Source organism: Cyclobacterium lianum, assembly GCF_900143075.1.
Classification (GTDB): domain Bacteria; phylum Bacteroidota; class Bacteroidia; order Cytophagales; family Cyclobacteriaceae; genus Cyclobacterium; species Cyclobacterium lianum.
Map to the genome: position 1 here is coordinate 167,302 of NZ_FRCY01000006.1, position 115,343 is coordinate 282,644.

Below are 115,343 nucleotides of genomic sequence, written 5' to 3' on the forward strand. Positions count from 1 at the left end.
AAGCTACTATCTACAATCGTGGACATAAAGAAGCCAGTATCTGGGTGATGCCCACTATCTGGTTTCGTAAAACCTGGTTTACCGGAGACGAACCCTTTATGCCTTCCCTGAGAAAAACCGGACCTGCTAAAGTGAAGGCTTTTTCCCCAAAATCTGGAAACTACAGCTTTACCTTTGAAGGAGAGCCCGAATTACAGTTTTGCGACAACGAAACAAACAGAGAACGACTTTATCATATCGGCAATCAAAAAAAGTTCCTGAAAGATGCGATCAACGACTATGTGATTCACGGTGAAAAAAAGCACCTTAATCCCAAATTTACCGGAACAAAAACTGCAGCCATCTATAAAATAAGTATTCCTGCCGGAGAGAAAGCAGAGGTAGTCCTGAGGATGCAGCGGGAAGAAACAGCCAACCCCCTGGAAGATACCAACGAAATCTTTGAGCAAAGGATTAAGGATACCGATGCATTTTATCAGGACTTACAGGAGCGGGTCAAAGATGATGAAATGCGATTGATCCAGCGACAAGCATATGCTGGCATGCTCTGGTCCAAACAATTTTATTACTACAATGTCGAACGCTGGCTGGAAGGAGATCCCGGCAGATATCAACCACCTCAGGAAAGAAAGTCCGGAAGAAACAGCAACTGGCGTCACTTGCAAAATTACGACATCATCTCTATGCCAGACAAATGGGAATATCCCTGGTATGCAGCCTGGGACCTTGCTTTTCACTGCATACCGCTGGCAAGGTTGGATCCGGATTTTGCCAAAGACCAGTTGCTGCTTTTGCTCAATGACTGGTATATGCATCCAAATGGCCAAATGCCGGCCTACGAATGGAATTTTAACGATGTGAACCCACCAGTACATGCTTATGCGGTTCAACGAATATACCAGATTGACAAAAAATTCAGGGGAAATAAGGTAGGAGACCAGGAGTTTCTGGAACGGGCTTTTCACAAGCTATTGCTCAATTTTACCTGGTGGGTAAACCAGAAAGATGACGAAGGAAAAAACATTTTTGAAGGAGGCTTTCTGGGTCTGGACAATATCAGCGTATTTGACAGAAGCCATGTAGACAAACTTTTTGGCAAACTGGAACAGGCAGACGCCACCTCCTGGATGGCCATGTTTTGCCTGAATATGTTGCGGATTTCTCTGGATCTTTGTGAATTTAATAAAGTGTACCAACATACCGCTACGAAATTTCTGGAGCATTTCCTCTACATCGCTGGCGCCATGAACAATATTTCCAAGGAAAACATCAGTTTATGGGACGATGAGGACAACTTTTTCTTTGACGTATTGCACCTTCCCGGCAAGGAACCCGAATTAATGAAGGTCAAATCTGTAGTTGGAATAATTCCGTTATTTGCAGTTGAACCCATCCGGGAAGAATTGTTCGATGATTTGCCTGAGTTTAAGAATAGGCTGGATTTCTTTTTCAAAGAGAAGCCAAAACTTGCCGCACTGGTCTCCAATTGGATACATCCCGGCCATGAGAAAAGAAGGTTATTTTCCTTGCTAAGGGGCCACCGGATGAAAAGTTTGCTGCACAAAATGCTCGATGAAAAAGAATTTCTATCTGACTACGGAATTCGTTCTCTTTCAAAAGATCACCTGAAAAACCCCTACTCCGTACAGATCAATGGCAGCCGTTTTTCGGTAAGCTATGCCCCGGGTGAGTCGGAGACGACCATGTTTGGCGGAAACAGCAATTGGAGAGGACCGATTTGGTTTCCCATCAATTACCTGATCATTGAGTCCCTGAAAAAATTTGATTTCTACTACGGTGGCACTTTCTCCATCGAATACCCGACCGGGTCCGGCAAGTTTATTACGCTGGATCTGATAGCCAAGGAACTTTCCCTCAGGCTGATCAACCTGTTTAGAAAAGATAAAAATGGCAATCGCCCCATCTATGCTGATAGCGAAAAGATGCAAAAAGATCCGCATTTTCAGGATCTTATTTTGTTCTATGAGTATTTTCATGGCGAAGATGGCCGGGGCCTCGGCACTTCTCATCAAACCGGCTGGACGGGGCTGGTAGCCGAATTAATCCACAAGTATTACAAGGAAAAGGAATTTTACCCAAATGCTGCTACCCTTTTCAAAAGCTAACAGAATTGAGGCCGGCTGTGATGAAGTAGGCAGAGGATGCCTATGCGGACCTGTCGTCGCTGCGGCCGTCATTTTGCCTCCGGACTATGCCAACGAATGGATCAATGATTCAAAAAAAATAGGCAGGCAAAAAAGGTTGTTACTGACCCGGGAGATCAAGGCGCGGGCGCTGGCCTGGTCAATAGGAAGGGCTGAGGTAGAAGAGATCGACCAAATCAATATCCTGAATGCCTCCTATCTGGCCATGCACCGCGCCATCGATACATTAAAAGTGCAGCCCGAGCACTTGCTTATCGATGGCAACAGGTACCAACCCAAACACCCCATCCCCTTTGATTGCATCATCAAAGGAGACGGGAAATACGCCAGCATAGCGGCGGCTTCCATACTTGCCAAAACCTACCGCGATCAGCTGATGGTAGATCTGGCAAAGGAATATCCCGGATACGAATGGGAGAAAAACGTGGGGTACCCCACAAAAAAACATCGGGAAGGCATTCAGCAATTGGGCCACACGCCGCTTCATAGAAAATCATTTCGATTACTTCCAGACCAGATAAAACCGAACCGGTGACCATCCGGGGAACAATTAATCCATCAAGCCGGTTTAAAAACAAAAAACTGTGACTGTGAACGCTAAACATACCATCAGCCTGCTACTGCTCATCATGAGCCCCCTATGGTCAATCGCCCAGGACAATGTCCAGAAAGCCCAACCCATTTTAGGAGAAGTACCCCAGAAAACAAGCGATGTATTTCTACCAGAGGTACCCGGGGTAAAAGTAGAGGTCTGGGTAGACAGCCTTACCATCCCATGGACATTGAGATTCATGCCAAACGGGGATGCCCTTGTAGCTCAAAGACCGGGAAATATTGTTCGCATTCCTTCCGGGAAACAGGAGCAGGAACATTATTTTGATGTTCCTGATGCGGTGCATGAAGTAGATGCCGGCCTGATGGGTCTGGCATTACATCCTGACTTCGAAAACAACAACTGGATTTATATCATGCACGCCTACCGCAATCAGGAAGACCAGCTCCTGAGCCGGGTGCTTCGTCTGGAAAATCAGGGAAACACGGCCAGGGTGGACAAAGTGATCATGGACAATATTCCTGCCTACGCCATACATTTGGGCGGTAGAATCGCTTTTGGTCCGGATGAAAATCTGTATATCGGCACAGGAGACATGTCACAGCCCTTTCTTGCACAAGATATCAATCATCTCGCCTCCAAAATTCTCCGGATAACGGACGAAGGAGAAATTCCAGCAGACAATCCCTTCGGGAATTCTCCGGTATACTCTTACGGGCATCGTGTGGTGCAAGGCTTTGCCTGGGACCCGGACACGGGTGCTTTTTTCAATTCTGAACATGGTCCCTCGGGAGCCGAAGTAGAGGGAAGCGTCCGCTACCGGGATGAAATCAATAAGGTAGAAAAAGGAGGTAATCACGGCTGGCCGGTAGTCGTCGGCGCACCAGGTATGAGCAGCTATGTAGATCCCCTGGCCATCTGGAACCAGGCGGCAGTCCCTCCGGCTGGCATGACCTTTTACAAAGGCGATCTCTTTGTAGCCTCTCTGGGTGGGCAGGCATTGGTGCGCCTGGTCTTTGATAAGGAAAAAGACTATGAAGTGAAGCGTATCGAACGGTGGTTTTCCTATGCGCCCTCCAAAGGAATTTACGGCAGATTCAGAGATGTCACCGTTGGACCCGATGGAAATTTATACCTGACCACCAGCAATACTGATGGACGGGCTGCATTGAAAATTCACGATGACAAAATACTGAAACTTACCTTCGAACAGGCTCAGTGAATCCCCCACTGGCAGAAACTTTCCGGAATTTTCCCGATAATATCGGAAGCGATGGTACCTCTCCTAAGGGCTTTCCCGGCCAATTGACCAGCATGTCCATGGTGAAATACGCCGCATATGGCTGCGTTTTCTATTCCGTACCCCTGGCCCAGAAAAGAGGTAAGCATCCCGGTAAGCACGTCTCCTGATCCTCCGGTAGCCATATAAACCGACCCGGAATTATTAAAAATCTGCTTTCCATCCGGAAGAGATACCAGCGTGAAGGCACCTTTCAAGACCAGCACACATCCATATTTCCTGGCAAAGTCGCCGGCTAGTTTGATGCGTTCAAAATGGTTTTTACAGGCTATGCCTGTAATTCGTTCAAATTCCTTCACATGTGGAGTAAGTATCAATTTCGGATGCAGCAGGTTCAACCATTCCGGATGGTCGACCAGAATATTAAGGGCATCTGCATCCAGCACTGTGGGCCCCTCGTATTCGCTCAGCACCTGATAGACCAAATTACAGGCCTGTTCCCCTTTGCCAAGCCCCGGACCAATCCCAATCGCGTCTATCCCGGTGGTATCTAACTGCCCGGCGACTTCCTTTTCGACCTCTCCCGCCATCACCATGGCTTCCGGAACCGCTGTTTGCATGATCTCAACCCCACACCCAGGGACATGGCAAAATACCAAACCGCTCCCTGACCTGAGTGCAGCCCGGGCAGATAGACAGATAGAACCCATTTTTCCGTAGCTACCTCCAGCCAGCATCACCCGGCCAAAGTCACCCTTATGGCTGAATGCATGAAAGGTCTTGTGGTATTCCTGTAGCTTTTCACCGGAATAGAAAAACTGTCCGGACTCAAATGCCTCAAAATATGCTGAGGAAATGCCAATGCTTCGGACTACCAATTTCCCGCTGTAGGCGGCATGTTCAGGGCAGAGCAAAGCGATTTTTGGAAATTGAAAACTCACCGTGTAGTCTGCCCTGAAAATTTCTCCTTCACCCGGGGCATCCGACGGCAGCCCAGAGGGCATGTCTATACTTATTTTTATGCCGGTATAATCATTCAGCTTTCGGATCAATGCCAGATATTCTCCGGCGAGCGGCCGATTGATCCCTACCCCAAAAACAGCGTCGATCACAATATCCGCGGGCTGCACCTGATCCCATTCGGACAAGGGTATCACTTCTGGCAAAACGCGCAAATTTTGTCGGAAATCCGCCGAACCGGTTTCCGGATCTCCTGAGAGTCCTACCGCCACAGCGTACCCCTTCAGGGCTAATATCCTGGCTATCGCCAGTCCATCCCCACCATTATTGCCTTTTCCGCAATAGACAGCAATATTTTTATCCTTATCAAATTGAGGAACAAACCAATCACAGAAAGCATTGGCTGCCCTTTCCATGAGTTGGTAGGAGCTGATACCTTCTCCCGAGACGTATTGCTGGTCAAGGATTTTTACCTGATTTCCTGAAAGTATTTTTTGCATGTTGCAGGGTCGTTTAAAATATGCCTGATGTTTTGTCCCGATTACCGGTATGGCTCCACACTTCCTGCTATTCCCTACACAGCAACATTTACTTGCTTCGAAGCCTCTCTATCTCCTCGATCGTCGATTCCAGTGGATCTCCCAGCAACGATGAGCCCTCAGGATTGATGTGAAACCCATCCTCAATGCGGATGCCTCCAAAGTTGCGAAATTTTGTCAGCTTTCCATAATTTATAAAATCCTTATGCAACTTTTCCGCTTCCCACTGATCCATCAATTGAGGTATGAAATAGAGGCCCGGCTCCACGGTAACGACATTTCCTGCTTCCAGCTCCTTGCCAAGCCGGAGAGATTTGAGACCAAACTGAGTGCTTTTTTTCAAAGTCGGAGTGTAGCCTACATATTCCTCACCCAGATCCTCCATGTCATGCACATCCAGGCCCATCATGTGCCCCAGTCCACATTGAAAAAAAAGGGCATGCGCACCATTCTCAACGGCATCATCTACATTTCCACACATCAGGCCCATCTCCTTCAAGCCCTCTGCTAATTTTTTACAGGCCAGAAGGTGAATATCCAAAAATCGAATTCCCGGCTTCAGGGCCCTCACCGCAGCCTGCTGGGCAGTGTAGATGATCTGATAAATCTCTTTTTGCTGCTCCGTAAATTTCTTTCCCACGGGAAAGGTACGGGTAATGTCACCTGCATAATGCAGCTCATTTTCCGCACCGAAATCCCCAAGCACCATCTTTCCTTCCGATAGCGTATTGGAATAATTGTGGTTGTGCAATATTTGACCATCAATGGTAACAATGGGCAAAAATGACAGGTTTCCGCCTGCGGCCATGGCTTCTCCAGTAAGCATGGCCCGCAATTCATATTCCTTCATGCCTGCTCCGGCCTGTTGCATTACCCGGCGGTGCATTTTCACGCTGGTGTTTACCGCTTCATCGATTGCTGCTATTTCCTCATTGGATTTAATGGATCTCAACGCCACCACTGCCCGGATAAAGTCGTCTGAAGCCTGAGCCGGAACCTGCGCCACATCGATATTCAGCCAATGAACAATTTTCTGCACATTTTCCGGCCGATATGGAGGTAGGTAGTGTATTTTCCTTTTTCTGCCATTATCCAGGTATTGCTGCAGGTCCTTTAACGGACGGGTTTGTGCTACACCAACCGCTGTGGCCAAATCAGCGATTTTTGTTTTCTCACCGTGCCAGATCAGCTCTTCCGTGGTCAGTTCGTCTCCGAATATGATTTCCACATCAAGATCCAGGTCTATCACTGCCACCAGGCCTGGTAAATCCAAACCAAAAAAATAGAGGAATGAGCTATCCTGCCTGAATGGATACCAGTTGTCTTTAAAATTACTGCTGCTCTCTTCGTTTCCGGCAAACAACAAAATTCCTCCCTTCAGGGATTTTTTTAAATGCTGCCGTCTTTCCTGATAGGTGTTGCTTGAAAATAATTTCATTTGATAACAGACACTTTAAATTACCGCAACCAGCAAGGTTGTAGCTGAAACATCAAATTAAATACATTTATTCATTATTGCTCTTCAGAGAGAAATCTTTTCCCAGGTGGGAAGTACAGGTCTTTCTGCAAGCGCATCCTCAATGACTTTCAGAATCCGCTGACGTTCCTTGCCGGCAAGCATCAGCCTCGGGGCCCGCACATATTCCGTGCCCATTCCAGTGGCCACTTCAGCGAGCTTGATGTACTGTACCAGCTTGGGATGGATATCCAGTTCCAATAACGGAAAAAACCAACGGTAAATCTCCCGTGCCTCTTCGATCCTACCCTCCTGCACCAGCCGGTAGATGGCTACCGTCTCGTAGGGAAAAGCACAAACCAATCCTGCCACCCAGCCATGCGCACCCAATGTCAGACTTTCCAGTGCCAGGGGATCTACACCTCCCAGGATTTTGAAGCGATCGCCAAAGCGGTTGATCATTTTTGTCACCACGGTCAAATCACGCGAAGATTCCTTCACCGCATTGATATTCGGGCAGGAGGCCAATTCTTCGAACATGTCCAGGGTCACCAGTATTCTGTAGTCAACCGGGTTATTGTATATCATGATGGGCAGATCGGTAGCGCCTGCAATCTCCTTGAAAAAGGCTACCGTCTCTCTGTCATCTGCCTTGTACCGCATTGGGGGAAGAACCATCAACCCCTTTACTCCAGTCTCATTGGCCGACTTCACCACCTCAATCGCCCTCCGGGTAGATTGTTCGGCGATCGTCAGGACCAGCGGAATTTTATCTGCTACCAGCTCCAGGGTAGATTTTACCAGCTTCTCTTTTTCTGCATCTGTGAGGGTACTCGCCTCTCCCAGGCTTCCTCCGATAACAATACCGTCTACTCCGGCTTTCATTTGTACTTTGATATTGGCATGAAAGGCTTTCAAGTCCAGCTGGTCTTCAGCGGTAAACTTGGTGGTAATGGCTGGAAATACTCCTTTCCAATGTATCATAGCTTTATTTTTTGTGGTAAACAATGTTTTAATTCAAGTACAATTCTGCAATTTCAAAAACTTTATTTTCAGTCAGCTATTTTCGGGCATTACCGGCCTCCCGGCGCCAGATTCTCCAACCAGAATTTTTCCATGGTACGCCTCAGGTGAAGGGAGGTATTCTCCCGCTCATTGATCCCGTGGGCACGCATGGGATAGGACATCATTGAAAACAGTTTGTCATGAGCAATCAGCTTGTCAACCAACATTTCATAACTCTGATAATGCACATTGTCATCGGCGGTACCGTGCATGATCAGCAGGTTTCCCTCCAGGTTACCCGCGTGGTTGATGGGAGATCCATCGAAATAACCGGATTCATTCTCTCCTAACAGCCCCATGTACCTTTCCTGATAAGTGGCATCGTAGAGCCTTTGATCCGATACGAATGCCACGGCAATTCCGGTTTTATACAACTCAGGATATCGGAACATGCAGTTTAAAGTCATTTGTCCGCCTCCACTCCAGCCCCATATACCTACCCTGCTGCTGTCGATAAAATCGTAAGTGGAGAGGATCTGCTTTGTGGCATGATATTGATCCTTTGCGGCCAGAATACCGATTTGCCCATATATGGACTTTCGCCAATCCCTGCCTCTGGGTGTCTTTGTGCCCCGGTTGTCGATGCTGATGACAACATACCCCAGTTGGGAAAGGTATTGGTGCCAGAGATCACCGTTCATCCAGCTATCCTGTACGGTGGCTCCCGCCGGTTCTCCATAGACATAGCATATTAGCGGATATTTTTTGACCGGGTCAAAATTGGCCGGCCTTATCATAAATGCATCTAATACCACCTCTCCTATGTCCACCTTGAAAAATTCCTTGGGACTTAACCCCAACTGATTGTACTTATCCTTCAGTGACTGATTGCTTTCCAAAACCCGCAGGGTGTTGTGTGCTGGAAGGTCCACCAGTGAAATCACCGGGGGCGTTCCGGCATTCTGGAAGCTGTGGATGGCAAAGCGGGCATCGGGCGATATTTGATAGGAATGCTGACCCGGCTGATCCATTGGCGTGATCCTTTCTGCCGACCCGCTTTGGTCGAGGCGGCTGCGGTACAAATATCGCTGGGTGAAATTGTCCGGAGAAGCGATATAGTAAACGTATCCTCCGGCAGGGTCAATGTGGCTGATCCTTTCCACATCAAAATCGCCCTTTGTAAGCAGCGTGATAGAGTCTCCGGACCGGGACACCTTGTAAAGATGGCGCCAGCCATCCCTTTCACTGGTCCAGGTAAAAAACTGTTCATCTTCCAGCCATATCAGGTTGTCGTGAATATCCAGAAATGCGTCGTCCTTTTCTTTCAGAATTGGGCTCAGAGACAGGTCTCTGCTGTCTGCAATCCAAACCGTGTTGGTATTCTGCCGCCGGTTTAACTGCTGAATCAGCAGTTCATCACTACCCGGGATAAAGTCCATCCTGGCCAGGTAGTTATTTTGAGGGTCTCCGGGAATGTCAAACCATTTGCTTTCCCCTCCATTTGCGGACACCAGTCCTACTTTGACCGCCGAAAGTTTCTCTCCCACCTTTGGATAAGGCAGCGGTATGGGTCTGGAATAAATGGAATCAATATTGTTGATCAGATAAAATGTACCAATGTCCCGGGTATCTGAATGCCAATAGGCGATACTTTCTCCATCCGGACTCCACCTAAAGCCATCCCTGCATCCCAGCTCCTCTTCATACACCCAGTCAAAGGTGCCATTGATAATATCTTCTCCTCCATCCGTAGTGAGTTGAGTGATTTCTCCCGAACGCAGCGATTCCACGTATATATTGTGTTCACTCACGTAGGCTACTCTGGAGGCATCCGGCGAAAATTTGGCAAACATCAGACTGCTGCCCGGCAGGCCTTTACCAAGCTTCCTCAATTGCCGGCTTTCCTGATCCAATACCCAATAATCCCCACGGGTATGATATCGCCATACTTTTCTTGTATTGGTGAAAACCAGTAACTTGCTATTGTCTGCAGACCAATGATAATCTGCCACATGCAAGGGCTCCGTTAACCCTTCAGGAACAAGCTCAGCCGCTGATACCAGTGTGGTCCTGCTATTGGAAGCAGCATCATATCGGACGATATCCTCGCCCTCCCCTTCCTGATTTGGTAGTACGCTCGAATATCCCCCGGCATCTTTCATCCACCTGACGGGACCAAATTGCTTTTGCCTGAAGTTTTCCCCGGCATAAATCTGCTCGAGGCTCAAGGTAGATTGAGAAAAAACCGTAGCGGCAAATGTGAAAAAAATGGTAATTAGAAAAACAATCTTTTTCATTTGATCTAAATTAATGCCTGTACCATACCATATCCAAAAATTGCTGATCCTGATTCAATCAAAGACAGCAAACTACAGGCATAAAGATATGGTATTTGATGGCATTAACTATTCCACCATTTTAGCCAAATGGTATGGTATTTTAGCGATCAACAGATATTATCTAGAAAGGACCGCTGCCCTGGTCTTATTTCTGACTTAATGGGGGCAAATCGGCCGGAAAGTTTACTGGACGGTAGATTTCTTCAATATATTGTTTCTGTACTCAAGGGGCGTCATTCCTGTTACACTTTTGAAATGCTTGTGGAAATTGGACAGGTTGTTGTAGCCGGAGCTGTAGCAACACTCAGAAGTGTTAAAATCGTCCTGATACAGCAGCCGGCAGGCATTGGCAATCCTTACCTCAATCAGGAACCTGGAAAAGGTCTTTTGACTTTTGTATTTAAAATACCTGCAGAAAGCAGTGGGCGACATGTTTACCATTTCTGCTACCTGCTTCAAAGTGATCTTTTCGCTAAAATGATTGCGGATGTATTCAAAAACCAAATTTATTTTCGGTAAATTTTCCTGGACAGAATGAATGGGAACGCCGAGAGAGGAAATGAAATTCAGGTTGTTGTCCCGGGAAATACATTGGAGGATGTCCAGCAGTCCGAGAAACCTTTCAAATGAATTCTTATCAGGAAGTGACTTCAGTTTGACACTGAGGCCTTCTTCCATATCGGCAGATATCTTCACGCCATACACTGCAAAATCAATCAGGCGCTTGATGGAGTAAGCCTCCGGAATTTCGCTGAGAGAATTTTTGAGTACATCCTGATTAAAAAATACCGAAACCGCTTTCGATTTTCTATGATCCGGATTGCCAAAGTCTACATGTTTGTTTCTGAATACGTGGGGTAGGTTCTTTCCCAATAAGTATATTTCATTTTTTTTAAAAGGGACTACACTTTCCGCTACGAAAAGTGACCCTTCTCCCTCCAGTATCAAGCTGATTTGAAATTCTTCATGGTAGTGTATGGGTTCAAAGAAATTATCCAGATCCCAGCACTCTACCCTTATGGTTTCTTCTTCTAATTTCGGTACTTTAAAATGTAATGGTTGCATGAGAGAATTAAGGTAAATGGGTACCATTAATGTAGCAGAAAACGAGAAATTTTGCAAAAAAGCATACAATGAAAAGGCAAAATGTTAAGATAGTACACACAATGGCTAATATTTGAAAATAGATCCGAGGCGATTAGTGTTATATTGAGTATCCATCAAAAGAGACAATGAGATGAATTTTCCAAGTATATTTAATGATGTAGTGGGGCCGGTGATGCGAGGCCCATCCAGTTCACATTGTGCAGCGTCCCTCCGCATAGGAAGGATCTGCCATGATCTGATGGGAGGAAGCATTTCTTCGATTGATATTGAATTTGACCCCGCAGGTTCGCTTGCCACCACCCATAAGGATCAGGGTTCCGACATGGGTTTATTTGGCGGTTTCCTGGGCTGGGAAGCCGACGATGAGCGACTGGTTCATTCAGAGCAACACATGGGCGCTGCCGGTATTCGGGTGGAAATCAATATCCGGGACATACAGGCCGCGCATCCCAATACCTATAAAATCACCTTATCCAATCCCTGGGAAACACACCAGGTTACAGCTATCTCTACCGGTGGGGGCATGATTGAAGTAATTGAAATCGACGGGGTAAAGGTCTCCTATGGTGGAGATTACTTCCTCACATTGGTTTACTGCAAGGATCCCGCAGTGGTCAGGGACTACCTGCAACATGAAAACGAACCGGACAACCTGCACCTACATAGTGGCGAAACGCAATTTGTAGAAATAAAGGCAGAACACTTCCCTGAGCAGGCTGTGCTGGAAGAATTACAAGGTATGGAAACCGTGAACAGTGTAAAGCTGATCAGACCGGTATTGCCCATACTTAGCAAAAAAAACCAATCGGTTCCCTTTATCACCTGTGAGGAAATGCTGGCATACAACAAGGACAAAAATCTTAGCCTTTGGGAATTGGCAGTTAGGTATGAAAGCATCAGGGGTAACATCAGCGAGGAAGAGGTTCTGGCAAAGATGAACAACATTCGGGTAATCATGAAGGATGCTGTCAGCACCGGAGTTAGGGGCACTACCTATGAGGATCGCATTCTGGGGCCCCAATCCGTTAGGTTTAAATCCCTGATGGAAAGCAAGCAACTGGTGGACGGGGAGGTACTTAATAAAATCATCATGTACGTTTCTGCCATCATGGAAGTCAAGAGCTCCATGGGGGTAATCGTAGCCGCTCCGACGGCAGGTTCCTGCGGCGCCATGCCCGGTGCGGTGCTGGCTGTCTCAGAGGCCCTGGGGCTTTCGGATGAAGATACGGTAAAGGCGCTGATGATCGCTGGGCTGATCGGCGTCTTCATTGCGGCACATTCCACCTTTGCCGCTGAAGTTGGTGGATGCCAGGCAGAATGTGGGTCCGGATCTTCGATGGCTGCCGCCGCTATTGTGTTTCTGGCCGGGGGAAATTCGGACCAAAGTATCTCCGCCGCTTCCATGGCCCTTCAGAGTTCACTGGGCATGATCTGTGATCCCATCGGTAACCGTGTAGAGGCTCCTTGTCTGAACAAAAACGTCATGGCTGCTTCCAATGCCCTTTCCTGCGCCAATATGGCTCTGGCTGATTATGATCACCTGATCCCGCTGGATGAAGTCATCGAAACCATGTACGAGGTAGGTAAAAGTATACCGAATACACTCAGGTGCACCAACCTGGGCGGCTTGTCGATCACCAAAACTGCCAAAGAGATCGAACGCAAACTGGGAAAAGGACAATTTTACAAAAGCTGCTGATCGCCGATGGAAATGGCGGAAGTGGCAAAACGGGATTCATTTGCCAGGGGCATTCGCATAAAGGCGGATACCATTCCTGTAGGTCCGGATGCGGCATCGCACCTCTTAAACAGCGGTGCTGCCGATGCAGATCGGGGCATACCCGGGGCTATGAAGGTACATTCCCCAACTGGTGAATGGTATTTTGTACCACGCCTTCCAGGGATGCTCCCTCCCCGCTTTTCAACTGATAGTTGATTTCCATCACCCAGGTGGGTTCTATCCCGGGAATCTTCAGCTTCACCGATTTGCCATCGGAACCTAGCTCAACCTCACTGATCTGCAGTTCCTGCTCATTATAGTGCTTCGATCCGTATTTTCTGGACCTCAACAAATCCCAGGTAGCGACCTGGTAGTTGTCTGCGGACCTGGCGGTTATCTCATCGAGCTGCTCCGTAAAGGTAAGCAATACCCCATCCTGCTGTGCCTCAATACCCACCGGCACATGCAGGGGCTTGTCAGTCATACGGATGCGGTAGAGTCCCCCCAACTGCGGCTGGGTAGAGCCCCAGGCGGACAGGCCACAAAGGTACAGGTGCCCATCTTCCGGATTGAACCGACCGCGCATCACGCCGGTAGCAAAACGGGGCAAAGGCAATTCGACGATACCTCCCTGCACCTGCCCATCTACCTCTTCGAAAGGCACCAGATATACCTTGCCATAACCATATGAAAAACTCAGGAGCTTGCCATTCAATGGCCCCCATTTTTCACTATCTACCCAGAGCAATTCGGAAGGTGAGCGGTCTCTCTCCCGCTCCACCCATACCAGCGGCTGTTCCATGCCCGCATCTGTGCTGTCTGCAGGTGGGTCAAAACCAAACATATTGCCATAAAAGCCCCCCTCTTCTACCCAGTTGATTCTGTTCATGGGGTTCCAGTGTCCCTCCTGGTCTGTGACGATAAAAGAGCCATCCGGATTGAGACAAACGCCGTTTGCAGCCCTGAAACCGGTTGCGATGATGCTGGACTTTTTCCCATCCGGACTTACCCGGATCAATGTGCCATGCTGCGGAACCAACGCTTCCCGGGCATGACGGGCACTTTTGGCATAGTAAAGGTTTCCCGTTGCATCTGCCTGCAGGCCCATGGCAAATTCATGGAAATGATCTGTCACCTGGTGGTCATTGTTGAAACTTTCGTAAAAGTCTGCCTCATTATCTCCGTTGTAATCATGCAAGCGAACGATCTGATCTCTGCAGGTAACAAAGACCTCTTCATCAATTACCTTGATGCCTAAAGGCTGAAACAGGCCCGAGGCTATCCGCTGCCAGCTAAGCTGCTGCTCGTTTTCCGTGAAGCCTTCTACCAGCCACACATCTCCATCTGCAGCACAGACGACCGCTTTGTTGCGATCCCGAAAAAAATCCAGTCCACTCAGTCGAAGCTGGTTTTTCCAGGGACTGTTAAAGGGGGGATTGAGTATATCCACCTGAAATGCTCCTTCCTGTTCCCCAGGGATGATATTTGTTTTCAGCACCTGAGGGAAACGTGCAGGACCACCCCTGGTAAATTTTTCGAGGGAGGCCGGAGGAGTTCTTGAACGCACCCATTGCTGCAATCCTGTGACTCCGGCATTCGCCAGGAAAATCTTTATACTTACCGGTGATGAGGAAGTTATGCTTACCACCTGATACCCGTTTTCCTCCGTAAGACTTGCGCCTTCACCGGTAAGGGCTACGGCCGTTTCGGACTTGGCCACCCGCATTTTCAACAAACCGCCTGCCGGGATGACGTTCAGGGTACGGGTAAATACCGGTTGCTTGTCCAACGAATCCAGGCCAAATGTTTCCAGTATGCTGGCTTTTCCGACGGTATATTTCATGATAAGTTGGTCCTTAAAGGGATACATGCCCTCAAAATGGGCCCAATCCCTGGGAAGCGGACCAAATTTCCTCCCGTCCCTGGCCTGAAATCTGGGATCTTCAAAGCTGCCTGTCTCCGGATGGGCCCAGCCTGGTCCAGTCTCGTTTTCTACATGGAGTTTACCGATCGTCCTTGGAGAAATGTTGTGCTTCTCGTTAAAAAGGATGGCTTCCCAGTCAATAAAACCTTTTCCGGTCCAGGCCCCTGCCATGCGCATCAGGTCGTGGTCAAACATCATCCAGGCCCTTCCTGCGGCCACACCACCCGGACCCTGGTCCAGGCGAACAGCGATACCTTTATAGGCAAAATTCGCCTCACTGAAATCCTCGTCCGGAAGAGGCTGTACAGGACCTGTGGAGCGCTCCCTGGGTGGTGCATCCTCATCTACCAGTTCATAGGTATTGATCAGGAAATTGCCATAGTCCACTTCCGCCCAGGGCTTGTATTCTCTCGGTTCCGGCCCCATGCTGGTGCCCGCAGGCAGGCCGGCCAGATAGGCCTCGTTGATTTCAAAGTATTGGTCGGGATTCTCCTTCGCCACAAATGTTTCCCGGATGTAGTGGATCACATCGTATTTCTCCACCGGAGTGAGATTTACCTGCGGAGGCATTGCCCCATGGCCCCGGGTGAGTGTCTGGTAGATAGAATAGGGGTCATTTCCTACCTTAAACGCGCCTGACCAGAATTTAAATGCCGTAGGCAAGGATCCTTCCTCTTCCATATTTCCATGACAGGTAACACAGGTATTGGAATAAATGTGTTCGCCCGTTCGCATGGACTCTCCATGCCGGTCTCCCAAAGCCTGCAACAGGGCTTTATGATCGATATTTTGCTCGTAGTCCGGGAGATCAGCTCGCTGCAATATAAATTCCGCTTCCGAAGTATCCGGTAAAGCATTCTGATTATCACTTTTATTACAGGACAGAATGGTCAATACCATCAGCGGGATACAACAAATAGTAAATTTTATCTTCATCTGTTTAATTTTCGTGTTCACAAACTCCTTTATACTTTCCTGGCCGGAAACAGGATCCTTCAGGAGGGGCTTTGGGGAAAATGCATTTTCTATCATCCCTTCCGGGACTTTTTGTTTATTTTTTTGCGATGCTGCTGCCAAAAGACGTTTATTTTTCAAAATATAAGTCAAAACCGGATAATTAAAAACCATTATTATCTGAGGAGCCAGAAAGCCGACCCCACCAGGGACCTTCATTTCGGATGTCCAGCCATAGCGTTTGCATTTTTGGGATCAACTCAATGAAGGTATCGTATTTCTCTGATGAAATATCATTGCATTGTCCTGGATCATCTTTGATATGGTACAACTCAAAGGTATCCGGAACTGAGGTCTTCAGCCAATCTACTGCCGGATAAGTATCCGCTGAAGGGTAGCCTGTAAAATTTTCCCGCCTGGGTGCAAGTTTGCCCACAAGCACATAATCCTGATATCGCATGGCCATCTGGGCCATGCCAGGCATGTGGGAGGCGTTGAGGAGAAAAAACCATATGGGTAAAATCTTACGCTCATAGTCTTTGCCCAGAAATGCATTGAAAGCATCCGTTCCATCAATGGTTCTGTCCTGGGGAACATCCGCCCCGGCAAGCTTACACAGTGTGGGCAGAAAATCTGTACCATTGAACAATTGGTCACTTACCGTGCCAGCCGGTATGTGACCGGGCCAGCGTATCAGACCGGGAACGCGATGCCCACCCTCATAGGGAAACCGCTTCATTCCACGAAGCGGCCCGGGTGATCCAAAACACCTGTCACGAATGGGATCCTCCCATTCACCGTTTGACTCATCCAGTGTCACCGGATACTCGGGGCCATTGTCGCTGGTAAAAATGACCAGGGTACTGTCTTTTAGTCCCTGTCTTTCAATAAAATCCATCAGGCCACCGAACACATGGTCTACCTGAGACACGGTGCCATAGTACTCCTTCGCATACTCAGCAATATCCCTCCCGTGTCGTTTTACTCTGCCGTAAGACAACTGCTGCGCCAGGCTGTGTCCATCTTCCGAGGCATACATCTCTGCAAAATTTTGGGGTGGGTCTATGGGCGTATGCGGCTCATTGGTAGAAATAATGACAAAAAAGGGCTTATTTTTGTCCCTTTTGTTAGCAATCCAGTCCGAAGCTTCCCTGGAAACAATATCTGCATACCAACCTTCGATCATTCCCTCAGGAACGCCATTTCTCATAAATTTTTCGGGATTTTTCGGACCTGTACCAAAGGCATTGACAGAGGTAGCCAGCGAATAGTCAAAGCCCATTTCGTTGACTGAGACTTCATCGTGTGATTCCAGCTTCGACAGGTGCCATTTGCCGAAAAAAGCGGTCTGATAACCCACATCCTGCAGCAATTGGGCGAGGGTAATTTCCTGCTTACTCAGGGTGGTACCAAAAAACCCCGCAATATTGTAAAACCCGCTCCGGTACCCATTCCTGCCGGTGAGTATGGCTGCGCGGGAGGGTGAACAAACCGTGGCAGCCGCATGCATGTCGGTCATACGCACCCCTTCTTCCGCAAACCGGTCTAAATGGGGGGTCTGAATGAAGGGGTGACCATAGCTACCCAAATCGCCATAACCCAGGTCATCGGTCAGAAAAATAATCATGTTGGGACGGGGAGCCTCAGTTGCGTTCGAATGCGCCAGTTCCGGATAAAAAATCCAAAGTAACAATAACAACAACCATTTTGTATTCCTATTCATAAATTTACATCCTATTGCATTACTTTCGGGATCAAACAGTCAGGCAAAACCCAAAAGCTACCGGTATCTTTTGGGTTTAAGTGGGTGATTATAGTGGCTAAAAAAATGCTGATCGAATCCTGTTTAGCCAACCGGTACTATACTTAATCTGGTTATTTACCTCATAAATCCGCTAATGGTGCATCTTTCATCTCCCTGAGATCCGACGCGGACATTGTGCGTTCCTGCCGCACGACAATCGGTACATAGCCCACCTCCATACCGGCGGGTGGCGTAAGAATCAGGGCCGGGTCTATGGCGACCAGGTCTCCTGATGAAGGTGGAACCATGTAGGTTTTGTCAATTGTCCAGTTTTCATGGATTTTCTCTACCAGTCCCTGCAGCGCTTCTTTCTCTTCCCTGGTCCAGTCAAATTGCTGAAAAGAAGGTTGGTCTATAAAACGGTACCATTTGTAGGTGACAGTCGATCCATCCGTTAGGTCAACCGAAATGGCATCTGAAGCGGGTCCAGGTGTTGTCCAGGCGCCATCCTCCGGAGAGGTATAGGGAAGGTCTTTGTCAATTCTGAAATTTCCCGGGACGATTTCATTTCCATCCCGCCAGTTGATATACTGTTCTTCCGAACCGGCCGGCGCAAAGGTGCTGGCTTTCAGTTCGGCAGGTACTTCTGCCTCTGGAATCGGGATACGTTGGTCTCCCTCCTGTTTGAAATACTGCGGAAACAAGCCTTTGGCCGTATAGGGGTTGTCTCGCCATTGCAATCCAAAGGCATTATCCTCGCTGACAATGGTTTGTACCAGCTCTTCCATTTTTCCCAGCCTGGTACCCCCGGCATTTAGCTGAGCTCCCTGATCCAGAGAAATCTTTCTGGGACTGATTTCAGGTCTCCAGGAATGGGCTTCACTGAATGCTCCGGACACGGCATCCCCTCCATTTTTCCAATCCCTGACCGGATTGTACAATGCATCTCTGGAATAATAGGTCACGTCCTGAACGAGCACTGATCTGCCATTTTCATCCACAGGAAACTGTAATTGGGGAATCTTGATATACAATTCCCCCTTTGCGGTTTTCATTTCAAAGGAAGGTACCGTATTGATTTCCATAGCTCCGCCGCCTCCCATAGTTCCTTCACGTGCATCCAGGCCCATCCCTTCTATCAACGGATAATCCTTTGAGAGGCGGCTCCACATTTCGGGAATATAATAGGCTACCGGGCCTTTAAAATTTGCCGCATTGAGAAAAAGGGTCCAGCTATGGTCTCCGGTCGGTGGCGGACCCGGCCTTTTGTCTGTCAGCGGCAGCATCATATGGGTATAGCCCAGGAATTTGCCATCCAGATCCTCCACAAAGGTGATCCCATCTGGTGGTACCAATATGCGGTTGCTCAATTGGGCAATACCCAGCTCATCGTCCGGCAGGGCCTCAGCCCGGTAGAAGAAGGGCCAGCCTGGCGACGCAATTTCCGAATTGTAGCAGTTGGGTACTCCGTTCATGCTAAATTTGGGCGGTCCGTAGTGGTACCGATTGCCCCGCCAATAACCCAATCCTCCTTCCTGAGTCTGAAATACGCTGGCCCAGGTAGGGCCTCTGGGCTCCCAGGTCCTCGCAATGGTACCTTCCGGGCAGCAGGGAATGTCCTTATTGCCGGGATTGTCAGGTATGATCCAATTACCGGGCAATCCGATCTGGAAGCCTGCAAGTGGCTTTTCTACCAACGGCCAGACCGCGGTATAGAAACCGATCCCGGCTCCAAAACCATCAGGGCGTCTGGGCGAACTGTAGCCAATATATCCATGAAGGCCATTGGCTTTTTGCGATATTTCATAGGTTTCTTTCGTTGATTTTTTCCCTGGGCCGTCTGACACATGCACCATCAACCCACTGATTCCCAGTAACACTGCACTTACTAAAACTCTTATATACATCACGTTTTATATGATTTGTTGGTCCTGATTTCTGCTTCCGGTGATTGAATTGACCGCAAAAAGACCTTATTCTACTCCCGTACGGGTATCCCACCAAAGCTGTATTCCATAAAAGATGTCTACCTCATTGACATCCGAAGGAAAATTCTGATTATGAGCAATCTCATTGGCAGGATATGCCATGCGGAAGGGAGGTCGGTTGTGATTGCTGGCATAGTCATTTGAAACCCTATCCAAAAGGGGCACATCTGTCCTTCTCACTTCTGCCCAGGCTTCCACGCTTTGCTTGTACAGCGCGATCCAGTTTTGCAAACGGATTTTTTCCAGATTCGTAGAACTGCCGGAACTCCATGCTACACCCGGATTTTGCAAATAGGCATCGATCATTTCGGGTGAAACTCCATTTTCTGATAAGGATACCTCAATGCCTTTCTCGTAGGCTTCCTGGCTATTTCCGGAAACCAGCCCCCGTTCAAAAGCTTCTGCCTTGATAAACCATACCTGGGCTGCATTCATGAAGGGTGAAAACCCTGTGTCGTCGTAGCCGAAGCGATCCCCGATATGAGACACATTTGCCTGGGCGTTCATGGGGTCACTGGTCTGACCGATCCCCATCCTGTATCCGTTAAACTCGTTGTCTTGATTCCTGTCGGCGTAAACCGGCAGCCGGGGATCATCCAAATCCTTGAGGAGGCTAATCAGGTCATAATTGGTCCTGTATTGGTCATTTTTATTGGTTGGCGTTCCCAATCTTTGTCGCCAGGGCTCTATATTCGAGCTTACCCCCGGCCAGTGCAGGTAGGCATTGTCAGGGTAGTCTTCAAATACCGGATAGGAAGATGGGTTGCCCAATATCTCGTTCAGCACCTGGGCAGCCGCCTGTGGTGCTACAGATGACATGCGCATGGCTACCCTGAGGCGGATAGAATTGGCAAATTTCTCCCATTGGCTGATGTTTCCATGATAGATAAAGTCGCCTACCCCCAGAGCCATGCCATTGGGATCAAGCATGGAACCTGCCTGCTTCAATTCCGCCAATATCTTTTCATACACCACCTGCTGGGAATCAAACTCAGGGCTGAGAATATCCTCTTCGTCCAGCAGGAATGCCTGGGTATAGGGAATGTCTCCCCACATGTCCGTTACCTGGTGGGCGGTGTAGGCCTTCATTATCAGAGATACCGCTTCAAGGTTTTGGTTGCCCATCTCCCTGGCGATCCTCCCGGCATCCACAAAGTAAGCCATGGCTCTGTACAGATTATCCCATTGTCCGTTGTTGATATCTACGCGAAATTCGTAGTCCCCTGCACCGATAGCGGCAAGCTGCCCGGACCAGGTACCTGCATAGTATATGCCGATACGTTCTCCAAACAATTGACCGGCCACCACTGTCATACCCGCCCCCAGCACATTACTGGCGGGCACCTCTGAGGGCTGGTTGGGATTGATATTCATTTCATTCCAATCTTCGGTGCACGCCGGAAATAGCAGGACCGAGGCCAGTACCAAACCGGCGAATTTAGATTTTATGTTCTGTTGCATCTTTAGCACATTTAGAATATTAGCATTTTGACCCATTTCTTTCAGTCCTGACATTACAGATTAATCCTTAAGTTAAATCCATAAGATCGGTTTGTCGGGGGCATGAAGTTTTCGAAACCGGTACCAGCTTCTCCCCCACCCATTTGTGAGGCAGATTCCGGATCAAGCCCCAGTTCCCTGGCCCGGTCACTCCGGTGAAGAATCGCCAGGTTACGTGCGAAAACAGAGAAGTTAACATTCTGCAATTTCCAGACATTAAAGCGGTAGCCGAAGGTCAGCTCCCTGAGTTTTACAAATGAGCCATCCACAATTGAATACTCGTGGTTGTTCCATACCCAGGAACCGTTGTAATAATCCTGTGCGGAAATGCGAACATCATTGGGGGATCCATCACCTTTGACGCCCTCAACTACGATTCCCTCCGCTCGGACATTGTTTTGCACCGTGTTTTGAAAAGCACCTGTGGGGTAAGAGTGCCATAGGGTAGTACTGAAGAAGTCGCCCCCCATCCTGAAGTCCAGCAGTCCGCCAAAGCTAAAATTCTTATAGCGAAAGCTATTTTGTATGCCACCGATCCAGTCTGGAGTTACATTTCCCAAAATCACCTGTTGGTTGGTGGTCATGGGGGTGCCATTTGGACTGATCATGATGTTTCCGTTTTCGTCCCGCACGTAGGGCAGGCCGCTGAGATCACCCCAGGGCTGACCGGGAGTACCGACCAACCGCACTCCCCCAAAACCAGAGCTGATGGTGATGTTTTCCAGCCCTTCGTAGAGCGATACCACAGTGCTGGTATTTTTCGCCCAGTTTACGGTGGCGTCCCAGGAGAAATCTCCCCTTTGCATCATTCTGGCACGGAGGATCAGCTCAATGCCTTTGTTTTCAATTTCTGCCGCATTGATCAGCTGGGAGGCATAACCGGTAGAGCGGGCAGTGGGCACTTGCAAAATCATGTTTTCTGTCACCTGCCGGTAATAGGTCGCATCCAGGGATATCCTGTCGTCAAAAAACCTCAAGTCTGCTCCCAACTCAAATGATGTGGTCATCTCCGGAAGAAGGTTGGTCGGAGGCTTTACTGAAGGCGGGTTGAATAAGGAAATATTATTGAATGAACTGGTACTGTAGGTACCCATAAGCTGGTAGGGGTCAGTATCCGATCCTACCTGTGCAAGACTGGCCCGTACCTGGGCATGGCTAAAGGTGGACGAGTTAAAATCAAGGGCATCTGACAGGGTCAGGGCCATGTTTACTGAGGGATAGAAATAGGATCGGTTTGCTTCCGGCAGTGTGGAACTCCAGTCATTTCGCCCTGTGGCTCCCACGAATAAATAGCCGTTGTAGCCGAGAGTAGCCGAGGAATAGATACTGTAGGTCTCCCGCATGCTTTCAAACATGCCGGTACCAGGGGTACCCCTCACGTTCGAAATGTTGAACAGATCAGGAACTGCCAGGTCAGGGGCACTCAGCGATATGGAATTGAATTTGTTTTGCCGGAAATTTCCTCCTACTAAAGCTACGAGAGAAAAATCATTGGCAAATTGCTTGTTGATGTTTAAACGGATGTCGCTGTTAAACTCCTGCCGGCTTTGATCCGAAAGAGAAAACTGACCACCCATGTTGTTGTTGATATTGGCTCTGGTCCGGGATTTGGTGATCGATTTTCGCTCTTCGTTGTAGTAGTCCAACCCGGTAACCCAGTTTGCGGAGAGCCAGTCATTGAGTTGATAGTCAATATTGACATTGCCGAAGAAACGCTGCCGGTCCATGCCGTTGGTATTCTCCAGCTCATAGTAAAAATTATTGGCATTTCTGTTATAGCCGCTACCCATTTCATTACCGTGTTCTTCGTATACCCTCCTTACCTCATTGAGAGGAATATTGCGGAAAGCTCCCCAGGCCAATTTGGTCATGGAGCCGTAGGATACCACAGGAATATTGTCGCTGAATCGATGGATATAATTGAAATCAGTACTTACCTCGAGTTTGTCGGTCGGCAGCAGGGTCAGGCTGGCATTGAAGGTATTGACTGTCTGGTCTGTATTGAAAAAAGTACCATTCATCCGGCGGTTGGAGAAAGATACCCTTCCGTAGGCTTGAGAACCCCTGGCTGTAACGGCCACCTGATTGATAAAATTTCTGCCGGTCTGGAAGTAGTTGTCCCGGATATTGTCAGGCATGGATTCCCATGGACTGTTGGAACCCTTTACCCATTGATCCAATAGCAGTCCTGCATCGTACCGTGGTCCCCAGGAGGTAGCGTTCTCATTGACACCACCGCCTATTCCATCCACGTAGTTGTAACTAAATTGTTTGGCGTACTCATTGTAACTCAAGTCAGCACCGGGATTATTTTGCAGGTATAGCTGCCAGTCGTATTCCCCGCCTCTTTGCCCGGGACCGTATTCATTTTGAAAATTCATAAAGAAACTGGGTACATCAAAGACCATGGAAGAATTCAATTCCACGCCCAGTCCTCTTTTTGCATTTTGTCCCTTTTTGGTTTCTATCAGAATAACACCATGCGTGGCCCGGTTGCCATAAAGCGCGGCAGCATTGGCTCCCTTCAATACGGTGAGCGAGGCGATATTTTCCGGATCAATATCTGCCGCCGTATTGCCATAATCCAGCCCGCCGGCACCTCCCAGGTTGCTGCTGGTATTGTCTATGGGTATTCCATCTACCACAAAAAGCGGCTGATTTCCGGAGAAGGAAGCATTCCCCCGGATAACGATTCTGGAGGAGGCTCCTACCTGTGAACCACTATTGGTCACCTGTACCCCGGCAATCTTGCCACTCAGGGAGTTGACCAGGTTAAAATCGTTTGCCGTAGTGAGGTCTTCAGGTTTCAGTGCCTGTACGGTATAGCCCAATTCCTTTCGTTCCCGCTGTACGCCAAAAGCAGTCACAACGACCTCTCCGAGATCCTGCGAATCTTCCCGCATCACCACGTCCAGGGTACTTCTGCCGTTGACCGGCAGCGTTTGAGGTTCAAAACCAATAAAGGAAAAGGAAAGGCTCCCGGAAGTCTCCGGCAGGTTGATCACATACTGCCCGTCAACATCCGTTACGGTACCGATACTGGTGCCTACCACAAGAATGCTGACGCCGGGAAGCGGTTCATTGGTCTCGTTTCGAACCGTACCGCTTACCCTGCTCTGACCGAAGGTATCGGTCACCATAAAAACCATCATTATCAGGAATATACCGGGCAATATTAGGTTTTGTAGAATTGAAGTAAAATTTTTCATATGAGTCGATTGAGTCTAAAGGATAGGCTAAGTTAGTCTGCTGTCTGCGCATTAGTATCCTACATCTTAACCAAAAAATATGGTATGTTAACCGAAATGCTGGAAATGCAGGCTGTTGCGGAAATTGGTAAAGAAATCGGATCTGAATTTAATTTACTTCGGACTGGCTTGCTATGACAACAGTGATCCACTGCGACAGGAGACCCTGTCGACGACAGGCCGCCATTTTTTTAATAAATTGATAATCAATACCAGTCAGATGGGAAATATTGGCCAACCTATTTGGCTTTTTTCTGAGAAAATACTTATTTGTTTTTTAGTAGTACAGTTGCTTACCTTTCATCCTATTGATTCCATATCATGAACAAAACCACAAAAATCGTTAGCCTATTGCTTCTTGCCCTGTCAATCGGGCTAAGCCCTGCCTGCACGGAAGAGGATGAATTCATTGCGGAGGTTTTTCAGGTTCCTGCCAGAGCTACATTCCTGAAAACAGATGTATCCGATACGCCTGTTGATCCGGTGATCATCGGATTGGAAGAGAATGGAATTGCCACCGGCACCCGTTTAAGCATTCGCACTCTGGGAGACTTTATCAATAGTCCGTCCGGAAGTACGCGCAGTGATGCTGTGGGCTTATTTTCAGCCACGCTGCAGCTTTTGGGTAGTGAGGAACAAAATCGCGTCCCGGGGGCCATAGATGCAGGGGAAAACCGGATGACCGACAATACTTTCGAGGGCAACCTGCCTACGGACATTGAGGAGGATTTTCGGATAGACGAGGAAACCATTGAAATAGTAGTTCCTACCGGAGCGCAATACCTCTTTTTGGGAAATGCGGATAGCAAGCAATCTGATAATTCCGAAACGGCTCAGGGGTTTAGGGTGGAAATAAGGTTTCCGGCAGACAATTAATCTCGTGAAAATCCTCTTTGCGAGCGGTGCCGAAAGGATTTGTTCGGAGTCGATTGTATAGGTCCTTTTCTGCCTGGCTATTTCCCTGGCGAGATGATCTCGGAAATTCCCAACCAAAATCCTTTGTGTTCTCTGTGCCTACTTTGTGGACTTTGTGACCCTGTTTTTATTCGGTGGCACTGCCCTTTAAAGGAGATGGCCATCGGATATCCCATCAGGGGGTCTGCTCCGTCTACCAGCTTCCTCCTGCGCCGCCACCGCCAAAGCTGCCGCCGCCAAATCCACCAAAGCCTCCACCACCACCAAAGCCGCCTTTCCCGGAGGAAAAATCGCCAAATCTGCCCCTGTTGCCACCAAGCATACTGGCCAGCATCATGGTGGTAAAAAAATCTACTCCACCATGTTTGCCACCCATATGGTTGTTGTTGTCCTTTCGGTTTTTGATCAGGCTCAAAATGATAAAACCGACAATGAAAATCAGGATAAACGGAAAGGTGCCCGAAGGCCTTCCGTTTTCAGAAAGCTGCTCTGCCGCTTGATATTCTCCGGATGCCAGCATAAATATCATGTCAGTGGCCTGGTCCAGGCCTGTATAATAATCGCCGGAGCGAAAATTGGGAACGATAAGCTGCTCAACGATACGCTTGGCCAGCGCATCGGGAATTGCCCCTTCCATGCCATATCCGGTCGCAATAAAAACCTCTCGGTCCTTCATGGCAGCCAGTATCAGTATGCCATTGTCCTTGTCCTTTCTGCCAATTCCCCATTTGTCACCCAACTGAAAAGCATAATCACTAATGGCGTAGGGGCCTACCGAGTTGATCAACACGATGCTGACCTGAGAGGAGGTACTGTCATTGTAGGCCAGCAGCTTGTTTTCAAGTTGTCTCTCCTGCTGTTCGGAAAGGGTTTCAGAAAAATCGTTGACCAGACGGGGCGGATTGGGTTTTTCCGGAAAATCCCCTTGCGCCCAGCCGGATATAGAAAATACAGTGATGAATATTAAAGAAAGAAGCTGTCTTATGATCATAATGGATTATTCAAAGGATATGTCGTTGGGGAGTTCGTTGACATCCCCTTTCTGATCGTAGGGAAAATGCGCCTGAAGCTGCTGACCGGCCATTTCAATACCTTTTCGGAGCCCTTCCGTAAAAGCCCTTTCCCTGAAATGGACCAGCATTTCTTTTTTGATATCTTCCCAGAAGTTTTCGGGAACTACCTGATTGATGCCGGCATCTCCGAGGATCGCAAATTCATGGTCGTCCGCTGCCAGGTAGAAAAGCACTGCATTGCGAAACTTTGTTTTGTGCATCTTCAGTTTCCCGAAAATCTGGGCCGCACGGTCGAGTACTTCTCCTTTACAGTGGCTTTCGATGTGAACCTGTATTTCTCCTGATGTTTCCTTTTCAGCATTCCGGATGGCCTGCGTAATGATCTCCCGGTCTTCTGTACTGAATAGTCGCTCTGCCATAATCGTTGTGCTGTATTTAAAATTCTACTGTAGGGGCATTTTCAGCGCCTGCCGCAGCTTCGAAATATCCCTTGGTCTCAAATCCATACCAACCGGCAAAAATAGTATTGGGGAAGGTTCTGAGATTGGCATTGTAGCCCTGAACAGACTGGTTAAAGTTTCTTCGGGCCACAGCGATCCTGTTTTCCGTGCCTTCAAGTTGGGCTTGCAATTCAAGAAAGTTTTGATTGGCTTTCAGGTCCGGGTACCGCTCCACGGCTACAAGCAAACGGCTGAGTGATCCGCTCAGTTGGTCCTGGGCTTCCTGATACCGCTCGATATTTTCGGGCGTGAGTTCGTCTGCCTGCAGGTTGATGGAGGTGGCCTTTGCCCGAGCCTCGATGACACCGGTGAGGGTTTCCTGTTCGAAGTCGGCATAACCCTTCACCGTATTGACCAGATTGGGGATCAGGTCTGCCCGGCGCTGGTATTGGGTTTCTACCTCAGCCCATTGGCCGTTGACAGTCTCTTCGGTTTGCACAAAGGTATTGTACACACCGACGGCTTTGCTGTACATAAAGATCCCGATCAAAAGGAGGATACCAAGGGGAATAAGTATTTTCTTCATGGTGAGTATATGAATGTTTAGAATTTGATGCAGCTATTGGACGTAAAGGTAAGGCAGGAGGTTGTGAAAAACGATATTTTTTCAATGATTTCGGAGGGCACGGGTGTACCGGCCTTTCAGATTGGGCTTCCGTATTTGACTGGACCTCGCACCAAACCCAAATGGCTAAAACCTGGTACAAAAAGTAAAAAAAGGTCTTTTGCCAAAGAATCTAAATGGATGGTATTGAAACTCCATAAACCTGGTAATTGGTCATGACCATGGGGGTTATAACTAAAATTATTGGTTTTTTTTGGTAGTAGGGTGTATCTTTGGTCATAAGATATTGATTTCTAATAATGATAGTATCCAACAAATACTTACTTCTCCCGGTCCTTGTCCTTATGCTTTGTTTTTATAATCGTGTATCAGCACAGGAAGCCGCTGAAATTTTTACCGCAAAAAACATGGTTTTTGTGGAGTTGTTAGGAAATTCAGGATTATATGCAGCCCACTATGGGCGAATATTTCATCAAAAGGACAGGATGAAATTATCCGGTAGTATGGGTTTTTCATTGGTTCCCGGAAAAGGCTTTGAACCTTTTTATCCAAGCTTCTTATCACCTGTTTTCCCTGCTGAATTCACGGTTTTCTGGGGAGAGTCCCGGCACCATTTGGAATTAGGGACTGGTTTTCTATTGCGTCAAAATCGAACATATATGTTTGACCCTGAATTTACTCCTACGAATCTTCGCCAGGAAGTTTTTTGGGATAAATCTGTAAGCATGAGGATTGGCTACAGGTATCAAAAACCGGAGGGTGGATTTTTTTTAAGGGCTGGTTACACCCCAATGCTTAATTTTGAAGGTTCTGAATTTGCAGAAAAATCCATCCGTGTTTTTCCATTCAATGTGGGGATCAGTCTTGGGAAAAGTTTTTGATTGCAAAGTTATTATTTGATTATCTGCATTACCTATTTATTACAACCCATAAACCTAGAAAACTACTAAAGCCAAATGCGTCATACCATATGACCTGTCCAGACCATACCTCATTTAGTCTGCCATTCCAAACTGGTTGATCGATTGTTTGCCATTGTCAGCAAGGTGGAAACGCAATTCCTTCCAGGCAGTGCCTTTAATACCGACCAGGGATATTTCATCTTTTGTCCTGGCAATAGTAAATAAATAATCCGCAAGTTTTTCATCTGTATCAAAAGGTACCTTATCTAAGCTTGTCATTCCAAATTCATCTATTGCCTGTGGTCTGTTGTAATCAAGGCTGAAAGCCAGATCTAGCCAGGCACTCCCTTCTGAACTTTGCATTTTGAGTCCCTTATCGGTCATTTCAATGGTAATTTTAAAGTCCTTCAAGTCGGATTCATGCCGCTCTTGCGCCATGGTATCAGTAACTGAAGTTAATAGGATTACTGTGAAAAGTGAATAGTTGAACAGGCGTTTAAATGTTGGGGCTACTTTCATTTTAGTATTTTAGATGATGGTTTTTGGTGATTGTTGTCTTTCCTGAAACGTGAGATGACGATTTGTGATTACCGGCCCTGATCTCCCCACACAACAATGATCGTGGATAGCAGTTATTCATTGCCCTGACCCCGGTTCCAGAAATTCGTAGACGTTCAGCCAGTGTATAAAGGCATCAAACCAACGGTTGCTGGTTCGGTTGGGATTTCCCAGACCAAAACCGTGACCTCCATTTTGGTAAAGATGAAACTAAACCCCCACACCGCCAATGATTTCCAGCTCCTGACCTTTGGCTGGCGGGCCGTCCAGTAAGGGCATGGCCTGGGTGATGAGTTCCCGTACCCCTGCTACTTTCAATGAATTGTCGTGGTCCTCCTTGCTGTCCCAGATTTCGGTGACGTATACGGACTGGCTATCGTTTTTCTCCTTTCCGATAACATACAAGTGGCATCCCCTGGCACTAGCCACCAGTTTGGAGGCTTCCAGTAAAATCTCAGCCAGGGCATCCTGATGGCCCGGCCTTGCGGTCAATTTACCGTTTAATAGGTATTTCATTTTTTGGTTTGGTTTAGCATTCATAATTTTACCTGCACGAATTGTTAAGGAAATCCCGAGTGGGCCTCTTCAATCCATCATGCCCATTTATCCCTCTACCACCCTATGCTGCTCCACAAAATCCGGATCCAGCGTGACGCCCAGCCCAGGACCTGTAGGCACGGTCACTTTTCCGCCCTCACTATTGAGGCTTGAGGTAGGACTATCCAGGGGAATTTCATTGTTAAACCCCTTGAATTCATGAAAGGGACCTGCATTGACAAGGGCCGATACGAAATGCATCATGTACAGGTAGCCCAGACCGGAGCCGGAAATGTGGGGGGTACATGGTTTTCCTTTAAGCGCGGCCATTTTGGCTACTTTCATCGAACGAACCATACCCCCGAAATAAAAAATATCCGGCTGCACAATATCCAGGGCATCCTCCTTGATCAGCCAGCGAAAGCCATGCATGCTGGGTTCCTGCTCGCCGCCAGCCACCGGGATATTCACTGCCCTGGAGACTTGCAGCGTTTCTTCATACCAGTCAAAAGGAACGGGCTCCTCATAAAAATCATAGGCATATTCCTCCATGATTTTCCCGATCCGAATGGCCTCATCTGCGGTGTAGGAACCGTTGGAATCGGCATAAATGACCATGTTCTCACCAAAGCGTTGCCTGACCAAGGGAATCAACTTTTCTGTTCTCCCCGGAGGATAATCTTTGTTATGGCTCATCCTCCCTCCCACTTTGAATTTCAGGGCCCTGGCTTCAGTCTCCCTGACATGTTTTTCGATCAGGTCTATCGATTCCTCCGCAGATTTGCCCCTGTAATTGTTGGCCTGGTAAACCGAAATCTCCGGATGGTAAATGGTATCCGCAAGCAGAGCTCCCATACTTTTGTCAGCCATCTTGCCCAGCAGATCCAGAATCGCAAATTCCAGCGTGGCCAGTGGTACCCAGAAGGCCAGGTTTTGCAGTTTGTAATTGCTCTGGTACACGTATACTTCCTCCAATAGGCTTTCCCATTCCCTGGCATCCTTTCCAATAAAAAAGGGCTGAATGCGGTTGACAAAAATGGGATATAGGTGGATCATCTGCATGTTATTGCTGACCGATATTCCCTCCGCACCATCCTTTGACCGGACCCTGCACAGGAAATTGTCCTCCCTGCGCAATAGCTCCACGGAGGCTATCCAAACCGGATCTTTCAGTTCCGCTATTCGCAAAACCGGTTCCTTCAAAATCCTGTCCAACGCCTCATCCTGATGGAGATTTTCTGCCGCGTAGGCTTGGGGAGAAAGAGAAATGGCCGCCATACCTGCTGCTGTAGCCCAGCCAGATTTTTTGATAAAATTCCTTCTGCTGTTTCTCATTTTCCACTATTTACCCGAAACTTTCAATTCAACGGCATAAAGTCCTGTCCGGGCAGTCACAAAAAGAGTCTTCATATCCGGGCCGCCAAAGGCAATATTAGCCGGCGTTTCCGGAAATGTTATGGTTCCCAAATGTTTGCCATCGGCAGAAAAAACCCAAACACCGCCGGGTCCGGTGGCGTACAAATGGCCCGCTGTATCCACCTTTATCCCATCCGGATTTCCAGGTTTATCGATCCCTGAGACATCGTAAAAGAGCTCGCTTTTCCCCACCTTTCCCTTTTTACTGACAGGAAACTTCATGTACTTTTTTGGTGAACCCGAATTGGCCACATATAGTGTCCGTTCGTCCGGAGAAAGGGCAAGGCCGTTGGGTCGGTCAAGCTCCCTGGAGATCAAGGTCAACTTGCCATCCCGGTATTGATATACCCCATTGAAACCCAAGGTATCGGCAGCATCATTTGGCAACCCATAGGGTGGGTCGGTAAAATAGATAATCCCCTTACTGTCTATAATCACGTCGTTGGGGCTGTTAAACCGGGTTCCCTCATAGGATTCCACTACAGCTCGGTATTCCCCTTCAGGACTGAGTTGGCCGATTTTCCTTCCGCTGTGTTCCGCGATCAGGAGATTGCCTTCCGCATCAAAGGTAAGTCCGTTGGAATTATTGCTTGGCTCGCGGAAAACGCTCACCTGTCCGCCAGGCGACCATTTGTAAATCTTGTTGGCAGGAATGTCACTGAAAAGCAAATATCCTCCCTCCTTGTTCCACACGGGTCCCTCGGTAAACCTAAAACCGTCAGCCAATTTTCTAACCTCCACATCCTCAGCCACCAGGTCCAGCAGGGCCTGTTCTTTGATATCCAGGTTTTGGCCAACTGCTGGAATGAGGAGTAGAAAGAAGCAAGTACAATAAATGATTTTGTACAAAAAGCAGGTAATTTTCATGGTTTTCTGGGTTTGCTGGTTTTAGAGGAAATATACAGCAATCCCTGTTAAAAGACAATGCGATGCATGGAATTCATCCGTAAAAACGAAATTCAGCGTGGCATTATTGCCATATTGCTTTAGCGGCGGGTTTTGGTTTTGATGGTTAGGAGTGAATGAACCAGATAATGGTTTAAATGTTAAAAGACAAGAAAGTCCGCGGGATTTGTACTCCCGTGGTCAGATACAAGGGATTTGTAATCCCCGGATCGGGAGCGGTTTCGGATTAACGGGCGGTTAATTTTTGACGATGCCGTCAGCAGGATTGCAAATCCTGCGTTATCTGGGTTCGACATTGCAAATGTCGAACAGAAGTGGGCTCCTCGGAATTTGCAATTCCGGGGGGCAGATAAAAGGGGATTTGTAATCCCACTAGCGGCGAAGGAGAATCCACTCACCCTATTGGTTACCTTTACCTTTTCCCCGGATGATAGGTTTCTTTGGCCCTTTTCTCCACATCCTCCCGGTAGTAAGCTACCTCCTTGAAGCTGCCATCTGCATACATCTGGGCCTGGTCATCGAAATGGGGGGAATCCGGATCGGAATTTTGCCCTCCTGCCAGCAGGCTTTTGGCCCTGACCTTTTCACCAAATTCCACCGCAGCTACAAAGCTATTGCCGGAGGAGCCGTACAGCTTTTTGGTGTTTTCCCGGGCACTGGCACCAAAGGAGGCCAGCGCACCCCAGCGGCCCGAGGCCAATCCAATAGGAAGGCTTTCCTGCTCATCATCGTAAGCGAGATCTATAGCTCCACTGAGCCGCTGGAAGCGATTGATATCTCCCCAGGCGATATTCCAGGTGCCGAAATCCGCTTTCAATTGTTCCAGGGCCTGTTCAAAAGCGGAAACCACTTCTTCCGGTTCAAATTCCAATGTCTCCCCATCTCTCTGGTTAAAAGGTATCAAGGCATAGGGGCTACCAATACCCCGATTATAAGTAATGCCATAGAAGTGCGCCAGGCTCATGGCTACTGATTCCTCGCTGGTGCGGTAATCCCAATCTTTCAGGATATTCAGGGCCTGGGAAATTTCTCCCTGGGGGACACCTACATTTTCGTAGGCTTGCAACAGCAGGGGGACCAGGTACTCGAATGCCGGCAGGTAGGGGTCATATCCCAGCGCAATCAAATCGTCCAGCGTAACAGCACTGGCCTGGGAGAGCAAGTCTACTGCATGCAGGCCGCGAAAATTTTCTGCATCCGGTGCCATATAATAGGGATAATTCTCCTGCCTGGGGCTAAAGGGACCGGCCGCAGTAAAAGGCGTAGAATTGCAGTTTTGTATCCAGCCTGATTCCGGGTTATGGATCACAATGCTTTCGTCTACCGTGTGCAGGCCCTGCCAGTCAGTAGCTGGATCGCTGCCATCTACGGGCCTGGAAAAATCAAAAGCCGTATCCCTTTTCGGAATAAAATTCCCATGGAAATAGGCAATATTCCCTTCAGCGTCTGCGAAAACAGTATTGTTGGAAGAATTGGTACGGATATCCATCATTTCTTCAAAAGCTTCATAATTATCCAGTTTGGTACGGGTAAAGCTTTGGATCAGGGCATTGACAGGATCCCAGTTGATTTTGGTGGCTACCCATTTGTCATCCAATTTATGGGTTACCGGACCATGATGGGTACGGTACATGGTGAAGGACCTTTCCTGTATTCCTCCCAGAGAGCTGTATTTTAGCGTAACCGGAATTTCCTCCACTTCCCTCCATTCCTCTCCATAAGCATATTCATAGCCTTCGCCGGACTCCCGCACGGTTTCCATAAACTCATCCATAAAATCCAGGCGGGTAGAGGTATGCATCCATCCGGTTTTTTCATTAAAACCCTGATAGACAAAAAACTGCCCCCAGGTAACGGCCCCATAGGCATTCAATCCTTCTTCACTCACCACATGGATTTCTGGTCGAAAATAAAAGGAGGTATGGGGATTGATCAATAGTAAGGCATTGCCCGATTCGCTCAATTCCGGTGCGATGGCGATTCCGTTAGAACCTTTTGGTTCATCATAGGGATCAGGATGCAGCAATCCGTCCCCATATTCAGAATAGGCCAGGGCCTCCTGATCTTCATAAAAAGCCTGAATTCTTTGGGTGGAAATTCGTTCTATATCTCCCCCAATAGACCCCTCACTGAAAAACATGGGAAACCAGGGCTCGTAATGGGTCAATACCTGCGGTTCTACCTCGGGGTGGGTTTCCAAATAATAATTCACCCCATCTGCAAAGGCATCACACAAATCCTTAAGCCATTGAGGTGCTCCTTCGTATGCTGCTTTGGCCTCGGCTTCGGTCATGTATAACCTGGCCCGAAGGTCGCTGTACAGGGCCTCTTCTCCTTCCAGTTCTGCCAGACGGCCGGTGGCCCAGATGTAATTCCTTTCTACTCTTCTGAAATCATCCTCACATTGGGCATAAAGCATCCCAAAAACCGCATCGGCATCCGTAGCAGCATAAATATGAGGAATACCGAAATCATCCCGGATGATAGTTACCCGCTCTGCTCTTTTTTCCAGGTCAGTTGAGGACGTATTGACCGGAGCCTGACAAGCCCAAAGCAAAAGGGCCAGCAAGAATAATTGTAATTTTTTCATGGTTGGTGGTTAAACATTTGTGATTCAGGCAGGAAAAAACCAGGAAAGAAAGCAAGCTTACTCAAATCTTTCCAAGCATTTTTATAACTACCAGTCAATAATAGGCAAAAATCAAACTTAAGACAATAAAATGGTGAAATCGGATCAAAAATACCCCCCTGATAGTTATAAATTTTGTCAAAATGAATGATTTTTCTCCCACGTTATCGACAGAACTGGAAATAAAACAAAAAAATGAATCTCGGCTACCCGGAAATTTCAGGCCTGGAGAAAACCGCTGAGTCTATTTCTCCCGGCCTGATCAGAGGCGGATAGTACGTTCAATTGATGATTTCAATTTTCCCGGAATTCACTTCACCTCTGATGGTATGCGGAGCACCGTTCATGATTTTCAGCGTTCCTGAGGATTCACTTTCACCTACTTTTACTCTCCCGCTTCCGGTATGAATATCATAGTTGAAGGCGGCAAGATCGCTATTGGTTTGTATGCTGATATCGCCGGAAGAGGCCTTGAAGTACGTGTATTCACACAGACCAATATTCCTCCCATTTACTTTGCCCGAGCTGATACGTACATTTCCCAAAGCGGCTACATGCTCCATGTCCATGTTTCCGGAGCTCAACTCGGCATGCAGCAAGCCTGAGATATGCTTTAGCTTCATGTTTCCGCTTGATGATGTGGCTTCCAGATTTCCGTCCAATTGGTCCAGAACCAATCTCCCGGAAGAAAGGTCTGCAATGGTATTGCCGCTGAGGTTTTCGCCTAGCACCTCACCGGAACTGGCAGCAAGATATAAATCCTGAGCCTCCAAATCTTTTGCCCTGACATGGCCCGAATTTACTTCCAGGTGAATCCGCGCTGCCCGGACATTTTCAGCCCTTACCTCCCCGGAGCCGGCCACAAGTTGCAGTGACATGTCAACAGGGCCTGTAAGCAAGATATGGCCTTCCAATCTGCCCCTTCCCAATCCTGCCTGCTCCAGGCTGACGATAAGCTTATCTTCCACCAGACGGTAGGCTATGTTCCTGTCTGCATTGGTATTGGTCCGGAGCAAAGCATCCAGATGGACTTCTTCGAGGTCCGGATTCCCGACATAATGTACAGGCAATGAGCCCGCATCAACTGCTATCGACGAAATCTCAGAAAAGCTCTCCTCGTAGTCCACTACCGTTTCCAAGGTTGGATCCAGACAAGAAGCGAACAAAAACATGTTTAGCAGGAGCAAAATACCAATATTCAAATGCTTTCGAACAGGTAAGTAAAATTGCCAAACTTTTTTTCCCTGCTTACCTGTAATAGTTCTCATATAAACTTTTTATTGGAGTTATTGATTTTTTCAAAAGGCCTGATCCAATCAGATGCCAAATTGTGGGAAATACCCTGAACGGACAAATTTACCTGTTTTGCAATCGGCCAGTTCGAAGAGCTGACCGTTATCGAACACAAAAAAATAGTTTTCCGGACAGCTTACAGGTTTTTTGATCCACCTTATTGAAAAATTTCATTGTCAGGATTTGCAAGGTGGAAGCAGATTATGGATTTTAGCAGCATATAGCTCTAGTACCCCTGCTCAATTGTTTAATATGACGAATAAATATTTCTTCCTCCTTGGAATTTACTACCTGATGTTAATGCAAGGATGTTCCCCTGCATATGAAGAAGCTACCCATATTTTTGTGGGAGGAAATATCTATACGGTGAACCCTGACCAGCCGATAGTAGAAGCCATAGCACTTAAAGAAAACCAGATTCTTTTTACCGGCGATGCAGCGGATGTGCATGGGTATATGGGTCCTGAAACCAAGATCACCGAACTGCGGGGTAAAACCATGACACCGGGATGGATCGAAGGGCACGGGCATTTTATGGGCCTGGGCTATAGTGAATTGAACCTGGACTTATCCGATACCAGGAGTTTTGGTGAAATTGCCGACCTGGTAAAAGCAGCTGCAGAGAAAACCCCGAAAGGAGAGTGGATCGTCGGAAGAGGTTGGCACCAAAGCAAATGGACCGAATCTCCGGGTAAGGAAATCAATGGGTTTCCGCTTCATCATGAGATCAGCAGGGTATCTCCGGATCATCCGGTATTTCTGTACCATGCCAGCGGTCATGCCGGATTTGCCAATGCGCGGGCTATGGAAATCGCCGGGCTAAGCCCATTGGGAGGAGAGCAAATGAGAGATGCGATGGAGCTGGAAGGAGGAGAAATCATCCGAGATGAAAACGGGAACCCAACCGGCGTATTCAATGAGCGGGCCATGGGATTGATCTCCAGGCACATTCCCGAAAGCAGTCCGGAAAAAGACATACAGGCATTTGAATTGGCTCAGGAAGCTTGTTTCAGAAACGGGATCACCGGCTTTCACGATGCCGGTATTGGTGCAGCTACGCTGGAGCTGTACAGGCAAATGAAATCGGAAAGGAAATTGAAACTCAGGATGTACCTCATGCTGGCCGGGGGCCAAAAGGAATGGCTTGAGGAATGGTTTCTCAAAGGGCCGGAAATAGATTCTCTGCTCACGATTCGGGCCATCAAACTCAGCTGTGACGGTGCGCTTGGATCCAGAGGGGCCTGGCTATTGGAGGAGTACAGTGACAGACCAGGTCATTTTGGTCATGAAACACTGCCGATGAGCTATGTGCAGAAAATAGCGGAGCTTTCCCTGCAACACGGCTTCCAGGTCTGCTCGCACGCCATTGGAGACCGGGCCAATAAAGAGGTTCTGGATCGCTATCAGGCAGCCTTAGAATCACTGAAGGGTAACATCCCCGATCACAGATTCCGGATAGAACATGCCCAGCACCTGCATCCGGAGGACATTCCCAGGTTTGCCGAACTGGGCGTATTGCCTGCCATGCAGGCCATTCACCTCTCTTCCGACAGACCCTGGGCCATTGACCGGCTAGGAGAAAAAAGGATCAAAGAGGGCGCTTATATGTGGCAGGCACTTTTGCAAACCGGTGTTCCTGTGATCAACGGCACGGACGTTCCGGTAGAGCCCATCAATCCATTGGCTAATTTTTATGCCAGCGTGACCCGCAAGACCCTGCAAGGAAAGCCCGAGGAAGGCTACGAAGCGGAACAAAAGATGACCAGGGAGCAGGCATTGAAAAGCTACACTTTAGATGCGGCTTACGGAGCATTTGAAGAGAACATGAAAGGCAGCCTGGAAGTAGGAAAAGTAGCCGATTTGGTGGTTTTTGACCGAAATATCATGGAAATCCCCGAGGCTGAAATCCTGCAGACAAAAGTTGTCCTTACTGTATTGGATGGGAAGATAGTCTATCAACAATGACTTCAATCATGTCCCTGATTCCCTAAAATCCAAAATACTGTTTTTAACTTGCGGTAAATTATTTTGCAAATGATACACCGGATAATCGCTTTTAGCGTAAAAAATAAGTTCATTGTGCTTTTTGCGGTACTGGGTATGATCATCTGGGGGATATTTTCTTTTCAGCGGTTATCCATCGGATCCGTTCCTGACATCACCAGCAATCAGGTACAGATCATCACCGTTGCCCGCAACCTGGCCACGGAGGAAGTAGAGCAATTTATCACTTTTCCCATAGAGATCGCTGTGGCCAACCTCCCGGGGGTGGAAGAAATACGATCGGTCTCCAAATACGGGCTTTCTACCATCACGGTAGTCTTTGAGGAAGGAATGGGCACCTACCTTCCCCGTCAATTGATCGGAGAAAAACTGGCGCAGGCCAGCAAAGAGATCCCGGCGCATTTTGGGACACCAGAAATGGCGCCCATTTCCACCGGACTGGGGGAGATTTACCAATATACGCTGGAAACCAGGCCGGGATACGAGGATAAATACTCGGTGATGGACCTGAGGGAAATTCAGGATTGGCTGATCAAGCGACAGTTGACAGGCATCAAAGGTGTGGTGGAGATCAATACCTGGGGAGGATACCTGAAACAGTACGAAGTGGCCATGCATCCGGAAAAACTCCGGAGTATGGACATTTCACTACTTGAAGTCCTGCAGGCCCTGGAAGAAAATAACGAAAATGCCGGAGGCGCCTACCTGGAAAAAAACCAAACGAATTATTTTATACGTGGTGAGGGAATGATCCAGTCTCTGGAGGACATCCGCAAAATTGTGGTGAGCAACCGGGCTGGAGTACCCCTGACCATCGCCGATCTGGCGGAAGTACGTTTTGGCCATGCCACCCGTTTTGGAGCCATTACCGGCAATGGACAAGGCGAAAAAGTATTGGGCCAGGTGATGATGCTGAAAGGAGAAAACTCCTATGCGGTAATTCGGAATGTGAAGGAGCGCATCGCAGAAGTTGAGAAAACCCTGCCTGAAGGCGTGTACATCAATGGTTTCCTGGACCGCTCGGTACTGATCGACAAGACCACCTCCACCATACAGGAAAACCTTATCCTGGGAGCCTTATTTGTGATCTTTGTTCTGGTCCTGCTAATGGGCAATTTTCGCAGCGGCTTGCTGGTGGCCTCCGTGATCCCACTTTCCCTGCTCTTTGGCATTTCGCTGATGAGTCTGTTTCGTGTTGACGCAAACCTATTGAGCCTGGGGGCAATAGACTTTGGCATCCTCATCGACGGCGCAGTGGTAGTAGTGGAATACCTCGTTTATCAGATGGGGAAAAAGTTTCCGGACCTGAAAGGAAAAGCCCAGAAAGCTGCTATAGACAAACTGGTCATCGACAGCTCCAACCAAATGATGAATGCAGCCATTTTCGGGCAAATCATTATTCTGATCGTGTTTATCCCCATCCTGAGTTTTACAGGGGTGGAAGGAAAAATGTTTCAACCCATGGCACTGACCTTCATGTTTATCCTTGCTGGTGCCATGATCCTGTGTCTGACCTACGTTCCGGTGATGGCCGCTTTGTTTGTGCGGCCCTCAAAAAACGAGGACAGGACGCTATCTGCACGGATCATCGGAACCATACATAGCTGGTATGAGCCTATACTGATAAAGGCCCTGAGGCATTCCCGATTGGTACTGACCGTGGCAGTAATCGTATTTGGAACGAGCCTTTTTATCTTTTCCAGGCTGGGTGGGGAGTTTCTGCCCACGCTGGACGAGGGCGATTACGTGATTCAACCGGTGTTAAAACCCGGCACCTCACTGGCCCAAACCATTGAAATCACCACCAAAATTGAATCCATACTGCTGGAGAAGTTTCCGGATGAGGTGGAGCAGGTGGTTAGCCGCATCGGGGCAGCGGAGATTCCAACGGATCCCATGTCCATGGAAATGTCCGATATCATCATCAAACTACGTGATCCCGATGACTGGTCCCGTGCCGGTGGGAAAACCGAGCTTGCCAAACTGATGACAGATGAGCTGTCGGTATTGCCCGGGATCAGTTACCAGTTTACCCAACCCATTGAAATGCGCTTCAACGAATTGCTTACAGGGGTACAATCGGATCTGGCAATAAAGATATTTGGAGAAGACCTGGAAACCCTTTACCGGTACGGATTGAAAGCGGCTTCCATCATACGCGATGTGGACGGTATCGCAAATATCAAAGTGGAACAATTGGTCGGACTACCGCAAGTCGCTGTCCGCTACGACCGGGAAAAGCTGGCTCTTTACGGTCTGGACATCGCAGGGGTCAATCAGGCGATCCGTACTGCTTTTGCCGGAAGCACGGTGGGAACTATCTTTGAAAAGGAACGCAGGTTTGACCTGGCCCTCCGCCTGGAAAGGGAATTTGTAAATACCGATGTGATAAAAGACCTGAGCCTGCCCCTGGACAACGGAGAAAAAATTTTATTGAAACAGGTGGCCGATATCAGCTATCAGTCCGGACCCGCACAGATCTCCAGAGATGACACCAAAAGAAGAATTGTACTGAGCCTGAATGCCAGTGAACGGGATGTGGAATCGATAGTCAGAGATGTACAGGCGTTGCTTGAAGAGCAGTTGGGTTTGCCTACCGGCTATTCCATCACCTATGGAGGACAATTTGAAAATCTGAACCAGGCCCGCGATCGCCTCATAAAGGTAGTGCCACTTGCCCTTTTACTTATTGCCATCATGCTATACTTTACCTTTCGTTCGGTATCTGAAACCGTCCTGGTGTTTTTGTCCATCCCTTTGGCTACTATTGGTGGGATTGTGGCACTATGGATACGGGCTATGCCATTTAGCATTTCGGCAGGTATTGGCTTTATTGCCCTTTTTGGTATTGCGGTACTGAACGGCATCGTATTGATCAGTTACCTCAATGACCTGGAGAGGGGTGGGGAAACTGATCTGTACAAACGGATCCTGAAAGCCTGCAAAAACCGCTTGCGACCCGTTTTGCTCACTGCATCCACCGATATTCTGGGTTTTATCCCCATGGCCTTATCCACTTCCGCAGGAGCAGAGGTGCAGCGGCCTATAGCCACCGTAGTAATCGGTGGACTGATCACCGCATTTTTCCTGACACTGGTTGTTCTCCCGGTAGCCTATTATATGGTCAAATCCAGAAAAATATACGGTTTTGGCCTTAAAAAGGGGGCGATAGCCTTGCTTTTACTGGCAGGTACGGCACTTCCGGGCAACGCCCGGCAATCGCCCCCCATCCAGCCTGACGATGCCTGGACTCTGGCCCTTGAAAATAATGTAGAATTGGCTGCAACCCGCTTTTCAATGGAAAACGCCAAAGTGCTCACCAAAACCGCCTGGGACATATCCCCTTCCTTATTCTTTATCGGTACCGAGGAAAACCAGAGAAACCTGGAAGGAGATGGAGTGAATTCCTTTGGTTTTCAGCAGTACATTGATTTTCCCGGCGTCTACATAGCCCGAAAAAAAGTATTGCAAAAGGAAAGCCTTCTCGCTCAGGACCAATACGACCTGAAGCGCCTTACATTGAAAAAACAATTGTTTAAAGCCTGCTATCAATTGGATTACCTTGTCAAAAAAAGGCAGCTATATGCCAGCTTTGACTCGCTTTATCGGGAATTGTACCTGGCCTCTGAAAAACAATATGAAGCCGGAATGACCAACCGTCTTTCTATGGTCATGGCCAGGGCCAGATCGGAAAAAATACGCATAAATTATGCTCAAATAGCGCAGGAAATCCAGGTGGCCTACCAGCAAATTCAGGAAGTTGTACAGGCTACCGATTCTCTCCAGATTGAGGTGCCGGCGCTGAGCCTGGAGGACGCCCAATTGCCAAGCCTGGAAAGCCATCCCTCCTACGCATATGCCTTGCACCTAAAGCAACGTTTTGAGGCGGAGAAAAAGCAAATGAAAAACAAACTGCTCCCCGGCCTGTATGTGCAATACATGTTTCAGAAAATCGACGGTGTCAGTGGTTTTTTTGGCTACCAGGCAGGTATACAGGTACCGCTTTGGTTTGGACCTTCGCGGGCACGCATTCAGTCCTCCCGCTTGTCTGTATATCAATCCGAAAAAAGGATCAATGATTTGGATGTCAAATGGCAATCGGCCCTGAGCCAGAAAAAGACTTTCCTGGAAATGCACCTCAGGGAATTGGGTTATTACCAAAAAGAAGGGCTGCCTATGGCAGATGAAATTATGCAAACTGCACAAAAAAGCTTTGCCAAAGGGGAAATAGATTACCTGGAGTATATCCGCAGCCTTGAATACGCCATTGAAATCCGATTGGCCCACCTGGAGCTGCTAAACCGATACCATCAAAATATTCTCGATATTCGCTATTTTACCCTGCCATGAAAACACATAAAATATTGCTGGTGACAACCCTTTTGACGCTACAGGCCGCCTGCAGCCCTGATTCCGGACCGGAAAACGAAACTACCAGGGCAGAGAAGTCCGACCCCAATACCGTTCGACTCACCGAAAAACAGGAGGCAATCACAGGGGTGAAATGTGAGATGTTTAGCAAGCGCCCATTGGCTAACCTGATCAAGGCTCCGGGATTTATCGATTCCCCGCCCCAATACAAAGCCACAATCAATCCTTACATCACAATTTTCGTGAAAAAAGTGCACGTAATTGTTGGCGACCGGGTAAGTAAGGGAGATGTAGTGGTCACGGCATCCAGTCCTGAGTATGTGTCCCTGCAGCAGGAGTATCTGCAGACCCTCAGCAGCCTGAATACGCTGGAAAGCGATTTTGAGCGGAAAGCATCCCTGAATCAAGAAAACATCTCCTCCCGCAGGGAGTTTGAAGCAGCCAGAGCTGCATTTCAGACAGCCAGCGCAAGGAAAGCTGCTTTGCAAAGCAACCTGCAACTGATGGGTGCAGACATAGCCCGTCTGGAAGAGGGAGAAATCCATTCGGAAATGTATATCAGGTCCCCGATATCTGGAAAAATATCAGCCCTGCAGACCAGCGTAGGGCAGCACAGTGCTCCGCACGAAGTATTGATGGAAGTGATCAATAGCGAACACCTGCATTTGGAAATGAAGGTGTTGGAACAAGATGTGCCGGGCGTAAAGGAAGGCCAGCCGGTGATTTTCACCCTCCCGGATTTCGAAAAACAATTATTCAGGGGTGAAATCTACCGGGTAGGAAACACGATCGATCCTAAAGGACGATTCGTGCAGGTGCACGCCCATCTGGAAAATGAAAATGAAGGCTTTCTTCCGGGCATGTTTATCAATAGCCATATTGTCACCCAACAGGATTCAGTGTGGACGGTTCCCGCAGAGGCCATCGTCAGGGAAGGGAGTGATACTTTTTTGTTTGTCCTTAGGGGTATCAATGGTAATGGAAGAATTTATCAAAGAAAACAGGTGCGCACGGGTATCGAAACGATGGGTTACACCGCCATACTAAATCCCGGGGATAGCTTGTACCAGGACAGCGTGGTCGTGTCCGGAGCCTATTATTTGTCCAATGCGCTCAACGAAGCAGGCGGCCATGATCATTGAGCAATCCACTTCCTTCCAGCATTCTTTTTTCGGACTTTTCCTGACGCCGATAAACTGGTTTTATTTCCAGTAAAATCCTTTTTAAAACAATAATCTCCAGACCTATTGCGCCTGAGGCCATAGATCGATCCCGCCTACCCGATTAATTTCGGTAAAAGATCCAGGCTGTCGGCCGCCTGAATCAATTGCCTTGCTTAGGAACCAAACCGCTCATCAGGAATCGAGGCTGCGTAGTGGCCCTTTTCGAGGGTACCTGGTATAGGATATAGACTGCTTATTTATTCCACATTTTACCATGATCTATCTGATGAGTCGATTACTGAAAGTAAACATTTTTGTGTTGCTTACTGCCATTTTCAGTCTGCCATTGGCAGCCCGGCAAACGCTATGGGAGCCACAGGCTGACAAGGTATTTCTCCAGGAAAAAAGTGAAATCGTTCGCACCACTGGGCCGGTGACTCAGGTAGCACAAATGGGAGAACGTTCCTTTGCCGTATTAGATGGGAAATTTCAGGAATTGAGAAATGGAAGCCTGGAGCCTGTGTCAAACGGTCCTGAAGAAATAAACAAAGTAGAAGTACATGACCATATTGCCTGGATAATGGCTTCTTCCGGTTTTTTCAGGTTTGATGGGAATGATTGGCAAAAAATCAGCGATGACAGCTTTGTAGATGTGTGCCTGCATCAGGAAAAAGTGCACGCAGCTACCAGGGATGCCATTTACGTATATGAAGGTGGGAAATTGACCAATATTGAACCCGAAGGCGGATACCTATCCAGTGATGTAACTATGCTGATGGAAGATGGCACCCAGGTTTTGGCCGATCCGGTTAAACCCGGCCCGATCATCGCCATTGCCAGCTACAGCGGTACGCTACACATACTTCAGCCTGGAAAACTGGTGCAGCTTTCTGGCAGGGTGATCAACGAACACCTGATCGACTGGGGAACTCTGCCTTCAAAAAACACCTTCGACCTGATGTCCGTGGGGAGTCGCTTATTTGTAAGCACCGACAGGGGATTGGGGGTACTCCGAGGCGCTTCCCTGCAACAAATCAAAGGCACTGAGGGCCTTCCTGTAGAAGATACCCGGCAACTGGCACAGGGATTTGACCAGGATATGTGGATAGGCACCACCCGGGGGGCTATTCGCATGCTGGAAGACGATTGGCATTATTTCGGAGCCGACCACTGGCTGCCGGACAATCGGGTCAACGACATAGCCGTAGCCGAAAACGAGGTACTGATTGCTACGGATGGCGGGATCGGCATCATCCGTTACGAACCCTTTACCCTGCGAAAGAAAAGCGACCACTACGAATACTGGCTGGACCGGTATGGTCACAAACGAATGGGCTTTATCCACACCATCCATCAATATGAAAATGAATGGGTACGGGAAATCAGCGACAACGATGGTGCCCATACCGCCACCTACCTTTCGGCGATGAGTTACAAATACGCCGTAACCGGCGAAGAAGCTGCCCGAAAAGAGGCGGTGGATGCTTTCCAGGCTATGTTGTGGCTGGAACGGGTCACACCCATCGACGGCCTGATAGCCCGATCGATATGGTCCAGGAAGGGTGACAAGGGAGAAATGGGGCGAAGGGGATCCGGTGGCCTGCCTGCTAAATGGAATGCCACCGCAGATAGCCTCTGGTATTGGAAAGGGGATGCCTCCAGCGATGAGATCATCGCACACTTCTACAGTGTGTCCTTGTTTCATGATCTGGCTGCCAGGGGCGAAGAAAAAGAACTGGCCAAAGAACACATGCGGCGTATTGCTGGCTATATCATGGAAAACGGCTGGGTGCTGATCGATGCTGACGGGCAGACCACCCGCTGGGGTCGCTGGAATCCCGAATACCTGCTGCGCCCCTACGGCTGGACAGACCGGGGCGTGAATGGGCTGGAAGCCCTGGCTTTTTCCTACGCTACATACGCGTTGACCGGGGAAGAGCGTTTCAAAAAGGGTTATGAGCAACTGGTGGATTGGGGCTATGCGGAAAATACCGTCAAGCAGAAAAATACCTTCCCCCCTTCTCAGATAGCTCCCTGGGACGACAACCTGGCCTTTGAAGCGTACAATACCCTGCTGCGCTATGAGAAAGATCCCGTCCTGCGCTCCTTTTATTTGAGGAGCCTGGAAAGAACATTTGAGATCAAACGCATGGAGAAAATCCCCTGGTTCAATTTCACCTATGCGGCCATGACCGGAAATGATGCTGACCTGGATGCCGCCGTACAACATTTGCGGGAATGGACGCTGGATTGTACCGAGCACAATTACCGCAATTCGCATCGGGATGATTTGTTTGTGGAAGAAGGTTATACCTCCTACGAGGGTGGGTTGAAAGCCATATCGCCAAGGGAGTCTGCCGTCACCCGCGGCGCCAGAAGGGCGATCGTACTGGATGGAGGCAGAAACAGCAAGCGCATCATGGAGCCGGTAGGCTTTATCCGAGACTACTGGATGGGCCGGCATTACGGCCTGATCCTGGCCCCGGATACGGAAGATCCGGAATTGTTGGAAGTGAAAAAAGGTTCAGGAGAAAATCCGGGTGCAGCGCCTTATGAGGGGCCGGATAGGCCGGATTTTCTGTAGTTTGGCGAAAAATGAGGATTTTACATTGGCCTATGGGCACGATAATTTGTTTTAGGCCTGCTTCATTGCTGAATTTTGAGAAAACCTTTTTTAATCAATTGCCTACGGCTTTAGCTGTAGGTATTATAGGGTCTGGCAGTGCCCGCGATGCCGACGTGTAAACCAAATAAGTATTGCGACTGTTCCAGCGAAATCCATCTGTTAAAGCAGCTCCTTGACCCGTTAACGTGCTTTTTAGATATTTCTCTCTTTCAATTCTGTACACCTTCATCAGGCCAGGTTCCCGTATTCCAATCTGTTAAGACTATTGCTAACTTCGTGAATCCCTGTGATAGAATCAAATAGACTTTCCGGAGTGACACCCCCCAATGATATATTTGGTTTTTTAAGCCAGCGTTGAAACTTTTCAACCTCGTCGTTAAAAACCGATACCCCAAAATCCATTAACTCCGTCAAGACCAGAACCATTTCACTATCTCTTCCACTGAGTAATTCCTGGTCTCTCTTTTTCTTGTTGTAGGTAGTCTGAGGGATTCCGAAAAGGCGAAGAAACTGTTTTACGGGCAAAGCAGCCCTTTTACTTAAAACGTCAATCGCCTCATAAGGAAGGCCTTTTCTGATGAGATTAACCCTATCCATCTTGTTGGCCCAGGCATATTCACCTGTACTGACTGTAATACGAGACTCTTGATTTTTTGACCTTTCCTTCCTAGCCCGCTGTATGCTTTTCTTTGTGTCGTAGCTTCTTCTTGAAATTTCATGTTCTTTGGTCTCCATAACAACATATTTACTTTAAATGTACAACAAATTAACTGCAATTTCAATTCTGATAAGTGAACCCACTTCGATGACATTCCTTGAATAACTACTAATAGTGTTCATTTATGAAGCAGTGCAAATTAACGTGTCACCCTTTCCATGTATTCGGATCAATCCTCGCTATCCTGATTTCCTAAACACCTGGTTAAAGTTAAACGAGGGTAAAAAATTCAGGTAAACAGTAGCTTAAGATTACTGGCGGTTGGCTGAGCCCCCTAAAGTAAAGGCCGTAAAAGTATTAATTTGACAGAATACCCCGCAGCCTTGGCCGGTTGTACCGTTGAAGGGCAATGGGATACAGGTTCAGTAGGATATTTAGCAAAAGGAGCCATACAGACTGCCGAAATCCATAGGAAAACGCCACCACAATACCGAAAATCAGTACGATAATGAAAATAATTGCGTGGCCGAACTCCGATTGACGGGTTTTATATGCCAATTTTGTTAGGGTTTCCCTGTCTTTTTTTATCGGGTTGGCCGCTTTGGTCAGTTTCTCCCACTTCACCCACACCAGCAACTTCCGGAATAAATCTACCCCAAAACGTTTGTAAATTTTTCCATCCGCTTCCCATTTTTTTGAGTCAAACCAAGTCATGTTTAATTTTGGCTGGAATGTTTCTGTGAAGGCCAAAACCCCCGTCATCAATAAGAAATTTAGAACCCATGCGAATACAAAGGTGTGCAGCCCCTGCCAAATGCCTACTGCAATGATGCCGGCAAGAACAAAAAGCCAGGTCAGACCCAGGGTTGCGTATTTTCGAATCCGCTTTTTTTCCATAGCCAGATTAATCTATCAGGTAAACAAAAGTGGACCATCAGAGAGGTCTGCAAAAGAAGAAAAACCCGTTTGCAGCCTACCAAAATACAGCACATTCATACCCCAAACTGCGTCAGGTGGTGGTCCAGGTGCTTGTAAAACATATTGTTCCACTCCGCTATGGTTAGTTTACCAAAGGACAGGGACTCCCTTCTGTCAAAGTGGTTTTCTCCCAATTCAACGGTTTTGTTGAGGTATTGGATCAGGCGATTTTTCTCTTGCTCAAAATCCCGTTCATCGGACACGATAAATGCAGGTGCCGTACGGACATTCCTTTTGTAAGGGGTTTCACTTACAACCATCTGCTTTACAAAGGCCTTAAGGACTTGTCGCATCAAAAAATTGGGTTTGGGATGTTTGTTTTCATAAGCCATTTCATAGGTGACGTTGCAATGTGCCAGCATTTGGGCCACGTTCATTTTTCCCCATTGCGGCTGGGTACCGGGGGAAAGGGAGTTTATCCGCCGGATCAGCTCCGCTGTTACTTCTTTGTCGAAAATAGTGGGTAAAGCCATATTGTCTGTAGTTAGCTTTGGTAGTGATACCATTTTTAAACCAAATTTTTTCCTTGAGCATCAATTGATTACAATTTGTTTCACAGAACCCGGGTCATACTTAAAATAAATGATACTCCCTCCAAATCAACACCAAAAGGCCTATTCAACAATATACCCGTAAAAAGTTAATTTACAAAAGCTTGATTTGCCTGAATAATCTTTTCCAAAAAACCATCAGCCGGCTCTTAAACCAGCTTAATTTTTGCTTTAAGAAATTCTCTACCTGGTAATTTATCTATAGTATCCTGTGGTGCTAAATTTTGGCACAACCTGGATTGGAGAGTATGAAAACAGTTTATTACTCTAAAAATGGAATCCGCAGCACAGTGGAAAAATTATTTAAGTGTATTCGGGAATTTTTTTTACGCATGACCTGAGACCAAAGGCAAGATTTTTTGAAATTAGTACCTTTTTACTTAAATGCAATGCTGGCGAACACCTACTCGTTTGTATTCTTTCTGATAAACCAATATTTCTTTCTGCTTGCTTTCGATTCACATTAAATGATGTTAAATTTACAGCATATTTACAGCGTTTTTAGGATAAAAAATAACAATTATGAGCAGAAAAACGATTGATTTTGGCGAGCACTTAGACCGATATATTGATTTAGCAGTTAAGCAAGGTGGATATAAAACCGAAGCTGAATATCTGCGGTATTTGGTTCGGAAAGATGAAGAGCGCAACAGGGCGTTTTTGATTACCAAAGCGGATATTCAAGAAGGACTCGAGAGTGGTACCAGTCCTAAAATCAGGACCTCAGAAGAAATTGTAACATTTGCAAAGAAAAGAGCCCTGAGAAAAACCGATGTAAAACCGCATGGCTAATTATATTTTATCTGTCAAGGCAGACGAAGATTTGGACAGTATTGCCGATTATTCATTAGAGAAATGGGGTGAAAAACAAACCCTTGAATATCTTGACGAGCTGCTCAACTGCCTTGAAAAAATCGCAACAACGCCAGAAATTGGACGAGATGCCTCGGAATTATCTCCACATCTTAAACGCTATAACTACAAAGCCCATACTATTTTTTATGTAATTACCAGTTCGAAGATAATGATCGTGCGTATTTTAGGACAACAGCAAGATTTTCGGCGACATTTATAATTGGTATCCTGGGAATGTCCCTCCAAGAGCAGGCTTGCCTTTTCTAAGTAGGCCGTGAATTGTACACTTTTTTGTGTTTGAACCACTTGAATATCCGAATGATTCCTGGTCCGAGGTATTTCCCGTCATTTTTTTAACCTGTGTCCATCTGTATAATCTGAGGTCCTAAATTTAGTTTTTCCTCATCAAGCATTTCACCCCTCCTCCACAATCACCACCGAATCCTGATACTGCCAGGGGCTGATCAACTCCATCCAGCCGGACCAGCTTCGGCTGCCCTGTTCCCGGAACTCTCCGGTGAAAATATTGAACCAGGTGATCTTAAAGGTGCAGCTTTCCGGCTTTGGAAGCACTGCATTGACCCGCTCGCTGTCTTTAGGAATGAACATCAGGTACAGGCCCTCCCCGTTGCTTAGCGCGTAGCCATTGGTGGCCAGGTTGTCCGTTCCTATCCGGCTATTGGTCGTGATTTTGGGGTAACTGGGTTGCAGCTCGTTGAAGTTGAATCGGGTAAACAGCCCTGCCAGGTGCTTGTAGTAGTCAAACCGCGGCGGTTCAAAATCCTGCTCCTCCTCAAATGGATCGTGGACCACGATGTTCCAGGAGCTGTTCTGCCAGTAATAGGAACCGTACACTCCGGAAAAAACACACTCATAAGTCCTGACCAGGCAGGTTTCCGGACTGGTGTAATTGCCAACAAAGGTGCGATAAGGACCGGTTTCATAGCCCCCGTGTTCGATGTTGACCACCGGCTTACTGGCATGAGTGGCCCTTCCCTGAAGCATCAGGGAATACAGATTGGACCGCCAACTCTGAATGGAAATAAAATCCACCAGCTCCCCGTTCCGGGAGTTGAACTCATAATCATGGACAGTGAGCAAGCGGTTATACTTGTCCTTTTCCCTGATCCTGCTGATCCGCTCCTGTATGTACGCCGGATCGGCCCGTGCGTAATCCAGTGCTTCTTTGGAAACATCCCAGATCACATTGGAAAAAGCCTGATAGCGATGGATAATGTAATCAAAATAAAGGTTGTCACCAGTCGAATACATGTCCGGCCAATTGACCAGCTTGTTCCAGACATAGATCATCAAATGGGCATCCAGCCCTTTGCCCTGCATGCTGGCCAGAATGCGGTCCCAATGCTGAAAAAGTTCCAGGTTCAGGCGACTGAAATCCGGCGATTCGTTGCTGCCTTCCCAGGCCGAATAGGGCGGTTTGCCGTAGAAATATTTATCAGGCACATCATCCGCCACGCCCCAGCCTACATCGTAAGCATAGATATTGGCCACCACATGATTAAACCCGTTATCTTTTACGTGATCAAGTAATTGCTCTGTTTTGGGCATGCCCTGGTCATTTCCATAATCCAAGGCAAACAACCAATCCAGTTCAAAGGCCAGCATAAAATGGGGATCGCCGTTATCGTAGGCAAAGGCCTGGGGATTTTCCGGATCGATGCCCACCGCTCCTTTTTGCTCGGGCCGGGAGTTGGGTTGCACATGTAGTTCCCCGGTCAGTCCACTGAGTTTGGGTTCGGAGGAATAGGTGACAAAGTGCCAGGTGCCTTGCTCGGCGGCCGAAAAGCGGCTGATCCATTCGTTTCCGCCATTGTAAAAGCCAGTAAGGTCCAGGAGCTGCCCATCGGGTCCGGTATAAATGGCCCCGAATGTTATGTCAAAGGGATTGGTACCGGGATCGGTTTTGGCGGAAAAGACGATGTCGTTTACCTGCCATTGATCGATTTGCAGCAAAGCTCCCTTTTTGAATGGGGAAGTTTGTATTTGAGCTATGGAAAAGGATGGGAAGATCAGTAATCCTACAAAAACGAAAGAAAAAGCTTTTTTTAACATGACCCAATAAGCTATAATTTATGTATACGGTATACTTTTTGAAATATAAGCAATTTTATGCTGATGACCGAAAAATACCTGGGTTTTAATTCGGTTACCTGGAAGCAACTTGTGTAGGTAGCTGGGACACGAAAGGGTTGGGGTTTGTGTAGGTTCGAATGGTCGGGATGGGCTCGAAAAGGAAACCTTTCCCTCCGCCGCGGCGGAGGGATTTGTGCGCATTTGGGTGTGGTGGAATTCCGAAGCCTTGCCGTCCTTCAGTCCGGTAAAAATACCTGAGGTTAGCGGCAGATCGCCATTTCAGCAAATGCCAAAGGGAGGCTGAGCCTGTCAGTGTCGGGAGGGATTTTTTTGCGTAAACTTCAATAAATCTGTGCTTCAAATAGTAAACAAAAACCGATTTATTTCACTTTCTTTCCCTGGGTTTCGCTTCCTCCCTGAAAGAGAGCAAGACTTTCCACCACACCGTCTTTCCGTTCAAAGGATACCTTTGCCTCCACCACTGTCAGGTAAAACAGGGAATCGCTTTCTGCGTATAGTTCGAAGCGTGGCTGAGCGGTGGCTTGTAAATAAAGCTGCATCCCCTCCCTGCTAATGGTGATGCTGAATTCCGGCGCAAGTTCATACACCCCTACGTATTCCTCCAGCGTGGATTCGGCTACATCCACGGCCTGAGTTCCAGATTTGATGTCGGCCAATTTGGACCCCGGATCGAGCAGGTGAAAGCCAATATCATCCGAACCAGTAGAAGAATTGGTAAGCAGGACCACCCCAACTCCCGTTTCTTTCACAAATCCTACAAAGGTACGGTACCCACCGGTACCCCCATTGTGCCAGATGACATCTCCGTCTTTACCTTCCTTGATATGCCAGCCCAGGCCTACTTTCATCTCCCCGGCCTTGCGGTGCCGGACTTTGTGAGAAAGTGCCATGGCCTCTGCCAGCTCACTTTCGAAGTACCGCAAATTGGCGGCTATGAACCTGGCCATATCGGCAGCGGAGCTTCTGATCGCACCAGCACCGGCCAGCGTAGGAATGTCCCAGTTTTCGACGAGCTGCCCCCCACTGTGTCCAGGTGCCAGGTGCTCCTGCATGCTGTCCGTAAGCCGGATACGGGTATCCCCCATGCCCAATGGATTGGCAATGACCTGCACCATCAGGTCCTCATAGTTCATATCTTTGTTTTGCGCCAGGATGTGCCCCAGCAGGCCTTGAGCAAAATTGGAATATTCGTAGGCATCACCCACTTCCCGTGTGGGCTCGAAATCCGAAATAAAAGCATACATCTGATCCACCGTATAGTCGGCAAAGGGATTATTGGGATTGGCCGGGGCGAAATTATCCGGCATGCGAGGAAAGCCGGAGGTATGATCCGCAAGATGCCCGATGGTAATTTCAGCCTGACCCTTTCTGGCGGCTGTTACCCCCTCCGGTAAAAAGCGATTGACCTCGTCTTCCAATTTGATGTCTCCATCCAGCACCTGCCGGGCAAGCAGGACTCCGGTAAATGCCTTGGATATGGACCCGATTTCATAAACGGTATGCTGATCCACTGCCTGACCACCTTCGCTGGCTTTCCCAAAATTAAAGAATGTTGTGCCAGTTGTGTCAATTAAAGCAATTGCCATACTTGGAGTAACCCCATTTGCTATCCGTTTTTCGATGCTTTCTACGACTTCAGGAGGAAGAGTTTGGAGCGTTTTTTTTCCCGAATCTGTTTGACATTGAAAGCCGGCAAGAGCTATCAAATAAATAATCAGTGTAATTCCAACCCGGCTCATGTATTTCTAATTTTTTTTTGTCGTCTATAAACCACCCCTTACAGCAAGTCCGGCTAAGCTGTCCGAACCTACTGGAGCAGAATGACCTACGGCTTTTGCTTCGCCAATTCCAGCCCAAAATACTCTTTTTATATCTTACCCCAAAATCAGGGATATGACTTGTTCGAAATGGGCCTCTGGTAAAACAACTCTACAAATTTTATCCATCAAACTGGTACTGCAATTAGAAAATTGGTAGTTTTAGTATACCTCATTCATTCAACCATCCTGCACATGATTACAGCAAAAAATTGCCTACTCGCTTCACTATTGGCACTGCTTACTTTACCCGCTTTTTCAGAGATCGAAAAGGTTTCCTTTCGGGGATGGACGGATTGCTACCGCATGCACAACGAGACCGTAGAGGTCATTATCCATGCGGCAACCGGTGGCCGTGTTTTGGCCTATAGCATAGGTGGAAAAAATATCATTTATGCGGATTCCCTCCAGGATGGTAAGGACTTCGAGGAATGGCAAAAGGAACGCTTTGACCCTGATGGCGGTCGGCTGGACTACGGTCCGGAAGGGATCACCCAAAAGCTCCATGCGGCCACATGGATGGGTCCCTGGCAGGCCAGAATTGCCGGACCTTACAGATTGGTGCTTACCAGTATTCGAGACCAGGATCTTGGACTATACAGCCAGCGGGTTTTTACCCTCTCTACGGAAGGGAGTCATCTGGAAATTCTTCAACAGGCGGAAAACATTAGCCAGGATACCCTGATCCGACACTTCTGGAGCCGTACCCTGGTGCGACCCGGGGGCGTACTCACTTTGCCGCTGGATCCGGAACACAGCCGCTTTGCATCCGGCTACGGCCAGTTTGAATGGCGACCCAATCACATCAATCCTCAACCGGAACCCGATGAGCGGATATGGGTTCGCGGAAATGTATTGCACTTCCATGCTGTCGGATCGACCATCAAGGCTGGCAGCGATTCCTCGGCAGGATGGATGGGCTACCAATGGGAAAACCTGCTTTTTATCAAGCGTTACCCGGTGTCTGCCGACGCTTACTATGCGGGCAGCGAACACATGATGGGTATTTTCTTCAGCAATGGTCTCTTCGCTGAAATGGAGCCCTGTAGTCCCACTTACCAGATCGCACCGGGAGAGAAGATAGTGTTTACCGAGCATTGGGAGATGATCGAATTGTAGGTATACCAGACGGTCTTACCGGATCGGAAAACTTTGGCCTTAAACAGTAAATTTACGTTTTGCCACCATTCAGCCTGTTTACAAATTCAGCCAATAGTTTAACTTCATCACGAAGGCCCTTTGTTTGGAAGCGAAGGTATCTGGAAAATAGTTATCTGTATAAACTACAAAAAGATCCGAAACAGGGGCATAGCGCCATTGAACGCGGGTATTGATGTTGATATTGTCGATCTGGTTGTTGTACTGAATAAAAGTGGTCCAAAACAAGCTGCGGGTAAAGGTAAGGTCGATGCGGGGCCCGATCAGGAAGAGGTCGGCATCTGTTTGTGGCTCGGGAAGGCGAATGCGACTGTAGCTCAAATTCATGGAAATATTAGCCAGGTATCCGATACGCCATTGCAGCATTCCGGTAAAATTGGCCATAGTACCACTGTAATACCCGCCTATCTGTCCGGTACCTCTCAGGGCCAATGCTTTGCGAGGATCTGTACGAAAATCTATTCCCAGGTAATTGTAGCGGTATCCAGTTCCTTCCGGTAAAGGTTCCCCACCGGTACGTGTGGGGTCAAACGGAAAAAAAAGGTAGGTATACTGGTTGTTTGCACTCAGGGTAAATTCGGCAAAGGAGTGAAGCTGAACCAGATAGTTCAGGGTATGTAACTCGTCCGTAATGCCCAGGCTGGCATTCCACAGGGTTTCCGATAAAAATCCCGGGCCATGACGGTTGACATGTTTTGAATCGGGAAAAAACCGGTAGCCGATTTCCGGCGCGATGCGCTGGTATCCGGTCCGGGGGGTGTAGCCCACCAGCGGATTGTAATTTTCTCCCACGTAAGAATAAGCCATTCCCGCATTGAAATTCAGGTCATTGAATGCGAGCTGCACATGTCCGGTACCGGTATCTTTGTCTACACCCTTTTCGAATGTACGGTGGTAAAAAAACTTGCCGCTCCATCGGTTGTCCTTGGAAAAAAGGTTGTAATCAATACCCGCCAGCCTGTTGTGGGCACCGTTGACCAGGTTGGTCTTTTCCATATCCAGGGTCTCCCGGTTGATCAGCATGATGCCCACATTTGACCGGTTGAATACCTTGCGCTGCAGGGCGGCCACGGAAAAATTTTTTCCTGTTATGCCCCGTAAAGGGTCACTTCCGGTTTGCATGTTCATTGCACCAATGCGCCAGTCATCGGTAAGTTTTCCGCTCAGCCTGGCCCCGTATAGAATCTGATTCTGAACATTTTGTCCGGTAGACTCATCCCGGTCTACGCCTATTCGGCGTGAAAAAAAAGGGCGGATCCGGTCCGTTCCAAAATCTGCGAACAGATCCACATTCTCCAGAAAAAACTGGCGGCGCTCAGGAAAGAAAATCTCAAATCGGTCCAGGTTGGTCACCTGTTCATCCACCTCCACCTGAGAGAAATCCGGATTGACAGTAAGGTCCAGATTCATGGCCGGACCCAATCCGATTTTGGCATCTCCGCCAAAGGAAGGTTTAAGCGGTTCACTATACCCCTCCAGATAGTTACTGGATGTAGCCATTGCCGCATAGGGGATCAGGGAATAGTTACCTCCAGACTTTGGCAAGGGCTCCGGAAAATACAAATTCCGGGAAAATGCCATATGGGTAACATTGAAATTTCGGGGGATGGGTGTCCATGTAGTCTTTTCAGAATACTTGCTGTCGATGCGGTAAATGTTTACATTCCAATTATCGGTGGCGTCCTTGTAGCGAAGGGTTGAAAAGGGAATGGCAATCTCCGCTACCCAACGATCTTCCAGGATACTTGCCTCAGAATACCACTTGTTGTCCCAGGCCAGGTTAAAATCCGTCGGCAGCAAGCCCCCGTTGCCCATCATGGCCTCTCGTTGAACGCCGTAAGGATTGACCCCAAAGATGTAGCCGTTGGTCTTGTCATTAAAAGTATCGATGACGAAACTGATGCCATCATTCTGATTGCCACGAAAATCCCGGCGTAAGGAAGTACTTACGTATTTCTCCCTGGGCTCCGGGCTGAGCATGATGGCGGCAATGTAAAGAAACTTGTTATCGTAGGCAATTTTGACTCTTGTTTCAGCGATTGCCGGCAGGGTATCCGTCGGAAAGGTCTGAATGAACTCATCAATCCAGCCGTCCTCCTGCCAGATTTGCTCGTCCAGTTTGCCATCAATCGCGATGGCTTCGCTGACCTTTATTGCATACATCCCATTTACTCTCCCCTCCTGTCCGTATGCAATTAAGTTAGTTAAAAAAGCAATAAAATAAACAAAAATTAGTTTTTTCATTAAATATGGCGTTTAAAGCCCAAGTTAGGGCCTTAAACACCAAATATATCACTAGATTTACACAAATGGTTGCTTTATTGGCTGAGCAGGCATCAATCCGCGTTACTGACCCACACATTTGCATACCCTGAGGGCAATTCCAACACCACTTTCAGGTTATTGTAGTTGGCCTTCAGGTCAAAGGCAGCTGACTCATTATCCAGATTTACTTCTCCAAGCAAACGGTACAAATCGGAATTGCCATAGCGAAATTGATTGGTAGAGGTGGCCCATACACGGGCAGTTTCTCCGCTGCCGTAGCTTTTCCAGTTCAGTTTCAGGGAAGCCCCGGAAAGTGTTCCCCGCAAATGTGAGGCATAAGCCTCTCCCAAGAGGGAGATGCCATCAACTTCCATGGCCTGATTTTTTGGTATGTTGAGGTCAAGATAGGAGGCTATTGTTGGGAAGATATCTACAATTCCGGGAGTCTGCGAGGCAACTTCATTGAATTTCCTGTTGGCCACAATCCAAGTGGCTCTTTCCGCTTCAGACTGGCCCCCGTGGTGAAAGCCTCCTTCTCCCCTGCCGTGGTCCGTAGTGATCACAATCATCCAGTCCTCGCCCTGTTCATTTTCCCTCATTTTGATGGCATCCCAGATCAGGCCGACTTGCCTGTCGGCTTCCTGTATGGCCTGATCCATCTGAGGACTCTCCCCATACTTATGCCCCATATCATCGGTATATTGCAGGTAAACCCAGGTCAGGTCGGGAGCCTTTGCAGCAACCTCTGCGGCAGCATAGGCAGCCACTTCCTGGTCTATTTTATTGATATAATCGCTTTTATCGTCGTGTGGATAGCCCAACGTATCTACCTCCAACCCATCGAAGTGGTAGTCCAGGAGAAAATTACCCGTATCCTCCAGGTTTTCACCGACCAGCTTGGTTCGGTTGTCCAGCCAGGTAGAGTAAACTGCCGTTGTTTTATCGGGATATTGCTTTTTAAAATGCCGGAAAATGGTCCAGTAGTGGTAATTGGGCTGCCTGATACTGTTACCTTTTACATTGTGCTTGTTTACCCAGACACCCGTGAGCAGGCTATTGTAACCGACGGCTGAAATGGTTGGCGTTTCGGAGTATCCTCCTGCTTCGCCACCCACATGAGCTTCGTAATATCCTCCCCTGTCAGCGATTTCATCCAGGTTAGGCGTGGGATTTTTCTTCAACAATTCACGCTGTATGCCATCTAAGATGATAAACAGGGCTTTTTTTTCCTGAGCTTTTGCCTGAAAAGCCAGAGACAAAACAAAGAAGAAAACGATATAGCAGGTCCTATGCATCATATTTTGGTTCATTTAAAATTTGTTTGACAAAAAAAAGTAAGCCGCCCGAAAGTTCCGGCAGCTTACTTATGAAAATCTGTTACAGGAATTTATTCCCATCCGAAGATCTGCTCCAGATTGGGATTCAGGGTCACCTGTTGAAAGGGAATGGGCCTGTAGTAAAACTTCGGGTCTTCAAAGTTTCTGGCGGTTGTTTCCGTGACCAGGGTTCCTCCCTGGGCACCATTTTCCAGATAAACAGTCACATTATCATCAACCGTACCGGCCTTGTAATAGATCAGCATTTTGCCCAAAGCATTGGTTTCCTTCTGCGGATCGCCGGGGATATCAGCATCCTTATCTATCAAAATGATGTCTTCTATGCCATCACCTGTCATGTCATATTTTCCCAAACCTGGAAAATACATGCCTTCCGGAATGTTTTCCAGTAACTTTCCGGCCGACCATCGCATCAGGTCATCATAGCGATACCCCTCGAGCGCAAACTCCACTCTTCTTTCCCTGCGGATCTCCAGTAAAACACCCGTCATGGGTCCACTCACCTGAGGGTACCTGTCCATCAGTACAGGGTCAGGCTGAGCATTGGCCTGCGAGAGCTGAAGATCAGCCACACCAGCTCTTTGGCGCAGGAGATTTACAGACATATCTATATCGGACTGGCTAAGCGTACCGAGTTCAGCCATAGCCTCTGCATAGGTAAGCAATACCTCAGCGTAGCGGTAAGATGGATAATCCAGGCTCCCCAGAGCTACATTGTCTGTAGTATTGTTGTATCCTTTTTGCTGGAAATATCCCGTGAAATTCCTGTTCAGAATAGGTATAAATTCGTCCGGTTCCGGCTCCCGCACCCAGCCAGGGTAAACCAGGGTTTGAGACAATCGTGGATCTCTGTTTTCAAATTCCTCTACATAGCTGAGTGTTTCGTATCCTGGCTGATCCGTAAAGCGTGATCCGTCCCGCATCAGGTAGGTCTGAACCAGATCTCTCGATGGGGATTGTTCGTAGGTTCCAAAAACAGTGTAATTGATATCACTACTTTTATCCTTATTCAAGTCGTAGGGATTGAAAAGGATCACCTCACTGTTGCCCGACAGATCCTGGCTGTTAAAGAGGGCCGCATAATCGCGCTCTGGATTGCCTGTCTGGTGCAGCGAGAAATTTCCGGAATCCATGATTTCCCTGGCCAGGTCTCTTGCAAGAGTTAGGAACTCATTGGCAGATCCCTGAAGTCCCAATTCATCGTGGTATTTCCGGTAGGTACCTTCGTACAAAGCCACCCGTGCAAAAAAGTTTTTGACTGCCCAGTTGCCTGGTGTGCCACTGGGGACATCTTCTCTTACATGAGCTGCCGCGAATGCCAGGTCTTCCATCATCCCTGCCACGACGGTCTCTCTCGAATCCCTGCCCTTGTACAACAACTCTTCATCGGACGGATTCAGCAACTGATCGTACCAGGGCACATCCGAATAACGCTTCACCATGTTAAAATAGAATAACGCCCTGTAGTACCTTGCCAGACCCTCGTAATGCTGGATGGCTTCCGGGCTGGCATCGGCATTCGGACTGTTTTCCAGAAAATAATTGATATTCCGGAGCCTTCCCCAGTTCCATCCTCCGGTGATGTTCTGAGAGTTAGGAGAGCCGGTCAACATGCTCTTGATTTCGATAGCGCCGGTTGTAGCCATATTATCGCTGCTTTGGTCTTGCTGGTATTCATACATCCCAGGCAGAGAAAGCAGCCCATTGACATATAATCTCAGGTCTTCCTCGGTCTTAAAGAATTCCTCGGGGGAAATAGAAGTCTGCGGATACCTGTCCATAAAGTCCTCATCACAGGAGGAAAGACAGAGGAAACCGAGTATTGCTATGTATATGCTATATCTTTTCATTTTTTCTAGATTTTAAAGGTCAATGTTCACACCAAATGAATACCTTCTCTGGAAAGGATAAGACCAGCCGTAACCGTTGTTTACCGATTCGGGATCCACAAAGGATTTGATGGCCGAAAATTCATACAGGTTTTCTCCTGTTACGAAAATTCGAATCCGGCTTGCGTTGATTCTTGCGGCCAGTTCCTGAGGCAGGGAATATCCCAGAGTGAGATTTTTTACCCGCAGGTAGGCGGCGTTCAGCAAATAGCCGGTCTGCGGGATATCCAGCCCCGATCCGTAGTTGTTGTCCGCCAGCCAGGATTGCAGTACCGGGTACCTGGAATCCAGGTTTTGATCTGCCAGTCCTGCATCCAGATAGGACTGGCTGTGCTGGGCGCGCAAAGCCTCGCCATCTGCCTGACCCCGATAAAAATCCAGGTTCCACGGATATATATTGGCATAGGGCTGCTGGTAAGGACCCCAGAAAAGGTAATGCTGAGGATAATAATCCTGACGACCTACACCCTGAAGGAACATGGATATATCAAATCCATTCCAGGACACATTCAGATTGGTGCCTATCTGGTATCGGGGCCGGCTATTGCCAATGACAGTAAGGTCTCTTGAATCGGTCTCTGTCAGTCCCTGCTCAATTTTACCATCGTTGTTCAAATCTTCGTAACGTGGCCAGCCGGGTACGATATCCAGCGCTCCCCAGGGTACAATGGCCGTTTGATCCAATTGGCTGATCTCATCTTCTGAGCTAAACATCCCATCATTGACCAATCCCCAGATTTCACCTACTTCCTGCCCAACACGATAGTTGGAAAGCAATCCCTGCTCGTTTTCAAAACGGGTGATGAAGGATCTTGAATCAGACACAAAAAATTTGGATGAAAACTGTATGGGTTTTTCGTAGCTTCCAAACTGGTTTCGATAATTCAACGTAAGTTCCCATCCCTTGGTCTGCAGGTCTGCTGCATTTTGCTGCGGCGGTGAGGTCCCCAATACACCTGGTAATTCTACGGGATTGGTAAGCATGTCTCTGGTGTCCCGGATAAAATAATCGAAAGTAGCGAAGAACCTATCCTCCCAGATTCCGAGGTCAAGGCCAAAATTGGTGGTAACCACCCTTTCCCAGGTATAGAAATTAGGATCTACAGCAAGCTCAGGAGCACTATTGACCACCACCTGCCGATCCCCGCCAATCAGGTAGTTGGAAAGGCCGGTAGGCAAAGCCTGCAGGTAACCGAAGTTAGCCACATTTTGATTTCCCAGGCTGCCGTACGAGCCCCTGAGTTTGAGTGTTGGGGCGGCTCCCATGGCCATGTCCTGAAAGAAGCCTTCGTCGCTGATGATCCAGGCACCGGATATGGATGGGAAGAAGCCCCATCGGTTAGAGGAAGGAAAGCGGGAAGAACCGTCATACCTGCCGTTAAATTCCAGAATATACTTGTTGTCATAGGTATAGTTGGCCCTGCCAAATACACTTTGGGTGGCATAGGAACTGTATCCGGGTCGGATAAACGAATCTCCTGTGGTCAGCCCCAGATAGGGCAGAGAGGAGGATATCAAAACCCTTCTCTCAGATTCGACAGAGGAATAGGAGTAGCTTTCCTGGTTGTATCCGGCAAGAATGTTGACAGAATGGTCACCGAAAGTTTTGGTATAGTTGCCATACAGATCAAAAATGGTGTTTTGAAGGTTGCCATTTCTTTCCGCCACCAGGCCATCTCCTCCTTCGGTCCTTACATCATCCGGACCAAATCCAATGTCAAACTTTCGCCTGTCCCAGCCATAAATCCATTGCTCTCTTTTGAAACTACCGTTTCCGGTGACAGTAAGGTCACCATTGAAAAAGGTACCAGTGGCACGGAGGATATTGTGGAAGCCAAACATGTCTTCACGGTTTCTTCCTCCGTCCACGAGCCTTGCCGCCAGCCTCCCGGCATCGGTATTGGCCCAGGTACCATCGGGGTTTTCAGCAACTTCTATCGGTGTCAGGAAATAAATATCCGTAATGTCATTGGTAGATTCCGCCCTTTTGGTCTGATAAATGTTTAGGTTGTTGTCCAGTTTCAGCCATGTTTTGGGTGTGGCAGTAATTCTGGCCCGCAGAGAGTAGCGGTCCCAGTTATCCGGTTGTAATTTGTTCATCCCATTCTCCCGGGTATAGTCCCCGGAAACATAGTAGGTCATGGGCAGGTTTTCGTTGTTTGAACTCCCGCTGATGGCCAGACTTTGGTTGGTAGAAAAGCTACTGTTATTGAAAAAGTAGCCATACCAGTCGTTGTTGCCCATGTAGGCCCATTGATTGGGATTATTGGGATCTACCCTGACATCCTCCACCGAGGGATCTGCAGATCTTTCGCGCGCCCACTGGTAATGAAAATCATTGAAATTGATGTAATTCCAGGGCGTGTTGCTGGTAGCCTGATCCATCACCCTGGAGTAAATATAAGGGTCGGTAACAGGCTCAGGGAGCACGGTAGGCTTGCCCCAGGAAAAATTACTGTTGTACGAGATGGTCTGTTTCGAGCCACCCTGCTTGGTGGTAATCAATACGACCCCAAAGGCGGCCCTTGCGCCATATATGGCAGCAGAAGCAGCATCCCGGAGTACGGAAAAGGACTCAATGTCTGCGGGGTTCAGACGCAACAGGTCTTCGTATGCGACCGCAATTCCGTCAATGACGATCAGTGGTCCACCGCCGTTAATGGAAGTAAAGCCCCGTATGTTTATATCCGGAACAGTGCCGGGACGCCCACCTGAGTAGGTGATATTCAGGCCGGGACTTGCACCCTGCAAGCCCTGCATGACATTGGCCACCGGACGGTTGATGATGTCTTCGCCAGACACCTGGTCTACCGCTCCCGTCAGGTTGATTTTCTTTTGTGTACCGTAGCCTACTACCACTACCTGTTCCAGCAGCGTTTCTTCAGGCCTGAGCGTCACATCTATGGTATTGCGATCTCCGACAACAATATTCTGGGTTTCGAATCCAATGAATGAAAACACCAGTTCCGATTGCTCAGAGCTCACTTCAATACTGTATGCTCCGTCAATATCAGTAATGCTGACGTTATTTCCCCCTTTTTGATAAACGGAGACACCTGGTAATGGCAGATCTTCTACCCCATCTTTAACGGTACCGCTGACCACCATTTGGGCCAGTGCTGACCATGTCATCATCAAACTCAGTAGCAAGGTCATAAAACCTGCTTTTCTGTTGATGTAGTTAAACTGTTGTAAATCTTTTTCCATGTATTATTTAGGTATTGGTGATAAAATATATTTGGGAACGCATGCAAGTTAAGCGACCCATATTACTTCAATATTATGCCGAGGTTACTTTTAATTTATTGAATATTCATTCAATATTAAATAAATCAAAATTAAAAAAAAACTGTTATAAAGATTACTTTTATGTCTAAATTAGTCTTTTTATTCTAAAAAGGTATGAAAACCACGATAAGAGAGGAAAGAAAAAAGGAAATCATCAGGGGTTTTTATGATTTGTCCCGGCTGGAGGGAATGGAAAATGTCTCCATTGCTAAAATTGGCAAACACCTGGGTATGCCGCCAAGTCTGATCATGCATTATTTTCCAAACAAGCGGCTTTTGGTTTTGGGACTGATCTCCCATATCCTGCACCAATATCAACTGATATACAAACCCATCATCAACAAATTTGAAAAAGACCATAAGGTGTACCCTGAATTGCTGGTCAATCGGCTTTTCTCCAGAGAATGGAACCTGCTGTTTGACGACGGGGTTTTTTTCAGTTGCTTTGCCATGACCTTCAGAGATGAAACCATCAAAAGGGAATACATGAAATTGCACCTCAAGCTGCGGGATACGCTCAAGTCAATTCTGGATAGGGATCCTGTTTTTTCGAAAGGAGACACGGCACTTCTCGCGGAGAAAATATTTGTTGTCATCGAAGGAGCATATTATTACCTGTCATTGATCGGAGATGAAAAGGAGTACAATAGAAAATTAAACATTTTTAAAGATCAGGTCTTCCAGCTACTGAAATTGGAAAGCCAGTTGATCCTTGAAGACAGTGAGTAAAGGGATTGGCAAAACCCAAACTGTGATTTTTGGGGACGCTACCCATGCCCGCCCGGCTGAAGTGAACGATATACCTTTCGTAAAAAAACTGGCGCCGGGCAGTTCCTGAACGCATATATTGCGCCCGAAGAGTATCTCATGAATTATAAAACTGTCGGCATCAGCCTCATTTTTCTTTTGTGCGCGCTAAGCCTTTCCGCTCAGCAAGATGGGACATTTGCGGCCTACAAATTGGCACCGGATGAAACTCTTGTATTGGATGGCCGGCTGGACGAGCCCTTCTGGTCCGCTGTCGCTACGGCCACTGCTTTCCGGCAGCAGGAACCGCTCGAAGGGCAATTGGCTAGTGAACAGACGGCTGTTCAGGTCGCATTCGATGAAAAAAACCTTTACATAGGTGTCAGGCTATATGATAGTGAGCCCGGGAAAATCAAAGCTTACCAGAGACGACGGGATGCAGACCTGGCTACAGATGATTTCTTTGCCTTTATCCTGGACACTTATGACGATCAGCGTTCCGCATTTTATTTTGAGACCAATCCGCTTGGAATGATGGGCGACGGTATCTTGCGCACAGGACAGGGCTCGACGATCAACAGGGATTGGAATGGCATCTGGAGAGTATGGATAAGCAGGGACGAAAAAGGCTGGATGGCCGAGTTTAGAATTCCATTTATGACTTTAAACTTTAATCCCAACAACGACACCTGGGGGATCAATTTTTTAAGAACCATCCGCAGAAAAAATGAAATCACCCTATGGGAGGGATACCGCCGGAATCAGGGAATAGAGCGTCCTCAGGATGCAGGCAAACTTACCGGTCTTTCCGGAATACATCAGGGCCTGGGTCTGGAAGCCATACCCTATGCAATCGCTTCGGGATCGCAACGGCGATTAGATCCGGAAAACCCTATGCAGGGCCAACACAGCTTTAATGCGGGTGGAGAATTGAACTACAACATCAACCCAAACTTAAAGGCTGGGGTCACCATCAACACCGATTTTGCTGAAGCAGAGGTAGATGACAGGCAGGTAAACCTTACCCGCTTTCCTATTCTCTTACCGGAACGGCGGGACTTTTTCCTGCAGGGTGCCAATGTCTTCCAGTTTGCCCCGTCAAGCAATCCCAACCCCTATTTCAGCAGGCGGATTGGGCTTCAGGACGGCAGGCCCATTCCCATCCGATATGGGGGCCGGGTAATCGGCCGGGTACGCGATACCGATATCGGCCTCATACATGTAAAGACGGGAGAAGCCGGAGAACTGCCCGGAGAAAATTTCACTGTGGCGCGTGTACTGCAGAATATTTCAAGTGAGAGTACCATCGGTGCCATCTATACCCGGAGAGAAATGGAGGGAGACAGCTTGCCTGTAAGAGAAACCTTCGGAGCAGATATCAGCCTGAGTACCTCAAAGTTTCTGGGCAATAAAAATTTCCAATTTGAGACTTTTTTCGTCGGTCATACACCTACTTTCTTCAACGACAGCAGCAGCTTAATGGACCGCTCTGTGCGGGGGTTGCGGTTCAACTTCCCCAACCAGCCCTGGGATGCCCATGTCTCTTATCGCGAATTTGGCATTCGGTACAATCCGGCGGTCGGCTTTGTGCCCCGGGTAGGTTTCAGGAGGCTTCAGCCTACCATTACGTACAATCCCCTGATCGAAAAAAGCAACGTGCTGCGAGAACTCAGTTGGCAGTATTACTTTGAATACCTCATGCTGATGAATTGGGAACCTGCTACAGTAAACCACCGCCTGCGTTTTCTGGGCCTGCGATTTGAATCAGGCGATATATTGAATTTTTCTGTACTGCACAACTATGAATTTCTGGATTTTACCTTCGATATACTGCGGGATGGTGCCTACCTTATCCCTGAGGGCAGGTATCAAAACAGGGGTTTTTCCATTGAAGCCATTTCGGCGCCATTTAGAAAAATCGGTGGTGCTGTTACCTGGACGAATATGGGCTTCTGGACTGGCAGGCAGACGAGTCTGGAAGCAGATATTTTCATGAGACCGCTAATCGGTCTGAACATGACCCTTAGCTATATCCATAGCAAAGTAGATTTGGAGCAGGGAAATTTTAAAACCCACTTGTTGCGACTGAATAGCAGCTATGACTTTTCTCCCTGGGTTTCCATCAATTTCAATGTACAATACGACAATGTAACCGAGCGCCTGGGCACCAATAGCCGCTTTATATGGATCCTCAACCCTGGCAACACACTGTTTATCGTACACAACCACAATTGGCAACGCTTCCTGGACCGGCTCAGGCCAATGGAAATTCAATCCACGATAAAACTGGCCTACACTTTTAGATTCTGAAAATTAGGCTTTTTAAAATTTTTTAGATTATTTTGAGGCCCTATGCAAAAATCTTCAGGGCCTTCACTTTTTTATCGAAAAATCATTGTATACAGCTGTTTTTCAATAGGATTGCTATGTGTCTTTGCCGGTTGCAGCAAAAGTAGCGATGCTTACAAGCCCCTCTCGCAAAAAACATCAGAAATTCTGGACAAATCCAGCAACCTGCTCAATAGCGGGCAGTTTAAAAAATCCCTGGTTTACCTGGACAGTGCCTATCAGGAAATGGAAGCGCCCAACACGCTCGACCTCTGGGAAAAATACAATTTTCTAAGCAGAATTTACCTGAACTACGATGTAGATCTTGACAAATCACGGCAATACCTGGACAGCATGTTTATGGTACTGGAGGAAAGCCGGCAGCTGTATAAGAAAGAGTATGCACAAACCAAATTTCTGGAAGGAGACTTATACAAGGCCAGAAAACAATTCAATAACGCCTTTGAAAGTTACTTTGAAGGCAGACAATTTGCCACTCAAAATTTGAGTAACTGCCTTATCAGCAATCTCACTTATCAAATGGGGCTTTTCCGGTACCAGCAAAATCAGTTTGAGGAAAGTCTGCCCTACTTCCGGCAAGCCATCCGCGAAAATGAAGATTGCTGGGGAAACGGTATGCTGGACCAAAACCTGTATTTTCCGCAGATGTATAGAAACACCCTAGCGTTGAGTTTTGAGAAAATGGACATGTTGGACAGTGCAGAACTGCATTACCGCCAGGGCATTGATTTTCTTGAAAAGGCAGCCCAAACCTTCCCTGCTGAAAAAGCTTTTATCGACCTCGCTAAAGGCGTGTACTTTGGAAACCTGGGTGGTGTATTGGCCAAAATGGGGCGAGACAAGGAAGCCGAGAAATTTCTGAAAAGAAGCATTGCTATCAATTCCCGGCCTGAATTTGACAAAAAAGACGCACAAACAGCAAAGATAAAGCTTGTCGAACTGCTTATCCGCCAAAAGCGGCTGAATGAGGCCTGGACCTATATTGAACAATTGGAAGATGAACTGGAAAATGCAGAGGTAAAAAACCGCAGCCATATCGTCAACCTGATCCACCTAAACCGGGTGAAGGAAGCCTATTTCGAAAAACAAGGTGTCACCGAAAAGGCCTACCAACATTTGCAGATCTATTACCACCTGCGGGATTCTATAGACGAGGTGGATGAAGAGCTTCGACTAGTGGACATGGAGGAATCCTACGAAAACGCCGCGCAGCAATACCAGCTCTCCATCATCAACCGGGATAATCAGATCAAAAACATCTATCTGGGAACTGCTGCGGGTTTTACCGTATTGCTGGTAATATTTCTGGTACTAGCCCACAAAGGCCTCAAACGCTCTCAACACATCAATAAGGTAATCAGTCAGCAAAACATAGAGCTGCAGGAAACATTGGGTGCCCTGGAACAAAGTCAGGCAGAGAATACCAGGATCATGTACATGGTGGCCCATGACCTGCGAAACCCCATCAGCAGCATGGTAATGATGACCGATATTCTCTTGTCTGATGAGCAGATAAAAGGAGACAGCAGGGTACTGCTGGAACACATCAAAACCTCCTGCAACAACTCCCTGAATCTGGTTTCCGAAATGATGCAATCCAATAAAAATTTAGCGACGCTGAACAGGGAACCTGTGGAGTTGGACCGCATCCTGCATTATTGTGTAGAATTGTTACAGCATAAGGCTCAGGAAAAAAATCAAAAGATCCTGATTGAAACCGTTCCCGTGACGGCATTGGTGAGCAGGGAAAAACTCTGGCGGGTGATCAGCAATCTCATTGCTAATGCGATCAAATTTAGTCCGAAAGGCAAATCCATTCGCGTAAATATGCGTAAGACGCCTGAAAAAGTGATCATTTCCATAAAAGATGAAGGGATTGGTATTCCCGAGGAGATCAAAAGCAAGGTATTTGAGTGGTACACCGAAGGAAAGAGGTCGGGTACAGAAGGAGAAAAACCGTTTGGAATGGGACTGGCCATATCGAGGCAAATAATCAGTGCGCACGGGGGTAACATCTGGTTTGAAAGTGAAGAAAATAAAGGAACCACTTTTTATATTGAAATTCCCCTACAAAAATGATTTATTTGTACTTCGGTTACCAAAAGAGATCATAACCCTGACAGGAATGAAATATTATTCATTATTATTTATCGCCTTTTTTATCATTTTACTATCCTGCAATTCCGGGAGTAGTGAATTGTCGAATACCACAGCGACGGAGGAGACAAAGGACGCCGCTGCACTTAGCAACCTGGAAAAAGAACATCAACTGGATATGGCCGCCTATGCGGACAGTGTAAATGCCGGCCTGGTCGAGGACACATTTAAAGGCAGTGCACGCAGAGAAAGCAAGGGTAAAATCGGCGATGCTGAGGTGATTATCAATTATGGCTCCCCCGGCGTTCGGGGAAGAGTCATCTGGAACGGCCTGGTATCCTACGATCAGATTTGGGTAAGTGGATCTCACTGGGCGACGGCAATCTCCTTTTCTGATGCTGTCACCATTGCAGATCAGCATGTACCTGCAGGAATGTACGGATTTTTTACGATTCCTGGACGAGAAAAGTGGACCCTTGTCCTGAATGAGGTGTATGATCAGCACCTTGCCGATGACTACGAGCAATCCAGAGACATCCTTCGTTTTGAAACCGATCCAATTGCGCTGGAAGATACGGTACAACGACTCACTTATGAAGTGGTATCTTCGGAAGGACAAAACAGTGGAATAATAGCCATGAGCTGGGATAAGATAAGGCTCGAATTGCCTGTGAGTGTAGACTAATTCAGCAGGGATTCCTCCGGTATCGCTAAGCTCAAATGTGCGCTTCAGCTAAATATATAACCGTCAAAATGGCTTTAATTTATATGCTGAACGGGATCTCATTGCCTTACATCCAGGCAGCGGCAGGCTCATTTTCCGGACCATTTATTTTTTCAAAAAATCTAAACTTTTTACACGCAATCCGGTATAAGTAAGTGTGAATAGAATTGTAATCCACAATACGAAAAACCGGAAGATGATGGTAGAGGAAAAGGAGATCAGCAAGAAAGGGAGAGCACTATCGGAGATGAATTTCGACCAATTTGGAATTCGTTTGGTGTCCACCATGAATGAAAATCCAGACGGGTTTGAAGCCATCTCTTTTGAATTGTCAGAGAAATGGTCGTCCTTATATGGACTATTGAGGGGGCTATCTGACCTGTATAAAAGTCCTGCGGCCTTTCTGACCAACAATCACAGCAAAAAAAACTTTACCTTGTACTATAAAGCTGCAGCCAAAAAGGAAATTGCTGCATTCCTTAACTATATTTTTGGAACGTTAGATAGGGAGGTTCATTTCAGAAAGGCACTGGGAAGGCTGTTAAAGACCAAGCTCAAACAACACAAAGAGAATGAAATGCTTTTTAAAAGTCTGGGTTAGGATTATGAAACAATAGCTTTTTCTAAAAAGTATTTGATTAATCGAATTTTGGTGCAATTTTTGGGCTTTTTACTGACCAAACCAGCAAAATTCCAACAAGCTATTTATGAATAATTACATAGACCTGATCCAGCAGACTTTTGATTTCCCCACCAAAGAATTTAACGTAAATAACAATGAACTGTATTTTAATGGGGTAAACCTCATGGAAATCATTGAGGAGTACGGTACCCCCCTCAAGCTGACCTATCTCCCGAAAATCTCTGAAAATATTCAAAATGCCAAAACATACTTTGGCAACGCCATGCAGTCTCACGACTACAAGGGCAGCTATACCTATTGCTATTGCACTAAATCCTCCCATTTTAGCTTTGTGGTAGATGAAGCATTGAAAAATGGGGCGCATATAGAAACCAGTTCTACGTTTGACATCCCTTTGGTAAAAAAACTATTTCAACAGGGGAAAATTAATAAAGAGACCTTTATTGTGTGCAATGGCTTTAAGCGGGAACTGTACAAGCAATACATTGCTGATTTGCTAAACGAGGGCTTTGTCAATTGCATACCCGTGCTGGATAACCTGACAGAAATTGACTATTATCTGGAGCATGTGAAAGTACCCTTCCAGGTGGGGATCAGGATCGCGGCCGACGAGGAACCCAAATTTGGCTTTTACACTTCCCGGCTGGGAGTCCGCTACCATGACATCATCAAGCTGTACGAAGAAAAAATAAAGGACAACCCGAATGTCAGTCTTAAAATGCTGCATTTTTTCATCAACTCCGGAATCAGAGACACCGCCTACTATTGGTCAGAACTGACGCGTTTTATCCAGAAATATGTAGAGCTGAAAAAGGTAGCTCCAGAACTAGACACCATGGATGTAGGTGGCGGCTGGCCTATCAAAACCAATGTATTTTTTGACTACGACTACCAGTACATGGCAGATCAGATCATCAAGAATATCAAATGGATGTGTGCAAAAAACAATACCATAGAACCCAACATTTTTACTGAGTTTGGCAGCTACACCGTAGGAGAAAGTGGTGCTGTTTTGTATTCGATTCTGGATGAGAAGTTGCAGAACGACAAGGAGCTCTGGTACATGATCGATGGTTCTTTCATCACCCAGCTACCGGATAGCTGGGGTCTGAACCAGAAGTACATCATGCTGGCTGTAAACAACTGGGATAAAGAGTACCACAACATCTCCCTGGGCGGATTGACCTGTGACAGCATGGACTACTACAATTCAGAGGCCCATCAATTCAACATTTACCTTCCCAAACTGGAGAAAGGCAACCGCCAATACATCGGATTTTTTCACACAGGTGCCTATCAGGAATCACTCGGGGGATACGGGGGCATCCAACACTGCCTGATCCCGGCTCCAAAACATGTAATCGTGGACCGCGGAACGGATGGTTCTATCCATCATCGTTTATTCGCTCCAGAGCAGGAAAGTATAGACATGATGAAGATACTGGGATATTGATTGCCCTATCAACTCAGATTTCCCGGATTCGGACCGGGAAAGACAGGCCAATCTGGAAACCCATTTTTTTATGACTTTTCAAACCCGATTGCTATCCCCTGGCATTGCATACTTGGGTGGACGGTTATACTATCGCCCGCCAGAAAATTTATTTTTGACTATTTAATATTGAATCAGGAAGCACTTTTCAATTTTTCGCTTCTCCCTAGAAAATGTAAAAAAATCCCAAAATACCACCAGCCATTGTTGGGTGTCGGGTATGAATGCCTGTTGGGATATTCTGATTCCTGTGGTTACGCCTGATCCTTATTTACCACCCAACACGCCTATTGACCTTTAACAATTAAAATATTGGAATGCTTTTTGATAATTTGGCAAACATACCTATCGAAACAGCACATAATTATCTGTTGATGCCGGGTCGAAGAAAAAAATTGAATTTAAAAATGAGACTAAAAAATTTAAAAATTACTCATAATTTACTATTTGTGCCTGCAATTGTAATAGGTTCTTTGGGAATTTATTCATGTGACAGCAAAGGGGAACAGGTAGAGGTGGAGACACTATCATTGCCGGTAACCACTGTGGAAAGAGATTCTGCGGTGACCACCTTTGAATACCTGGGAGCTATCGAGGGGAAGGTAAATGTTGAGATTCGTCCCCAGGTTGAGGGATTATTGGATGAAATCCACGTTGACGAGGGAGATTTTGTTGAAAAAGGGCAATTGTTATTCAGCATTAATTCTCTTCCCTATCAGGAACGCCTTAAAAATGCGCAGGCTGCGGTAGAAGTGGAGAGGGCCAAACTTGAAAATGCGAGGATAGAACTAGAAAGACTCCAACCGCTGATAGACCATGAAGTGATTTCGGATGTTCAAATGAAAACAGCAGAATCAAATTATGAGGTAGCAAAGGCTTCACTTGCTCAAGCCGAGGCATTAAAAGCGACCAGCCAGATAGATGTACAGTTTACACAGATCAGGGCTCCGGTTAGCGGATATATTGGCTTAATTCCTAAACGCGTGGGAAATTTGGTATCAAAAGGCGATGATGAGCCGGTAACCACCCTGTCAGATATCAGTGAAATATACGTGTATTTCGCTATGAGTGAGTCGAATTATTTGTTTTACAAAAAAATGCAGGAAGACTCTACTGCAAGAAGACTTAACCCCCACGTAAAGTTAATCCTGGCCGACGGTACTGTTTATTCGGAAGAAGGAGTTATCGATGCCGATGCCGGTCAAATCGACCGGACTACCGGCGCAATCACATTGAGGGCCAAGTTTGATAACCCTAACAAATTATTAAGAAGCGGAAACACCGGCAAGATTATTTTGGAACAGATTCACCCGGACGTATTGATGGTGCCTCAAAAATCCATTACCAAGGTGCAAGACAAAAACTTTGTGTTTGCCCTGAAAGCAGATAGTACTGTTGAAAGAAAAGAGGTTCATCTTGATGGTAAGGCCGGTGAGAATTTCATCTTAAAGGGCAGCAATATCTCCGAGGGGGAAACCATCATCGAATCTGGTGTGAATAAGGTTAAAGACGGAATGAAGGTAGAGGGCTACCAGCAGACTTCCCGTCCTTAGGATTTCCTACCTAGCGCATATTAGTCATTTAAACTTTTAAATGTATGATTAAGAAAATAATCGACCGGCCGGTATTTGCCTCCGTAATATCAATCCTTATAGTTATTGCGGGGCTGATCAGCCTGCTTCAGCTTCCTGTAACCCGCTTTCCAGACATAGCGCCCCCCAGTGTCAACGTAAGGGTGAGTTATCCAGGAGGTAATGCAGAAACGGTAGCCAAGTCAGTACTTCTTCCACTGGAAGAGGCTATAAATGGGGTGGAAAACATGACCTATATCCGTTCCAAAGCAACGAATTCGGGTAGAGGAAGCATCAATATATTTTTTGAACCGGGCACTGATCCGGATATTGCTGCGGTCAACGTTCAAAACAGCATATCAAGAGAAATTGGAGAACTTCCACCTGAGGTGATTCAGGAGGGTATTTCCGTCGTCAAGCGGCTTAGCGGTAATATCATGACGATCAACATTATCGCCGAAAGCGAGGACTCTCCCTACGATGAAACCTTTATTCAGGCTTTTTCCAGAATTAATGTCAAGCGTGAATTGCTCCGCGTGGAAGGAGTTGCTCAGGCTTCATTTGTTGGTAGGAGGACGTATTCGATGCGGGTATGGTTAAACCCTGAGAAATTGGCACTTTATGGGCTTGTGCCGCAAGACGTAACCAATCAAATTAACGATCAGAATTTTGAAGCAGCACCGGGACGCTTTGGAGAAACCTCAGAGGAGATTTTTGAAACCATTATTAAGCACAAGGGAAGATTCAGTACTCCGGAGGAATACGAAAATATTGTCATCAAGTCGAATAAAGATGGTTCTATCCTATATCTCAGAGATATTGCGAGGGTAGAGCTAGGTGCCTCCAACATGGGTAGCGACAATACCGTCGATGGTAAAGCCGCAGCAACAATCAATATTACCCAGACCAGTGATTCCAATGCAAAGCAAATTGATGAGGATATTCGTGAGGTAATGGAGCGGATTTCCAGGAATTTTCCGGAAGGAATCACATATGACATTTCCTATTCTGTGCGAAATCAGATCGATGAATCTATTGATCAGGTAGTGCACACGATACTGGAAGCCTGTATTCTGGTTTTCATTGTCGTTTTTATTTTTCTGCAGGACTTTAGGTCTACCATTATTCCGGCGATCGCCATACCGGTATCGTTGATAGGTACTTTTTTCTTCCTGCAATTACTGGGATTCTCAATTAATGTGCTGACCATGTTTGCTTTGGTACTGGCTATCGGGATTGTCGTTGATGATGCTATAGTCGTAGTAGAGGCGGTTCACCATAAACTGACCCATGGCAAAATGCCGGCTAAAAAGGCTACCGAGGAGGCGATGAAAGAAATTTCCACTGCCATCATTTCCATTACCATAGTAATGGCAGCTGTTTTTGTTCCAGTGGGATTTATGGAGGGGCCTGTGGGACTTTTCTACCGACAGTTCGCATATACCTTGATTTTTGCCATTCTGATTTCTGCATTGAATGCCCTTACCCTGAGTCCGGTTTTATGCGCCTTATTGCTTAAGCCAGCGAAGCAGTTTGATGAACAATCGGCCAGTAAAATGGGGAGGCTAAAACATCGGATCTTTACCTCCTTCGAATCGGGATTTGAAGCGTTTACCAACAAATATGTGCGCTCGGTTACTTTTCTGCTTAAAAAGAAATGGATTCCAATTGGTGCGCTCCTGGTACTACTAGCGCTAACGATTATTTTGTTTAGAAGCACGCCCGGTGCGTTTATTCCTGCTGAAGACGACAGTTTTCTAACTTATTCACTTACCATGCCACCGGGTTCCTCCTTGCACAGGACATCTGGCCCCATGAACCAAGTGGATTCAATCCTTCGGAATCATCCAGCAGTCAGAAGCGTCAATAGCATTTCGGGGTTTAATGTCATGGAAAATGCGCCGAGCCCATCTTTCGGTATGGGTTACATTAATCTCCATCCGATTGACGAGCGTGGGGAAACCCAGAATATTGATTTACTGATATCTGAACTAATAAACGACCTATCTCATATACCTGAAGCAGAAATCAATGTTTTTGCCAGACCCACTGTTCAGGGTTTTGGAGAATTTTCCGGATTGGAAATGATCGTTCAGGACAGGGTCGGAGAAAGTTTCACCGATTTCAACAGAGTCGCCGATGAATTTATTGCCGCAGTCAAAGATCGCCCTGAAGTCGATAATGCGTTTACCACCTTCAATGCAAATTTCCCTCAGTACCAGATGAACATTGATTATGTAAAGGCAAAAAATATGGGCGTTAGCGTTCAGGACATGATGAAATCGATCCAGGCATATTTTGGAAGATTACAAACAGGAGATTTTAACCGGTTTGGGAGACAGTACCGAATATTTGTTCAAGCAGATATCCCCTACCGTACTGAAAAAAAATCGCTTGATGCTATTTTCGTACGAAATAATATCGGTGAGATGGTGCCGGTAAATACGATTGTATCTCTTGAAGAAGTATATGGTCCGGAAATCGTAAACCGTTACAACCTTTTTAATTCGATAACAGTCAATGCAACGCCTGCAGATGGCTACAGTACAGGTGATGCTATGAATGCTATCGAAGCCATTGCTGCTGAATTGCCCACAAATTATAGTTATGAATGGACAGGCATGAGTCTTGAGGAAAAGGAATCCGGTTTCCAAACGGCCATTATTTTCATTTTGAGTATCGTTTTTGTTTTCTTCCTCCTGGCGGCCCAATACGAAAGTTACCTGTTGCCTTTTGCAGTTTTATTATCGATACCCTGCGGGCTTCTTGGAGTTTTTGTCGCTATAAACCTGGCCGGAATTGCCAACAATATTTATGTCCAGGTAAGCATTATCATGTTGATAGGTTTGCTGGCAAAAAACGCCATACTGATCGTTGAGTTTGCTTCACAGAAGAGAAGGCAGGGCATGAGCATTTTTAATGCAGCAGTAGAGGCTGCCCGCCTCCGTATCCGTCCCATCATCATGACCTCCTTTGCTTTCATAGCCGGGTTGATTCCATTAATGCGAACTGTTGGCGCCTCCGCTCAGGGCAATAAATCAGTGAGTATCGGAGCGGCAGGAGGAATGCTATTTGGAGTGATTCTGGGAATATTTATTATTCCAACGCTTTATCTGGTTTTCCAGCATTTGCATGAAAAAACTGCCAGGAAATCACAGGTGAAGATTCCTGCCAAGGCTTAAAAATTAATCAACATGTCATTAATAAAAAACATTGATAAAACAAACTGGCGCTCTATTTCAGCCGCCTTGCTTATCGTATTGGTCCTTTGGGGATGCAAATCCGGTAAAAATTACGTTCGGCCAGATCTCAAGCTTCCTGATACATTTAAAACACTGCCGTCTGACCAATCTGATAGTGCCGCACTTTCTTCTGACAATATCGGAGAGTTGCCCTGGCGAACGTTTTTCGAGGACACCACATTGCTGGCGCTCATCGACAGGGGGCTGGAAAATAACCTGTATTTGAAACAAATTAGAAAGGAAAGTGAAATTGCAAACGAATCTTTTAAGCAAACCAAAGCTAATTTTTTCCCGCAGCTCACCGCCATACTTGAAAAAAGAAATGATCGGTATTCGCAAAATTCGTCTACAAGAGAAAGTGTAAAATACTATCAGGGGAAAGATACGCCTAATCAATGGTATGTCGCAAGAGCGAATAGTATGGCAGCGGTTCAATCAAGTTGGGAAATTGACCTTTGGGGCAAACTACGTCGACAAAAAGAAGCCAACCGGGCACAGTTTCAGCGAAGGGAGGCCATCACCAAAGCGATTGAAACCGATTTAGTGGCGGAAGTAGCAACCGCCTATTACAAACTGCTCATGCTCAAAGAACAACAGCAGGTAGCTACATATAACTTAAGGCTCAATGATTCGACATTGAGTATTGTTAACTTACAGTTTAGGGCAGGAGAAGTCTCCTCCCTTGCTATCACTCAAACAGAATCTCAAAAACTCATTTCCGCCTCGCTGGTGCCACAGATAGAAAGAGAACTTGAAATTCAAAAAAACAAATTAACTGAATTATTGGGAGATTATCCTAACGAAACGATAAATGTAAATAGAGGCCTTGGAGATACCCGGTTGTTAAGCGATATCTACGTAGGTGTGCCACTGGAATTGATTAAAAACCGGCCAGATGTTAACGCTGCTGAATTGGCTTTGGTAGAGGCAAATGCCCAGGTGGGTGTCTCTCAAGCCATGCGATACCCGGCCCTTTCATTGAGTGCTCAATTGGGCTATGATGCAATTAGCTTTTCAAATGTTCTGAATCCCGGATCATTATTTGGCATATTTATCGGTTCATTAACTCAGCCTATTTTCCAAAACAGACGGCTGAAAACAAGGTATAGAATCTCCCTTGCGGAGCGGGATATAGCTGAACTTGCCTTCCGGGAAAAGGTGATACAGGCAGTGACAGAGATATCCAATGGGATGGTGACCATTGAAAAATTGGAGGAAGAATATGAGTTGGCTGAACAAAGACTGACAAATGCCAGAGAGGCTGTCAAAGAATCGTATTTACTTTTTAGTAGTGGCTACGCAACCTATCTGGAGGTGATCAATGCCCAAAGTAATGCTCTAGAAAGTGAGTTGTATATGGTAGATGTAAAAATGCAAATGCTCGTAGCCAATATTGAACTGTATCGAAATCTGGGCGGAGGCTGGAATTGATCGCCAAATGACTCCAACTGGCGTATTGCACAAAAGTTATAGGAATTGGGAAAATATGGGTATTTTTTTCATCAAATCGATGGGGATATATGATCTATTTCCAACGATTGAATAGCAAAACCGTGATACGACCATATCATATAAAATTCTTAAGCTTTACAAAAAAATTAACTGATATTTATTTAAACACAAAGTTTACCCGAAATCTGATCCGCAGCTACCCGGATCAATTGGGATGTCGACTTTTTAATTCGCCGCCATTGATTCGGCCCCATTAAAAAGGACAGGCCGTTGGAACAATTTAGATTATTATTTGTTCCGATTTAAATAAGATTAGGGAAAAATCCCATTTCTGTTTAATTTCGTTCTTATATTGGTTTTCCTTTGGGATAGCTGTCGTCATTCACCCTTCGATATACACTATTTTTTCAGTCAGTTTGTAAGGAGTAATTTCACGTCTGTTTCATCTAATTGATAAATCAATAATTGCTTATGGCCGCTTTGTGATTTAAATAACTATGTACAAACACTTTCTTATTCTTATTTTAATTGTGTTCCAGCACTCAATAGCCTGGGGACAGTCTCAACAGGTGTATGATGGTGATTATGAATTCAAGGGTAGGCAGGGACAGGCGACTTTTGAGTTTAGCGAGGACAACGATGGGAAGCTGATTTTAGATGGTTTTTTCCGTTTTCGTCTGACAGAAATCGATTCACTCGACCAGACATTATTGAAGAAGTTTCAGGTAAGTGGAGAATACCAGCAAAATAAGAAAGAGGGAAACTGGCGTTTTGACAGTGAAATCCATAGAATTAGTCTGGACGATGTCATCGATTTTGAAGTAATCGCCAGCCTGGAAAGTGAGGACATTGAAGTCAATGCCACTTACAGAAATGGGATCCGGGAAGGTAACTGGCGTTTCGATGAAAGAACTTTTGTACAAGGTGAGTTGGCTCCAAAGGCTACCGCAAACAGCATAAAATTCTCCGATGGCTATATAGTTGACGATATTTATTTCAGAAGATTTGAAGGAGATTTTACCCAGTTTATCCGGGGCGAAATTAATGACAGGGGTTTCATGGACGGGGAGTGGTCTCTGGTCTATCTCAAAGACAGCCTGCTCATCTCCGAAGTCCGGAATTACGAAAACGGGTTCCTGCTCGGATTAACCAAAAGAAACCTGAAATCCAATGAAAGAATTGAGGAGGCAATTTTTTATTCCACTATAGAAAAACTGAACCAGGCCAATGAGGGCGAAAACGAGGGATTTGAAATCGCAGAAAGAAAGTTCGGTCTGGTTTTCAATGATGGATACCGGCCTTCTTCACCTCACTTAAAAATTCAGGTGGACGGAAATGAGTTTATTGATGAGTTCATTTCCAAATTACTCCAATTTGATGAAGCTGTGGATGAAGATGGAAAAATCCTTACCTATCCTTTCTTTACCAAAAGGTTTGAATTTGAGTATGAAAGTGAAACAGAGGAAAGCCTCCGGGAAATCCCGAAAATCTACAGTGAACTGGAAGAGTTGGTGACAAGGACCAGCGAAATGAATTCGCTCTCGCTCAACAAAGATAAAAGTGACTCCCTTTCTTTTGCATACCGTTACTTCCAGGACAGGAAATTGAAAATTGAGCAGATGGCCTACTTTTTAGACCTGATCGAGTCCGGTGATATCAAATATTTTGACCTGAACAATTTTACGGGTAGAGGAATCGAATTCATGTCTCCGATAGACCTGATTACCTACGAATATCAGGGGGATACATTAAGGCGCATGATTCCCAGAGTAGTCAGCGTTGAAGGAAATGAAGCCTTTTTTAAGAGTTTCGAAAACTACCTTAGGGAAGAGTTGTCAATCGCGTCACGACTGGGAAGCTACGTCGACGACCAACTCTACTCAATAGAAGTAGATAATACACTGATGGCTTTGGAAGCCAAAATCCTGGAAGAAAAAACCCGTGTCGATTCACTTTATCTCGGCCAGGAGACCGGTTCAGAAGAGGAACAGGAAATGTTTGAGGCGATATTTGCCAATTTTCTAAAAGAATCGTTTGCCGATTTCAGTGAACAATATGCCGAAGCTGAGGATTTTGCAATCAAGACGGAGAAAGGTGAATTGATGTTGGATTTACTCAATGAATTGACAATCAGGTTACCTGAGCTCTCCGCCATCTATCCTGCCAATGAGGAAATTGACGAACTGTACAAGGAGGAAACGTTTAACCCTTTTACCTATACCCGCTATGATGTGCGGGCAAAAGAGCGGCTTTATGAAAGCGGAGCGGTAAAGCTGTTTGAGCATTACCTCGAAGCGCTAAAGGATGAGTCAGATTATACCCAAATAAAAGACCATATCAGTAAAATTCAAAAACTCCAGGAAAGGATGATCCAACTAAGAGATGCCGATACCAAAGGCTTGGAAAGACGGCTAGGCAGAAGAAGTAGTATCAACAGGATAGAGTCCGCACTTGATTTATAATTTAATTAAGAAGATGAATTTTCTTAAAATGACTTCTTGCATGAAATTTTGGTTTTGCTTTTGGGTCTTCCTTACAGTTCTCAGTGCCAATGCCCAGGAGGGATCCGGGGAAAATGAGCCCTATATTCCCAAAAAAAGGACTAACCTAAGTCCTACGACAGAATTATGGAATGGCCTTTATATCAAGTTGCGCCTGACCGACAGGATTTTCTGGTATCAGGAAAACCATTACAGGAGACGGTCCAGCCTGAATGACAGAACGGATTTCCTTGGCCGAATGGGCCAGATCTACAACAGGTTTGGTTTTACCTATCTTTTCAACGATCAGTTTGAAGTAACTGTTGGCCCCACCGTGGTCCTTAATTTTGCTCCGGACTCTGAAGATCCGGGATACCTGAACTATACCATCGAACCCAGGATCTGGCACCAATGGCTGCTGACCCAGGGTGTAGGAAGTGTAAAGATCCTGCACCAATTCAGGTTTGAGCACCGTTGGAAAAGGTACAATGACATCGGGGCAGATTACAACTATACAAACCGTTTTCGCTACAAAATCACAGCCTATGTTCCACTGAACAAGCCAAAAATGGAAAATAAAACGTTTTTCATCGCGCCTTCCAATGAGATATTCTTCCAAACCGGAAGCCACATAACAGATATATTGGAAGAAAACAGGCTTTATACAGCTATTGGCTACACCTATAACAACTTTATGTTCTTTGGCGGTCACATGTGGACCTACGGACCCACATCTATTCCGTCCACGTACAGCAACCGACACGTCATCAGGCTTAACATCATGTACACGCTGGATTTCAGAAATAAGAGGAGGCCCGTGGTGAGAAGTTTACCTTCATTTTAATCAATACTGGTATCCATGAAAAAAATTTGTTTCATTTTCCTATTCCTTTGTCTTTGGAATATTGGCCAGGCGCAAATTGAAGGCCAGTACCGCTTCCAATACGGACATGATTTTTCTACCGGCACCGATTATCTGGGCGTAAATTTCGTTGGTGAGTATTTTCCGGTAGACAATGTATCCTTTGCGCCCTCATTTTCTGTTTACCTGCCCAAAACAGGTAAAGCAAGCCAGATTGATCTGACGGGTAGGTATTATTTTACCGAAGATGACTTGCAGGCCTACGGCTTACTCGGCTACGGTTTTTATCGGAGAAGATCAGAATTTGATAGGCAAGACCCGCTCAGAGGGGCTTCCGGTGTTCACTTTGGTGGCGGAGCCTTATACAGGTTTCTGGAAGTGCTGGGGCTAAACGGAGAGGTAAAGGTCCAACCTCAGTACGGCGGAAGATTCAACGTGAAATTGGGCGTTAGCTACTTTATCAATTGATTAAAGTGAGGAATTTGGATTGGTGAGGCTTATCTGCATCCCAAAAATCACAATCCTGCCGGAATCGGTTGCTGTAGCTGCCCGGTCAGCTTCAGAAAGAAGAATCGGCAAAATGTACCGACAATTTAATAATCCAGGAGCTGAATTAATATTTTTACATGGTTTGGTAATAATTGATCTTTTTTTGTAATATTCCGTAATTATTTTTTGGATTCAAAGGCGTTGCATATGCGAAGAAGAAAACGGATTATTGTGGTAGTCCTGGTCCTATTGCCATTTTTAATTTTAGGAGGCGGACTGCTCGGGATCTATACCAACCAAAGCTCCATCACCCGAAAAGCGCTTGATCTGGTCAATGAGCAGTTTGAGGGCGAATTGACCATCTCCGATTCTTATATCTCTCTTTTCGCCACCTTTCCGTATATCTCTGTAGACCTGCGGGGGCTGCGCTTTTTTGAAGACAAGGCAAAAACGAACAAACCTCTCTATGAGGCAGAGGACGTTTATCTGGGATTTAATGTCTTTGATATTTTGCTGGGAAGCTATGATGTGAAGAACATCAAAATTAAAAATGGTCACCTGGATCTGGTACAATATGAAAATGGAGACATCAATCTGTTATTGGCAAAAAACGTCAAAGCAGATACAGCCGCTTCCGACGCCAGCTCAGAGGCTTTTGAGTTTAATCTTAGCCAATTCACGCTGGAGGGATTTGACCTCTCCTTTTTCGATCAGGCTTCGGGTCTGGAGACTTTGTCCCGGGTGGAAAAATTAAAATCAACATTCTCTGTGGTCTCAGATCAGGTATACCTCGAAATGGAATCAAGCTTGATACTGACTGTGCTACAGGACGGTGTACCTACTTTTTTTAATAACAAACACCTGGAACTGGACTGGAAAACAGACTATGACCGGAATGAGGAAAAGATTACCATCTCCCCCTCAAAATTATCTCTGGAGGCCTCCCGGTTTAGCCTGGAAGGCATGGTGGATATAGACGACGATTTCAACCTTGACCTCAAACTATATGGTGAAAAACCGGATTTCAATATTTTTGCCGCTTTCGCACCTCAGGAAGTCGCTGAGGCACTGCAAAAGTATAAAAACGAAGGGCAAATCTATTTTCTGGGTACCATATCAGGAAAATCCGCCAACGGATATACGCCAGCCGTGGCTGTGGAGTTTGGATGTGAAAATGCCTACTTCGTAAATACGTCTGTAGAAAAACGGGTAGATGACCTGAGATTTTCAGGCTTTTTTACTAATGGAAAAGACAGAAACCTTAAATCCTCCGAACTGAGATTACAAAATTTCTATGCGAAACCAGAGCAGGGGGTTTTTCAGGGGAGGTTGGTAATCCGGAATTTTGAAGACCCCTACATAAAAATCAACCTCCATGCGGATCTGGACATGGAATTTATGAGCCAGTTTTTCGAAATTGAAGGTTTACAAAAGTTTCAGGGGCAAATTATTTTAGATATGGACCTGGATGAATTGGTAGATCTGGACCTGCCAGGACAAAGTATGGCCCAATTGAAAGCTGGAATAGACAGTGAATTGACTTTAAAAAACCTTTCTTTTTTCATTCCGGAATATCCTTTCCCGGTAACCAATGCCAATGGTCATGCCGTAATGGAAAATGGCCGGGTTACACTGGACCAATTGCAGTTTTCCATTGGAGATTCTGATTTTGTGTTTAAAGGAAGTCTCAGTGATTTCCCTGCTGTTTTCCATGGTTCTGACAAAGACGTAACGCTGGATTTGACAAATAAATCAAGCACTGTCAGTATCCCACAATTGCTTGCATTTGACTCAACTTTAATGGCAAGTACCGATGAAATCATTAGCGATTTACAATTTAAACTATCCCTCCACAGCAATGCCAGAGAATTGACCAACTTCAAATACCTTCCAAAAGGAACTTTTAAAGTCGAAGATTTTTATGCCAAACTGAGCAATTACCCCCATACATTTCATGATTTTGATGTATTGCTTCGGATTTTGGAAAACGATATCTCCATCGAGAACTTCACCGGTGAAATTGATGGAAGCGATTTCCATTTCTCGGGGCTGATTTCCAATTATACCAAGTGGCTACATCCGGTAAAGACAGGAACGAGTAGCTTTGATTTTAACCTGGATTCCAAACATTTGAAGGTAAAAGACCTTCTTAGCTATAAGGGAGAAAACTATCTGCCGGATGATTACAGAGACGAGGAATTGAAAGATTTACGACTCAAAGGCCATCTGGACCTGCACTACGATTCTGTATTCCGGTCTGCAGACTTACAACTTCATCATTTGGAGGGTAAGCTGAATATTCACCCGCTAAAACTGGAAGACTTTAAAGGCAACATCCATTTTGAAGATGGGAATACCCTGGTTGAGAACTTTGGAGGCAGGTTGGGGAAAAGTGATTTTGAAATCAACATGGCCTATTTTGCTGGAAAAGATAGCCTGTTACGTAGCCGCCCGAATAGTTTTGCACTAAAGGCCAATGCCCTGGACCTCGATGCCCTGATGAACTACGAAGCAAGGACCAGCGGAGAACCAGTAGTCCACGCAGACACCTTCAATATTTTTGAATTGCCCTTTTCAGACATGCACTTTTCAGCTAAAATCGGGCAGATGAACTACCACAATTATTGGCTTGAAGATCTCACAGCAGAACTTAGAACTACTAAAAACCATTACCTATATGTTGATACGCTTTCCTTAAGGACAGCTGATGGCAGCATGGGAATGGATGGATACTTTAATGGTTCAGACCCGGAGCACATTTATTTTCACAGCACCATGAAAGCAGACAGGCTGGATATAGACAAGCTGATGGTTAAATTCGATAACTTCGGCCAGGATTTCATGATTAATGAAAACCTTCATGGTAAAGTAAGTGGTACCATCACCAGTAAATTTCTGGTTCATCCCGACCTTACCCCCATTATCGAAAAAAGCGAAGCACACATGGACCTTACCGTATATCAGGGCAGTTTGGTGAATTTCACGCCCTTACAAGCCATGTCTTCCTATTTCAAAGATAAAAACCTGAACATGGTCCGGTTTGACACCCTTCAGAATACCTTTGATGTCAGGGACGGAATGTTATTAATTCCCAGCATGACTGTCAATTCAAGCCTTGGATTCATTGAGTTATCGGGCAAGCAGGGATTGGATTTGAGTATGGATTATTTTATCCGGGTTCCACTGGGAATGGTCACTCAGGTCGGTTTTCGCTCCCTTTTTGGGGGCAGGAATAAAAATGAAATCGATCCTGATCAGGAAGATGAAATTGTCTACCGTGACGAAGATAAAAAAGTAAGGTTTGTCAATATTCGGGTGAAGGGTACGCCAGAAGATTATCAGTTCAGCCTGGGAAAAGACAAGAATTAGTCGCTTATCCGGGGCCTGTGTACAATTTGATCTCCAGATCAATATTTTCCTCTACGCTGACCAATCCTCCCAGACGGCTGGGAGTTTCCAACTCCAGCTCCTCAAAGGAGAGCTGGACCTTTCCAGCCAAAAGGTATTGGCTTTTGTCAAACATTACCTTATCCAGCATCAATCGCTTGCCGGCTAATTTGATGGACAAATCCCCGTAAAGGTTGGATTGTCCTTTGAAAAGACGCAGCACCCTCACCTCGCAGACCGGATATTGATCGGCTTTCAGCGTTCTGCGAAAATCTCCGTTCAAAATAAAATTACCGCAGCCAAATTCCCTAACCGGAATGGTAAAATTCAGGGATCTGGCTGTGGTATTCATTGGCCCAATAAACAAGGTATCGCCAATCTGTTCTTTGTCGTAACTGCACTCAAAATCACCAATAGAGGTTTTCCCCTTTACGATAATTTCCTTTTGCTGGATGACCAAAGTTTCCTTCTGGAGACTTCCCATCCATAAGAGACTACAAATCAAAAGACTGGCGATACGCATGACCTATAGTGGTTTAAAATCCGATAACTCCTTCTATCATCAGGCCATTGAATTTGCCTCCGTTTCTGATATCGCTGGCAGCAAAGTCCTGATAATTCTGGCTTACATACTCTAATTTAGCCAGAATATTTCTGGTAATAAACCAGCCACCACCTAGCTGCACCCGGGAGATGGAAGGTTCGAGTCCATTGGACATTTCTCCGCCGATCTGGTTGTACCTGCCGGCGAGGTAAAACTTCTCCATTGCTCCAAAACGGTACACTGCATCTATCCCCACCTGATTCCAGGTCCTCTCCGCTGTTTCATTAGCGGCCTTTCCTCTGGACTGTTCCAGGGTACCGAATAATTCCAGACCCTGAAATTTCACAAAAGGATTGATTACCAGGGCGGTCACATTGTCCCGCATACCGGGATTGAATCTGCCGGAGGTAAAATTGCCAGCAGTCGAAGCAAGGGTATTTTCCATAGCCAGGTAATACCTGGATCCTGCCCTGTCACCAGACCAGAGCGTATTGTTTACCGAACCTCCAGTGGTATATACGGAGCCGGTCAGCCTGAGCCGCAGTTCGTTATCCAGCGTCTTGTCGTAGCCCAGTTTGCCGATAAATGAGGGCTTTCGGCGTGCAGGGTTGGTGACGCCCCCCTGAATTTCGCCACCGGTCATTGAGGCAACTGCAAGGAAACCATTGTCCTGGAATATGACTTCCGCTCCGATTTCGGTGGCAAAGGCATCCATGATATAATTGCCTACGAAGGGATTATAAAAGGCATTTCCGTTGTCTGATCTTCTGTAGTGGGAATCTCCATAATTGATTTCCATATGCCCTACTTTAATGGTGACCTTCTCCATCATCTGATCAAACAGAGCGCTGTTTAGGAATTTGAGTTTATCAAACTGGAGGTATCCGCCTTTGACCCAGGTTTCAGGATGGTGTCTGGAGGAAAGGTAGGTGATCAGGTTTAACCTGATACCATCGGCCAGGGCCACATCAATGTTCAGGTTGGCAGTTGCCAGATTAAATCCGGAACCAATATCGATCAATTCGTTGGTATTGACGCCATTCTCATTCACAACCGGATTTGCGCTGTTTTCGTGACTGAGCGATTGAAACTGCTGGGCAAAAGCCCCGCCAATACGCACCCTCACACCGTCAAATGCTACTGTGTCTGCTTTTCCGGTTTCAAATACATTGATCCCCCGTTGATCATATGCTCTCCAGAATTGCATGTCCCGTTGCTGGGCATGGGCCTGGCCCAAAAATGCCCATAATACTGCTACTGATAATATAATAATCCTGCTTTTCATAATCATAAAAGTTTTAATTTACTGGGTTAAGATTCATATCAATGGTAATTGTCATTTCATCGCCGGTCTTGATGGTACCAAACACGGCTGTGGGTGGTTCAAGGCCAAAATCTGTCAACTTTATCTTAGCAGATCCATTCACCCTGACACTGTTCCCCTGCGGAGCTACACGAAGCTGAAAAGGAACAGTTCGGGATTCACCGGCAATTTGAAGTCTTCCCGTAGCCTTCCAGCCGTTTCCCCCGTCCTGATTGGCTTCCAGTAGGGTAAAACTGATTTGCGGATGATTATCGGCTTCCAATGCCTTATAGGCATTGTTGTCCATCTGACCTTTTCCGCTTTTCAGCGCTTTTACCGGCATGCTGAACTTTGCTGTGCTGATACTGGTAACTTTCCCGGCAGAAACTCTCAGTGATGCCGATCCACTTGCTTCAGAAGAGACCATGTTCCAATCGTGAAGGGTGGAGGTGCCGGAGACTTTCATTTCTGGCTTGTCTGCCACTTCATACGATTGCTGGCTGAACCCATTAAAGGCGATAAAGCCCAGGCTAAGGCATGCCAGTAAAAATACCTTCTTCGAAAATTGATACATTGCTTTTTGGTTTAGGTCCGAAAATCGAAATACGGTTAGCATATACTTGTGAGCTATCACCGTTTGCGATTCAAAGGTAGACAGCATTGGACCCCAAAAACATGAGCAAAGTCAGTATTTGATATGATCTAATTCCCTTCGCAGAATGACAGACGGCATTTCAGTTCCCTATGGGCTAGACCTCAAAAATCCCTAGCCGCAGAAAGTACCAGGTGCACAAGGGTAAGCGCAGCTAAGGGAAACAAAAGATTATATAATTAGTTTTTATATAAAAAAAAATAAGCTATGAAATAAAATTTCATAGCTTAAGTCAATTAACAATAAACCCAAAATAACCAAGATGTACAAGAAGGATTCGAACCTCCCATGACCATTGTCATCTCCTGCTCCCCGTTGAGGGTTATACAAATCAAATCCGAATGATTTGATATGACAAAGGTATAGAAAAAAATTATTTTAAAAAAGAAACATAGTCTTTTTATAAAAATTTATTTTAATTTAATTTTTATGCCAAAAAATTAAAAATTACTTAATCCTGACCGGTTTTTCATTCAGAAAATTAACAATATTAAATTTGGTATAAGGAAGTCAGCTTGTATTTTCTGAAATTTTATTCTATCTATTTGATTATTTCCTTTTCAATGAGCGGTCGTTCCTCCCAATACCAGGTTACATAGCCGGCATTAAAGCAAATAGGCCCGTAACGGCAGGTTATAGGGTATCTCGGGTTTGGTACATCAAATGAGGTGGACTAAATCTCTTTAAATTGGAAATGTCTTTTACCCTGTTTCTCCTTTTTGTTTTTTACAACCTTACTACTGTGTCAACTCAAGAGACCAAATGTCTCTCTCTACAGGCGCAAATCCCCATTTTTTTATATCTTTAAACCCGAATGATGTTTCGCATACCTTTTTATCTCAAGACAATGATCAGACCTTTCATTATTGCTTCATTTTTATTTTTGCTTTCCTGGAAAAGTGTGGCGCAGGAAGGGGTACACCAAATCAATTTTGGGTTTGACGCCGGCATTACCCTGAATGAATACTATCAGACTCAATTTCCAGCGGGATTTGGGGCCTCTGTCAAGGGGCTTTATGGCGTCGGATACAATGCGCAGCTGGCGCTTACTGCCAGCTACCTGTATTTTCCACTGGATCCTGCATTTATTTTACCTACCGGAGAAAATTTATCCCTCCACCTGCTCCCCGTTTTAGCAGGGTACCGGTTAAACTTTAAACCTTTCTTCTTTGAGCCCCAACTGGGTGCAACGCTGTTTATCAACCAATACAAAAATCAACCCAATACCTATTCGGAAAGCAATATGGAATTTACTTTTGCTGCTGAGTTGGGCTATTTATTAAATAGCGTGGAATTGAGTCTGAGGTACCAGCATGCCGGCCCCTCTCCTTTCCAACTCGGCTTACTGGGTCTGAGGGCAGCTTATATTTTGCCGCTGGGGCTGTGAGGTATTTCATTTACGTCGCCGTAAACGAACAGCGGCCGGCAGATACTGATTGCTGCCGGCCGCTATTTGTATGTCTGATGTGAATTGCTCAGGTCGTGTACACTGAATTGAACATGACATAATCTGTAGTAAGATCGGACCCCCATCCTACCGCTTCCTGCTTGCCGGTATTGAGCTCCAACCTAATTTTGATATGAGATTCTCTGAGTAATTTTTTCATGTGGTTTTTGTCGAAGGTGGTGGGCGTTCCCCGCTCCAAAACCAATACCTGATTATTGGCATCGCCAAGGTACAGGTTGGCTTTCTTGTAATTGAAACTGATACCTGCATTGCCGCAGGCAGCGATAATCCTCCCCCAATTGGGATCCCGCCCAAACATGGCTGTTTTCACCAATGTGGAATCCGAAATGGCCCGCACCAGTTTCATGGCCACATTCTCAGAAATTGCCTTGGACACTTTGTATTCTATAAACTTGGAGGCTCCTTCGCCGTCGGAAACTATCAGTTTGGCCAGGTGGACCAGTATTTCCTGAAGTTTGTCTTTAAATGTCACAAATAAAGGGTCAGTTTCACTGGTCACCTTTTTGTTTCCCGCCATACCATTTGCCAGGATGGCCACCATATCGTTGGTAGACGTGTCACCATCTACCGTGATCATATTGAATGAACGATCCACACAATGCTTGAGCGTTTTTTGCAGCAATTTTTCATCAATGGATATATCCGTTGCCAGGAAACTCAACATGGTAGCCATATTGGGGTGAATCATACCTGATCCCTTCGCAATACCGCCTATAGAAATGGTGTTGCCCTCCCACTCAAAATCGACAAAGCCTTCCTTGGCAAATGTATCTGTGGTGAGAATAGCATTGGCCAGAAAAGACCCCGCTTTGGTATCATTGGACAGCTTGGGGACAGTAGATTTGATCCCTTCTACAACTTCCTCAGTCGGGAATGGCTCACCGATCAAGCCTGTGGAAGCCACGATCACGTCGTCCGCTGAGATTTTCAGTGCTTCTGCTACCGTCTGTGCCATCGCCTCAGCGCCCTTCCTACCCTGCTCTCCAGTGCAGGCATTGGCATTTCCGGCATTGCAGACGATCACCTGAGCCCTATTGTTTTTCAGGTTTCTTCTGGTGATTTTTATCGGCTCGGCCTGCACCTTATTTTGCGTCAGCGTAGCGGCTGCAGCAGCAGGCACTTCGGAAAAAATCAAGGCCAGATCTCTGCGCATCGATTTAATCCCTGAATGGGCTCCCCAACATTTGATCCCCTTTACATTCGTAATATTTTTTATCATTTTATCTGTGCTTTATGGTTGCATGGGTACCTGGTCCAGTCCGGCAGATTCCTCCAGCCCTAACATTAAGTTCATGTTGTGAACGGCCTGGCCTGCAGCCCCTTTCACCAGATTATCAATCGCTGTTATCACAATAGCTCTTTTGGTCCGGTCGTCCCAGAAGGGATACACATCAGCATAATTGCTCCCCCTCACCTCCTTTATGGACGGTGCCTGATTTCTCAACCTGACAAAGGGTTTTTCCTGGTAAAAATCCTGATATAAGCTATCTAGCTTTTGCTGACTCATGTCTCCCTCTACGCCCATATAGGCAGTAGCCAAAATTCCTCTGTCCACCGGTAATAAGTGCGGGGTAAACTGTAAATTAACCGATTTTTTCAGTAAAAATGAAAGCTGTTCCTGGATTTCCACGGTATGCCGGTGATTACCAATACCATAAGCTTTGAAATTATCATTGACATTTGAAAAATGAGTGACATTGCTGGCTTTTACCCCTGCCCCTGTAAGTCCCGACTTGGCATCTATGATGGCACCCGCCGGATCCACATCCAGGGCGTTGAACAAAGGCGCAAGGCTCAATATGGAAGCCGTGGGATAACAGCCGGGGTTGGCCACCAAACTGGCTTTTCTGATACTGTCTTCATGCAACTCCGGCAGTCCGTACACCGCATTGCGGAATCCTTCGGGATAGGTATGCTTCTTTTTGTACCATTCCTCGTAGACCTCAGGGCTGGCAAGTCTGAAGTCCCCGGACAAATCGATAATTTTGATACCTGATTTCTCCCATTTTTTTACAAAATCCATGGAAACACCATGAGGCAGGGCCAAAAACAGGACATCCAAATCAGATACTTCCACATCAGCAGCACGTACCAGCTCCAGGTCTACTATGCCTGAAAACTGTCCGTGCAGCTCCGAAAATCTTTTACCCTGATGCGACTCAGAAGTGATATTGACGATCTCCAGCTCGGGATGGTTGACCAGTATCCTGGCCAACTCAGAACCCGTATATCCGGATGCTCCGATGATACTTGCTTTAAATTTCTTATTTTTCAATTTGCTCATGAGATATAATGATCGTTTTTAATTTATCCAGCACCTTTACCAGATCCTCTTCCGGAATATTCAGCGGTGGCACAAGGCGCAATACGGATTCTGCCGTAGCATTGGCGATGATCCCTTCCTCCATCAACGCTTTTACTACCGGCGCAGCAGGCCGGTCAAGTTGGATACCTATCATCAAGCCTAAACCTCTCACTTCTTTGATCATGGGATGCTCTTTTGCCCAGGACCGGACGATCTTCATCAACCATTCGCCCTTTTCTTTTGCAGCCTGACAAAGATTTTCTTCGAGAATGGTCTTGATGGTCGCAAGGGCTGCGGCAGAGGCAAGTGGGTTGCCACCAAAAGTGGTGCCGTGGTCACCGAAATCAATCGCGGCGCCAACCTTTTCGTTGCAGAGAAATGCGCCAACCGGCATACCGCCTCCGAGACCTTTGGCCAGAGTCATGATATCCGGCTGAACTCCGAAATGGTCTTTGGCAAATAGATGTCCGGTCCGGCCGATGCCGCATTGAATTTCATCGAATATCAGCAAAACATCCTGTTCGTTGCATAGCTTTCTCACCGCCTGTAAATAGGCCCTTTCTGCGGGAATGATCCCTCCTTCACCCTGGACTGGCTCCAAAATGACCGCCGCAGTGTCTGGTGTAATGGCCTTTTCCAGCGCATTTATATCATTAAAATCCACCTGGGCAAAGCCGGCAGGAATGGGTGCAAATCCCTTCTGGTACTTGGCCTGTCCGGTTGCAATGGTGGCCAGCGTTCTACCGTGGAAAGATGTTTTCATCGAAATGATTTGACCACCCCTGTTTTTGGTGGATGCATACTTCCTGGCGATCTTGATGGCCCCTTCTACCGATTCGGCCCCACTATTGGTCAAAAACACATGCGACAACTTACTCAGGTCTACCAGCAACTTGCTGAGCGCGACCTGGGGTGGACTGACAAAGAAATTGGAAATATGCATCAATTCGGCTGCCTGGTCCTGAATGGCAGCAACTACCTTGGGATGGCAGTGCCCCAGATTATTGACCGCAATTCCGGCAAGCATATCAATGTACTCCTTGCCGTCAGCATCCCATACCCGGCTTCCCTTGCCCTTGATCAGCGCCAGCGGAAAGCGCTTGAAGGTAGGCAGGTAATGTTTTTTATCTTCTTCATATAAATATTCGTTTGAAATCTGCATGTTTATTGCGTTATGGTTGTTCCAATACTTTTTTTATTGACGATATATGATATAATCTGTTCTGGCCTGGTACCGTTTAGTATCACAGCTTTTTTAACTCCTGCTTCTACTGCCGCAGTGCATGATTCGATTTTGGGAATCATACCGCCTTTTATGGCTTTCCCGTAATATTGCGGAATAGATTTCAGGTTAACCTCTCTGAGAATGGAATCGGGGTCCGGAAATTCCAGATAAAGACCATCTACGTCCGTAAGGACAATATAAGCATCTACTTTCAATGCAGAGGCAATTTTACCTGCAAAAACATCCCCATTGATATTGTAATCCTCGCCCGATTCGTCAGAAGCAATGCAGGTAATAACGGGTGTAAATCCATTGTCCAGCAAAATATTTAACAATAAGGGATTGACGACCGTCACATCGCCTACCTGGCCGAGATCCACCTGATGCGATTTCCCTGCCTCATCGGCAGCGATATGCCAGCGTTTTCGGGCAATGGCAAGCTTGCCATCCTTTCCCGAAAGCCCCACTGCCTGAAGCCCCTGCCTGTTGAGCAGGTTTACCAGTGAACTGTTTACTTCCCCTTTCAGCGTTTTTTCGATACTGAGCAGCGCCTCCGGACTGGTGTGCCTGTGACCATCAAAAAATTGCGACACGATGCCCGCCTCCTCTAAAGATTTGTTGATAAAAGGACCACCTCCATGTACCAAAACCACCTGAATTCCATGATCTTGTAAAACTTTAATTTTCCCGGAGATGGATTTTTTTAATTCCTGATTGATCATCGCATTCCCACCGTATTTGATGAGAATTTTTCGATATTCCATTGTATTTTAATTTCGTTACAATTCGATTAAAAAAAACTTTGCAAAATAAAAAAGCAATAATTATACCAAGGAAAAAAATATCTATGGGAAAATGCCGATTAAATGATTTAATTAGAATATTATCATCTAATGTTTGAATAATCAAAAACCAGTCTCTCAATCTGACAAGTTGTCATCAAAAAGCGCTATCATTTTTCAATTTCGAATGTACCGGACAGCACTACCTCATCTCCATTGATTTCGGCAAAAAAACGGCCTCCCCGGGGACTCAATTGATGGGCCAGCAGGTTGGTTTTGTTGAGTCTCGCTGACCAGTAGGGTACCAGCAAGGCATGAGAGGAACCTGTAGCCTGGTCTTCCAGTTGCTGTACATGTGGGACCAGCGTCCTGCTCACAAAGTCAACCTGATCTCCTTTGGCTGTCACTGCATATCCAAAAATTTCAGACTGTCTCAATTGCGCATAATCCGGTTTCATCGCTGCCAATGCTTCCTCAGAATCCGTTACGATCAGATGTTTATTCGCAGTACGATACATTTCCAATATGGGTAGGCCAAGTCCCTTGAGAATGGCGGCGGGCGGTTGAACCCGTTCCAGCGTAGGAATTGCTTTCAGCCGCATACTAAATTGATCGCCTTCATGTTTGACTACAATCGATCCGCCGTTATGGTATAGCTTGATTTCCTGTTCCTTGGCCTTATTTGCCAAAAATATACCGGCCGCAGCAGCCCCATGGCCACAGAGATCAATTTCCTCATCCGGGGCAAACCAACGTACCTGGTAATCACCCGCATTATCCTGAAAAACAAATGAGGTGGCGGGCATACCAATTTTTGCAGCCTCTGCCTGCATTACCTGGTCTTTGAGCGCGGAAGATGAAAATACTACAGCAGCAGGATTACCTTTGAAACCCAATTCGGGCGCGGTGAAGACGGCAATTATTGTTGAATTCATCTGATTGTGGTTTTCACGATTAAGCTGGAAAGGATTTCCTAAAGCCTGGTGTCGAATTAATCCGCTAAGGTGCTTTCCTCTCCGATTTCGGACAGGTCAGACAAGACTCAATTGGCCCGCCAGAAATATGGCGTAAACAACACCAGGATGGTAAACAACTCCAGCCTACCCAATAACATCAAAAAGCTGAGAAATAATTTCGCAAAGGGGGAGAAAAAGGCAAAATTATCCACCGGACCTACCCGGCCGATGGCCGGTCCCACATTTCCCAGGGAGGTAGCCACCGCACCAAAGGAGGTGATCAGGTCATACCCCGCGACAGACATTACGATGGAGCCCAAAACAAATATCATCAGGTACAGCAATAAAAAATTCATGATATGGGTAATGACTTTTCCTGTAACCCGCTGACCATTGATTTTCAGCGGTACTACAGCCCGGGGATGCACGATGCGTTTAAACTCGAGTGTCGAATTTTTTACAAAGGTAAGGTGCCGGATGAATTTGATTCCCCCACTGGTAGAACCCGCACAGGCTCCCATGAAAAGCATCATGAAAAAAATGATGGTAATGCCATTGCTATAAGCGGTATAGTCTGCAGTGACATATCCTGTAGTAGTGATCAGCGATACTACCTGAAACATCGCTTCCCTGAAGATTGCTTCCACATTCCCGGGCACAAGGTAATAGATCGCCACTGATATGCCTGCAACCAGAATTAACAGTGAAATCAGATAAGCCCTGAATTCATCACTGGCCCAAATCCTCCGGAATCGTCCCTTAAAGGCAAAGTAAAGCAGTGTAAAATTGGTCCCCGCCAAAAACATAAACAGAATGGCCGTATACTGTATCAGGGGATTGTCAAAATAGGCCATGCTTGCATTTTTAGTAGAGAATCCACCAGTGGACATCGTCGTCAGCGAATGATTCATGGCATCAAAAAAAGACATCCCCTCCAGGTAATAAAGCAGTACCAGAAATACGGTCAGGCCCACGTACACATACCAGAGCCTTTTGGCCGTCTCCCTGATCCGGGGATGAACCTTATCTGAAGTAGGCCCCGGGGATTCGGCAACAAACAATTCAATCCCGCCTATGCCCAGAAGCGGAAATATTGCAACCGTCAGTACGATGATTCCCAGGCCGCCGATCCATTGGGTCATGCTTCGCCAGAGCAGAATTCCTTCAGGTAGCTGCTCTATATCCGTCAGAATGGTAGCTCCGGTGGTGGTAAATCCGGATACGGTCTCAAAGATGGCATCTGGTATCGCAACAATACTTCCACTAAACACATACGGCATCATCCCGAATACCGACATGATGATCCAACTCAGTGCGACGATCATGTATCCCTCTCGTTTTCTGATATTCTGATCTTGATTCGCGAAGGAATAGAAAAAAGTGCCGCCTACGATCAGGCAAATCAAAGAAGAACCAATCAATGTAATTTGATCCCCACTCTGATAATAATAAGAAAAAGCAATGCTGGGCGACATCAGTATGCCGAGAAGCATCATCAGCCCTCCCATTACTTTCAGAATAGCCTTGTAATGGATCATGGTCAGTTGAATAGTTTTTCCAAAATGGGCTTGGCTTCAGGAAGAGCCAGGACAATCGCTTTATCATTCAGCATTAACTTGAATTCCCCATCTGGAATAAACACGTCCTCTCCCCGTATCACTCCGGCTACAATGGCTGAATTTGGAAAATGAAGGGCTTTTAAAGTCTTTTTGGTGAGCCGGTTATTTTTTGTAACCAAATACTGAACAAATTCGGCTTCCACCCCATGAATTCCCGAAACAGCTTCTACTTTACCTTTCGCCAGGTAGCGACTTACATGGTTTGCAGCTACCAGTTTTTTATTGATCAGGGAGTCAACACCTATGCTATGCGAAATATGGATATATTCCCGGGTATCCACATGAGCTATGGTCTTGTACACCCCATGGTTTTTGGCACTCAGGCTGGTGATGATATTGGTTTCTGAACTATTGGTCATGGCCAGAAAACCGTCCATGGTTTCCAATCCCTCTTCGATCAATAGGTTGATATTTTTGTAATCTCCATGTATTACCAGAGTAGAATCCAATCTTTCAGCCAGCCACTTACACCGCTCTTTGTCATTATGTACCAGGGTAATGGCGTAGTGGTTTTCCAATTCAGTAGCGGTGGAATAAGCCAGGTCATCGCCTCCGATCAGCATCAGGCTGTGTATTTCTTTTTCCTTGTGCTGAACCAGGTCTTTTACCGCACCTACAGATTTATTATTAGATATAAAAAATACATGGTCATTGTTACGTATATAGGTATCCCCTCTTGGAATGATCGTGCGGTGGTCGCGAACAATGGCGATGATACGAATATCTTGAAAAATGGGATCTGTGGCAGCGTCCGAAAGTCTCTTGTTCACCAATGGTGAATTGTATTCGAGGGTTATTCCCACCACGCTTAGCTTTCCCCCCTCAAATTCGATCACCTCGGAAAAAGTGGAGCGTTTTACCAAACGTAAAATCTCCTTGCTGCAAAGCATTGATGGCGAAATAATGGAGTCAATGCCCAGGTTCTCAAAATAAATTTTGTTTTCCGGAAAAAGGTAATCGTGGTTACGTACCCTTGCGATAACTTTTTTGGCTCCCAATTGCTTGGCAAGTACTGCGGCACATATATTGGTCTTTTCGGAGGTAGTGACGGCAAGCATCAGCTCAGCCTGGTGGATATTGGCCTTTTTAAGAATCTCAATCGATGCAGAGTCTCCCTCTATGGTCATTACATCCAACCGGGATCCGATATTATCCAGAACATCTTTATCCAAATCGATAAGGATGATGTTTTTATTCTCATAACTAAGCTGCTCGGCGAGGTGATATCCCATATCTCCCGCCCCAGCAATTACAATATTCATTGCCATACGCTACTTTTCTGGAAACCAGACACAAAATTAGGTAAAAAAGATTCACGCCCAACGCATATTATAAATATTTACCAAATATCGGGATATTGCCAAATAAAAGTTTGAAATCAATCGACTCGTTCGAAAACCAGTGCTGTCCGGTTCGTCATGTATATGCTAAGCGACTGGTTTTGATCGGTAAAATAATTGATGCTGTTGTCTATCCGGCCGAAGCCTCCGAATTCAGGGTCATCGGAATTCAGAACGAGCCTGTATTGCCCCATTTCCGGAGCCCTGAACTTATAGTCAGGTATTGATTCGTGTGGATTGAAAGAGATGGCAAACACCAGCGCACCCCTTTTGTACATCAACACTTTATTTTTCGGGTCTGCGTGCAGTTGTTCTGCAAAAGGCTCCGGCAATATCCGGTGCTGCTTTAACAGGTGAATCATGGCTTTGTCCCAGTTTTCTAAAAATCTGTATTTCAAAGAGGGGTCGGTGGACAGACTCCACTGCCTGCGTGCATACTGATAACTCCAGTTATTGCCCTCCCGGGGGAAATCTATCCATTCGGGATGTCCGAATTCGTTACCCATAAAATTGAGATATCCCTCACCGCCAAGGCTGCTGGTAAAAATCCGAAATAGCTTGTGAAGCGCAATGCCTCTATCGATGATATAATTTTCGTCATCCACTTGCATGTGAAAATACATTTCCTTGTCCATCAGCCAGAAAGCGATAGACTTATCTCCCACCAGCGCCTGATCGTGAGACTCTGCGTATGCTATGGTTTTTTCCCTGTACCTGCGGTCACTTAGTTCCTTCCAAAACTCCAGGATATCCCAGGATTCGTCTTCCTTTTCCTTTAGTGTTTTAATGTAGAAATCCGGTATGCCCATGGCCATGCGGTAGTCAAATCCCAGCCCACCTTCTTCGGGCTTCCTGCACAAGCCCGGCATGCCACTGACTTCCTCTGCGATAGAGATGGCTCCGGGTTTTACCTCATGGATCAGCTCATTGGCCAATTGCAGGTAAATGATGGCATCCCAATCCACATCTTTATGAAAATACTTTTCAAAATGGTCGAAGGTGATCAGTCCATGGTGGAAATAGAGCATGGATGTCACCCCATCAAATCGAAAACCATCAAAATGAAATTCTTCCAGCCAGTATTTCAGATTTGAGAGCAAAAATCTTTTGACCTCCCATTTGCCATAATCAAAAAGCTTGGAATCCCATACTTCATGATATCCCCGTGGACCCGAATGGAAATAATGGTGATCCGAGCCGTCAAACTCGTTCAACCCTTCGGACACATTTTGCACGGCATGGGAATGGACTACATCCATGATCACAGCCAGCCCCATTTTGTGGGCCTTATTGACCAGGTATTTCAAGTCTTCGGGTGTACCAAACCTACTCGAGGGACAGAAAAAATTGGAGACATGATAGCCAAAAGAGCCATAATAGGGGTGCTCCATTACGGCCATTAGCTGAATAGCGTTATAACCAAGCTTCTGTATTCGGGGCAGAATCTTATCGGCAAAGTCAAGGTAGCTACCTATGGTTTCCTCTTCCTGCCCCATACCAACATGGCATTCGTAGATCAGGGGCCCCTCCTGCTGATAGCAGGGCATAAAATCATGGTCTGTCCATTGAAATGCCAGACCAGGAAACCAAAGCTGCCCGGAAAAATCCTTACTGGCCTCATCCTGGACCACCCTTTTGATATATGCGGGAATGCGGTCACGGGAGGTACCTCCCCCCTTTACATGAACTTTTACCAGACTTTTGTGTACCAATTGGTCCTTATAGGATTCAAAAGGTAAGAATATTTCCCAAACGCCCCATTGGTTTTTGTCAAGTGGATGGCTGCTGCGATCCCAGCCATTGAAATCTCCTATCAGAAAAAGGGCATCGGCTTCTGGTGCCCATTCCCGATACACCCAACCCCTACGCTGACTATCAAAGTTAATCCCGAAATATTCGTGTCCGCTGGCAAAGGCCGAAAGACTGCCCTCCACATTTACCAATTCCTCTCTGGCCAATTGAAACCGCACCCAGCGTTGGTAAATTTCTTCCTTATACCCTTCCAACCAGGGATCTTCTTCGACAATCTTTAGCTTCATGTGTTTTTAATTTGATTTTTTATGCTCAGATAATTTCCTGTTGGCAGAAAGGGAACCTTCGCATGATCACTAACCACCCGTTTTCGTACCGATTTACTTCTGCTTGTCTGCCCTGGGCAGGCTCGGTTTTCGTATGTGAACTATTTGTCAAATCACACCGCTTAGTTTCAAGCGGCTATAAATTTGTTATGCCGCAGAAGCCAAAATGATACATCCAATGCACAATAGCACCTGTTTATCCAGGCAAGGGTTCAGGTATTCATTTTTTCCATATACAAAAGATCAACCCGGTGGGTCGGCCTGGCTGACTATCGGAAATCCACTGGCTTGCCAATCATCAATTCCACCTTCCAGATGGTATACATTTTTAAATCCGGCTTTTAGAAGCTGATCAGCAGCCTTGGCCGAGCGCCCCCCTACTTTACAGTAAACCATAATAGGCTTGTTCTTTGGCAGTTTGGCTATGTTGGCGCCAAAATCCTCTTTGAGAAAATCAATATGACTGGCATCGGATATCATACCCTGGTCCACTTCTGCCTGTGTGCGTACGTCCAATATGAGCGGATCCATTGCTGCTTCTGCGAGAGCAAAAGACTCCGCATCCAAAGCAATGACCGAGCTTTGATGCTCGTGAAAAGAGGATGTCTGCAGATTTTTGGCGGAGAAAGCCGGATTGATCCGGCTATAGGAATTGTCCGGAAACCTTACCTGATAAGCACCTTCCCACCTGGGGTCAGGAAGATAATAATCCGTGCTGATCAACTGTGCACCACTTTCAAATGCCTTTTCCATGCGCCGTGTGTCTTTCATCCGGGCCTCCCGTGTATCGGCATCTGCCCGGGTCCTAACCAGAAATCCCTTTTTGACCAAATCCCTTATCTGTGCCTCCTGCCCCACAGGATCGTTGAGAATAAAGATACCGGCCATGGGGTGATCTTCCGGAACCGTTACAAAAAACACAGCGCTTTCTCCCGCGGCCTGGCTGGAAAGATATGTCTTGGTTTTTTCCTCCTTCTCATCGAGTACCCAGACAAATTTGCCCTTGGCCGCCTCCAGATCCGGCCATCCTTTCTCGGTTAATGCCTCTTTCAGGCTGCGCTGAGTTCCGGAAATATCCACGGGTCTGATCAGCTTTTCGGCTCCAAGTTTTGCCATGATCACCTGATCCAGCAAGCGAAAGGCTTGCTCGTCAAAAGCCAGTGCTTCTGCGAAGCCCCGTTGGGGGTAATTCTGATCCTTGGCATTCAAGGTGATGAAGACAGGAAGATGATTGGGATGTAAATCCGACCAGTTTTTGAGTTCTTCAAGATAATCTGTCAATAAGGGATGGTGACTACTGTAGTCAATGTCCTGTACGTGAAAAACCTTAAATCCGGGCTCATCAAACCCTTCAGGCAACTTTTCACCGGTAAGCTCAGCTCCCATGGGGCTACTGAACCGGCCACCTTCAGGATCATGATAGACATCCAGCTCCAAAAGGCGCAAGCCCAGGTCCAACTGTTGCCATATTCGTGGATGGCTGTAATCCAAACCAGCAGCCAGATCAGGGTTCTCCTTGCTGATCTGATCCATCACCTTATCGGGTACAGCTTGCTTGTAGCTGTTATGGCTACCGATCAGTTGGATGTGGTTGATCTGTAATGACACCGGATCGGCGGAAGGTTGCTGACCGCAAGCCCAGAATAACGAAAAAACGATAATAAGCAGCCCTCTACAATACATTTGCTCCATGGTATGTCATTTGTAAATATATCGAAACTTATTAAAAAATCAGCCCTTTGTAGAAAACTCCGCCCATAAAGGCAGATGGTCCGATATCCTCCAGGACATTTGAAAGGGAGATAATTTTCTGTGCTTCAACAGATGGGGTCCAAAATCGAATATTCCACCTGTCAGATATTTGATAGAAAGCCGGGGGATGTGCAGGTGATTTTCGAACCAGGCAATCTGTGAATAAAATTTGGTTTGGTTGTCGATAAGGGTTCTTCTCACATGCCAGAGATCCTCCGGTACAGTAAGGCCGGTAGAGACAAAAGCTTCGTAGCGCGGGTCGCCTAAACGGTCTATATTAAAGTCTCCCAATACTACCAGACTCTGATCAAAGGACTGCATACTGATGGCCCAGTCCTTCATCCATTCGGCTATGGCTTTCAGTTCGCTCTCCCTGTCGGAAAGCACTCTCCCATACAACACATGCATGCTCACCAGCACAAAAGTCTTGTCCTGGACTTTAAAACCTACCGCATAGGGTGTGCGGGCAAACTGCCTGGAAAAGGCTCCGGCTTTGATCCTGGCTATCTTTTCATTGGGTACCACCAGCTCGCAGGCCAGTCCGGAGAGCTTCACTTTTCTGGTGTCAAATAAAAAGCCAAGGCGCTCGCCATTACCCTCATTCCCGCCCGATACATCGGTAAGAATAAAACTCCAGTGGTTACCCAATACTTTCAGCATGTGTCGAAAGGCCTTGATATTTCCCTTAATTTCCTGAATGGCGACAATATCAAAGCGGGCAATAATCTGGGCTATGGAAAGTAGGGAATGCAAATCCCTTTTTGGAGAATCACCATCACCAGCCTCCCATTTTTCGGTAAGGTCAGCAAAAGTACGGATGTTCCATGTAGCGATGAGGATGTTGTGATCCAGCTTTTTAAAGGGCAGCTCCAGGTCCAGAACCTGATTTAAAGCCGAGATTTCCTGCGAAACTGCAGCAGGTGGCTCTTCTAAAATCTTCACTACTTTATGGCCCATAACAGGATAGAATGAGGGGTTCAGGTAAAAGTAAATCCGACTAAAAATAAGCTTTTCAGGCTGGATAAAAAAATAAAAGTGAAACTGAACCGTCTCTTGTCTGATAAAAGTTCCCTGGACATGAAAATATCAGAAATCTTCTTTCCTGCTACAACAGGAGCCATCGCAATGTGGCTATCAATAGCCCAACCAAACCGCCCACTACGGCACCGTTCAGACGAATGTACTGCAAGTCATTGCCAACTTTGTCCTTGATTTGCAGCATGATCCCTTTATCGTCCAACTTACCCAGACTACTTCTCACCATATTCCCCAATTCCGGATGATACTGATGCACCAATTGGCTCACGCTGGCTCTGATCCACTGGTCCAATTTCGCTCTGCTTTCCTCATCCTCTCTAAGTTCCTCCAGAAACCGGATCACCTGGTTTTGAATAAATTGCATGAGAGGACTATGTATGCCTGACAACTGGACAGCAATGCTATCCTTCCATTGACCCAACAATTCAGAAATGATCCCCCTGGTCTTGTCATTCAATATCCAATTTTGCTTCAGGCTATGCAGATAGGCCAGGGACCGGGCCTCTCCTGTTTCCAGGTTTGTGGCAAACTCCAGCAGATACTGGTCCATTTTCTGACGCAGCGGATGGTCGGGATCATCTTTGGTTTCGGCGACCAGGACCAGTGCCAGATCAAGAATTCTATCGGTAAGCAGGTCAGGGTCTATTCCGCCGGTTTGTTTGCCCAGCCAGACTGCAGACCGTTTCACCCAGTCCTTTTTGGCGTAGGCGTTCAGTGCTTCCTTCAATTTATCCAATACCAGCGTCCTGGTCTCAGGCTCTTGTATGGAAAGGGAAAACTGATGCAGCGCCATACTCATCAGTCCCTGGTGCCTCTTTTCAGAAATGGTTTCACGCAGCCATCGGCCCAATGGCCCCGCAATATCTACATGGTGTAGCCGGTCTTTCAGAAATTTCTGAATAATCACCGGCAACCTGGGATGGTCCATTTCTCCGGCAAAGCGCAGCAGAACAAGCCGGATAAAATCAAGCAATTTCCCGACATTCTCCTTTGTCTCCAGGGATTTCAGCAGGGAAGTTGCTATCTGAACATTCGCCAGCCTTTCGCGCAACACTTCCGGAGAAAGCCATTTGGTGGCCACCAACTCTACAATGCCTTCAGTCAGCTTTTCCCTGTTCTTTACAATGATATTGGTATGCTTTCGAACATAAGGAATGGGTATTTCATAAAACAGCGCACTCACCGCAAACCAATCTGCCAGGCCGCCAATGGTGCCGGCCTCGAAGCCGGTGGTCAATATCCGCCAAAACGGTCCTTCCACCCAGCCTAAATGTAAGGATGCCTCCAAAGATATGAAACCGGCTATTGCCAGGAGAAGTGAATAGATTCCTACGTTACTTTTCACACAAATAGGTAAATTTATTTGAACTCAAAAAAACCAAATGGAAGACGCTTCGCTTTTTGTTCCTGTCAGCTTACGCCAGAGATAAAGGTAGCCTACATCTTTTTAAAAGAAAACTTTCCAGGTGTACCCCAGCATCCTTTTTCTTCATAACCAGCACCGGTCCCTGGCTTTCTTTTGGCTTTAGCCCAAAATATGCAGTGCCAACCTGTTTTGAGCAAATGCCGCTACAACTCCAGTCGCAAGCTTACTTGTTGGCAGGCCTGGACTGAATTTCCTACCGTTTACACCCTCCCTGAAAACCGAGACTGACGATTCAGGTTTCTGACAGATACCGGTCAACCGGTAGGTAGGCCAATTCCATTGCTCTCCGTTATATACAGATGCCCACAGAAATGGGTAGAAAGATATAGATAAGCCATTTAATTTCTCTAATTTTACTGTCAGTAGGGAAGCGATATAAGGGTACATTTTTTTACCTGAATGGAGCAGCATCTATTTTTAAAATAGGACAAGCGCTACGAACAAAAGAGCTGATGAATAAAAGCCCCCAAAGATAATCATGTGGGAACAGTATCGAAAGTTTATTCTAAAAACCTGTCTTGACCCATACCAGCCCTCAGGGACCTTGAGTTATTGGAGAGATTACCTATTCGTTTCGGCACTCGTCTTTGTCCTGCCACTGTGTACCATTGCGGTTATTCCCGGACTCTATCTCTCCTATAAATCTGCTTTTTGGGCGCTCATGCTTTTTGATGGATTGGCCTTCTTCGGTCTTATGCTGATTGCAATCGTCCCGGGCATACCATTGCCTGTCAGAAAGTGGATTTTTATCGGGATCACCTATCTGGCTGGTATTTTTCTGATTTACTTTCTGGGTAATTTCGGCCCAGGTTTGCTGTACCTGCTTTCGGTTTCGATATTCATGTTGCTGGTATTGCCTGACAAGTATGCCTTCCTGAGTTTTGCCCTGAATCTGGCGTCCTGTGTATTCTTTGGATGGATGATTTATCAGACAGATCTCCAGCAGAATTATTTCTCGTCCACCGTCGATCTCCAATCCTGGATCGCCATAAGCGCAAACCTCATTTTTTTAAGTGCCATGTTTTCTATTTTGATACCTAAGCTTTTCAAAGGCCTGCGGGAAAGTCTGGAGGAGCAAAAATCATTGGAAAAAGCGCTCACCCGGCAAAAGGAAAAATTGAAGGAATCTCTGGCAGATACTGAGGTAAAAAATAAGGAGCTGGAACATTTTACCTATGTGGCTTCGCACGATCTACAGGAGCCGTTGAGAATGGTGACCGGCTTTCTTCAGTTATTGGAGCAGAAGTATACCCACCTGCTGGACCAGAAAGGCAAGACTTACATCAAATTCGCAGTAGATGGAGCGCACCGCATGCGCCGTCTGATCCTGGACCTCCTGGCCTACTCCAGAATTGAGAAAACCGGTAACGAGCATGAAACGGTAGATTTTAACCAACTCCTGGCTGAAATCAAACTTACCTTTGAGCCGGAAATAAAAAAACTAAAAGCTGAAGTCACCGGCGACTCATTGCCGGTGGTTCGGGGACCTTCCAGCTTCTATTTCTTATTGCTGCAAAACCTTATCGGCAATGCATTGAAGTATACAAAACCCGGCGTTCCTCCCCAGATTCACCTTGGCGTAGAGGACTGCCAGCGGGAATGGCAGTTCCATTTGAAAGACAATGGTATCGGAATCGATCCGGCTTATTTTGAAAAAATCTTCGTCTTGTTCCAGCGCTTGCATCATCGCGAGGCTTATGAAGGTACCGGGATAGGGCTGGCGATAGTCAAAAAAATTGTTACTAACCTGGGTGGCAGTATTTGGGTAGCGTCAAATCCCGGTGATGGGACCGTATTTTATTTCACCTTGCCCAAAAACGATTCGCCGGAAGAAGGTCAGCCCTTGTTGCGCACATAGATCAACTTGTACTTGCCCTTTTGGTTTTCCCGCTGGTCGATTTCGAATTTACTGATAGAGTTGATCAGGGGCGTTAATTTTTGAAAACCATAATTCCTCGAATCAAAATTAGGTTGCTTTTTCTGCAAAAGGTTGCCTACATCGCCCATAAATGCCCAACCATCGTCGTCCGCCAGGTCAGATATGGTTGAAGCGATCAGCCGTATTAGCTTGGGATTAATTTTATCGACCTGCGGCCTCTCTTTCCGAACCTCCTTGCTGTCATCTGTACCATCAGCATCTTTTTGCAGGATTTCCAGGTAGATAAACTTGTCGCAGGCTACGATAAAGGGGTCCGGAGTTTTCTTCTCTCCCATTCCGATGACCAGCAAGCCAGCCTCCCGAAGGCGGGTAGCCAGTTTGGTGAAATCACTATCACTGGAAACCAGGCAAAATCCATTTACCTTTTCGGCGTAGAGTATATCCATGGCGTCTATGATCATGGCAGAGTCGGTGGCATTCTTGCCTGAGGTATAGCCATATTGCTGAATGGGATTGATTGCGTTTTCGAGCAATACATTTTTCCATTTCCCCAACTGCGGCCGGGTCCAGTCTCCGTAAATTCGCTTAATGGTAGGGTTTCCATATTTGGCTACTTCCTCCATCATTTCCTTCACCTGATTGGATGGTACGTTGTCTGCGTCTATAAGCACAGCAATTTTTAGGTCGGCTTGCATACGTATTTATTAAATGCCAAAAATCCTTCGCTGCGCAAAAGTACGATACTTTTCAGCAAACTACTGCATTATTTGACAATCAATACCGGAAGATGCTTATCTGAGGCGATCAGTCTTTCTGCTACCGAGCCGATCAGCAATGTGTCATCATCTGTTTTTCCTTTGTTACCTATTACAATCAGGTCTGCCCCCTTGCGGATAGAATAATCATAAATGCTCCTGCTCACCGGTACGTCCTCTCCTTTGATCAGCTCAAGATCTTCTTCCAGCCCCACTTTCTTTTTAAGCTTGGCATAATTCGAAATGGCCTTTTTTTCAAGTGCTTCCTGAAATTCGGAGGGTTTGCGTATGTATGGAAAGTATTGCATGCCTACTTTTAACACATGCAGAGGTAGAATCACGGCCCCGGTATGCCTGGAAAGAATTTTGGCCATTGACGCCAGGTCTTCGGAGTAATCCGAAAAATCAAGTGGTAAAACAATCTTTTGTATAGACGCTTTTGAGGTCTCCGGAATGAAAAGGGTATGGGAGGAAGTAAGCCGAACCACCTTGCTACTAAAAATACCGGTACCCCCATGGATCGATTTCTTCGCCAGCAGTACCAGATCAAATTTCTGCCCGTCTACCCATTCTACCAATTGATCCAATTGCCCGCCAGAGTAGACCTTTACCTTGATACTGCTTTTTCTCTCGTTGAAAACCGTTTCTACTTTTTCCATGGCTTCCTCTTCCAGGATTTCATTCAGCGATTTATCCAGATAGGGTAACATGTCACCGATTTCCTTGGAGACCTCTTCCAGGGCTACAAAATGGATCAGGGTAAGTTCTTTAAAATCAAACTTTTCGTCCAGTTTCTGAATGTAGTGCAAAAGCAATTCGTCCAGGTCGGACAGATCTATAAACAGGCCTATCTTTTTTAGCTCTTTCATGATTTTTTTTCTTTTTCCAGTTTTTTCATAATCACATCTGACAATCGTTTTTCGTAAGATTTACGATCCAGTTCTTTATCATATTGGCTGAGACGGGCATACTCCTGCTGCAATCCCTTTTGCAGAGAATAGCACATCACTACCAATATTACCAGAAATGGCAAGCCGGTGGTGATGGCAGCGGTCTGCAAGGCTGTCAAGCCTCCACCGATCAATAAAACGGCCGCCACCGCACCTTCGGTCGTGGCCCAGAACACCCGCTGTCCTACCGGAGCATCCAGCTTCCCTCCTGCAGTAATGCTATCGATCACCAGGGAGCCGGAATCAGAAGAGGTCACAAAGAAACTGGTCACCAACAGGATCCCGATGATGGATCCGATACCGCTAAAGGGGAAATTTTCAAGAAATACAAACAAGGCAAGGGAAACATCCTCGGTGATGGTCTCTGAGAGTACGTGGCTGCCGCTGGCCAGTCCTTCCTGCATGTCCAGAAAGATAGCGGAACCACCCAGAGCGGTAAGCCACAGGAAGGTCAGCAAGGTAGGTACCAGTAAAACTCCAAAAATAAATTCCTGAATGGTACGTCCCCGCGAGACGCGCGCAATAAACATCCCGACAAATGGGGACCATGAAATCCACCAGGCCCAATAAAAAACGGTCCAGTCGCCCTGCCAGCCATTATCCCGGTAAGCTTCTGTCCAGGTTGAAACCTCTATGATACTGGTGAGGTAGTTTCCCATGTTCTGGACAAAACTGCGAAAGATAAATAAGGTGGGGCCCACGATAAGCACAAAAATCAATAAAATCGCGGCGATTCTCACATTCCATTGACTGAGGAATTTGACTCCCTTATCAATGCCTGAAATCACAGAAATGGTAGCAATCAATGTGATACCGGTGATCAGTAATACCTGTACGGTTACGGTGTTTGGAATTCCAAAAAGGTAAAAAAGGCCGCCACTCACCTGTTGCACCCCCAGCCCCAGGGAAGTAGCGAGGCCAAACAGGGTCGCCAGCACGGCGAGAACATCGATGACATTGCCCATCCAGCCATTCATCCGTTCTCCAAGTAAAGGATAGAAAACCGAACGAATGGTAAGGGGAAGCTTGCGGTTATAGGTAAAGAATGCCAGAGACAGCCCTACCACAGCATAAATGGCCCAGGCGTGAAAACCCCAGTGCAGAAAGGTAAGGTTCATTGCTCTTTCTCCGGCTTCCAGAGTAAATGCATCCCCGTAAGGTGGAACAGCATAGTGGTAAACCGGCTCGGCTACCCCCCAGAACAAAAGCCCTATGCCCATACCGGCACTGAACAGCATCGCAAACCAGGCGCCTGTAGAAAATTCCGGTTGGGCCTCCTTGCCCCCCAGACGAATGGCACCATACTTACTGAATCCGAGAAAAAAGCAAAAGATGATAAAGGTATTGACCGCAATGATAAACAACCAACCGGTTTTGTCGGTGATGAAAGTTTTCATATCGGTAAAAACCAGGGCCATAGGTTCGCCGACCCACAAAGTAACGCCAATAAACAGGACGATTAAGGCTACTGAGGGCCAAAATACGGGTGCATGGATGTCAAAGTACTTGTTTTTCATATAACTGTATTTTTAGAAATAATAACCAATATTGATATTCAATCGTGTATTCCATCCAGGATCGGTGGCAGTAGGGTTGAGGGCAGAGACCGGCTGCCGGTAATCTAATCCTCGGCCTGTACCCAGAGCATTGCCACCAAAAGCGTTGGTCAGCCAGGGGTGGTTGTAGCCCATCGCCACATCAAAATAGGCATACACCTGGCCTGCCGAGACCAGTGCTCCAAAGACATTCTGCTGTGATTTCCGGTATCGCCCGGTAGATCCCGCAGGAGCAGCAGTAAATTTTTGCATAAGCGTAAAGTCGTTGTACAACTGCACCTGGCTTACCGGGCCCCATTTGAGAGGAATATCATAAGCCAGGCCCAGCACATATAGTGCTGCGCTGTTAGCTACATCATAGGTTCCAAAGCCATAGGCGCCCATCTGAACCACGTCCAGCACCTCTCCCGAATCGTTTCGGACATCGTTATATGTATAATATATCGCTTCTGCCTTTAAATTCCATGGCCCCCAGTTTCCATCGTGGTGAATGGCTGCGGACCAATGGGATCCTGAATGACTGGTTTGCATGTTATACAACTCATGCCACTGCAGGGAAAGGCCGGTTTCATGTGCAGACCAATTTTTCGCCAGCCGGATATTGACCTGATGCCTTTCTATATTTGAATTTCCGGGAACAGGTACCACATCGTAGGAGTATCTGGCCGTAGAAAACGCGCCGAAGGTAGCCTCATTCGTTCCTCTGGGTTCTGACAATAGAAAATAAGCACCGTCAACTTGCCATGTGTCGGCCTCATGAGACAGGTGAAAGCCCATTTGATGGTCGTCTTCCAGGCCCAGGTAGTAGGGCAACTGAAACCACCAACTGTGTGAGGCATAGGGCAATAATCCAAATGGCACCTGGGTAATGCCCATTTTCAAATGAGTACCTGGCGTAAATTGATAGCCGAGCCAGCCGTACTTTAAAAAATGCGTATTGAAAGTCGGGTAGAATCGGTATTCGAAAGAAAGCTGAATGCCCTCACTGTACGCATCTACATTTAGCCTCCAGGTATCCCAGGTCCATTCATTCCTCAAAAATGTACCTAACGGAAAAGTCTGCCCCTCATAATGTGTATACAGATTGTTTAATCGGAAAGCTCCTCCTACTTTCAGCCAGGTAGTGTCCCTTTTTAGGGCATCTTCCTGATGCTGCAGGAGTTCAAGAGTACTTTTTTCATTTCCGTAATCATGTCCCAAATGTAGGGGAACAGTATTCCCCTTTCTCTGCAAAGAATCTTCACCTCCAAGTGTATTTGCTGCGTTAAAAAGAAGTAAAAAAATGATCAGACTGTATCTCATCCGTTGGCTTTTGGTTCCTTTCAAATTTTAAATTATCAAAATTTAAAGGGAATTAAAACTTTTATGACCATTCATTTATCTTAAAATCGACATTAACCCGCATTTTCACCACCCATCATTTATAGTTGAACGAAGATTATAAAAGAAACATTAGTCCATAACATCTTTGAGATAAAAATGAATGTGATCATTCAGGTGACGTACAGCCTATACCAGTAAAATAATCGCGACGGAATCGCAATTGAAAAATGAATTGGTTTCATGATAGGATTGGATGAGGTGCTGAAATGAAATTCAAAAATAAAAATCTAAAAAGAGCCAAAACTGTGCTTTCTTAAAAGCTTTTTTCAATAAATGCCTTCAGTTTTAATGAAGCGTCCAGCAGGTTAAGTCCAATCCAACCATGGCCTTCGTTGGGATAAAAATGAAATTCATGGCTTACCTGCAGTTCTTCCAGTCTTTGTTTGAGGGAAATCCCCTGACTGTTTGGGATTAGGGGATCCTGTCCCCCATAAAACAGGATGGTGGAAGGGGCATCGTCTTGAAGCTGAAAAAGGGGACTTGCGGAGCGGAGCGTTGCTTCATCCGATCCAAACAAATCGAGCATTTCGCGGAGATCTGCGTTTTGGGTATTCATATACGCTTCGTCCAGGAGGTTTGTAGGACCCACAATGCTGCAAACCATTTGCACCTGATCTGCTTCATCCCGGGTATAACTCCACAGCAGTGCCAGATGTCCTCCTGCACTTACTCCTACAAAGCCCAGTCTCTCTCCAATCTGATACTCCTCCCGGCTGCTTTGCAAGTGTCCGACCAATGCAGAAATATCTTCCATCTGCATGGGGTAGGGAGACTGGTCGTGATCCGCCAATCGGTAATTCATATTTACCACCGCAAATTGTGGCAACTGCTCCCGCAAAAAATCCCGGAAAGAATTCATTTCCGATTTATTTCCTTCCATCCATCCGCCGCCATGGAGCAAAATGAGGGTTGCGGTATTTTCATTTCTATTTGCAGGCAGATATAGGTCATACACCTGCCGCTCCTGATCACCATAACTTACATTGCTAATGGCTTTAAATTCAGGTCCTGTTTGTTGTGGTGGCTCCTCCTGCGGCACACAGGAGATCAGCGATAAATTGCACCAAATAAAAAAATGACTGAGTTGCTTCATTACTCCAATAGTTTCTTATGTCATAAAAACCAAATGTTGCGGAAATTTAAAAATATCTCTTTTATTATTTTTATAATTTTAAATATAATTTTTTGAATACATCAATTCGCTGCAAACACCAGGAAAAAGGATTTTGATGCTGGAGGTTCCCCCTGGGGAGCTAAGCAACGATCATGGTGATGAGCTAAAACCACGGGAAACCCCCTGTATGACCTGATGGACAAATATCAGTTTTGATTTTACCTTGCTGCTGATTACGAAGGGGTATATGTCCTGGAGCCCCATGCTCCTGTTTACACTATTCAACGCCAGAGAGAGCGGAATCCATTGATCCATTATTTGTTCAAAATCCGGGCATTCGTAGGCATCTGTATCGATGGAACTTGACATATAAGGCATGCCGGTGCCTAGTCTGGGGTTCATAGTGAGGCCGAAGGAGAAGGCCGTTTCCAGCGTATCGACAATATGGAGGTAATGGGCCCACGTTTCTGCCCAGTCCTCCCAGGGGTGGGCACTGGCATAGGCGGATATATATTTTTCCTCCCATTCCCTGTTGGCAGACTTTTGGTAATGTTTTTCCAGCGCCTGCTGATAAGATGCCCGCTCATCCCCAAATATCTCTCTGAATACCGGCAAATGGGTTGATCCAGCAATCAGGATATCCCAATAATAATGGCCAATTTCATGTCGGAAATGCCCCAGCACCGTGCGGTAAACCTCGTCCATCTGCTTTTTTGCCATGGCCCTTTCCACATCATCTGCCTCTGCAATATTCATCGTGATAGTCCCGGAAGCATGTCCTGTCATTACCGCTTCATTTTCCTGCGCAGCCTTAAATTCAAATCCCAGACCAGTCTCAGGGTTCCGTGCCTTTGAAACAAAGGGCAAATTCCACCGCAGAATTGCATAGAGGAGCCTGTGTTTAGCATTTTCTATGGTCTGCCATCTTTTTTTGTAGGCTGGGTTTGAAAGGTCCGGAATGATCTGATTGAGAACACAAGCCTTACAATAACGGTCAGTGGAAGCCATTGGAATCAACCAATTACAACCCTCATGTTGTCGATTCAGACAATAACGAAAAGGATTACCTGCTGCATCGATCAATGGAGCATCATTTCCCTGTTCAAAAAAGGCCATCAAATCTAATTTTTCCGGGTCAAATCCCAACAGCGTACCGCAGTGGCTGCATTTAGTGTTCTCAAAATACGCTGGCTTCAGGCAATGCTTGCATTGGAAAAGTTTCATGGGTCAGGTTTGATAAATCACAAGCAATTTTTGAACCACAAATTTATTTTTTTATAAGGCTGTGCAGCCCATATTCAGGTGAATTCAGAAATCCTTTAGCCAATCTGTAGAAAGAAGACAATACCTCCAAACCGATAAGATCATTCAATTCGGAAAACAGGCTGAAGCAGATCTCGTTAAAAACGCAGGCAATTACTAAATTGACCCTGGCATTTTCTCCCGATTTGCAAAATTCACCTCCACAAAAAAATATCAAATACGCATTTTTATTTCAGATCAAGCTATATATGATTAGCAGACATTACAGTTTTGGGCAAGAGCTCTCTTTTCTCCCTAGTTTAAAATAAGCAGCTCTTTTACGGAGATTTTTCTGCCCATTATGCTGACCTCATCACCGGGCCGGAAAACCCGGGTTTCTGTGTAAGCATCGCCTTGAGGTTCGGAAAAAAATTCAATTTGATTATTGTCGAGATCAATTATCCAGCATTCCCGAATACCATGTGTAGCATAAAGGGCAGCTTTTACTTCCCTGTCAAACCTGATGGAAGAGCCTGCCACTTCAAAAAGGGCAAGCACATCGGCAGGTCCCGGATGTGCCGAAGCGTAATCATCGGCTTTGTATTTCAACAGGGAAATATCCGGCTCAGGTTCATTGTTCATATCAAACCTGATGGGATTTTGAACTCTGATATTTATTTGGTCCGGCAATAATTGATTTAGCGTTCTGGCTAACCTATCAACTATCGCTGCATGTCTGCTTCCAATCGGGCTCATTTGAAAAATTTCTCCATGAATCAGTTCTACATGGTCATCCGGTTTTAGAATCCCTACTTCGGCCATTTTATAATATTCATCCACATTAATCAAGCGTTTCACTACTTCAGTTTCCATGGTATTCAACGTTTTACCTTGTTAAAGTTAGCCAATTAAAGGGCTATAAGCAATAATTAAAATTTTGAGTCCTGAAATCCTGTAACTCACTACGCTCAAAATCCGTCCCATCACAATATTGAAAAGGGAATCACCTTTCATTTTAAGAGATTGCCACCAGGCAATGTGGTTTTTTTATTTGAAAGATTTTTTACCGGTATATTGGGTAATTTCAATACTTTAATCCCTGCAAATATTCAATTGACCTGGGAACTTGCTGATAATAAACCGGACTTTCGTCCTCGATATAATAATGCTCAATCCCGGCTACTTTTGCGGCTTTTAAGATAGCCGGCAGATCCAGTTGCCCGGTACCTAATACCACGTCGTTTTCCTTGGGCGTACCGCCAGACATGTTTCCTTCCACGCCTTTTTTTAGGTCTTTCAGGTGCATCAGTTTAAAGCGGTCGGGATATTTATCGATTAAAGCTGCCGGGTCCTCGCCAGGAAAAAAGGTCCAGAGTATATCTATTTCATAGCTTACATACTCCGGATTGGTCTCCTCCATCATATAGTCAAATAGGGTTCCATTTTCATAGGGGTAAAATTCGTAGCCATGGTTATGGTAGCAAAAGGTGAGCCCATGCTCTTCCTTCAGGATTTTTCCGGCCTTATTGAAATCTGCAATGGCCCTTTGGGCATCTGCCAGATCGAAAGGGGCCGCGTGGGGAATCCAGGCTACCCTGACGTATTTAGCACCCAGGGTTTTGGCATTTGCAGCTACCTCCTCCGTCTTATTGACCAGATCAGGATAACCTACACCGAAGGAAGAACAAAACATGTCACGTTCATCGAGCATTTTTCTGATTTCCGCTGCAGTAGCCCCAAAAAGGTTGGAAAATTCCATATCCTTGATCCCCATGGCTTGCAGGGTGTCCAGAGTGGCAGCCACATCCTTGGAGAAGCTATCCCGGTAAGTATAGGAAACCATGCCGGGCATTTCTTCGAAAATGGGCCTACTGCTTTGAGCCAGGAGGCTGCCGGCACTGATTGACAGCAATATGAGGAGGAAGTTCAGTTCTTTCATCGTCGTTGATATTGTGTTTCGGTAATTTTTACCCCAATTTAAAGAATTTATCCGGTTTTGAATTTATCGGAACCACTTTCTCATCCCCAGGAAATGGAAGTCTCCTCAACACGCCGGATAAATATTCGGGTGATATCCCACCTGTGCTTAGTGGTAATCACCGCATTGCTCAACGATTCGGAACGCACCTTTGCCTGCAACACCTTGTCACCAGATAGTAGCCAAACACTTTGGATGCTCATTCCTGCAAGCACCCCTGGACCGATACTTTCTCTATAAGGGCTTCTATTTAAAAAAGCCGGTGTTGGGCATCCTGGCCCGGGTGGTGGCTACTATTCCATTTACAACGAGCTGCACCAGCCGAAAATACCGGCTTAAGATGACGGTACTGCTGCGCTCCACAATTCTTAGATATTGACCTGATTATCCGTACCCTCAAGAACGACATGTGCATGACCGGCTGCAAAGAGGTCCAATGGACTGGTAGTGGGATCTGCTGTTGGCTGTATCAAAGTTCGAAACTAGCCTACCATCTGCCTTACTTTTATGTTGGTTTTCAGACTATTTGTAGCCATGCCATCATTGACTGTTGGGATATCGAATCACTTCAACATCATTTTCCTGAGTGGACCCGGGGGTACTTCTGCCCTCAGTGATAAGTCTTTCCAACAGTTCTGCCATCTGTTTTACCCGGCCGGGTTCCTGGCCGGCCAGATTTTGAGTTTCACCGGGGTCTGCAGCAAGGTTGTAGAGTTGCACGGGCAATTCGCTTTCTCCAGGCGTCCAGCCACCTGAACCTGGACCTGCGATGTATTTCCAGTCACCCTGGCGCAAACCGGGCAGGCCGGTTATCGAGGTACTCACTGCATCTTGGCGTACCGACTGATTACCACCCTTTAGCAAAGGAAGCAGACTGAAGCTATCTTCACCTGCGTTGTCAGGAATCTCGGCTCCCAGAATCTCAGCTATAGTCGCCATTAGGTCTGCCTGATGAACCAGCCCGGCACAGGAACTACCGGCTTGCACTTTCCCAGGCCACCTGACAATAAAAGGGACACGGTGCCCTCCTTCCCATACATCCGATTTATAGCCCCGAAAAGGACCGCTGGGGTAGTGGCCTTTCTCCTCCATGGCAGCAACAGGAGGATGATTCTGATCCCATGGCCATCCTTTTATGCTCAGGTCATTGGCTTCCTCCTGGGTGGTATTACCCACATAAGGTGCACAACCGTTGTCACTGGTGAAGACCACCAGGGTATTTTCCACTACCCCGCTTTTTTCAAGGGCTTCGAGCACCCTTCCGACGAGCGCATCAGTCTCCATGACCATATCTGCATAAAGTGACAGGTTGCTTTTACCCAACCATTGATCATTTACCGATAGTGGTGTATGGGGTGAGGTCAACGACAAATAAAGCAAAAAGGGACGGGCAGATTTTGCCTCGCGTTCAATATAGGCCGTCGATCTGGCAGCCAATGTAGGCAGAATATCTTCCAGTGCCCAGTGTTCCCTGGAAGGGCCCTGAAGACTGGCCTGGTTCCGACCAAATAGCCGGGCTGCTCCGAACTCCGCGGGTATACCCACTGTCCTGTCATTTTCTATGAAACAAAAAGGGGGATGGTTGGGGACATCTGTACCAAAGTATTCATCGAAGCCAACAGCTGTCGGCCCCCCTGGAATGGGTAGAGAAAAGGCCTCTTGCCAGGCTTTGCGTTGCTCCTCAGAGGCCTCAACATCTTTCTTCTCCGGAC

At 46.5% G+C, this 115,343-nt stretch carries 79 protein-coding genes (2 of these 79 only partly in view); 27 read left to right on the plus strand and 52 right to left on the minus strand.

All coding sequences use genetic code 11. The features are described 5' to 3' along the window. The 3 genes in view from BUB19_RS12005 to BUB19_RS12015 are tightly spaced (at most 55 nt apart) and all read left to right on the plus strand, a layout consistent with a single transcriptional unit that may run on beyond the window. A protein-coding gene (locus tag BUB19_RS12005; protein ID WP_073094791.1) for an MGH1-like glycoside hydrolase domain-containing protein crosses the window boundary here: on the plus strand, nucleotides 1-2,126 show its 3' portion. 547 nt of this gene lie to the left of the window's left edge; 2,126 of the gene's 2,673 nt are visible here — the last part of the coding sequence; the start codon falls outside the window, past its left edge; its stop codon occupies nucleotides 2,124-2,126. Then, the gene (locus tag BUB19_RS12010) at nucleotides 2,101-2,700 is read left to right on the plus strand and encodes a ribonuclease HII (protein WP_073094792.1); all 600 of its coding nucleotides are present in this window, start codon (nucleotides 2,101-2,103) and stop codon (nucleotides 2,698-2,700) included. Before BUB19_RS12005 ends, BUB19_RS12010 begins: the two co-directional genes overlap by 26 nt. Nucleotides 2,701-2,755: 55 nt before the next feature. After that, a complete protein-coding gene (locus BUB19_RS12015) occupies nucleotides 2,756-3,940 on the plus strand; it encodes a PQQ-dependent sugar dehydrogenase (protein ID WP_245802840.1) in 1,185 nt (394 codons plus the stop codon). Here the strand turns inward: BUB19_RS12015 and BUB19_RS12020 are convergent. The 5 genes from BUB19_RS12020 to BUB19_RS12045 all read right to left on the minus strand — a co-directional run bounded on the left by BUB19_RS12020 (nucleotide 3,934) and on the right by BUB19_RS12045 (nucleotide 11,322). Then, complete coding sequence (locus BUB19_RS12020) at nucleotides 3,934-5,418, minus strand: bifunctional ADP-dependent NAD(P)H-hydrate dehydratase/NAD(P)H-hydrate epimerase (protein ID WP_073094793.1); 1,485 nt, start codon at nucleotides 5,416-5,418, stop codon at nucleotides 3,934-3,936. The two genes, BUB19_RS12015 and BUB19_RS12020, sit on opposite strands and share 7 nt — an antisense overlap. 88 nt (nucleotides 5,419-5,506) lie before the next feature. Continuing rightward, entirely contained in the window at nucleotides 5,507-6,895 is a 1,389-nt protein-coding gene (locus tag BUB19_RS12025; RefSeq protein ID WP_073094794.1) for an aminopeptidase P family protein, read from the minus strand. Between the two features lie 84 nt (nucleotides 6,896-6,979). Beyond that, nucleotides 6,980-7,897: a dihydrodipicolinate synthase family protein gene (locus BUB19_RS12030; protein WP_073094910.1), complete on the minus strand. Its 918-nt coding sequence runs from the start codon at nucleotides 7,895-7,897 to the stop codon at nucleotides 6,980-6,982. Nucleotides 7,898-7,986: 89 nt separating this feature from the next. Beyond that, nucleotides 7,987-10,215 (minus strand): S9 family peptidase, encoded by a 2,229-nt coding sequence (locus BUB19_RS12035; RefSeq protein ID WP_073094795.1) that lies wholly within the window; start codon nucleotides 10,213-10,215, stop codon nucleotides 7,987-7,989. A gap of 225 nt (nucleotides 10,216-10,440) precedes the next feature. After that, nucleotides 10,441-11,322, minus strand: coding sequence for an AraC family transcriptional regulator (locus tag BUB19_RS12045; protein WP_178371485.1), 882 nt, complete (start codon nucleotides 11,320-11,322; stop codon nucleotides 10,441-10,443). Between the two features lie 172 nt (nucleotides 11,323-11,494). Between BUB19_RS12045 and BUB19_RS12050 the strand changes: the two genes are divergently transcribed. Then, nucleotides 11,495-13,063: an L-serine ammonia-lyase, iron-sulfur-dependent, subunit alpha gene (locus tag BUB19_RS12050; RefSeq protein WP_073094798.1), complete on the plus strand. Its 1,569-nt coding sequence runs from the start codon at nucleotides 11,495-11,497 to the stop codon at nucleotides 13,061-13,063. Here BUB19_RS12050 and BUB19_RS24180 read toward each other — a convergent pair. The 6 genes from BUB19_RS24180 to BUB19_RS12075 all read right to left on the minus strand — a co-directional run bounded on the left by BUB19_RS24180 (nucleotide 13,048) and on the right by BUB19_RS12075 (nucleotide 24,403). Beyond that, nucleotides 13,048-13,203 (minus strand): hypothetical protein, encoded by a 156-nt coding sequence (locus BUB19_RS24180; protein ID WP_178371486.1) that lies wholly within the window; start codon nucleotides 13,201-13,203, stop codon nucleotides 13,048-13,050. The genes BUB19_RS12050 and BUB19_RS24180 overlap by 16 nt on opposite strands. Before the next feature lie 8 nt (nucleotides 13,204-13,211). Continuing rightward, nucleotides 13,212-15,944, minus strand: a complete 2,733-nt coding sequence (locus BUB19_RS12055; RefSeq protein ID WP_073094911.1) for a DUF6797 domain-containing protein — start codon at nucleotides 15,942-15,944, stop codon at nucleotides 13,212-13,214. 181 nt (nucleotides 15,945-16,125) lie between these two features. After that, complete coding sequence (locus tag BUB19_RS12060) at nucleotides 16,126-17,685, minus strand: sulfatase family protein (protein ID WP_218588561.1); 1,560 nt, start codon at nucleotides 17,683-17,685, stop codon at nucleotides 16,126-16,128. 161 nt (nucleotides 17,686-17,846) lie between these two features. Then, nucleotides 17,847-19,613, minus strand: coding sequence for a hypothetical protein (locus BUB19_RS12065; RefSeq protein WP_073094799.1), 1,767 nt, complete (start codon nucleotides 19,611-19,613; stop codon nucleotides 17,847-17,849). A gap of 66 nt (nucleotides 19,614-19,679) precedes the next feature. Further along, a complete protein-coding gene (locus BUB19_RS12070; protein WP_178371487.1) occupies nucleotides 19,680-21,155 on the minus strand; it encodes a SusD/RagB family nutrient-binding outer membrane lipoprotein in 1,476 nt (491 codons plus the stop codon). Between the two features lie 53 nt (nucleotides 21,156-21,208). After that, entirely contained in the window at nucleotides 21,209-24,403 is a 3,195-nt protein-coding gene (locus BUB19_RS12075) for a SusC/RagA family TonB-linked outer membrane protein (protein WP_084097225.1), read from the minus strand. A gap of 360 nt (nucleotides 24,404-24,763) precedes the next feature. Here BUB19_RS12075 and BUB19_RS12085 point away from each other — a divergent pair, with 360 nt between their 5' ends. Beyond that, complete coding sequence (locus BUB19_RS12085; RefSeq protein WP_073094803.1) at nucleotides 24,764-25,318, plus strand: hypothetical protein; 555 nt, start codon at nucleotides 24,764-24,766, stop codon at nucleotides 25,316-25,318. Nucleotides 25,319-25,550: 232 nt separating this feature from the next. Here the strand turns inward: BUB19_RS12085 and BUB19_RS12090 are convergent, their stop codons facing one another. The 9 genes from BUB19_RS12090 to BUB19_RS12140 all read right to left on the minus strand — a co-directional run bounded on the left by BUB19_RS12090 (nucleotide 25,551) and on the right by BUB19_RS12140 (nucleotide 35,651). Then, nucleotides 25,551-26,348, minus strand: coding sequence for a TPM domain-containing protein (locus tag BUB19_RS12090; RefSeq protein ID WP_073094804.1), 798 nt, complete (start codon nucleotides 26,346-26,348; stop codon nucleotides 25,551-25,553). A gap of 6 nt (nucleotides 26,349-26,354) precedes the next feature. Further along, entirely contained in the window at nucleotides 26,355-26,789 is a 435-nt protein-coding gene (locus BUB19_RS12095) for a TPM domain-containing protein (protein WP_073094805.1), read from the minus strand. Nucleotides 26,790-26,805: 16 nt separating this feature from the next. Continuing rightward, entirely contained in the window at nucleotides 26,806-27,396 is a 591-nt protein-coding gene (locus BUB19_RS12100; protein WP_073094806.1) for a LemA family protein, read from the minus strand. Nucleotides 27,397-28,430: 1,034 nt separating this feature from the next. Next, on the minus strand, nucleotides 28,431-28,856 hold the full coding sequence (locus BUB19_RS12115) for a hypothetical protein (RefSeq protein WP_073094809.1): 426 nt from the start codon (nucleotides 28,854-28,856) through the stop codon (nucleotides 28,431-28,433). A gap of 249 nt (nucleotides 28,857-29,105) precedes the next feature. Continuing rightward, nucleotides 29,106-29,411 carry a putative quinol monooxygenase gene (locus tag BUB19_RS12120; protein WP_073094913.1) on the minus strand — a complete coding sequence of 102 codons (306 nt, stop codon included), beginning with the start codon at nucleotides 29,409-29,411 and terminating at the stop codon, nucleotides 29,106-29,108. 87 nt (nucleotides 29,412-29,498) lie between these two features. Next, the gene (locus tag BUB19_RS12125) at nucleotides 29,499-30,767 is read right to left on the minus strand and encodes a mandelate racemase/muconate lactonizing enzyme family protein (RefSeq protein WP_073094810.1); all 1,269 of its coding nucleotides are present in this window, start codon (nucleotides 30,765-30,767) and stop codon (nucleotides 29,499-29,501) included. Between the two features lie 6 nt (nucleotides 30,768-30,773). Beyond that, on the minus strand, nucleotides 30,774-31,715 hold the full coding sequence (locus BUB19_RS12130) for an SMP-30/gluconolactonase/LRE family protein (protein ID WP_073094811.1): 942 nt from the start codon (nucleotides 31,713-31,715) through the stop codon (nucleotides 30,774-30,776). A gap of 451 nt (nucleotides 31,716-32,166) precedes the next feature. Next, nucleotides 32,167-34,344 carry an acylase gene (locus BUB19_RS12135; protein WP_073094812.1) on the minus strand — a complete coding sequence of 726 codons (2,178 nt, stop codon included), beginning with the start codon at nucleotides 34,342-34,344 and terminating at the stop codon, nucleotides 32,167-32,169. Between the two features lie 320 nt (nucleotides 34,345-34,664). Further along, nucleotides 34,665-35,651, minus strand: coding sequence for a DUF4097 family beta strand repeat-containing protein (locus tag BUB19_RS12140; protein WP_073094813.1), 987 nt, complete (start codon nucleotides 35,649-35,651; stop codon nucleotides 34,665-34,667). A gap of 277 nt (nucleotides 35,652-35,928) precedes the next feature. On the opposite strand from BUB19_RS12140, the gene BUB19_RS12145 reads away from it, so the two are divergent. From BUB19_RS12145 to BUB19_RS12160, 4 genes are all read left to right on the plus strand, one after another. Continuing rightward, entirely contained in the window at nucleotides 35,929-37,641 is a 1,713-nt protein-coding gene (locus tag BUB19_RS12145; protein WP_073094814.1) for an amidohydrolase, read from the plus strand. Between the two features lie 69 nt (nucleotides 37,642-37,710). Further along, a complete protein-coding gene (locus BUB19_RS12150) occupies nucleotides 37,711-42,030 on the plus strand; it encodes a CusA/CzcA family heavy metal efflux RND transporter (RefSeq protein WP_073094815.1) in 4,320 nt (1,439 codons plus the stop codon). Then, nucleotides 42,027-43,193, plus strand: a complete 1,167-nt coding sequence (locus BUB19_RS12155) for an efflux RND transporter periplasmic adaptor subunit (protein WP_073094816.1) — start codon at nucleotides 42,027-42,029, stop codon at nucleotides 43,191-43,193. Before BUB19_RS12150 ends, BUB19_RS12155 begins: the two co-directional genes overlap by 4 nt. Before the next feature lie 307 nt (nucleotides 43,194-43,500). Further along, entirely contained in the window at nucleotides 43,501-45,798 is a 2,298-nt protein-coding gene (locus tag BUB19_RS12160; protein ID WP_073094914.1) for a hypothetical protein, read from the plus strand. Between the two features lie 270 nt (nucleotides 45,799-46,068). Here BUB19_RS12160 and parS read toward each other — a convergent pair whose 3' ends face one another. The 3 genes from parS to BUB19_RS12180 all read right to left on the minus strand — a co-directional run bounded on the left by parS (nucleotide 46,069) and on the right by BUB19_RS12180 (nucleotide 47,982). After that, nucleotides 46,069-46,575, minus strand: coding sequence for a type II RES/Xre toxin-antitoxin system antitoxin (parS, locus tag BUB19_RS12170; RefSeq protein ID WP_073094817.1), 507 nt, complete (start codon nucleotides 46,573-46,575; stop codon nucleotides 46,069-46,071). A gap of 280 nt (nucleotides 46,576-46,855) precedes the next feature. Next, on the minus strand, nucleotides 46,856-47,395 hold the full coding sequence (locus tag BUB19_RS12175) for a glycosyl-4,4'-diaponeurosporenoate acyltransferase CrtO family protein (protein ID WP_245802841.1): 540 nt from the start codon (nucleotides 47,393-47,395) through the stop codon (nucleotides 46,856-46,858). Between the two features lie 95 nt (nucleotides 47,396-47,490). After that, nucleotides 47,491-47,982, minus strand: coding sequence for a DUF1569 domain-containing protein (locus BUB19_RS12180; RefSeq protein ID WP_245802842.1), 492 nt, complete (start codon nucleotides 47,980-47,982; stop codon nucleotides 47,491-47,493). Nucleotides 47,983-48,549: 567 nt separating this feature from the next. On the opposite strand from BUB19_RS12180, the gene BUB19_RS12185 reads away from it, so the two are divergent. Continuing rightward, nucleotides 48,550-48,819, plus strand: a complete 270-nt coding sequence (locus BUB19_RS12185) for a ribbon-helix-helix domain-containing protein (protein WP_073094818.1) — start codon at nucleotides 48,550-48,552, stop codon at nucleotides 48,817-48,819. Then, entirely contained in the window at nucleotides 48,812-49,102 is a 291-nt protein-coding gene (locus BUB19_RS12190; protein WP_073094819.1) for a type II toxin-antitoxin system RelE/ParE family toxin, read from the plus strand. Before BUB19_RS12185 ends, BUB19_RS12190 begins: the two co-directional genes overlap by 8 nt. A 194-nt stretch (nucleotides 49,103-49,296) precedes the next feature. Here BUB19_RS12190 and BUB19_RS12195 read toward each other — a convergent pair whose 3' ends face one another. Together BUB19_RS12195 and BUB19_RS12200 are read right to left on the minus strand one after the other, a co-directional pair. Next, nucleotides 49,297-50,955: a DUF5060 domain-containing protein gene (locus tag BUB19_RS12195; RefSeq protein WP_084097227.1), complete on the minus strand. Its 1,659-nt coding sequence runs from the start codon at nucleotides 50,953-50,955 to the stop codon at nucleotides 49,297-49,299. Nucleotides 50,956-51,356: 401 nt separating this feature from the next. Further along, the gene (locus BUB19_RS12200) at nucleotides 51,357-52,736 is read right to left on the minus strand and encodes a serine hydrolase (RefSeq protein WP_073094820.1); all 1,380 of its coding nucleotides are present in this window, start codon (nucleotides 52,734-52,736) and stop codon (nucleotides 51,357-51,359) included. A 273-nt stretch (nucleotides 52,737-53,009) separates the two neighbouring features. Here BUB19_RS12200 and BUB19_RS12205 point away from each other — a divergent pair, with 273 nt between their 5' ends. Then, nucleotides 53,010-53,933, plus strand: a complete 924-nt coding sequence (locus BUB19_RS12205; protein ID WP_073094821.1) for a hypothetical protein — start codon at nucleotides 53,010-53,012, stop codon at nucleotides 53,931-53,933. A 78-nt stretch (nucleotides 53,934-54,011) separates the two neighbouring features. Here BUB19_RS12205 and BUB19_RS12210 read toward each other — a convergent pair whose 3' ends face one another. The 4 genes from BUB19_RS12210 to BUB19_RS12225 form a co-directional block, all read right to left on the minus strand. Further along, nucleotides 54,012-56,216: a DUF5916 domain-containing protein gene (locus BUB19_RS12210; protein ID WP_073094822.1), complete on the minus strand. Its 2,205-nt coding sequence runs from the start codon at nucleotides 56,214-56,216 to the stop codon at nucleotides 54,012-54,014. A 92-nt stretch (nucleotides 56,217-56,308) separates the two neighbouring features. After that, nucleotides 56,309-57,547, minus strand: a complete 1,239-nt coding sequence (locus BUB19_RS12215) for an alkaline phosphatase family protein (RefSeq protein WP_245802843.1) — start codon at nucleotides 57,545-57,547, stop codon at nucleotides 56,309-56,311. Between the two features lie 77 nt (nucleotides 57,548-57,624). Then, nucleotides 57,625-59,424 (minus strand): RagB/SusD family nutrient uptake outer membrane protein, encoded by a 1,800-nt coding sequence (locus BUB19_RS12220; protein ID WP_073094823.1) that lies wholly within the window; start codon nucleotides 59,422-59,424, stop codon nucleotides 57,625-57,627. A 12-nt stretch (nucleotides 59,425-59,436) separates the two neighbouring features. Continuing rightward, entirely contained in the window at nucleotides 59,437-62,670 is a 3,234-nt protein-coding gene (locus tag BUB19_RS12225) for a SusC/RagA family TonB-linked outer membrane protein (protein ID WP_073094824.1), read from the minus strand. A 195-nt stretch (nucleotides 62,671-62,865) separates the two neighbouring features. Here BUB19_RS12225 and BUB19_RS12230 point away from each other — a divergent pair, with 195 nt between their 5' ends. The 13 genes from BUB19_RS12230 (at nucleotide 62,866) to BUB19_RS12295 (ending at nucleotide 84,268) form a co-directional block, all read left to right on the plus strand. Continuing rightward, a complete protein-coding gene (locus BUB19_RS12230; RefSeq protein ID WP_073094825.1) occupies nucleotides 62,866-63,480 on the plus strand; it encodes a TetR family transcriptional regulator in 615 nt (204 codons plus the stop codon). Between the two features lie 138 nt (nucleotides 63,481-63,618). Continuing rightward, nucleotides 63,619-65,808 (plus strand): carbohydrate binding family 9 domain-containing protein, encoded by a 2,190-nt coding sequence (locus tag BUB19_RS12235; protein ID WP_245802844.1) that lies wholly within the window; start codon nucleotides 63,619-63,621, stop codon nucleotides 65,806-65,808. Between the two features lie 42 nt (nucleotides 65,809-65,850). Beyond that, entirely contained in the window at nucleotides 65,851-67,926 is a 2,076-nt protein-coding gene (locus tag BUB19_RS12240; RefSeq protein ID WP_073094826.1) for a tetratricopeptide repeat-containing sensor histidine kinase, read from the plus strand. A gap of 46 nt (nucleotides 67,927-67,972) precedes the next feature. Further along, nucleotides 67,973-68,629, plus strand: a complete 657-nt coding sequence (locus BUB19_RS12245) for a DUF2911 domain-containing protein (RefSeq protein WP_073094920.1) — start codon at nucleotides 67,973-67,975, stop codon at nucleotides 68,627-68,629. A gap of 196 nt (nucleotides 68,630-68,825) precedes the next feature. Then, entirely contained in the window at nucleotides 68,826-69,269 is a 444-nt protein-coding gene (locus BUB19_RS12250; RefSeq protein WP_143156017.1) for a hypothetical protein, read from the plus strand. A gap of 106 nt (nucleotides 69,270-69,375) precedes the next feature. Continuing rightward, nucleotides 69,376-70,764, plus strand: coding sequence for an arginine decarboxylase (locus tag BUB19_RS12255; RefSeq protein WP_073094828.1), 1,389 nt, complete (start codon nucleotides 69,376-69,378; stop codon nucleotides 70,762-70,764). A 488-nt stretch (nucleotides 70,765-71,252) separates the two neighbouring features. Next, nucleotides 71,253-72,356 (plus strand): efflux RND transporter periplasmic adaptor subunit, encoded by a 1,104-nt coding sequence (locus tag BUB19_RS12265; protein WP_245802845.1) that lies wholly within the window; start codon nucleotides 71,253-71,255, stop codon nucleotides 72,354-72,356. A 44-nt stretch (nucleotides 72,357-72,400) separates the two neighbouring features. Further along, complete coding sequence (locus BUB19_RS12270) at nucleotides 72,401-75,556, plus strand: efflux RND transporter permease subunit (RefSeq protein WP_073094830.1); 3,156 nt, start codon at nucleotides 72,401-72,403, stop codon at nucleotides 75,554-75,556. Nucleotides 75,557-75,568: 12 nt separating this feature from the next. Further along, the gene (locus BUB19_RS12275; RefSeq protein WP_084097229.1) at nucleotides 75,569-77,047 is read left to right on the plus strand and encodes an efflux transporter outer membrane subunit; all 1,479 of its coding nucleotides are present in this window, start codon (nucleotides 75,569-75,571) and stop codon (nucleotides 77,045-77,047) included. 551 nt (nucleotides 77,048-77,598) lie between these two features. Then, the gene (locus BUB19_RS12280; protein WP_143156018.1) at nucleotides 77,599-79,530 is read left to right on the plus strand and encodes a hypothetical protein; all 1,932 of its coding nucleotides are present in this window, start codon (nucleotides 77,599-77,601) and stop codon (nucleotides 79,528-79,530) included. Nucleotides 79,531-79,570: 40 nt separating this feature from the next. Next, the gene (locus BUB19_RS12285) at nucleotides 79,571-80,392 is read left to right on the plus strand and encodes a DUF2490 domain-containing protein (RefSeq protein ID WP_084097233.1); all 822 of its coding nucleotides are present in this window, start codon (nucleotides 79,571-79,573) and stop codon (nucleotides 80,390-80,392) included. Between the two features lie 15 nt (nucleotides 80,393-80,407). Beyond that, the gene (locus BUB19_RS12290; RefSeq protein WP_073094831.1) at nucleotides 80,408-80,878 is read left to right on the plus strand and encodes a hypothetical protein; all 471 of its coding nucleotides are present in this window, start codon (nucleotides 80,408-80,410) and stop codon (nucleotides 80,876-80,878) included. A 228-nt stretch (nucleotides 80,879-81,106) separates the two neighbouring features. Continuing rightward, a complete protein-coding gene (locus BUB19_RS12295) occupies nucleotides 81,107-84,268 on the plus strand; it encodes an AsmA-like C-terminal region-containing protein (protein WP_073094832.1) in 3,162 nt (1,053 codons plus the stop codon). 4 nt (nucleotides 84,269-84,272) lie between these two features. Here the strand turns inward: BUB19_RS12295 and BUB19_RS12300 are convergent, their stop codons facing one another. From BUB19_RS12300 to BUB19_RS12310, 3 genes are read right to left on the minus strand one after another with little or no spacing between them, the layout of a single operon-like run. Further along, nucleotides 84,273-84,809: a hypothetical protein gene (locus BUB19_RS12300; protein WP_073094833.1), complete on the minus strand. Its 537-nt coding sequence runs from the start codon at nucleotides 84,807-84,809 to the stop codon at nucleotides 84,273-84,275. A gap of 13 nt (nucleotides 84,810-84,822) precedes the next feature. Beyond that, complete coding sequence (locus tag BUB19_RS12305; protein ID WP_073094834.1) at nucleotides 84,823-86,115, minus strand: hypothetical protein; 1,293 nt, start codon at nucleotides 86,113-86,115, stop codon at nucleotides 84,823-84,825. 13 nt (nucleotides 86,116-86,128) lie between these two features. Next, the gene (locus BUB19_RS12310) at nucleotides 86,129-86,707 is read right to left on the minus strand and encodes a YceI family protein (protein WP_073094925.1); all 579 of its coding nucleotides are present in this window, start codon (nucleotides 86,705-86,707) and stop codon (nucleotides 86,129-86,131) included. A 925-nt stretch (nucleotides 86,708-87,632) separates the two neighbouring features. Here BUB19_RS12310 and BUB19_RS12315 point away from each other — a divergent pair. Next, nucleotides 87,633-88,172: a porin family protein gene (locus BUB19_RS12315; RefSeq protein WP_218588562.1), complete on the plus strand. Its 540-nt coding sequence runs from the start codon at nucleotides 87,633-87,635 to the stop codon at nucleotides 88,170-88,172. Between the two features lie 88 nt (nucleotides 88,173-88,260). On the opposite strand, the gene argJ is transcribed toward BUB19_RS12315, so the two are convergent. The 11 genes from argJ to BUB19_RS12370 all read right to left on the minus strand — a co-directional run bounded on the left by argJ (nucleotide 88,261) and on the right by BUB19_RS12370 (nucleotide 102,693). Further along, nucleotides 88,261-89,472 carry a bifunctional glutamate N-acetyltransferase/amino-acid acetyltransferase ArgJ gene (gene argJ, locus BUB19_RS12320; RefSeq protein ID WP_073094836.1) on the minus strand — a complete coding sequence of 404 codons (1,212 nt, stop codon included), beginning with the start codon at nucleotides 89,470-89,472 and terminating at the stop codon, nucleotides 88,261-88,263. A gap of 12 nt (nucleotides 89,473-89,484) precedes the next feature. Continuing rightward, a complete protein-coding gene (gene argC, locus BUB19_RS12325; RefSeq protein ID WP_073094837.1) occupies nucleotides 89,485-90,537 on the minus strand; it encodes an N-acetyl-gamma-glutamyl-phosphate reductase in 1,053 nt (350 codons plus the stop codon). Beyond that, on the minus strand, nucleotides 90,518-91,720 hold the full coding sequence (locus BUB19_RS12330; protein ID WP_073094838.1) for an acetylornithine transaminase: 1,203 nt from the start codon (nucleotides 91,718-91,720) through the stop codon (nucleotides 90,518-90,520). Before BUB19_RS12330 ends, argC begins: the two co-directional genes overlap by 20 nt. Before the next feature lie 2 nt (nucleotides 91,721-91,722). After that, entirely contained in the window at nucleotides 91,723-92,547 is an 825-nt protein-coding gene (gene argB, locus BUB19_RS12335; RefSeq protein ID WP_073094839.1) for an acetylglutamate kinase, read from the minus strand. A gap of 188 nt (nucleotides 92,548-92,735) precedes the next feature. Next, complete coding sequence (locus BUB19_RS12340) at nucleotides 92,736-93,500, minus strand: PhzF family phenazine biosynthesis protein (protein ID WP_073094840.1); 765 nt, start codon at nucleotides 93,498-93,500, stop codon at nucleotides 92,736-92,738. A gap of 107 nt (nucleotides 93,501-93,607) precedes the next feature. Further along, on the minus strand, nucleotides 93,608-95,059 hold the full coding sequence (locus tag BUB19_RS12345) for a TrkH family potassium uptake protein (RefSeq protein WP_073094841.1): 1,452 nt from the start codon (nucleotides 95,057-95,059) through the stop codon (nucleotides 93,608-93,610). Nucleotides 95,060-95,061: 2 nt separating this feature from the next. After that, complete coding sequence (gene trkA, locus BUB19_RS12350) at nucleotides 95,062-96,408, minus strand: Trk system potassium transporter TrkA (RefSeq protein WP_073094842.1); 1,347 nt, start codon at nucleotides 96,406-96,408, stop codon at nucleotides 95,062-95,064. Between the two features lie 110 nt (nucleotides 96,409-96,518). Next, nucleotides 96,519-98,519 (minus strand): alpha-amylase family glycosyl hydrolase, encoded by a 2,001-nt coding sequence (locus tag BUB19_RS12355; RefSeq protein WP_073094843.1) that lies wholly within the window; start codon nucleotides 98,517-98,519, stop codon nucleotides 96,519-96,521. Nucleotides 98,520-98,801: 282 nt separating this feature from the next. Next, nucleotides 98,802-100,250 carry a Ca2+-dependent phosphoinositide-specific phospholipase C gene (locus BUB19_RS12360; protein ID WP_073094844.1) on the minus strand — a complete coding sequence of 483 codons (1,449 nt, stop codon included), beginning with the start codon at nucleotides 100,248-100,250 and terminating at the stop codon, nucleotides 98,802-98,804. Nucleotides 100,251-100,289: 39 nt separating this feature from the next. Continuing rightward, the gene (locus tag BUB19_RS12365) at nucleotides 100,290-101,267 is read right to left on the minus strand and encodes an endonuclease/exonuclease/phosphatase family protein (RefSeq protein WP_073094845.1); all 978 of its coding nucleotides are present in this window, start codon (nucleotides 101,265-101,267) and stop codon (nucleotides 100,290-100,292) included. Between the two features lie 148 nt (nucleotides 101,268-101,415). Beyond that, nucleotides 101,416-102,693 (minus strand): DUF445 domain-containing protein, encoded by a 1,278-nt coding sequence (locus BUB19_RS12370; RefSeq protein ID WP_073094846.1) that lies wholly within the window; start codon nucleotides 102,691-102,693, stop codon nucleotides 101,416-101,418. A gap of 559 nt (nucleotides 102,694-103,252) precedes the next feature. Between BUB19_RS12370 and BUB19_RS12380 the strand changes: the two genes are divergently transcribed. Continuing rightward, on the plus strand, nucleotides 103,253-104,632 hold the full coding sequence (locus BUB19_RS12380) for a sensor histidine kinase (protein ID WP_084097241.1): 1,380 nt from the start codon (nucleotides 103,253-103,255) through the stop codon (nucleotides 104,630-104,632). Here BUB19_RS12380 and BUB19_RS12385 read toward each other — a convergent pair. The 9 genes from BUB19_RS12385 to BUB19_RS12430 all read right to left on the minus strand — a co-directional run. After that, nucleotides 104,611-105,348: an NYN domain-containing protein gene (locus BUB19_RS12385; RefSeq protein WP_073094849.1), complete on the minus strand. Its 738-nt coding sequence runs from the start codon at nucleotides 105,346-105,348 to the stop codon at nucleotides 104,611-104,613. The two genes, BUB19_RS12380 and BUB19_RS12385, sit on opposite strands and share 22 nt — an antisense overlap. A 68-nt stretch (nucleotides 105,349-105,416) precedes the next feature. Continuing rightward, nucleotides 105,417-106,277 carry a universal stress protein gene (locus BUB19_RS12390; protein ID WP_073094850.1) on the minus strand — a complete coding sequence of 287 codons (861 nt, stop codon included), beginning with the start codon at nucleotides 106,275-106,277 and terminating at the stop codon, nucleotides 105,417-105,419. Continuing rightward, entirely contained in the window at nucleotides 106,274-107,875 is a 1,602-nt protein-coding gene (locus BUB19_RS12395; protein ID WP_073094851.1) for a BCCT family transporter, read from the minus strand. Before BUB19_RS12395 ends, BUB19_RS12390 begins: the two co-directional genes overlap by 4 nt. Nucleotides 107,876-107,887: 12 nt before the next feature. Beyond that, on the minus strand, nucleotides 107,888-109,216 hold the full coding sequence (locus BUB19_RS12400) for a hypothetical protein (protein WP_084097243.1): 1,329 nt from the start codon (nucleotides 109,214-109,216) through the stop codon (nucleotides 107,888-107,890). A 334-nt stretch (nucleotides 109,217-109,550) separates the two neighbouring features. Then, entirely contained in the window at nucleotides 109,551-110,390 is an 840-nt protein-coding gene (locus BUB19_RS12405; RefSeq protein ID WP_073094852.1) for an alpha/beta hydrolase, read from the minus strand. 171 nt (nucleotides 110,391-110,561) lie between these two features. Then, on the minus strand, nucleotides 110,562-111,635 hold the full coding sequence (locus BUB19_RS12410) for a zinc-binding metallopeptidase family protein (RefSeq protein ID WP_073094853.1): 1,074 nt from the start codon (nucleotides 111,633-111,635) through the stop codon (nucleotides 110,562-110,564). A gap of 333 nt (nucleotides 111,636-111,968) precedes the next feature. Next, nucleotides 111,969-112,526, minus strand: coding sequence for a Uma2 family endonuclease (locus BUB19_RS12420; protein ID WP_073094855.1), 558 nt, complete (start codon nucleotides 112,524-112,526; stop codon nucleotides 111,969-111,971). 211 nt (nucleotides 112,527-112,737) lie between these two features. Further along, nucleotides 112,738-113,592, minus strand: coding sequence for a sugar phosphate isomerase/epimerase family protein (locus tag BUB19_RS12425; protein ID WP_073094856.1), 855 nt, complete (start codon nucleotides 113,590-113,592; stop codon nucleotides 112,738-112,740). Between the two features lie 579 nt (nucleotides 113,593-114,171). Beyond that, nucleotides 114,172-115,343, minus strand: the 3' portion of a protein-coding gene (locus BUB19_RS12430; protein WP_073094857.1) for a sulfatase family protein. It continues 454 nt past the right edge of the window; the window shows 1,172 of its 1,626 coding nt (coding positions 455-1,626); its start codon lies off the right edge, out of view; the stop codon is at nucleotides 114,172-114,174.

Bases quoted from the DNA above. Each gene is read 5' to 3' on its own strand.
- BUB19_RS12010 (WP_073094792.1), top strand. From the start codon at position 2,101: ATGCTGCTACCCTTTTCAAAAGCTAACAGAATTGAGGCCGGCTGTGAT.
- BUB19_RS12020 (WP_073094793.1), bottom strand. From the start codon at position 5,418: ATGCAAAAAATACTTTCAGGAAATCAGGTAAAAATCCTTGACCAGCAA.
- BUB19_RS12025 (WP_073094794.1), bottom strand. From the start codon at position 6,895: ATGAAATTATTTTCAAGCAACACCTATCAGGAAAGACGGCAGCATTTA.
- BUB19_RS12030 (WP_073094910.1), bottom strand. From the start codon at position 7,897: ATGATACATTGGAAAGGAGTATTTCCAGCCATTACCACCAAGTTTACC.
- BUB19_RS12035 (WP_073094795.1), bottom strand. From the start codon at position 10,215: ATGAAAAAGATTGTTTTTCTAATTACCATTTTTTTCACATTTGCCGCT.
- BUB19_RS12045 (WP_178371485.1), bottom strand. From the start codon at position 11,322: ATGCAACCATTACATTTTAAAGTACCGAAATTAGAAGAAGAAACCATA.
- BUB19_RS12050 (WP_073094798.1), top strand. From the start codon at position 11,495: ATGAATTTTCCAAGTATATTTAATGATGTAGTGGGGCCGGTGATGCGA.
- BUB19_RS24180 (WP_178371486.1), bottom strand. From the start codon at position 13,203: ATGCCCCGATCTGCATCGGCAGCACCGCTGTTTAAGAGGTGCGATGCC.
- BUB19_RS12055 (WP_073094911.1), bottom strand. From the start codon at position 15,944: ATGAAGATAAAATTTACTATTTGTTGTATCCCGCTGATGGTATTGACC.
- BUB19_RS12060 (WP_218588561.1), bottom strand. From the start codon at position 17,685: ATGAATAGGAATACAAAATGGTTGTTGTTATTGTTACTTTGGATTTTT.
- BUB19_RS12065 (WP_073094799.1), bottom strand. From the start codon at position 19,613: ATGTATATAAGAGTTTTAGTAAGTGCAGTGTTACTGGGAATCAGTGGG.
- BUB19_RS12070 (WP_178371487.1), bottom strand. From the start codon at position 21,155: ATGCAACAGAACATAAAATCTAAATTCGCCGGTTTGGTACTGGCCTCG.
- BUB19_RS12075 (WP_084097225.1), bottom strand. From the start codon at position 24,403: ATGAAAAATTTTACTTCAATTCTACAAAACCTAATATTGCCCGGTATA.
- BUB19_RS12085 (WP_073094803.1), top strand. From the start codon at position 24,764: ATGAACAAAACCACAAAAATCGTTAGCCTATTGCTTCTTGCCCTGTCA.
- BUB19_RS12090 (WP_073094804.1), bottom strand. From the start codon at position 26,348: ATGATCATAAGACAGCTTCTTTCTTTAATATTCATCACTGTATTTTCT.
- BUB19_RS12095 (WP_073094805.1), bottom strand. From the start codon at position 26,789: ATGGCAGAGCGACTATTCAGTACAGAAGACCGGGAGATCATTACGCAG.
- BUB19_RS12100 (WP_073094806.1), bottom strand. From the start codon at position 27,396: ATGAAGAAAATACTTATTCCCCTTGGTATCCTCCTTTTGATCGGGATC.
- BUB19_RS12115 (WP_073094809.1), bottom strand. From the start codon at position 28,856: ATGAAAGTAGCCCCAACATTTAAACGCCTGTTCAACTATTCACTTTTC.
- BUB19_RS12120 (WP_073094913.1), bottom strand. From the start codon at position 29,411: ATGAAATACCTATTAAACGGTAAATTGACCGCAAGGCCGGGCCATCAG.
- BUB19_RS12125 (WP_073094810.1), bottom strand. From the start codon at position 30,767: ATGAGAAACAGCAGAAGGAATTTTATCAAAAAATCTGGCTGGGCTACA.
- BUB19_RS12130 (WP_073094811.1), bottom strand. From the start codon at position 31,715: ATGAAAATTACCTGCTTTTTGTACAAAATCATTTATTGTACTTGCTTC.
- BUB19_RS12135 (WP_073094812.1), bottom strand. From the start codon at position 34,344: ATGAAAAAATTACAATTATTCTTGCTGGCCCTTTTGCTTTGGGCTTGT.
- BUB19_RS12140 (WP_073094813.1), bottom strand. From the start codon at position 35,651: ATGAGAACTATTACAGGTAAGCAGGGAAAAAAAGTTTGGCAATTTTAC.
- BUB19_RS12145 (WP_073094814.1), top strand. From the start codon at position 35,929: ATGACGAATAAATATTTCTTCCTCCTTGGAATTTACTACCTGATGTTA.
- BUB19_RS12150 (WP_073094815.1), top strand. From the start codon at position 37,711: ATGATACACCGGATAATCGCTTTTAGCGTAAAAAATAAGTTCATTGTG.
- BUB19_RS12155 (WP_073094816.1), top strand. From the start codon at position 42,027: ATGAAAACACATAAAATATTGCTGGTGACAACCCTTTTGACGCTACAG.
- BUB19_RS12160 (WP_073094914.1), top strand. From the start codon at position 43,501: ATGAGTCGATTACTGAAAGTAAACATTTTTGTGTTGCTTACTGCCATT.
- parS (WP_073094817.1), bottom strand. From the start codon at position 46,575: ATGGAGACCAAAGAACATGAAATTTCAAGAAGAAGCTACGACACAAAG.
- BUB19_RS12175 (WP_245802841.1), bottom strand. From the start codon at position 47,395: ATGGAAAAAAAGCGGATTCGAAAATACGCAACCCTGGGTCTGACCTGG.
- BUB19_RS12180 (WP_245802842.1), bottom strand. From the start codon at position 47,982: ATGGTATCACTACCAAAGCTAACTACAGACAATATGGCTTTACCCACT.
- BUB19_RS12185 (WP_073094818.1), top strand. From the start codon at position 48,550: ATGAGCAGAAAAACGATTGATTTTGGCGAGCACTTAGACCGATATATT.
- BUB19_RS12190 (WP_073094819.1), top strand. From the start codon at position 48,812: ATGGCTAATTATATTTTATCTGTCAAGGCAGACGAAGATTTGGACAGT.
- BUB19_RS12195 (WP_084097227.1), bottom strand. From the start codon at position 50,955: ATGTTAAAAAAAGCTTTTTCTTTCGTTTTTGTAGGATTACTGATCTTC.
- BUB19_RS12200 (WP_073094820.1), bottom strand. From the start codon at position 52,736: ATGAGCCGGGTTGGAATTACACTGATTATTTATTTGATAGCTCTTGCC.
- BUB19_RS12205 (WP_073094821.1), top strand. From the start codon at position 53,010: ATGATTACAGCAAAAAATTGCCTACTCGCTTCACTATTGGCACTGCTT.
- BUB19_RS12210 (WP_073094822.1), bottom strand. From the start codon at position 56,216: ATGAAAAAACTAATTTTTGTTTATTTTATTGCTTTTTTAACTAACTTA.
- BUB19_RS12215 (WP_245802843.1), bottom strand. From the start codon at position 57,547: ATGAACCAAAATATGATGCATAGGACCTGCTATATCGTTTTCTTCTTT.
- BUB19_RS12220 (WP_073094823.1), bottom strand. From the start codon at position 59,424: ATGAAAAGATATAGCATATACATAGCAATACTCGGTTTCCTCTGTCTT.
- BUB19_RS12225 (WP_073094824.1), bottom strand. From the start codon at position 62,670: ATGGAAAAAGATTTACAACAGTTTAACTACATCAACAGAAAAGCAGGT.
- BUB19_RS12230 (WP_073094825.1), top strand. From the start codon at position 62,866: ATGAAAACCACGATAAGAGAGGAAAGAAAAAAGGAAATCATCAGGGGT.
- BUB19_RS12235 (WP_245802844.1), top strand. From the start codon at position 63,619: ATGAATTATAAAACTGTCGGCATCAGCCTCATTTTTCTTTTGTGCGCG.
- BUB19_RS12240 (WP_073094826.1), top strand. From the start codon at position 65,851: ATGCAAAAATCTTCAGGGCCTTCACTTTTTTATCGAAAAATCATTGTA.
- BUB19_RS12245 (WP_073094920.1), top strand. From the start codon at position 67,973: ATGAAATATTATTCATTATTATTTATCGCCTTTTTTATCATTTTACTA.
- BUB19_RS12255 (WP_073094828.1), top strand. From the start codon at position 69,376: ATGAATAATTACATAGACCTGATCCAGCAGACTTTTGATTTCCCCACC.
- BUB19_RS12270 (WP_073094830.1), top strand. From the start codon at position 72,401: ATGATTAAGAAAATAATCGACCGGCCGGTATTTGCCTCCGTAATATCA.
- BUB19_RS12275 (WP_084097229.1), top strand. From the start codon at position 75,569: ATGTCATTAATAAAAAACATTGATAAAACAAACTGGCGCTCTATTTCA.
- BUB19_RS12285 (WP_084097233.1), top strand. From the start codon at position 79,571: ATGAAATTTTGGTTTTGCTTTTGGGTCTTCCTTACAGTTCTCAGTGCC.
- BUB19_RS12290 (WP_073094831.1), top strand. From the start codon at position 80,408: ATGAAAAAAATTTGTTTCATTTTCCTATTCCTTTGTCTTTGGAATATT.
- BUB19_RS12295 (WP_073094832.1), top strand. From the start codon at position 81,107: ATGCGAAGAAGAAAACGGATTATTGTGGTAGTCCTGGTCCTATTGCCA.
- BUB19_RS12300 (WP_073094833.1), bottom strand. From the start codon at position 84,809: ATGCGTATCGCCAGTCTTTTGATTTGTAGTCTCTTATGGATGGGAAGT.
- BUB19_RS12305 (WP_073094834.1), bottom strand. From the start codon at position 86,115: ATGAAAAGCAGGATTATTATATTATCAGTAGCAGTATTATGGGCATTT.
- BUB19_RS12310 (WP_073094925.1), bottom strand. From the start codon at position 86,707: ATGTATCAATTTTCGAAGAAGGTATTTTTACTGGCATGCCTTAGCCTG.
- BUB19_RS12315 (WP_218588562.1), top strand. From the start codon at position 87,633: ATGATCAGACCTTTCATTATTGCTTCATTTTTATTTTTGCTTTCCTGG.
- argJ (WP_073094836.1), bottom strand. From the start codon at position 89,472: ATGATAAAAAATATTACGAATGTAAAGGGGATCAAATGTTGGGGAGCC.
- argC (WP_073094837.1), bottom strand. From the start codon at position 90,537: ATGAGCAAATTGAAAAATAAGAAATTTAAAGCAAGTATCATCGGAGCA.
- BUB19_RS12330 (WP_073094838.1), bottom strand. From the start codon at position 91,720: ATGCAGATTTCAAACGAATATTTATATGAAGAAGATAAAAAACATTAC.
- argB (WP_073094839.1), bottom strand. From the start codon at position 92,547: ATGGAATATCGAAAAATTCTCATCAAATACGGTGGGAATGCGATGATC.
- BUB19_RS12340 (WP_073094840.1), bottom strand. From the start codon at position 93,500: ATGAATTCAACAATAATTGCCGTCTTCACCGCGCCCGAATTGGGTTTC.
- BUB19_RS12345 (WP_073094841.1), bottom strand. From the start codon at position 95,059: ATGATCCATTACAAGGCTATTCTGAAAGTAATGGGAGGGCTGATGATG.
- trkA (WP_073094842.1), bottom strand. From the start codon at position 96,408: ATGGCAATGAATATTGTAATTGCTGGGGCGGGAGATATGGGATATCAC.
- BUB19_RS12355 (WP_073094843.1), bottom strand. From the start codon at position 98,519: ATGAAGCTAAAGATTGTCGAAGAAGATCCCTGGTTGGAAGGGTATAAG.
- BUB19_RS12360 (WP_073094844.1), bottom strand. From the start codon at position 100,250: ATGGAGCAAATGTATTGTAGAGGGCTGCTTATTATCGTTTTTTCGTTA.
- BUB19_RS12365 (WP_073094845.1), bottom strand. From the start codon at position 101,267: ATGGGCCATAAAGTAGTGAAGATTTTAGAAGAGCCACCTGCTGCAGTT.
- BUB19_RS12380 (WP_084097241.1), top strand. From the start codon at position 103,253: ATGTGGGAACAGTATCGAAAGTTTATTCTAAAAACCTGTCTTGACCCA.
- BUB19_RS12385 (WP_073094849.1), bottom strand. From the start codon at position 105,348: ATGCAAGCCGACCTAAAAATTGCTGTGCTTATAGACGCAGACAACGTA.
- BUB19_RS12390 (WP_073094850.1), bottom strand. From the start codon at position 106,277: ATGAAAGAGCTAAAAAAGATAGGCCTGTTTATAGATCTGTCCGACCTG.
- BUB19_RS12395 (WP_073094851.1), bottom strand. From the start codon at position 107,875: ATGAAAAACAAGTACTTTGACATCCATGCACCCGTATTTTGGCCCTCA.
- BUB19_RS12400 (WP_084097243.1), bottom strand. From the start codon at position 109,216: ATGAGATACAGTCTGATCATTTTTTTACTTCTTTTTAACGCAGCAAAT.
- BUB19_RS12405 (WP_073094852.1), bottom strand. From the start codon at position 110,390: ATGAAGCAACTCAGTCATTTTTTTATTTGGTGCAATTTATCGCTGATC.
- BUB19_RS12410 (WP_073094853.1), bottom strand. From the start codon at position 111,635: ATGAAACTTTTCCAATGCAAGCATTGCCTGAAGCCAGCGTATTTTGAG.
- BUB19_RS12420 (WP_073094855.1), bottom strand. From the start codon at position 112,526: ATGGAAACTGAAGTAGTGAAACGCTTGATTAATGTGGATGAATATTAT.
- BUB19_RS12425 (WP_073094856.1), bottom strand. From the start codon at position 113,592: ATGAAAGAACTGAACTTCCTCCTCATATTGCTGTCAATCAGTGCCGGC.